Here is a 111606-nt window from a genome sequence, read left to right as displayed (position 1 = left end):
CGTCACGCCCTCGAGCGGCCCCGACGACCGGGCGATCCGTCCGGTCAGGTTGAGGTCGAACAGGAAGTTCTGGCCGAGCGAGCGGCGCGGCATCAGGTCGTGTGCCTGCACCACCTCCCGCAGGGGCGGCAGGCCGTCCGGGGCGCTCATGCGGCGACTTCCTCGTGGGGCCGCGTCAGCCGGCCGGCGAGCTTCAGGGCGGCGATCAGGCTGTCGGGCTTGGCGAGCCCCTTGCCGGCAATGTCGAAGGCGGTGCCGTGATCCGGCGAGGTGCGCAGGAACGGCAGCCCGAGGGTGACGTTCACGCCCTCGTCGAAGGCGAGCGTCTTGATCGGGATCAGGGCCTGGTCGTGGGTCGGAGCCAGCGCCACGTCGTAGGTCGCGCGCGCCCGGGCGTGGAAGAGCGTGTCGGCCGGGTGCGGGCCGGTGATACGGATGCCCTCCGCCCGCAACCGCTCGATCGCGGGAGCGAGCACGTCGCGGTCCTCCGTGCCCATCGTGCCGGCCTCGCCCGCATGCGGGTTGAGCCCGGCGAGCACGAGGCGCGGGGCGGAGAGGCCGAATCGGGCCCGCATGTCGCGATCGACGATGCGGGCGGTTTCGACCACGAGGTCGGCGGTGAGCAGCTCCGGCACCCGGCGGAGCGCCACGTGGATCGTCACCGGCACCACCGCCAGGTCCTCCGACCACAACAGCATCACGGGCGTCGGCGGGCTCGCGCCGGGGGCGGCGGCAAGCGCCGCGAGATATTCGGTGTGGCCCGGATGCCGGAAGCCCGCCTCGTAGAGGACGTGCTTGGCGATCGGGTTGGTGACGAGGGCGGGCGCCCGGCCGGCCTGGACCAGCCGCACCGCTTCGTCGATCGACGCGATCGTGCCGGCGGCGCTCGCCGGATCGGGGTGGCCCGGCTCCGCCGCGACGGTGAGCCCGTCCGGTAGCCGCACCACCGGCAGGGCCCGGGCGAAAGCGGCGGCCGCCGCCTCGGGCTCGACGGCGGCGAGCGGCACCGAGAGGCCGAGGCGGGCCGCGATCGACCCCAGGAAATCCGGATCGCCGATGACGAAGAACGGCGTCAGCCCGTGCTCCTCCCGGGCGAGCCAGGCCCGCAGGGTGATCTCGGGCCCGATCCCGGCCGGATCGCCCTGTGTCAGCGCGAGGGCTGTGGTCATCGCGGGAATTCCCGTCCGTGGCGGCGCGCCGTGGCGCGGGCGGCTCTTTGCGTGGGCATCCCGCGCGCCATCGCATTCCCGCTCCCGCCGGGCAAGCGCCGCACGTTGCCCGATGCGAACCTTCCGTTGCGTGAGCCGTTGGTTTCGGGCACCCTCCGGCAGCCGTCCCCCCCTGAATGATCGCGCCCCATGGCAAGCGTCGCCTTCGACACGCTGAAATTCGCCCGGACGCTCCGCGACAAGGCGCAGCTGTCGCCCGAGCAGGCCGAAGGCTTCGCGGTTGCCGTGTCCGAGGCCGTTCAGGGCGATCTGGCGACGAAAGCCGATCTGCAGATTCTGGATACCGGGCTGCGCAACGAGATGCAGTCGCTTCGGAGCGAGCTGAAGAACGACATGCAGTCGCTCCGCACCGAACTCAAATCCGAGCTGCGAGAGTCCGAGGCCCGCCTGGAGACCAAGCTGGAGCGACAGCGGTCCGAGATCGTCAAGTGGATGTTCGGAACGATCGGCTTCCAGACGCTGATCATCCTGGGCGCGGTGATCGCGCTCGTCCGCGTCGTCAAACCCTGATCCGGCGCGCTCCCCCATCGGGAGCGCGCCCCGGTTCCGTCACCGCGCCGTGGCGATGCCGTCCGCCGTCGTGGTGGTGCTGAGGTTCTGGCGGAAATTCGCCTCGCCGAGGGTGCGCAGCTCGATCCGGAGCAGGAAGGTCTGGTTGCGCTCGCGCAGGCCCGAGGCCGTCTCGATCGGCGAGGACAGGTAGTTGAGCGAGACCGTCGTGCACTCGTCGCGGTAGCCGAAACCGAAGCCCGACGAGGAGACGTAGAACTTGTCGGCCTTGTCGTAGATCGGCGCCGTGCCGACCGGGTTGAGGAAATAGGCCTGGGCCGCCGTCGCGTAGAACTCGCGCACCTGGAGGTAGTGCGAGAGATCGAACAGCACCGAGCCGGTGACGAACCAGTTCGGCGTGATGTTGTAGAGCGCCGAGGCCTGCAGGCCCTCGCGGCGCCGGTCGAAGCCGAGCTCGGGCTGGGCCTCGTAACGGGCGTAGATCAGCGAGGTCTCGAGCGGCAGGAACGGCGCGAACTTGGCGGTGATGCCGGATTCGAGGCGCTTCAACGCGAAGGTGTCGTTGTCGAACCGCGCCCGGGTGATGAAGCTGATGTTCTGGTTCGGCGAGACCTGGAAGCGCGTGACGAAGTCCGAGCGGGTCTGCTCCAGGCCCGAATCGCGGCCGACATTGGCGATGTCGCCGCGGCGGAACGAGTTCACGCCGGCGATCGCGATCGACTCGCCCGCCATCGCGTTCAGGTAGAAGCCGTTGCGGCCGGTGATCGAGTACTCGGCGCCCAGGTTGGCGCGCACGCCGCCTTCGACCCGGTCGTAGCCCGAGAACTTGTCCCAGGCGAACAGCGAGGTGTCGTCGAAGACGAGGCTCTGGGCGTCCTCGTTGGGGAGCCGCCCGATATGGGTCTCGCTCGGCCGCGCGATGACCTGGGCCACCGGCGAGATGGTGTGGACGCCGAGCGGCCCGAAATCGGCGACGAAGGGGTAGCGGTACTCGAGCCCGACCGCCGGCATCACCCGGCCGGAGAAATTCGAGTCGGGCGAGAACAGGTTGCTGACCTCCGGGTTCTGGAAGCCGGTCGTGTTCGGGTTCACGAAGAAGGCGTCGCCGCGCAGGTAGGCGAAGGGCTGCCAGCGCTGGCCGAACTCGTCCGTGAAGGTGCGCCGCCACGACACCTGGGCGGTCGCCCGGGTGGTGTCGCCGGCCAGCCCGCTCACCAGGCACTGCCCGCGCTCGAACACCGAGCAGGTGCTGTAGAGCGGGAAGGTGATCCCGTTGACGCTCGGGCTGAGCAGGTAGGTCCCGGTGCGCGGGATCTGGGTGTACTGGGTCGCGTCCCGCGACAGGTGGGTGAAGTTCGCCTGGAACCGCACCTCGCCGCCGATCGGGTCGGGCCCGTCGCGGCGCTTATCGTAGTCGATCACCGGGGCGACGATCGGCTGCTGCTTCTGCCAGTCGAAGGTCGACAGGCCCTTGAAGTAGTAGCCCCGCGCCTCGAACCACGAGCGGTCGCCCTGGCCGATCAGGTAGGCGGTGGAGACCGCTTCACGGAAATAGTCCGTGCTGATCGTCTGGTTGCGGATGCGGTAGTTGTCGAGGAACCACTTGTCGGTGACGCCGACGACGTCCCAGCCGGCGCGCCAGTTCTGGCCGAGATAGAACTGGCCGGCGGATTCGATCGAGCCGCGGAAGTCGCGGTCGCCCGAGCCGAGGGGGCCGGGCAGGAACGCGCTCGGGGTCGACTGGAAGATGCCGCTGACGCGGACGTTGTAGAAGCCGTTGGCCAGCCGCTGGCGCCACTCGGCCTGGCCGAGCACGCCCTGCTTCGACAGGAAGGTCGGCTCAACCGTGAGGTCGTAATCGGGCGCGATGTTCCAGAAGAACGGCGTGCCGATGCCGTAGCCGAGCACGTTCGAGGAGACGAAGTGCGGTGCCAGGAAGCCGGTGTCGCGCCGCACCGTCGGGTCGGGCGAGTAGAAGTAGGGCAGGTAGGCGATCGGGATCCCGGCCACTTCGAGGTACGAATCCTCGTAGTAGATCCGGCGCTCCTCGTTGTTGTGGATGATCCGCGCCGCCTTGACCTGCCACAGGGGCGGGCGCTCGGGGTGGTCCTTGCACGGCTCGCAGGCGGTGTAGGTGCCGTATTCGAAGGTCGTGGTCTCGCCCGCGATCCGCTCGGCCCGCGGGGCCGAGAACCGCACCCGGGCCGGGCGGCCGCGCTGCTCGATGGTCTGCTGGACGCGCAGCGAGTCGATGAAGCCGGACTTGAAGTCGTCCGTCAGCTCCATCCGGTCGCCGGTCACGACCGATCCGGTCTCGTCGGTGAGGCGGACATTGCCCTCGGCGAAGACCCGGCCGGTGTTGCGGTCGTAGCGGACGCGGTCGGCCAGCAGGGTGCGCGGGCCGTAATGCAGCTCGGCGTTGCCGACCGCCGAGACCGTGTTGCGGTCGTTGTCGTAGACGAGTTCCTTGGCCTCGACGAGCAGGCGCTCGCCGCCGGCCCCGGCCTTGTCCTGGTTCTTGGCGGTGCGCGCCGCCAGGCGGTCGTTCAGCGTGCCCTGCGCACGCGCTTCGGCGCTCGCGCCCACCGTCACGGCGGCCGCCAGCAGAACCGTCAGGGATCCCGTGACCGCGGCACCCGCGGCCTTACGCACGACTCGACCCATCCCTGCACCCGCTATGCCCGCGCCGCTCGTCCGGAGGATGGGCATCAGCCGTCCTCCAGGTGCAGAAGCGCGAGCGTTCCGAGAAGACTCCCTACCACGGCCGGGAACCACGCCGCCACCGGCGCGGCGACCAATCCAGAGGCTCCTAGGCCCTCCATCACCTGCCGTGCCACGTAGAGCACGAAGCCCGCCGCGACGCCGCCGAGCACCATCTTGCCGACGCCACCAAAGCGGAAGAACCTTAAAGAAACCGATGCCGCCACCAGCACCATCGCCAGGAACAGCACCGGCCGCGCCAGGAGCACGTCGTACTGCAGGCGGTAACGCGTGGCGTCGAGTCCCGCCCGCTCGGTCCGGGCGATCGTCTCTCCGAGTTGCCAGAAAGGCACGGATTCCGGCGGGGTGAAGCGCTGGCGCACCTGCGAGGGGTCCAGCGTCGAGGCGATCAGGTAGGTGTCGTAGCTCTGGGGCTCCTGGTCTGGCCCCTGCACGCGCACGTCCTGCAATTCCCAGTAGCCGTCGTGCAGGGTGGCGCGGGCCGCCTGCATCTGCTGGGTGAAGGCGCCCGCATCGTCGAAGGTGAACACCATGACGCCCGCGAGCGTCGCCGTGCCCTCGATCGCGGTCTCGGCCCGGATGATCGCCTGGCCGTCGATGCCGCGCTGGCGGATCCACAGCTCCTTGCCGGAGGCGGCCTTGCCCGAGCGGGCGAAGATCTTGGCCTCGATCTCGGTCGAGCGCTGCTTCAGCTCGGCCGAGACCGGGTTGTAGACCCCGACCGTGAAGGCGCCGATGCCGAGCGCCACCAGCGCGCCGGGCTGCAGGAACTGCCAGGCCGAGATGCCGGCGGCCCGCGCCACCACCAGTTCGAGCTTGCGGCTGAGCTGGAGCAAGGCCGCCATGGCGCCGAACAGGATCGCGAAGGGCAGGACCTGCTCGGCCACCGCGGGCGTGCGGAAGAGCGCGAGCCGCGCCATGACGGCGGCCGAGGCGCCCTCGGCGTCGCCGGCCCGGCGCATCAGCTCGACGAAGTCGAGGGTGTAGACGAGGGCGAAGACCGTGAGGAAGACCCCCAGGATCATGCGCAGGAAGCGGGCGGCCAGGTAGCGGCCGAGGGTGAAGCCGATCAGCATGGAGGCTCAGCCCGCCCGCATCCGCAGCCGCCGCGCCGGCAGCGCCGCCGAGAGCCGGCGCAGCCGCACCGCCAGAGCGGCGTTGAAGGCCCGCACCCGGTTGCCCTGGGTGGCGACGACGAGCGAGAGCCCGATCGCGACGAGCGGCACGAGGTAGACCGCCGCGACGGCGCCCTGGCTGCGCACCGCCGCGCTCGAGGCGGCGAAGCCCGCGATGCGCAAGGCCACCACGGCGGCGATGGCGCCCGCCACGGCGAGCCCGCGGCCCTGGCGGGTGGTGCGGGGATCGCCGAGCGCCGCGAAGGCGATCAGCCCGAGTGCCAGGGGGTAGAGCCAGGACGACAGCCTGTCGTGCAGCTCGGCCCGGAAGCGGCCCTTGGTCAGCTTGTAGTAGGTCTCGTTCGGGTTCGGAAAAAGCAGCTGCACGGTCGAGCGCTCGCGCGGCTTGTAGATCGTGTCGGCGTCCGGCGGCGTGAAGGCCGCGAGGTCGACGGCGTAGCGCTGGAAGGTGATGATCGAGGAATCGCGGCTGTTCGGCTGCTGGCGGTGGATGCTGCCCTTCTCCAGAACCAAGTAGGTCTGCCCGTCGAGGTCGACCGCCTGGCCGCGCTCGGCGAGGTAGACCACCGTCTTCCCGGCCTCGCGCCGGTCCTGCATGAAGATGCCGAGCAGGGCCCCGTTCGGCGCCCGCTCGCGGAAGTGGAAGGTGATGCCGCTGTCGAGGCTGGTGAACTGCCCCTCCTTGACCACGTTGGCGATGAAGTCGCCGCGCACGCGGGTGAGCACGTCGCGCAGCTCCTGGAAGCTCGACGGCATCACCTGGATGGTCAGGAAGCCGATCGCCGCGCTGACGATCAGCGCCAGCGTCAGGAACGGCCGCATGATGTGGCGCGGCGACATGCCGGCGGCGCTCATCACGATCAGCTCGGAATCGCCGTTGAGCTTGTTGAGCGCGTAGACCACCGCGATGAACAGCGCGACCGGCGCGATCACGGTGATCAGGGTCGGCAGCGACAGGCCGGTGATCAGGAAGAAGATGAGGAGGGTCTGGCCCTTGGCGGTGATCAGGTCGAGCTCGCGCAGGGCCTGCGTCACCCAGATCACGCCGGTGAGGCCGATCAGGCACGACAGGAACGCCCCGAGGGCGATGCGGAAGATGTATCGCTCGATCTGCTTCATCGGCCGGCTGCGGTCGGGCCCCCTCCCGCGTCGATGCTGGTTAGGCGCCGCCCGCCGGCCGCACAAGCACCGGCTGCCCTGAAGCGCCCGAAGTGCGGCCTTTTGCGGGCGGGCGCGGTCGGCCCGCCACACCCGGCCGCGTTGCGCTGGCGGGCGTCCCCCCGCTACACAGGGGGCCGGCACGGCGCCCTTCGAGAGGCGCGCGATCCAGAAGACGGGACGAAAGCAACGCCATGGCGGACGGCATCAGCATCGAGATCGAATCCCTCGCGACGGCCAAGCCCGGCGGGGCCGGCGGCGACCTCGTGCTGTTCGTGGGCGAGGACCTCGCCCTGTCGCCGCGGGCGGCCGAGATCGCCGGTCCCGGCGCCGCCGACCTGGTGGCCCGGGCCGCCGCGGTCGAGCGCTTCAAGGGCAAGGCGTCGAGCGCCCTCGTGATCACCGCCCCGGCCGGCCTGTCGGCCGAGCGCCTGGTGGTCGTCGGCACCGGCGCCGACGAGGCCCCGGCCCGCGACTGGGCGACGCTCGGCGGCTTCACCGCCGGCAAGATCGGCAGCCGCCCGGCCTCGGTGGTGCTCGAATGGCCCGGCACCGCGCCGGGCTCGGACGAGGTCGCGGCGTTCTCGCTCGGCGCGCGCCTGCGCGCCTACAAGTTCGACCGCTACAAGAGCAAGAAGACGCCCGAGGGCGAGGAGGCGAGCGGGGCAGGGCGCCTGACCCTGCTGGTGCCGGAGAATGCGGGTCTCAAGAAGGCGTTGCGCGGGGCCGAAGGGGTGGCCGAGGGCGTGATCCTCGCCCGCGAGCTCGTGAACGAGCCGCCGAACGTCCTCGATCCGGAAGAGTTCGCCCGCCGCACCGAGGCGCTGGAGAAGCTCGGCGTCGAGATCGAGATCCTCGACGAGAAGGACATGAAGAAGCTCGGCATGCGGGCCCTGCTCGCGGTCGCGCAGGGCTCGACCAAGGAGGCCCGGGTCGTCATCATGCGCTGGAACGGGGCCGAGGATTCCTCCGAGGCGCCGGTGGCCTTCATCGGCAAGGGCGTCACCTTCGATTCCGGCGGCATCTCCATCAAGGGGAGCGGCGGCATGGAGGACATGAAGGGCGACATGGCGGGCGCCGCCTGCGTGGTCGGCCTGATGCACGCGCTCGCCAGCCGCAAGGCCAAGGTGAACGCGCTCGGCGCCATCGGCATCGTCGAGAACATGCCCGACGGCAAGGCCCAGCGCCCCGGCGACATCGTGACCTCGATGTCGGGCCAGACGATCGAGATCATCAACACCGACGCGGAAGGCCGCCTGGTGCTGGCCGACGTGCTCTGGCACGTCCAGCAGACCTACAAGCCCCGCTTCATGATCGATCTCGCGACCCTGACCGGCGCGATCCTGGTGGCGCTCGGCCAGGAATTCGCCGGCATGTTCTCGAACAACGACGAACTGGCCCAGCGCCTCTCGGCGGCCGGCGAGGCCACCGGCGAGAAGGTCTGGCGGATGCCGCTGGCCCCGGGCTTCGACAAGCTGATCGAGTCGAAGTTCGCCGACATGAAGAACACCGGCGGCCGCCACGGCGGCTCGGCCACGGCGGCGCAGTTCCTCAAGCGCTACGTCAACGACGTGCCGTGGATCCACCTCGACATCGCCGGCGTCGGGATGGGGTCGCCGGCCTCCGAGATCAACCGCTCCTGGGGCTCGGGCTGGGGCGTGCGCCTGCTCGACCGGCTCGTGCGCGACCACTACGAGGCGTGAGCGCCGCCTCCGGCCTCGCCCTTTCGGGCACCGCTCCCGCAGCCTCCGGTGCCGGGCGCCTCGTCGCGCTGGTGCCGCTGGCGGCCGCCCTGGCGGCGGTGGCGATCGCCGCCGCCGCGGGGGTGACGCAAGGGCGCCTCGATGCGGCGGGGTTCGGCCAATGGGCCTACGGGTTCTTCGCCGACCGCTACCCGCTGTTCTTTTCCGCCATCGCGTACGGCGTGGCGCGGGCGGCCCTCCTGCCGCTCGCCGCGCCGGGCTGGCGTGGCGGGCTCGGTGCGGTGCTGGGGATCGCCCTCGTCCTCGCCCTGTCGCTGCACCCGACCTATGGCGGGCTGGTGCTGCGGGCCGGCTTCTCGGTCGGCGGCGTCGCCTTCCTGTCGGGCCAGACGATGATCGTGGCCCATCTCCTCGGAGCGCTGATCGCCGCCATCGTGCTCGGCAGCGCCCTGGCGGTCGCGGCCCTCGTCGCCCGCGGCCTGCCGCGCCGCGGCGACCGGCTGCGCGCCCTCGGCCGGGGGGCCTCGCGCGTCCTCGCCCTCGCCTGGGCCATGTGGCTGCTGGCAGCGGCCCGGGATCTCGGCCTCTCGGGCTTCCCGCGCCTGCCGCTCGGCAGTCAGGCGCCGCTGGCGCTCGGGCTCGCCCTGGCGGCGTTCCTGCCCCACGCCGCCTTGGGCGTGGTCGCCCCGGGCCCGGCCGCCATCCGGCGCTCGGTTGAAACCGCCCCGGGGAGACGGTAACCGGAAGGGAAGCGGGAGCCATCCGATACGGCATCCGGCACCGGGGAGGGGTTGAGTTCATGGGCAAGGGGCCGAGCGCGATGGAACCGAACACCCCGCCGCGGCCCTGGCTCGCCGCCTACCCGGCCGGCGTTCCGGCGGAGATCGAGGCGGACAGGCTCGGCACCCTGGTCGAGCTGATCGAGACCAGCACCCGGCGCTTCGCCGACCGTCCGGCGGTCACGTGCTTCGGCGCCTCCCTGACCTACGCCGCCTTGCGGCGCGAGGGCGGGGCGGTGGCGGCCTGGCTGCAGGGCCAGGGCATCGGCAAGGGCGACCGGGTCGCCATCATGATGCCGAACGTGCCGGCCTTTCCGGTCGCCCTCGTCGGCGCGCTGCTCGCCGGCGCCACGGTCGTCAACGTCAACCCGCTCTACACCCCGCGCGAGCTGACCCATCAGCTGCGCGATGCCGGCGCGCGGGTGCTCTTCGTGCTGGAGAATTTCTGCCACACCGTCGCCGAGGCGCTGACGGAGCTGCCGGGCCTGGAGCGGGTGGTGGTGGCGGGCGCCGGCGACGGGCTCGGCCTGAAGGGCTCGCTCGTCACGCTGGTGGCGCGGCACGTCAAGAAGGCGGTGCCGCCCTTCGCCCTCCCGGCCGCACGCCGCACGGATTTCAAGGCGGTGCTCGCCACGGGCCGCAAGGCGACCTTCCGGCCGGTCGCGGTCGGGCCCGACGACCTCGCCTTCCTGCAATATACCGGCGGCACGACCGGCGTGTCGAAGGGAGCGATGCTCACGCATCGCAACGTCGCCGCCAATGTCGAGCAGAGCCGGGTGTGGTTCGGCATGCGCGACGACGAGGGCCCGGGCCGGGTCATGGTCACGGCCCTGCCGCTCTACCACATCTTCGCGCTGACCTGCTGCTGCTTCTTCATGATGCGGCTCGGCGCCTGCTGCCTGCTGGTGCCGAACCCGCGCGACATTCCGGGTTTCGTGGCGCTCCTGCGCAAGAGCCGCTTCACCAACCTGTCGGGCGTCAACACGCTGTTCAACGCCCTGCTGAACCACCCCGACATCGACAAGGTCGACTGGTCGCGGCTCGAATATTCGATCGCGGGCGGCATGGCGATGCAGGCCCCGGTGGCCCGGCGCTGGAAGACGACGACCGGCAAGCCGGTGATCGAGGGCTACGGCCTCTCCGAGACCTCGCCGGTGGTGTCGATCAACCCGCCGGCCCTGCACGACTGGTCGGGCACGATCGGTTACCCGGTGCCCTCGACGGAGGTCTGCATCCGCGACGCCGCCGGCACCACCCTGCCGGTCGGACAGCCCGGCGAGCTCTGCGTGCGCGGGCCGCAGGTGATGGCGGGCTACTGGGGCCGGCCCGACGAGACCGCCCGGGCGATGACCTCGGACGGGTTCTTCCGCACCGGCGACGTCGCCCTGATCGAGCCCGACGGGCAGGTCCGCATCGTCGACCGGATGAAGGACATGATCCTGGTCTCCGGGTTCAACGTCTATCCGAACGAGGTCGAGGACGTGCTCGCCGCCCATCCGGGGGTGGTCGAGGTGGCGGTGGTGGGCGAGCCCTCGGCCGAGACCGGCGAGAGCGTCGTCGCCCACGTGGTGCGCCGCGATCCCGCCCTGACGGCGGAGGCCCTGCGCCTCTACGCCCGGGAGAGCCTGACCGCCTACAAGGTGCCCCGCCGCTACGTCTTCCGCGACAGCCTGCCGAAGACCAATGTCGGCAAGGTGCTGCGGCGCGCCCTGCGGGACGGCGAGGCGGTGGGGTAGCGGGCACCCCGAGCCCTTCCCCTCTGCGCAGAGCTGGCCGGGGAACAGAATGGCGCGTCTCCCCTCTCCCGTGTGGGAGAGGGGCCGGGGTGAGGGTGCTACAGTCTTGAGTCAGGCTCAGACCGTCACGCTGGCAGCGGAACGGTCAGCGCTTCACTCGGCAGCGTGTCACCCTCACCCCTACCCCTCTCCCACACGGGAGAGGGGATCCCGCGCTTGATTTCAAAAAGGAAATTACCCTGGACAGCCCTGCGCAGAGGGGAGAGGGTTCTGCGTTGCGCCCTCTACGTCACCGTGATCGGCATCTCTTCCGTCTGCGAGAACCCATTGTCGCCCGTCCAGGTGAAGCGCAGCGTGCCGGTCTTCGTCGCCACGGTAGTGAAGGTCAGGTACGGGTTGGCGGCGCTCGCCGACGAGAGATCGGCCCGAAACACCTCGTCGCCGTCATAGGCGCAGACGAACTCCGTGATGATGTTGCGCGGGATCAGGCGGCCGTCCGGGCCGGGGCGGTAGCCGGTCTCCATCGGGTGCGAGATCAGGGTCTTGATCTCGATCACCGCGCCGGCCTTGGCGGTCTTTGGCAGGTTGATGAGGGCGCGGGCCATCGTCACGATCCTTCCACGCAAGCCGCCAGCGTCACGATCGCGTCGGCGGTGGCCGACCAGTAGGTGCCGTCCCGCATCTCGGCGATGGCCGTGATGGTCTGGGAATCGGCGAGCCGTATCCGGGTGTTGATTGCGGCCCGGCCGGTGCGCGGCCCGAGATGCAGCGTGATCACGTGCGGCTGCGGGTTCTTGTCGTTGAACACCGCGATGCGGCGGACGAAATCCGTCTCGCTCATCGGGCTCTCGACGGTGATGGCGAGCGGCACGGTGTTGCCGTTCTCGACGAGCGGCGGCATGTCGAGGTGGATGCGCCCGGCCTGGATCGCGGCGCCGCCGGTGAAGCGGCGGATCGCCTCGACGGTCGCCTCGCGGGTCGGCCGGATGATCGCGGCGGCGCCCGGGCGTACCAGCGCCACGGTGAGCAGGCCGACGCCCCCGGCGAGGATCGTGCGGCGGTGGAGCACGGCCGTCATGGCGTCGCGGACCCTCCCTTCAGGGTGACGAGGTAGGCGATCACGTCCTCGATCTCGCCCGCCTCCAGCACCGGCCGGTCGCGCCACGCGGCCGCGACCCGGATGCCGTCGGTCCGGTAATAGGAGGGCATCAGGGTCGCGGGGTTCAAGACGCGCCCGTCGACGAGCCGCAGCCGCAGCCGGCCTCCGGAGAGGCGCGCCCCGACCTCCGCGAGGTCGGGTCCGAGGTCGCCGGCCGGCCCGGCGCCGCCGAGGCCGGTATGGCAGAGCGGGCACAGGCCCTTGCGGGTGTCGGTGGCGATGGCCCGGCCGCGCGCCGCGTCGCCGGTCTTGCCCTCGAGCGGATCGGGGATCGCGTCGCCGACGATCGTCGCGGGGGCGAGCGCGGTCTGGGTCAGGGCGAGGAGCACGGCCAGCCCCCGCCTCACCCGAACACCGACGCGGTGATGGTGCGGTACCAGTCCTCGGCGTAGACCGCCTCCTGCCGGCGCACGGTCTCGGGCGCGTCGACCGGGCTGGTGCCCCCGGCGCCTTCGACGTCCGCCAGCACGCCGTTCGCCGGGTGGTAGACCCCGGCGACCGAGATGCCGTAGCCCGGCGCGACCAGGCTGTAGCAGGTGTTGATCAGCTTCGGCGCCTCCGGCGCCCGCCCGGCCAGGAGATCGATCACGGCCTCGGCGCAGACCTTCCCCTGCGCATTGGCCGCGAAGGCGGATTTCGGCATCGCGCCGGCGATGGCCGCGTCCCCGACGACGTGAATGCCCGGCACCAGCCGCGATTCGAAGGTGACGGGGTCGATCGGGCACCAGCCCGAGCGGTCGGCGACGCCGGCCGCGCCCGCGATGGGGGCCGCCCGCTGGGGCGGGATGATGCAGGCGAGGTCGGCCTTGTAGGTCTCGAAGTCGGTCGCGACCGTCATCGCCGTGGCATCGACGGACGTGACCTGTCCTCCGGCGGCGAGCGGCACGTAGTCCAGGATGCCGGGATAGAGCGTGGCCCAGGCCTGCTGAAACAGCTTCTGCTTGGAGAAGGTGTCCTTGGCGTCGAGCACGATCAGCTTGGCGCGGGGTTTCCGGGTCTTGAGGTAATGCGCGATCAGGCTCGCCCGCTCGTAGGGGCCGGGCGGGCAGCGATAGGGGTTGCCCGGCACCGACAGGACCACCGTGCCGCCCTCCGGCAGCGCGGCGAGCTTTTGGGCCAGCAGCTCGGTCTGCGCGCCGGCCTTCCAGGCATGCGGCATCACCTCGGCGGCGGCGGCATCGTAGCCCGGGAGGGCGTCGAAGCGGAGCGCGATGCCGGGCGAGAGGATCAGCCGGTCGTAATCGAGGACCGTGCCGTCGGCGAGCCGCACCCGGCGCGCCGCCCCGTCGATCGCCTCGGCGCTGGTGCGGGCGAGCGTTATGCCGCTCGCCCGCAAGGCGTCGTAGCCGAAGGCCTGCGCGGATATCGGCCGCAGGCCCGCGATCACCTCGTTGCTGAACGGGCAGGCCCAGTAGGTCTCCGCCGGCTCGACCAGCGTGACGGCGAGGCCGGCCCGGTGCAGGACCCGCGCGGCGGTGGCGCCGCCGAACCCGCCGCCGACCACGACGACGCGCCCGCGCGCACCCTGCGCCAGGGCGGGAAGGGGGAGGGCCGGACCGGGAAGGGCGGCGGCGGCGAGACCCGCCAGCACCGCGCGACGGCCGAGTGTGGTCACTGGCCGCCTCCCGCGATCCAGGCGGCGATCGCCCGGCTCTCGTCGTCGGAAAAACCCTTGGCGATGCGGGTCATCACCGTGGCCGGGCGGGCGCCCGACCGGAACGCGGCGAGCGAGGCCGCGATGTCCTCGGCCGAGTGGCCGGCGAGGCTCGGCACCGCCCCGCCCGGGGCGCCGTGGCACCCCGAGCAGGACGAGGCGCCCGGCGGCGAGGCCGCCGCCGGGGTGGTGGCGAGGAGGACGAGGAGGAGCGAGGCCCTCACGCGCGCTTCAGGTCCGTGTGGCGCGCCGGGATCTGGCGCACCCGCTTAGCCGTGGCGGCGAAGACCGCGTTGAGCACGGCGGGCGCCGCTACCGCGATGGTCGGCTCGCCGACGCCGCCGATGAAGCCCCCGGACGGCATCAGGATCGCCTCGACCTTCGGCATCTCGTCGAGGCGCAGGACGGGATATGAATCGAAGTTGGTCTGCTCGATCCGCCCGTCCTTCACCGTGCACTCGCCGTAGAGCGCCGCCGACAGGCCGTACACGAAGGAGCCGGCGACCTGCGCCTCGATCTGCTGCGGGTTGATCGCGACACCCGGATCGGTGGCGGCGACGATGCGGTGGACCTTGATCTTGCCGTCCTCGGCCACCGAGACCTCGGCGGCGGCCGCCACGTAGCTGCCGAAGCCCATGATCTGGGCGAGGCCCCGGTGCACGCCCGCCGCCGGCTTGGTGTCCCAGCCGATCCGCTCGGCCACCGCGTTCAGGACGGCCAGATGCTTGGGGTGCTTCTCCATCAGCTTGCGCCGGAAGGCGAGCGGATCCTGACCGGCTGCATGCGCCACCTCGTCGAGGAAGCATTCGAGGTAGATCGCGTTCGGGTTGGTGTTCACGCCGCGCCAGAAGCCCGGGATGATCGGCGGGTTGCGCATCGCGTGGTCGATGAGGAGGTTCGGGATCGTGTAGCCGATCGCGGCCTCCGCCCCGCCCGGGTTGAGCCCCTGGAACACCACCGGGTCCTTGCCGTCCGGCGCCAGCCGCCCCGGGATGATGCCGGCGAGGATCGACTGGCCGGAGATCCGCATGTGGAGGCCGGTGAGGTTGCCCGCTTCGTCGAGGGCCGCCTTCATCCGGCACTGGGTGACCGGGTGGTATCGGCCGTGCGTCATGTCCTCCTCGCGGGTCCAGATCAGCTTGACCGGCGTCCCGGGGAGTTCCTTCGCGATCAGGACCGCCTGGCGGACCCAGTCGTGGGTGGCGCCGCGCCGGCCGAAGCCGCCGCCGAGATGGATCTTGGTGACGTCGCATTGCCGCGCCGAGAGGCCGGCGGCCTCCGCCGTCGCGGCGAGCGCCGCCTCGCCGTTCTGGGTCGGGGTCCAGACCTCGCAGCGTTCCGGCGTCCAGCGCGCCGTGGCGTTCATCGGCTCCATCGTGGCGTGGTTCTGGAACGGATAGGCGTAGGTCGCCTCGACCACCTTGGCGGCGCCCTTGAGCGCGGCGCCCGCGTCGCCGGCCTTGTTGCCGACGAAGGCCTCCGGCGCGTCGAGCCCCTCCTTCAGCATCGCGGCGATCGTCTCGCTCGAGACCCCCGCGTTCGGACCCTCGTCCCAGACGATCTGGAGCGCCTCGACGGCGGTCTTGGCGCGCCAGAACGTGTCGGCCACCACCGCCACCGCGCTGTCGCCGACCCGCACCACCTTGCGCACGCCGGGCATTTTTTCCGCAGCCGCGGCGTCGACGCTCTTCACCGTACCGCCGACCACCGGGCAATCGCGGATCGCGGCGTTGAGCATGCCGGGGAGCTTGAGATCGATGCCGTAGACCTGCGAGCCGTCGGTCTTCTCCAGCGTGTCGAGGCGCTTCACCGGGTGGCCGGCGATGGTCCAGTCCTTCGGGTCCTTGAGCGGCACCTCCTTCGGCACCTCCAACCGGCCCGCGGCGGCCGCGACCTTGCCGAAGGTGGTGGAGCGCCCGGACGCCGGATGGCTGATGACGCCGCGCTCGACCCGGCACTCGCCGGGCGGCACGTTCCAGTCTTGTGCGGCCGCGGCGACCAGCATGGTGCGGGCGGCCGCGCCACCCTGGCGCACCGCGACGTAGGATTCGCGGATGCCGCGGCTGCCGCCGGTCGAGAAATCGCCCCAGGCACGGTTGCGGGCGAGGTTCTGGCCCGGCGTCGGATACTCGGTGGTGACGCGGGCCCAGTCGCAGCCGAGCTCTTCCGCGACGAGCTGGGCGAGGCCGGTGAGCGTGCCCTGGCCCATCTCCGAGCGGGCGATGCGAATCACCACGGTCTCGTCCGGGCGCACCACCACCCAGGCGTTGACCTCGGGCGGCATCGTGGTGGCGGCGGCTTCGGCGCCGGGAAGGTCGAAGCCGAGCGCGAGGCCCCCGGCCGCGGCGGCGGAGCCGGCGAGGAAGAAGCGGCGGGACAGGGCGGGGGAGGCGGTGTCGGTCATCGGAGCCTCCTTCAGCCGCGGCCGGTCTCGCCGCCCTCGGCGGCGAGGGTGATGCCGGCGAGCACCCGGTTGTAGGTGCCGCAGCGGCAGATGTTGGTGATCTCCTGGCGGATCTCGGCCTCGCTGGGTTTCGGGGTCTGCGCCAGCAGGGCGGCGGCCGCCATGATCATGCCGGACTGGCAGAAGCCGCATTGCGGCACGTCGAGCGCGGCCCAGGCCTTCTGCACCGGATGCGAGCGATCGGGGCTCAGGCCCTCGATGGTGACGATCTTCTGGCCGGGCTCGACGCCCGAGACCGGAAGCGAGCAGGAGCGCACCGCCTGCCCGTCGATATGGACCGTGCAGGCACCGCATTGCGCGATGCCGCAGCCGTACTTGGTGCCGGTGAGGCCGACCTGCTCGCGGATCACCCAGAGCAGCGGCGTGTCGGGCTCGGCCTCGACCTCGCGCACGGCGCCGTTCACGGTCAGGCGTATCATGGGCGCTTCCGTTCGGTTGTCCGGCGCCGGGCGCCGTGGGGATGGGGCGGCCGCGTCGAGCGCCGCGTGGGGCGTTGTCTCGCACCTTTTAGCGATAACAACTTCGCGGCGGCCGGCTGTGTCTGTCAATTGACGGATGCGCGAGCGGGGCGCGGTCAACCGTGGATCGCGTGCCTTCGCGGGGCGGGCCTGATAGTGCGGCGGGATCGTTTCACGCCGCGAGCAGCGTTTGACCATCCCCGTCGCGCCCGACAGCCCGCTCCCCCGTCGCTTCACGGCCGGCGACCTGCGTCTGATGCTGAAATCCGGGATCCTGCGCGAGGACGAGCGGATCGAACTCCTGGACGGCGAACTGGTCGAGAGGGCGGCGAAGGGCTTCGCGCATGACGTCGTGAAGAACGCGCTGATGCGCCGTCTCGTCCCGGCGCTCCCGGACACGATCTATCTCGGCATCGAGAGCACACTCCAGCTTCGGCCGAACCTGTTGCTGGAGCCGGATCTTCTGCTCGCGCCGGTGAGCGCCCGCAGCGCCTCGCCCGAAGGGTTCTGCACCATCCCGGGTTCCGAGATCCTGCTGGTGATCGAGGTGGCGGCCTCCAGCCCCGCCTACGATCGGGGCCGCAAGGCGGCGCTCTACGCGCGGCACGGGGTGCGGGAATACCGGGTGATCGACGCGCAGGAGCGGACGGCGAGCGTCCATCGCGAACCGGCGTCAGGGGGCTACCGGGACGTGGCGGAACTGCCCCGGGATGCGATCCTGCGGCCGCGGGCGGACGGGCTCGCGGCGCTCAGCGTCGCGCTCGCGGCACTCGGCTGACGCGCCTCACGTCCGCTCCGCCACCGTCTTGCCGCCGTGCTTCTGGCGCAGGGCGTCGATCTGCTCCTCGGCCTGGCGGAAGGCGGCGAGGCTCGGGCCGGTCAGCTCCCGGGCGCTCGGCAGGCGGATCTTCATCGGGTCGACGAAGCGGCCGTTGATCGCGACCTCGTAGTGGACGTGCGGGCCGGTCGAGAGGCCGGTGGTGCCGACCGCGCCGATGACCTGGCCGAGGCGCACCCGGGCGCCCGGCGCGATGCCGCGGGCGATCCGGGCCATGTGGTTGTAGGCGGTGGTGTAGCCGTTGGCGTGCTGGATCTCGACCCGGTTGCCGTAGCCGGAGCGGGCGCCGGCCGACACGATGGTGCCGTCGCCGGTCGCCATGATCGGGGTGCCGCGGGTCGCCGCCCAGTCGACGCCGTTATGCGGCCGGGCATAGCCGAGGATCGGGTGCAGGCGCATGCCGAAGGGCGACGAGATCCGCCCCTCGGCCACCGGACGGCGCATCAGGAATTTCTGGCTCGAGCGCCCGTTCGGGTCGAGGTAGTCGACCTCGGACGTGCCGGGCACCCGGTAGCGGTAGAGGCCGTAGATCTCGTCGTGGACGCGAAGGCCGACATAGAGCAGTTCGGGCCGGGCATCCTCGTCCTCGGTGAAGAACAGCTCGGCCCGGTCGCCCGCACTGGTGCGCTGCTGGAGGTCGGTGGAGGTGGCGAGCGCCATGACCATCTCCTCGATGATCGGGCGCGGCACGCCGTTCTTGAGCGCGGTACCGTAGAGGCTCTCGTAGAGGGTGACGCCGGATTCGTCGTCGTCCTGCGCGGTGTTGCCCGGGCGGGGCGGGGCCACCGAGACGAAGGCGCCGCGGTCGTTGGCCGCCACGATCTCCTGGATGCCGTCCTCGCCGTAGAGCGTGACCCGGGCGATGCCGCGATGCGCCGGCCCGTCGCCAGGTCCGTCCTCACCCTTGTTCTCGGGGGCGATGAGGAGGCGGACGTGCTGGCCTTCGGACAGGTCGGTCCGGGCGCGCTCGCTCAGGGTCGCCATCAGGGCGGCGAGCTGCGCCGGCCCGGCGCCGTTGCGCTTGAGCAGGTCGGCGAGGCTCTGGTCCTTGGCGAGCACGAGGTCGCGCTCCTCGAACAGGCGCGGCCCGGCCTCTTCCCCGGCGGTCGCCGTCTCGGCGATCTCGGTCAGGTTCTCGGGCAGGATCCGCACCTCGATGTTGCGGAACCGCGCCTCCGGCCCGGCCTCGTCGGGGACGGCCGCCGGGCGCAGCGCCCGGGAGAGCAGGCCCTCCGCCGGGAAGGCCGGCAATGCGCCTCCGGCGAGGGTCTGGGTCTCGGCCACCATCGCGTCGACCTCCGCCTCCGAGAGGGCCGGCGCGTCGCCCTCGATCGGCGCTTCGGCGAGCGGGCTGCGCATCAGGGTCACGGCGGTCTCGGCCGGGTCGGAATCCCCCTCCTGGGCCGGCGGCGCCTCGATGCGGGCGCTGCGCAGGGGATCGAAGGGCGGCACCGCGACGTCGGGGGCGCGCAGCGGCAGCTCGGTGGCGATCTGGACGTAGGAATGGACCCGGATCACCTCGCGCTCGCCGGCACGCTCGCTCATCGGTGCCTTGAAGGCGGTCTTGGCCGCCACGATCATCTCGTCGCGCACCAGCCGGTCGCCCTTGTGGGCGACGTCGCCCGTCCCGCCGTCGCCATGGGGCGGCAGCGCCCGCTCCGGCGGCACCGGAACGATGCCGTCGACGGTGGCGAGCGAGAGCGCGAGGCCGATCAGGCCGGCGCCGGCGACGCCGGTGAGCAGGCTGCCGGCGAGCCAGCGCAGGTTCAGCGCCTGCCGGGGCGCGGAGGCGGGACCGGGAAGGGAGGGGGCGTCGGCGAACACGGAGGACGAATCGGGCCTTGGCGGGTGGGACCCGCCCTTGGCGCCGAAACCGTGACCGTTTTGAGACCCGGCCGTCCGCCGGGACATCGCTCGTTTAAGACCCGGCTGTCAGCCGGGACGTGGCTCGTTTAAGTGCACCTCACGAAACTCCCGGTCGCCGTCGGCGCTCAATGAGGCGGCGTCGGCCCGACGGGAGTTTCGTGAGAGACACTAAGACCCGGCCGCTCGCCGGGTCACGGCTTGCGCGCGGCTACTCGGCGGCCGCGCGCGGGGCGTAGCCGAGGCGGCCGTTCAGCTCGGCGATGAGCTCCGCCGCCGCTTCCGCGATGACGGTGCCGGGCGGGAAGATCGCCGAGGCACCCGCCTGGCGGAGCGCCGCGAAGTCGCCCGGCGGGATCACGCCGCCGACGACGATCATCACGTCGGGCCGGCCGGCCTCGTCGAGCGCCCGCTTGAGTTCCGGCACGAGCGTCAGGTGGCCTGCGGCGAGCGACGAGACGCCGACGATGTGAACGTCGTTCTCCACCGCCTGGCGCGCGGCCTCCTCGGGAGTGGCGAAGAGCGGCCCGATATCGACGTCGAAGCCGAGATCCGCGAAAGCGGACGCGATGACCTTCTGGCCGCGGTCGTGCCCGTCCTGGCCCATCTTGGCGACGAGGATGCGGGGACGGCGCCCGTCCGATTCCTCGAAGGCCTCGACCAGCCCGCGCACCCGCTCGACCGCCGCCGACATGCCGCCCATCTCCCGCTTGTAGACGCCCGAGATCGCCCGGATCTCGGCCCGGTGCCGGCCCCAGGCCCGCTCCAGGGCCTCCGAGATCTCGCCGACCGTGGCCTTCGCCCGCGCCGCCTCGACGGCGAGCGCCAGAAGGTTGCCGCTGCCCTTGGCGGCTTCCGTCAGCGCCGCGAGCCGCGCCTCCACCGCCTGCGCGTCGCGCTCCCCGCGCAGGCGCTTGAGCTTGTCGATCTGGAGCGTGCGGACGTTGCCGTTGTCGACCCGCAGGAGGTCAATCGCCCGGTCGCCGTCGGGCTTGTAGCGGTTGACGCCGACGATGACCTGCTGGCCCGAATCGATCCGGGCCTGGGTGCGGGCCGCCGCTTCCTCGATGCGCAGCTTCGGGATGCCGGCCTCGATCGCCTTCGCCATGCCCCCGAGCGCCTCGACCTCGCGGATATGGGCGGAGGCCCGGGCGACGAGGTCCTGGGTCAGCCGCTCGACGTAGTAGGAGCCGCCCCACGGATCGATGATCCGGGTGGTGCCGCTCTCCTGCTGCAGGAAGAGCTGGGTGTTGCGGGCGATGCGGGCCGAGAAGTCGGTGGGGAGCGCCAGCGCCTCGTCGAGCGCGTTGGTGTGCAGCGACTGGGTGCCCCCTTGCGTCGCCGCCATCGCCTCGACGCAGGTGCGGGTGACGTTGTTGAACACGTCCTGCGCCGTCAGCGACCATCCGCTCGTCTGCGAGTGGGTGCGGAGCGCCAGCGACTTGTCGGATTTCGGAGAAAAATCCTTGACCATGGAGGCCCAGAGCAGGCGCGCCGCCCGCATCTTGGCCACCTCCATGAAGAAGTTCATCCCGATCGCCCAGAAGAACGACAGGCGCGGGGCGAACTTGTCGATGTCGAGCCCCGCCGCCAGGCCGGCGCGGATGTACTCGACGCCGTCGGCCAGCGTGTAGGCGAGCTCGAGGTCCTGCGTCGCCCCGGCCTCCTGCATGTGGTAGCCGGAGATCGAGATCGAGTTGAACTTCGGCATGTTGGCCGAGGTGTAGGCGAAGATGTCCGAGATGATCCGCATCGACCCGGCCGGCGGGTAGATGTAGGTGTTGCGGACCATAAACTCCTTGAGGATGTCGTTCTGGATCGTGCCGGCGAGCTTTGCCGGCGGCACGCCCTGCTCCTCGGCCGCGACGATGTAGAGGGCCAGCACCGGCAGCACCGCGCCGTTCATCGTCATCGACACGGTCATCTCATCGAGGGGAATCCCCGAGAAGAGCGTCCGCATGTCGTAGATCGAATCGATCGCGACGCCCGCCATGCCGACATCTCCCGAGACCCGCGGGTGGTCGGAATCGTAGCCGCGATGGGTCGCGAGGTCGAAGGCGACCGACAGGCCCTTCTGCCCGGCCGCGAGGTTGCGGCGGTAGAAGGCGTTCGAATCCTCGGCCGTGGAGAAGCCGGCATATTGCCGGATCGTCCAGGGCTGGCTCGCATACATGGTCGGGTAGGGGCCGCGCAGGAACGGCGCGACGCCCGGATAGGAGCCGGCGAGGTTCAGGCCCTCCCGGTCCTGCGGACCGTAAGCTCCCTTCACCGGGATGCCCTCGGGGGTCATCCACGGCTCGGCGGCCGACGCGGCGGCGCTGGCCGCCGCGGACGGCGCGAAGGCGATTTCCGAGAAATCCGGGATGCGGGTCATCGGCCTGCGGCTCTCGTTGCTGGCGTTCCTTGTCGCCAACTTATAGGGGCCGGCGCTGCGGCGGCCAATGGGTGGAAGGTCGGAGGCGCGGCGCGGTCGGCGCGTCTCGAGGGCGGTCTTGGCGGCCCGTCGCGCCGGTCACCGCGAAAGCCGTCGTCAGTTCGGCGACGGGCGTGAGGAACGGGAGCCGGGTGGTTTCGGTGGGCTCATGACGGTTCCGTCGGGGGACCGGATCGACTCACGCAGTGCGTGGCTGGTGCGGTCCCCGGACGACATCACACTCGCAACGTCACCGTGGGGCGCGTCTTGGGTGTTTCCGGGATCCATCATCGCCAGCGGTTCGGAACGAAGCGACCTGCGTTCCGCCCAGTCCAGCATTGTCAGCGGTTATGGATCCCGGGTTCCGCTTCGCGGCCCCGGGATGACGTAGAGAGACGTCACTGTCAGTGTCGATCATGCACGATCCTGCCGAATCCCGGATCGTCGCGCAGAGAGGCCGATGGGATGGCGTCTTTCGTGTACATGATGGCCAGCCGGCCTCACGGGACCCTGTATATCGGTGTCACGAACAACCTTGCCCGACGGGTCTTCGAGCACCAGACGAAGGTTTTAGGCGGTTTCACGGCACGATACGATGTTGCGCGGTTGGTCTGGTACGAGACCTACGAGAGCATCAACGAGGCGATCGCACGCGAGAAGGACTTGAAGCGGTGGCGTCGGGACTGGAAGCTCAAGCTGGTTGAGGATTTCATCCAGGCTGGAGCGATCTGTATTCGACGCTGGCCGGCTTTTGAGATCGATCGGGTGCCATGGCAGACGAGCCACGACCTGTCTCACGCCCTCCACGTCATCCTGGGGCTCGCGAAGCGAGAAGCCGGGATCCATAATCGCCAACATATCCAAAACGAGGCGAACAGGGTTCCGCTGCGCCCAGCATCGGTAGCGGTTCTGGATCCCGGATTCCGCTTCGCGGCCCCAGGATGACGCGCAGGATGTCAGACCGTTGGTCCGTCACCGGGAAATCGACGCGGAAAGCGCCGCATTGCGTGTCTCAGGGGCCTTCACTCACTCCCTGCCATCGTCCCGCGGGCCCTCGCCCGCGCCCAGTCCCGGCGGCGCTGGTCGGCCTTCGCGTCGGCGGATTCCCGCTCCGCCGGGACGGTGGCGTAGAAGTCCGCCACCGCCGCGCCGCCATGGATGCGCTGGCCGCGGCCGGCCTCGTGCCGCAGCCGCCAGCAGCCGAGTCCCTCGCGCTCGCCGTCGCTGCGGGCGCGGCTGCAGGCCTCCGCCCGGTTCTGGCGGGGCGAGGCCTCGGCGGCGTTCGCGAGGGTGGCGAGCGCGAGGGTGATGGCGACGACGGAGGCGAGACGGCGAGGCGACAGCGACGGCTTGCGGAGCATTCCGGACCTTTCGTATGGGGGAGGCCTCAAGCCTAGAGACCCCGCCCCATGCCTGCAACCTTGCCGGGTCCTTCGGCCGCAGCGCCACCTGCTCGTGCCGCGGCGCCATCCGGCGGTGACGCGATGCCGCCCGACCCCGACAGTGCCGCGCGGCTCTGGGCACCGCTCGCGCGCCTGTCCGCCCGGGAAGCGGGCCTGGGGGAATGGGCGCAGGCGCGCGGCAAGGCGGCGGCCGGCCTCTACGAGTTCGTGCGCTTCGGCGTGAAGCAGGGCTGGGCCTGCCTGTTCGGCGGGGCGTTGTGCGGGCTCCTGATCCTCACCCACCTCATCTATCCGGCGGGCGCGCCGCTCGCCCGCTACGACCTCCTGACGCTCGCGGCGGTCGGGATCCAGGTCGCGATGCTGGCCTTCCGCCTGGAGACCTGGGAGGAGGCCAAGGTGATCCTGGTCTTCCACGTCGTCGGCACCGCCATGGAGCTGTTCAAGACGAAGGTCGGTTCCTGGGTCTACCCCGAGCCGAGCCTGCTGCGCCTCGCGGGCGTGCCGCTCTTCACCGGCTTCCTGTACGCCAGCGTCGGCTCCTACCTCGCCCGGGTCTGGCGCCTGTTCGATTTCCGCTTCACCCGCCACCCGCCGCTCTGGGCCCTCGCGGTCCTGTCGCTGGCGATCTACGCGAACTTCTTCACCCAGCACGTCGTGGCGGATATGCGCCTCGGCCTGTTCGCGGCCGCCGCCCTCCTGTTCGGACCCGCGGTGATCCACTTCAAGGTCTGGCGGGTCCACCGGCGGATGCCGCTGCTGCTGGGCCTCCTCCTCGTCACCCTGTTCATCTGGTTTGCCGAGAACATCGGCACGGCGACGCGGGGCTGGATCTACCCGCATCAGGCCGCCGGCTGGGCCGCGGTGTCGCCGCAGAAATTCGGCTCGTGGTTCCTCCTGATGATCATCTCCTACACCCTGGTCGCCCTGGTGAGCCGGCCCAGGATCTTTGCCGAGGCGAAAACCGTCGCCGGCCCGGAGATTGACGTGGCGCCGGGCCGGCCCAGTTCCCGAAGGGCAGGCCGGGAGGCGGGCCGCGCTCCCGCGGGTCCGTCCCCGGCCGCGTGTTCCATCGCCGTCCCCTCCACCGCAGCCTGTCCCACGGAGTGACGAAACCGGTGCCCGATCGTTTCCTGCGGATCGCCGTCACGGCGGCCCTGCTGCTGCTCGCCCTGTTCGTGGCGCAGCCCTACGTCACGAGCCTGCTCTTCTCCGCCGACGCGCCGCGGGCGGTGACGGCGCGGGGCGACCTCTCGCAGGCCGAGGCCTCGACGGTGGCCCTGTTCGAGCGCGCCGCGCCCTCGGTGGTCTACGTCTTCGCCCGGGCGCAGCAGGGGGCGGTCTCGTTCGATCCCGAGACCGGCGAGCGCCGGCAGGGCGGGGGCGAGCAGACCGGCTCCGGCTTCGTCTGGGACGCGGCCGGCCACATCGTGACCAACAACCACGTCATCCAGGGCGGCGGCGACATCCAGGTCCGGCTCTCCACCGGCGAGGTCGTCCCCGCGACGCTCGCCGGCACCGATCCGAACTACGACCTCGCGGTGCTGAAGCTCGGGCGCGTCACCGCCAGCCCGCCGCCGATCGCCATCGGCACCTCCGGCGACCTGAAGGTCGGGCAGTTCACCTACGCGATCGGCAACCCGTTCGGCCTCGACCACACCCTGACGACCGGCGTGGTCAGCGCCCTCCAGCGCCGGCTGCCGACCGCGGAGGGCCGCGAGCTGTCGGGCGTGATCCAGACCGACGCGGCGATCAACCCGGGCAATTCCGGCGGCCCGCTGCTCGATTCCGCCGGGCGCCTGATCGGCGTCAACACCGCGATCTTCTCGCCCTCGGGCGCCAGCGCCGGCATCGGCTTCGCCATTCCGGTCGACGTGGTCAACCGGGTGGTACCGAACCTGATCCGCACCGGCCGCACCCCGAGCCCGGGCATCGGCATCGTGGCGGCGAGCGAGGACGCGGCGGCGCGGCTCGGCATCGACGGCATCGTGGTGGTGCGGGTCCTGCCGGGATCGCCCGCCGCCCAGGCCGGCCTCCAGGGCGTCGATTCGGCGAGCGGGGAACTCGGCGACATCATCATGGGGGTGAACGGCCGCCCGGTGCGGCGGCTGGCCGACCTGACCGCGGCGCTGGAAGCGAGCGGCGTCGGCCGCAGCGTCGCGCTCCAGGTCGAGCGCGACGGGCGGGCCGTCACCGTCACGGTCACCCCGGCCGATATGGGCCGGGGACGACGGTGATCGTGCGGCCGCCGCCGCACGGCTCGCCGCGCGCGGGGCGAAAGGCTATCCTGGGGCCGACCCCTCGCCGAGCCGCCCCGCCGTGACCGCACGTTCCTCCGCCATCCTCGCCCTGGCCGTTCTCGTTCCGGCCGCCGTCGCGCTGCCCGCCGTCGCGGGCGAGCGCGGCGTCCGCCCGGCCCGCCTGTGCCCGCAGGACGCACCGCCCGGCGTGCGCCTGCCCGACCGGCCGGACTGCCGCGAGGCGCCTCAGGCCGTGCGGAGCGGGGCCGCCCCCGGCTTCATCGATCTCGGCAACGGCACCTCGCTGCGCGTCAGCGGCCGGGCAGCCTACGAGGTCGGTGCACGCACGCGATAGCCATCCCTTGTGCCCTCCGCGACCCGGGCGCACCGGAACCCTCCGGGCCGCCCCCGCATTCGCTCCTCGACCGACATGGAGGGCGCAGGTGATGGGCGCGACGATCCTTGCGGCCTGCGAAGGCCGCCACTGGCGCTACGAAATCGCCGAGCACGCCGACGGCTACGTCGTGCGCATGCGCGACCTCGACACCGGCGACGTCGAGGCGGACGGCATCACGGTGTTCCGCACCATGCCGGTGGCCTTCGCCTTCGCGGAGATGTCGGCGGCCTTCGACCGCTTCACCGCCTCGACCGACGACGAGCCGGACGATTTCGAGACCGCGACCGACTTCGCGGTGAGCGAACGCGCCTTCTGCGACCTCAGCACCTTGCTGTGCGATGGGGGCGTCGCCGGCAGCCTGGTCCAGGCCTGGGAGCGCCGGCCGGCCGACGGGCCGCGGCAGACGCTGCACTGAGCGTCACGAGCCGAGCCGCGCCAGCACGGCGCGTGCCGCCCGCTCGCCATCGAGCGTCGCGCCGCCGACCGTCATCGCGCCCCCGCCCGCCGCGGCCTCGCCCGCGAAGAACACCCGCTCGGCGAGGGGGACCCGCAGCGCCTCGCGGGCGGCAAGCCGCCCGGGCCGCGCGATGGAGTAGCTGCCCCGGCTGAACGGGTCGGTCCACCACGCAGCGAGCCGCCCGCCCGACACGGCGCCGCGGATTCCGGCCCCGAACACGCTCGCCAGATAATCTGTCGCCGCTGCGACGGCCGCCGCCTCGCCGGCCTCGCACAGGGCGCGGGCGCCGTCGCCGCCGCAATGCAGCACCGCCAGCGGCCTGTCGAAGGGCCGCATCTCCAGATAGGCGGTGAAGCCCGGCGTGCCGCTCGTCAGGATCACGGCGTCGCGAAGATCCTTCGCCTCGGCCGGGTCGAGGGCGAGGCCGATCTTGGTGTAGGCGCCCATCCCCAGCCCCGCCACGGCCGCGGCGGTCGAAGCCGGCAGGTCGGGGGTGAAGCGCACGCTGCCCGCCGCCAGCACGCCGACCGGCACGGTCACGATCGCGCAGGCCGCCCGCAGGGTACCGCCCGGCGTCTCGACCGCCACGCCCGGGCCGCGCCAGTCGATCCCCGTCGCCGGCATGCCGACACGCACCGGCAACCCGGCATAGTGGCGGGCGACGAGGGCGCCGTAGCCGTCGACCCAGATGTCGTCGCCGGACCAGAGCTGGTCGTAATCGGCGGACGACACCCGGTCCGGCTCCTCGCCGAGGGTGAGGCGGGTGAGCCCCGTCGCCGCCCCCCGCACCGCTTCGTCCTCCCCCGCCACGGCCTGCGCCACCGAGCGGTCCGGCCCGGCCGGATGGTCGAGGAGGCCGCTCACCCGGCCGAACCCCGCCCGGCGCTGGCGGCGCTCGTCCTCGCTCGCGCGTATCCCGTCCTTGATCAGGACCGGCCAGGATCCCGTGGCGTCGTCGCTCGTCCGCACGCCCGATGCCTGCACGATCTCCCGCCAGGGGTTGCGCTCGGCCCAGTGGACGTATTGCGCTCCGGCATCGAAGCTTCGTCCCGCCCCCAGGGCGGTCTCGGTGAAAGCCCGCCCACCGATACGCGTCCGCGCTTCCAGCACCACGACGCCGTGGCCGCCCCGGCGGATCGCCGCCGCCGCGGCGAGGCCGGCGGCCCCGGCACCGATCACCACGACCTCGACCTCCGCGGCGGCGCGGGCCCTGGCGGAGGCCGCCAGCACGGCCGCTCCGGCCAGGAGGGAGCGACGCGACAGCGTCATCCCGGTTCTCCGTATCGGTTCTTCAAGCAGTCTCAATTCGGCGGTGGTGGTCCGCCGGCAAGGCGGACGTGGCGAAATATCACCGGCCCGAGCCGCCGCGCTTCCGTGCCGGTCGCCGCGCCGCTATGAGCCTCGCCATGCCGATCCGCCCCGCCCGTCCCGACGACGCCCCCGCCATCTGGTCGATCCTCGCGCCGGTGATCCGCGCCGGCGAGACCTACACCCTCGACCCGGACATGACCGAGGCCGAGGCCCTGGCCTACTGGATGGGGCCGGACAAGGAGACCTTCGTCGCCGAGGAGGCGGGCGAGGTCGTCGGCACCTACTACATGCGGCCGAATCAGGCCGGCGGCGGCAGCCACGTCTGCAATTGCGGGTACATGACGCGCACCGGCGCGACGGGACGGGGAATCGCCCGGGGGATGGCGGAGCATTCCCTCGCTCACGCCCGCGCCCGCGGCTATCGGGGCATGCAGTTCAACTTCGTCGTCAGCACGAACGAGCGGGCGGTGCGGCTATGGCATTCCCTCGGCTTCGAGACGGTCGGGCGCCTGCCGCTGGCGTTTCGGCATCCGACCCACGGGTATGTGGATGCGCTGGTGATGTTCCAGGCGTTGTGAGCGCGGCCGGGAAGCCGATCGCTCACACCCGCGCCACGAACGCCATCCGCCCCTGGTTGTGCCCGAGGTTTCGCGGCATCCGCTGCGCCGTGAAGCCGGCATCGCGCAGCCGGGCGAGCATGTCCGCCTCGTCGTAGCGGGACAGGCCGAGCCGGCGGCGCAAGCTGCGGTAATCCGACAGGAGCGTGCGGGCGAGGCCCAGCAGGGCTGCGAGGAGAAAGCCGTCGCGCCGTGCGAAGGCCAGGAGGGCGGCCGCGTCCGCGACGGCGCCGAGCTGCGGCGGGATCACGTCGGCGAGGATCAGGCGGCCGCCCGGCGCGAGGGCGCGGTGCCAGTCCCTCAGACAGGCCTCGAGTTCGGCGGCCGTCAGGTACTGCGCCAGGGAATTCGCCACCACGAGGTCGAGGCTCGCCGCGGGCAGGGCGGCGACCTCCTCGGGCGCGAGCACGGCGATGGTCGGCATGCCGGCGAATCGCTGCCTGAGGGCGTCGCGCCGGCGCGGGGAGGCGTCGCAGAGGAGGAGCCGGCCGCAGACCTCGGCAATCCGGTCGGCGAAGAGCGCCTCGCCGCTGCCATGGTCGAGGACGATCGCCCCCGGATGCGGCACCAGCGCGGCGATCTCGTCCGCCAGCCCGGCATAGTGCCGGGCCTTGTGACGGGCGTTGACGTAGATCGGGGTGTCCCGGTCCCAGAATTCGCGCCAGGAGGAGACCACGCCGTTCCTCCCGCTCCCGGCGCCGTGCGGCCTCAGCCGCCGATGAACAGCACCGAGATCGCGCGGTCGATCGAGAGGTAGAACACCGCGAAGGCGACGACGGCGGCCAGCGCGAACTCGGCGGCGTCGTTCGGCAGGGCGCGCAGCTCGCGCAGGGTCTCGCGGCCGTAGAGGGCGCCGAGCCAGGCCAGCGTCAGCACCACCGGCATCGCGAACAGGAACGACCAGGTGCTCTCGACGCGGCTCGCCATCGGGTCGATCAGCGCCCGGATGTTGCGCACCCACGGCGCCTGAACGGCGGCCGCCAGGGTGGTGACCCAGGCCAGCCCCACGGCGATGCCGAGATGGGTCGTGAAGGTGCGGTGCAGGCGCGAGAAGGTGTCGGTCGCGGCGTGGTCGGTCACTGGGCAAGCCCCCGAAATCGCGGCCCCGCGACGATCGTTGGATCGTCGTCGCTCGAAGGCCCCGTGGACGGCCGGGAGAATCGGCCGCGAGTTCGGGTTTTTTGTGGCTGCGGCCGGAATCGGCCGCAACCTTTTTCGGAGTTACGCGTTGCTGCCTTTCGTCTCGCGCATGAGGCTGACGAACCGGTCGAACAGGTAGTGGCTGTCCTGCGGCCCCGGCGAGGCCTCCGGGTGGTGCTGCACCGAGAAGGCCGGACGGTCGGTGAGGGACAGGCCGCAATTCGAGCCGTCGAACAGCGAGACGTGGGTCTCGACGGCGTTCGCCGGCAGGCTGGCGGGATCGACCGCGAAGCCGTGGTTCATCGAGACGATCTCGACCTTGCCGGTGGTGTGGTCCTTCACCGGGTGGTTGGCGCCGTGATGGCCCTGGCTCATCTTCACGGTCCGGCCGCCGAGCGCGAGGCCCATCAGCTGGTGCCCGAGGCAGATGCCGAAGGTCGGGACCTTCTGGTCGAGGAGGGCACGGATCACCGGCACGGCGTATTCGCCGGTCGCCGCCGGGTCGCCCGGGCCGTTCGACAGGAAGACGCCGTCGGGCTTCAGCGCCAGCACCTCGTCGGCGGTGGCAGTAGCGGGCACCACGGTGACGTCGCAGCCGGCCTTGGCGAGGAGGCGCAGGATGTTGCGCTTCACGCCGTAATCGATCGCCACGACCTTGAGGCCTTCGCCCGCCGCCCGGCTGCCGTAGCCGGCCGGGTGCTGCCAGGAGGTCTCGCCCCAGGTGGTGGAGGCCTTGCTCGTCACCGGCGGCACGAGGTCGAGGCCTTCCATCGGCGGCAGCGCGGCGGCCTTGGCGGTCAGGGCCTCGCGGTCGAAGCGGCCCGCCGGGTCGTTGGCCAGGATGGCGTTCGGCATGCCGCGGTCGCGGATCAGCGCGGTGAGCGCCCTGGTGTCGATGCCGGTGATGCCGACGATGCCGCGGGCCTTGAGCCAGCCGTCGAGGTGACGCGACGAGCGCCAGTTCGAGGGGTTCGTCACCGCCGAGGCGATGACCGCGCCGCGCACGCCGGAGGCCGGCGCCGCGTCGAGGCTCTCGAGGTCCTCGTCGTTGGTGCCGACATTGCCGATATGCGGGAAGGTGAAGGTGACGATCTGCCCGGCATAGGACGGATCGGTCAGGATCTCCTGGTAGCCGGTCATCGCGGTGTTGAAGCAGACCTCGCCGGCGGCCTCGCCGGTGGCGCCGATGCCGAAACCCTCCAGGATCGTGCCGTCGGCGAGCACCAGGAGGGCGGTCGCGACGGGCTCGGCCCAGCCTTCGGGTTGCGCGGGGGCGGCCGCGTCGTCTTGCAGCATGATATTGATCTCGCTTATGTCGCGGCCGGGTCCGGCCGACGGGCGCGGCCGGCTGTTTACGAGGCCGGCGGCGGCCCGGTCAATCTGGGGATGCTCCGGTATCCCCTCAAGCGCCTCGACTTTCAAGAGCCTTGCGGGAGCACGTGCAAGTGCCTCGCCCCCCACGAGAACATCAGGAGACCGGCATGCTGCGCCAGCGCCTCACCGCCGAGATGAAGGAAGCCATGAAGGCCGGCGACAAGGCGAAGCTCGCCACCGTCCGGCTGATCCAGGCCGCCCTGAAGGACAAGGACATCGAGGCCCGCGGCTTGGCCAAGGAGCCGCTCTCCGACGAGGAGATCTTTTCCCTGCTCCAGAAGATGATCAAGCAGCGCAACGAATCCGCCACGGTCTACGACCAGGGCGGCCGCCCGGAACTCGCCGAGGCCGAGCGCGCCGAGGCCGCGATCATCGCCCAGTTCCTGCCCCAGCAGATGGACGAGGACGAGACCCGTGCGGCCATCCAGGCCGCCATCGCCGAGACCGGTGCCGCCTCGCCGAAGGACATGGGCAAGGTCATCGCCGCCCTCAAAGGGGCCTATGCCGGCCGGATGGACTTCGCCAAGGCGAGCGGCCTGGTGAAGGGAATGCTGGCCCAGGGCTGACCGCCCTCCGGTTCTACCCCGGTTCGCCCCGACCCCGTCGGGGGAGGGGGGCGGATCCGCGTCCTCGTCCCGCGGGCCGGGGCCGGTTCGCGGTCCACCGGTCCCATGGTCGATCGGTCCGATTCGAAACGGCGTGGATCCCCGGCTCCCCCACGAGGGCCGGGCGATCCGCGCCGTTTCGTCGTTCGGGCGTCGCGTCGCGCAGAGCGGTCAAGCTCCGGGCGAACCCCTGCGGCACCGGCCGATGAATCGGATGTCGGAAGTGCGGGCCGGTCTGTGTCGCCCGGTACTGCGGCATCATGACGAGCGCATGTAATCCAACGACCGCTCGTCCTGCAGCAAATCTGCGTATTCGCTTGGCGCCGCAGCGTTTTGGCGTTCACGGCCTGATATTGTTAGTTTTTGATTAAGAGTAATTCCGTCAGAATGCGCGTGCGGTCCCATGGAAACTTGGTGGGATTGCGTGCGTGGAGGTCCGTGGTGAGATCGCTGTTGTCTGTCCGGGCGCTGGTGCTCGGGATCACGCTGGCGCTGGGCGCGATCGTCGGCGCGGTGACCCTCGACGGGGTGCTCCGGGCCTGGACCGGGCATCGCGATGCCGGGACCGTGGCGGCCGCCGCCCGGCTCGACCAGCGCGTCCTCGACGCGATGCAGGCTTTCCGCTCGGAGCGCGGCGACACTGCCGCCACCTTGAGCCTGTCGGGCGATCAGGTCGCGACGATGCGCAAGGTCATCGACGGTCATCGCGGCCGGGTCGACGGCGCGGTCGGCGCGCTCCTCGCCGCGCCTGCCGACCTCGCGGTGCCGGGCCTCGCCGAGGCGCTGAAGGCGCTCGACGCCGCCTATCGCGACCAGCTTGCCCTGCGGCGCCTCGCCGACGAGGCCTACGGCGTCGACGTGGGTGCCCGCGACAAGGCCCTCGCCCCGCGGGTGCTGAAGACCGGCGACGCCGTCCTGTCCCGGCTCGAGGGCGTCTCGGCCTCGCTCGAGCGCCAGATGGCCCGCCTCGACCCCGAAACCCGGCTCCTGACCGGCATCAAGACCAATGCCTGGACGACGCGGGCCACCGCCGGCTCGCTGGCGGTCGTGGTCAACACCGTCCTGTCGACCCGGACGCCCCTGACGCCCGAGCAGGCCGATGCGGTGCAGGCCCTGCGCGGCCGCTACGAGGCGGCCTGGGCCATGGTCGAGGGGGCCTCCGCCGATCTGCCGCCGCGCATCGCGGCCTCGGTCGCGGCCGCGCAGGGCGCCTATTTCACGCCCGAGGTCAGCACCGCCATCCAGCGCAACCTGCGCGCCTTCGCGCCCGGCGCCGAGGCGGCGATGACACTGCCCGAGTGGCAGAAATTCGTTACCCCGAAGCTCAACACCCTGGTGGCGGTGGCGAGCGAGGCCCTCAGCGTCGGCGCCGAGCGGGCGGCCGACGCGGCCGAGGCCGCCCAGCGGCGGCTGATCGCCAACGCGGCCCTGTTCGCGGCGGCCCTGCTGCTGGTGGGCGCGAGCTGTGCGGTCGCGCAGCTGCGCATCGCCCGGCCGATCCGCCGCATGACGCAGGCGATGCAGGCGCTGGCGGAGGGCGATGCCAGCGTGACGGTGCCGGCGGTCGGCCGGCGCGACGAGATCGGCGCCATGGCGGCGACCGTGCAGGTGTTTCGCGACAACCTGATCCGCGCCCGCGCCCTGGAGACGGAGACGGCGCAGGCCCGCGCCTCGGCCGAAGAGCAGCGCCGGATCGGGATGCGCCAGATGGCGGATTCCTTCGAGCGGACCGTGGGCGGCATCGTCGGGCAGGTCACGGCCTCGGCCGCGGAACTTCAGACCACCGCCGCCGCGATGAGCGACGGAGCCACGCGGACCGCCGGACGCACCACCGCCGTCGCGGCCGCCGCCGGGCAGACCGCCGAGAATGTCGGCACCGTCGCGGCGGCCGCCGAGGAGCTCGGCGCCTCGGTGGGCGAGATCGGCCGACAGGTCACGGGATCGGCCGCGCTCGCCCGCACGGCGGTCGACGAGGCCGCCGGCACCGCCGGTCACATGCGCGAACTGAGCGAAGCGGTCGCCCGCATCGGCGATGTCGTCGGCCTGATCTCGTCGATCGCGGCCCAGACCAACCTGCTCGCGCTCAACGCCACGATCGAGGCGGCCCGCGCTGGGGTTGCCGGCCGGGGCTTTGCCGTGGTGGCGGCGGAGGTGAAGGAGCTCGCCGGCCAGACGGCGCGGGCGACCGAGGAGATCACCGGCCAGATCGGTCGCATCCAGGGCAAGACCGGCGACGCGGTCACGGCGATCGAGGCGATCACCGGGCGGATCGCCGAGATCGACCGGGTCTCGGTCGGGATCGCGGCGGCGGTCGACCAGCAGGGGATCGCGACCCGCGAGATCGTCCGCAACGTGGCCGAGGCCGCCACCGGCACCCATGCGATGACGGAGACGATCACCGCGGTGGCGGGCGCGGCCGGGGAGACCGGCGCTGCGGCCACCCAGGTGCTCGCCGCCTCCTCCGAGCTGTCGCGGCAATCCGAGCGGCTCTCGGCCGAGCTGACCGGCTTCCTCGCCACGGTCCGGGCGGCCTGACAGCCGCGTCCGGGCGGCTTGACGGCAACCCGTCGCCGCCGGGGGCGGCCATGCCGCCTCCGTTAGGACTCCGCTGACCAAGACGCGCTACAAGGCAGATCCCCCGGACCGGATGTCATCGTGCGCTATCCGCCTCATCTGCTCGAAGAGATCCGCTCCCGCCTGCCGGCCTCCGAGGTCGTCGGCCGGCGCGTGCGCCTCAAGAAGGCGGGGCGGGAATGGCGCGGCCTGTCGCCGTTCAACGCCGAAAAGTCGCCCTCCTTCTACGTCAACGACCAGAAGCAGTTCTATCACTGCTTCTCCTCGGGCAAGCACGGCGACATCTTCACCTTCCTGATGGAGACGGAAGGGGTCTCGTTCCCCGAGGCCGTCGAGCGCCTGGCCTCCGAGGCCGGGGTCGCCCTGCCGGCACCGAGCGAGGCCTCCCGCGAGAGCGAGACCCGACGGCGCGGCGCCCTCGAGGTGATGGAGCTCGCCTGCGCCTTCTTCGAGGAGCAGCTCGCCGGGCGGGCGGGGGGCCGCGCCCGCGACTACCTCGCCGGCCGCGGGCTCGACGGCGAGATCCGCCGCACCTTCCGCCTCGGCTACGCGCCGCCCGAGCGCTACGCGTTGCGCGACCACCTCGCCGCCCGGGACGTGCCGGCCGAGCTGATGGTGGAGCTGAACCTTCTCACCACCGGCGACGACATCAAGGTCCCGTTCGACCGCTTTCGCGATCGGGTGATCTTCCCGATCCGCGACGTGCGCGGCCGGGTCGTCGCCTTCGGCGGCCGCGGCATGAGCCCGGACGCCAAGCCCAAATACCTGAACTCCTCCGAGACGCCGCTCTTCCACAAGGGGCGGATGCTCTACAACCACCACGCCGCCCGCAAGAGCGCGCACGATACCGGGCGGGTGATCGCGGTCGAGGGCTACGTCGACGCCATCGCGATGACGCTGGCCGGGCACCCGGAGGTGGTGGCCTCGCTGGGCACGGCACTGACCGAGGACCAGCTCGCCCTGCTCTGGCGCATGGCCGACGAGCCGATCCTGTGCTTCGACGGCGACGGGGCGGGCCGGCGCGCCGCCTACCGCGCCCTCGACGTGGCGTTGCCGGCGCTGCAGCCGGGAAAATCCCTGCGCTTCGCCCTGATGCCCGAGGGCCAGGATCCGGACGACCTGTTGCGCACAAGCGGCCCGAGCGCGATCGACCGGGTGCTCGACGGCGCCAAGCCCCTGGTCGACGTCCTGTGGTCGCGCGAGACCGAGATGAGCCCGGTCGACACGCCGGAGCGGCGGGCCGGCCTCGCCCATCGCCTGCGCGAGATCGTCGGCGGCATCCGCGACGAGACCCTGAAGCGCTACTACCGCGACGAGATCGAGGCCCGCCTGCGCTCCCTGAGCCCCAACAACGCCAACCGCCAGCCGGGCGGCGGCGGGGACCGCGCCTACGGCCGCGAGCGCACGCCCTTCGTGCCGCGGGGCCGCGGGGCGCCGCCTGCCCCGGTCTCGCCGCGGCTCACCGCCCGGGCGAGCCCGCTGCTCGCCCGCTCCTCGCTGTTCTCCGGCGGCTCGTCCTCCCGCGAGGCCCTGATCGTCGCCGCCCTCCTGGTCCATCCCGAATTGCTCGCCCGCGAGGCTGAGGAACTGGCCGAGGTCGCGTTCGAGGGGGCGGATGCGCGGGCGTTGCGCGGAGCGCTCCTCGACCTCGCGGCGGAAGGAGGTGCGAGCGACGCGGCCCTTCTCGATGCGCGGCTCGAACGCGCCGGGCTCACGGCGGCCGCGGGCCGGGTCGCGAGCCTCGTGCGGCCCGGCGACCGGTGGATCCTCGATCCCCACGCCGATCCGGTGCGGCTGGAGGACGCGCTTCGGCAGGCCGTGATCTTGCACCGCAAGGCCGGAACGCTACATAGCGAACTCCGGGCCGCCGAACGCGCCCTGGCGGAAGAGGAAACGGAGGCCAATTTCGCCTGGCTGCGCGACGTGAAGGGCCGCCTCTCCGTGGTGGCCGGCGCCGAGGGCGAGACGGAGGCGGCCGATGACGGAGAATCGTCCTGACGGGCCGCTCGCGGCCCCTCGCGACGTGGGACTCGGGCGACGCACGACTTGCGGCTTGCGCCCCGACTGGTTTACGGCAAGCCGATAGAATGGCTTGCAATTCTGCGTGAGATCCTGGGACGGCACCCGCGCCGCCCGACGCGACATCACGGTGCCGGCACGGCGGGAGCCTCCCCCGCCCGGGCACTGCCGACACCGGGAAGCATAGGCTGAGCATGGCGACGAAGGCAACGGAACGAGACGAGACCGAGGCGGCCCCCGAGCAGCAGACCGACGGCCCGCTCCTCGACCTGACGGATGCCTCCGTCAAGCGGATGATCAAGCTCGCCAAGAAGCGCGGCTACGTCACCTACGACGAGCTGAACGAGGTGCTGCCCCAGGAGGAGTTCACCTCCGAGCAGATCGAGGACGTGCTCGGTCAGCTGTCCGAGCTGGGCGTGAACGTGGTCGAGGCCGAGGAGGCCGACGAGCAGCAGGGCGAGGCCCCGGCCCAGGAGGGCGCCGAGGAGGAAGAGGCGAGCGAGGGCGGCGAAGTCGCCGAGGTCGCCGCCGCCCGCCCCGTCGCCCTGCGCGCCGAGACCACCAAGGAGCCGACGGATCGCACCGACGATCCGGTGCGGATGTACCTGCGCGAGATGGGCTCGGTCGAGCTTCTCTCCCGCGAGGGCGAGATCGCGATCGCCAAGCGGATCGAGGCCGGGCGCGAGGCGATGATCGCCGGCCTGTGCGAGAGCCCGCTGACCTTCCAGGCCATCATCATCTGGCGCGACGAGCTCGTCGACGGCCGGGTGCTCCTGCGCGACATCATCGATCTCGAAGCCACCTATGCCGGCCCCGACGGCCGCGCCGGCCCCGCCGAGGGCGAGGGCGAGGCCGAGGAGGAGGGCGACGCCGAGGGCGAGACCCCGCCGGAAGGCGAGGGCGACGAGGACGACCTCGAGAACAACGTGTCGCTGTCGGCCATGGAGGCCGAGCTGAAGCCGCGCGTGCTCGAGACCTTCGACGCGATCGCCGAGAACTACCGCAAGCTGCGCAAGGTCCAGGCCGAGCAGGCCGAGACCCGGCTCAAGGGCGCCGAGGCCTCCGAGTCGCAAGGGCAGCGCTACTCCGAGCTGAAGAATACCGTCGTCGCCGACGTGAAGTCGCTGTCGCTCAACGCCAACCGCATCGAGGCGCTGGTCGAGCAGCTCTACGACATCAACAAGCGCCTGATCTCGCACGAGGGCCGCCTGATGCGGCTCGCCGAGAATCACGGCGTCGCCCGCGACGAGTTCCTGCGCCACTACCAGGGCTACGAGCTCGATCCGCACTGGGTCGAGCGGGTGGCCAAGCTCGGTGGCAAGGGCTGGAAGAATTTTACCGAGCGCGGCGCCGTCAACATCCTGACTTTGCGCGAGCAGATCATCTCGCTCGCCTCCGAGACCGGCCTGGAGATCCAGGAGTACCGGAAGATCGTTCACATGGTCCAGAAGGGCGAGCGCGAAGCCCGCCAGGCCAAGAAGGAGATGATCGAGGCGAACCTCCGGCTCGTGATCTCGATCGCCAAGAAGTACACCAACCGCGGCCTGCAGTTCCTGGACCTGATCCAGGAGGGCAATATCGGCCTGATGAAGGCCGTGGATAAGTTCGAGTATCGCCGCGGCTACAAGTTCTCGACTTACGCGACCTGGTGGATCCGGCAGGCGATCACCCGCTCGATCGCCGATCAGGCCCGCACGATCCGCATCCCGGTGCACATGATCGAGACGATCAACAAGATCGTCCGGACCTCGCGCCAGATGCTGCACGAGATCGGCCGCGAGCCGACCCCGGAGGAGCTGGCCGAGAAGCTGGCGATGCCGCTGGAGAAGGTCCGCAAGGTCCTCAAGATCGCCAAGGAGCCGATCTCCCTCGAGACTCCGATCGGCGACGAGGAGGATTCCCACCTCGGCGACTTCATCGAGGACAAGAACGTCGTCCTGCCGATCGACGCGGCGATCCAGTCGAACCTGCGCGAGACCACGACGCGGGTGCTCGCCTCGCTCACCCCCCGCGAGGAGCGGGTGCTGCGCATGCGCTTCGGCATCGGCATGAACACCGACCACACCCTCGAGGAGGTCGGCCAGCAATTCTCGGTGACCCGCGAGCGTATCCGCCAGATCGAGGCCAAGGCCCTGCGCAAGCTCAAGCACCCGAGCCGGTCGCGCAAGCTGCGCAGCTTCCTCGACAACTGAGCGTCACCACGATCAATCGCGAAAGGCCCGGGAGGCAGCCGCCTCCCGGGCCTTGTGCATTACAGCGGCGCGACGATCCGTGCCACGGCGCGCCGCACCAGCGGCAGGACGAGCAGCAGCGTCGGAAAGGCGACGATCCAGGAAAATCCCCAGGCGCGGGGCCAGTGCCACAGCGCATCGGACGTGGCGCCGAGGCTGAGCAGGGTCGCGATGCCTGAGACGATGCAGGTCATCAGGATCGAGAGCAGGAAGGCGGTCACCAGCGGCGCGGTCCGGGCCGGCAGGCGGCGCGGGGTGAGGAAGGTGGGCATGACGCGTCTTTCGAAGCGGATGGACCCGCCCGGACCAAGGCGACGCGCGCTTGCCCGGTGGAACCACCCAGGGAGCGCGTTGCTTGACGTGAGACGCTTACGGCCGGGCGGGACGGTGTCCCGGGGGCGACCGGAATGGTAGCCGATTCGTGGCGACCCGCCAAGGTTCGCCGGATCCTCCCGGTCGAGTGGGCGTACCGGTTGCCGATCGTCCCTGCCCCAAGCCTTGCCGTCCCGCACGGTGAAGCCCATGTCAGAGCCATGTCCGACCAGCCTCGCCCCAACTCCGCTCCGACGCCCACGGCCGCGGCGGACGGGTCGGAGGCGAGCGACATTCCGATCGGCCTGTTTCGCGAATGCGTGGCGCTGCGCGACTGGCTGCTCAGCGAAGGCGCGCGGCTGCCGGAATCCGGCGATCTCCTGGCCGGCATGGCCGAGCGGCTGAACGACCTCGGCGTGCCGGTCGACCGGGCGACCACCGCCATCGACGCCCTGCACTCGGACTATTCCGGCGTCGGCCGGTTCTGGACCCGGGAGGACGGCGTCAGCTTCCGCCTCTTTCCGCACGGCGAGGCGTCCGAGAAGGCGCTCTCCCGTTCTCCCTTCGCGCATGTCTACGCCACCGGCCAGTGGCTGATCCTCGATCTGCGCCAGACGCCCGACGACCAGTTCAGCATCGTCCCGGAGCTCAAAAGCGCGGGCTACACCCATTACATCACCGTACCGCTGTTCTTCACCAACGGCACTAAGAACGGCGTGACCTTCGCGACCCGCGATCCCCGCGGCTTTGCCGACGACGACCTCGCGATCCTGCGCTTCATCATCCCGACCCTGTCGGCGGTGATGGAGATGCGCGGGCTCAACGCGCGGCTCGACCACGTGCTGCGGGTCTATGTCGGCGACGGGCCGCACCAGGCGATTCTCGCCGGCTTCATCCGCCGCGGCCAGGTCGAGCGGATCCGCTCGGCGATCCTGTTCGCCGACATGCGCGGCTACACCCACCTCACCGACGCCCTCACCCCCGAGGCCTCGGTGGAGCTGCTGAACACCTATTTCGACTGCCTGGTGCCGCCGATCGAGAGCGAGGGCGGCGAGGTCTTGAAATACATGGGCGACGGCCTTCTCGCGATCTTTCGCGAGAGCGGCGACGATCTCGGCGGCGCGGCGCAGGGTGCGCTCTCGGCCGCGCAGGCGGCGTTGCGGCGCGTCGACGAAGCCAACCGGGCCGGGCGCTTTCCCACCCGCATCGAGATCGGCATCGCGCTTCACCACGGCGAGGCGGCCTACGGCAATGTCGGCTCCGGCGCGCGGCTCGATTTCACGGTGATCGGCCGCGACGTGAATCTGGCGAGCCGGCTCGCCAAGCTCAACAAGATCCTGTCCGAGCCCCTCCTGATGTCGAAGCCCTTCGTCGACTTCCTGTGGGGCGATCCCGAACTCCTCGGCACCCACCCCCTCGACGGCATTGCCGAGGAGATGGCGATCTACCGGCCCGGCAAGGGCGGTTGATCGAGGGCGGTTGACGAAAGTGGGCCGGCTCGCCACATTCCGGCTGTTCCAGGGAGATCCCCGGCAAGGGGCTGAGACACCGCTGGACTGCAGGCTCTTACGCCTCGGTCGGCGCGGAAATCCTTCGAACCTGATCCGGCTCATACCGGCGTAGGGATTGGACAGGCCCGTTCAGGGCTTCGCGCATCATCCGGTTGCCGGGCGCTGTCCACTCTCTTCGGGCGACCGTGGAGAACGAGGGTGCACGCGCAAGCGATCGGACGGCGGAGCGGGCCGGCGACATCCCCAGAGACCGACCGGCTGCCGGAGCGCGCCGATGTCGCGGTGATCGGCGCCGGGCTGATCGGCCTCTCGGTCGCCTGGCGGCTGGCGCGCGCCGGCCTCGCCGTCGCGGTGGTCGAGCGGGGCCGGGCCGGAGACGGGGCGAGCCTTGCCGCCACCGGCATGCTGGCGGCCGCCGCCGAGCACGAGCCCGGCGGCGAGGGCCTGTCGCCGCTCTGCGTCGAGAGCCAGCGCCTCTGGCACCCGTTCCGCGACGAGCTGGAGGCCGGATCCGGCCTGACCATCGACTACCGCCGCGAGGGCACGCTGGTCATCGCGCTCGGCCGCGACGAGGTCGAGCGCCTGCGCTTCCGCCACGAGCTGCAGCGGCGCGATGGCCTCGCCGCCGAGTGGCTGTCGGGCCCGGCGGTGCGCGCCCGCGAGCCGGGCCTGCGCCCCACCGTCACTGCCGGCCTCTTCTGCCCCGACGACCACCAGGTCGATCCCGCCCGGGTGATGGCGGCCCTCCGCCAAGCGCTGCGGGCGGCCGGCGGGCGGCTCGTCGAGGAGACGACCGTCACCGCACTCACCCGCGAGGGCGGGCGGGTCACCGGCATCGAGACCTCGGCCGGCGCGCTACGGGCCGGCACCACGGTGCTGGCCTCCGGCGCCTGGGCCGGGGAGGGGGGGCTGATCCCCGATCTCGCCCTGCCGGTGCGTCCGCTCAAGGGCCAGTCGATGGCGCTGCAGATGACGCCGCGCAGCGGCCGGCTCACCCACGTCGTCTGGACCGAGCAGGTCCACATGGCGCCGAAGGCCGACGGCACGCTGATCGTCGGCGCCACCGTGGAGGAGACCGGCTTCGACCCCCACCTCACCGCCGGCGGCCTCTACGCCCTGCTGGAGGGCGCCCGCCGGGCGCTTCCGGGCGTCGAGGAGATGCGGGTGGCCGGCGTCTGGAGCGGCTTTCGCCCGACCTCCGACGACGACGCCCCGATCCTCGGCGAGGCGCTGCCGGGCCTCGTGCTCGCCGCCGGCCACCACCGCAACGGCTACCTGCTCGCCCCCGTCACCGCCGAGGCGGTCGCCGCCCTGATCCTGCGCGGCGAGACGCTGCCGGTCGCCGCGCCCTTCGGCCTTGCCCGCTTCACCCCGTCGTCCCGCGAGACCCCATGAAGATCCTCGTCAACGGCGAGCCCCGCGACAGCGCGGCCGCCACCCTCGACGCCCTGTGGCGCGAGGAGACCGCCGACCTCGACCTCTCCGGCCCCCAGGGCTTCGCCATCGCCCTCAACGGCGCCGTGGTGCGCCAGCGCGCCTGGGCCGAAACGCCGCTCGGCGAGGGCGACCGCGTCGAGATCGTGCGCGCCATGCAGGGCGGGTAGCGGTTGGGAGATCGTTCGATAGGATCGTGCAGCATCACGGACGCTTTCACCATCCCCGCCCTCGACCTCATCCTGAGGTGTCAGTCCATCAGCGATGGACTGACCTCGAAGGAGGGCTCCAGAGATCGCAGCGGCTTCTGGAGCCCTCCTTCGAGGCTCAGCGATCTTTGATCGCCCGCACCTCAGGATGAAATTTGGGGTTGGAGATCGGGTGTCCGTTACTATGAATCAGCAGGCGGAGACATGTTTTCATGAACGCCTTCGTTTACATCCTTCGATGCGCCGATGGCAGCTATTATGTCGGCTCGGCACGTGGTGAGACCCTCGACAAGCGCCTCGGCGAGCACCAGACCGGCACCTATCCTGGCTACACCCGCGAGCGCCGACCCGTGACACTCGTCTATGCCGAAATGTTCGAGCGCATCACGGATGCGATCGCTATGGAGCGGCGCATCAAAGGTTGGGGTCGGGCAAAGAAGGAAGCGCTGATCCGAAGTGATTGGGATCGCCTCAAGCATTTGGCCAGACGAAACTGCGTCCAGAACAAGCTCGATGCAGGAACGATCGATCAGAAGAACTTTCCGGCAACGCTCGATGTTGTTGGTGATTCCCATCCTCCAACCTCATCCTGAGGTGCGGGCGATCGAAGATCGCTGAGCCTCGAAGGAGGGCTCCAGAAGCCGCTGCGATCTCTGGAGCCCTCCTTCGAGGCTCGCATGCGCTCGCACCTCAGGATGAGGTCGTGGGTGGGATATCGGCAAGACGCTCGGACGAACTACCTATGAAATCTGGAGAAACCCCATGACAGATTCCCACGACGATCCGTTCGTCATCGCCGGTACGACGCTCGCCTCGCGCCTCCTCATCGGCACCGCCGGCTATCCGACGCAGGCCATCATGAGCGAGGCGGTGCGGGCGAGCGGGGCCGAGGTGGTGACGGTCTCGATCCGCCGCATCTCGCTCCACGGCCACGGCTCGGACACGGTGGCGCGGCTGAAGGGCGCTCGCTTCCTGCCCAACACCGCCGGCTGCGAGACCGCCCGCGACGCGGTGATGACCGCGGAGCTCGCCCGCGAGGCGCTCGGCACCAACTGGATCAAGGTCGAGGTGATCGGCGACCGCGAGACGCTCTACCCGGACGTCGCCGAGACGATCGAGGCCACCCGCCAGCTGGTCGAGTCCGGCTTCGTCGTGCTGCCCTATTGCAACGACGATCCGGTGGTGTGCAGCCGGCTCGCCGATCTCGGGGCCGCCGCCGTGATGCCGATGGGCTCGCTCATCGGCTCCGGCATGGGCGTCGCCAACCCGGCGAACCTCGAACTGATCTGCCGCCGCTCCCCGGTGCCGGTGATCGTGGATGCCGGCATCGGCACCGCCTCGGACGCGGTGGTGGCGATGGAGCTGGGGGCCGCCGCCGTCCTCCTCAACACCGCCGTCGCCAAGGCCGACGATCCGGTGCGGATGGCCGCCGCGATGCGCCACGCCGTCGAGGCCGGCCGCCTGGCGCATCGCGCCGGCCGCATCCCGCGCCGCGCCCGGGCCGAGCCGTCGAGCCCGCAACTCGGCCTCGTCGGCTCGTGAGCCTGCCCGCCCGCCTCCTGGTCGTCACCGACCGGCACGGCTGCCCCGAGCCGCTGGAGACCCGCGTCGCCGCCTGCCTGGCGGCCGGCGCCCGCTGGATCTGGCTGCGCGATCGCGACCTGCCCGCCCCGGAGCGGGCGGCGCTCGCCGAACATCTCGTCGCCCAGCTCGCCCGGGTCGGTGGGGCACTGACCATCGGGCGCGACGTGGAACTGGCGGCGCAGGTGGGGGCGGCCGGCGTCCAGCTCGGCGACGCGGCGGCGGTCGCCCCGGCCCGGGCGCGGCTGGGGCAGGGGGCGCTGCTCGGCGTCTCGGCGCATTCGCTGGCCGAGGTGCGGGCGGCGCGGGAAGCGGGGGCGGATTACGTGACCCTGAGCCCGATTTTTTTGACGGCCAGCAAGCCGGGGTATGGGCCGGCCCTGGGGCTTACCGCGCTCGGCGAGGCGGCCGCCTTGATGCCGGTCGTGGCGCTGGGCGGCCTTGATCCGACGACGGCGCCGTCCTGCCGCGCGGTGGGGGCTGCAGCCGTGGCCATGATGGGGGCGGTGATGCGGGCACCGACGGTTGGGGTGCTGATCCAGGCGTCGATCTGAATCCGCGACCCGGCCCGCTTCAATCACCGCCCCGCAAGAGGCGTGGGTTATTTTTCTCCCGGGGGGTGAGGTCTGGGCTTCCGTTCAGTAATGAAAGCCGGCGCGCACGGTGGGAGTCCGCGAGTTGTTGCAAGAGCCTCGTTCGGATAACCCCGCAAAGTGGGCTTCCCAGCAATCCAGGCGAATGTTACGATTTGTACCATAGCGTCTATCGGGATGTTTTTGTGTGAAACAAAGTATTTAGTATCGTTTTTGTGATGTATTAATCAACTAATAGCGTCGAAATATGATCAACCGGCAGCGATATGACATGATCTCGACATTTCATTGAGACAAAGTAGGGGCAGTTTTTCCTCAGCAATTTCGAGGAAGCTTTCTGCAATGGTAGCAATCGGCTCACTATTTTCTACAGATTTGATCCAAAGATCGGGAAAATAACGTGCAAAATTTCCTAAAATATGCAGTGCGACATAAATGTAGCCAAATTCATTCATTATTGCATCCTTTTTCCAAAACATAACATTTTCCGTGGTTGTATTTATAGCTTCAGGGGTTAGACATTCATCAAAATACTCGCCAGTAGTTGATAGATTAAATATCCCACCTCCCATCTTTTCATTGCTGTAAAACTCAAATCCATCGACTCGCGGGTTTTTAAACTCGAAAAGGGAAAAAAATTGTCGCTTTCGTTTTGAGGCATTGGATGTATTATATGAGATATAACATTGGAATTATTTGCGTAATTTATGACTCTTTCGACCTTGCCTCTAACAAATTCAGAATCGACACCGTATGTGTGAAGGATAGTTGACATCGACGGTATGTTGCCGAGTGCGCTTATCAAGCTCATTCCAGATCTTTCGATGCGGCTGTATTCTACATCCCCAGGATACAAAATAGTTGCATGATGACTTACCGACGGCCCGTCAGCATAAAGTTCGGTATAGCGCCCTATGATCGGCATGCCTCTGGCAGATTTATGCCAGAGCTCGAATGTGCCGGCGCGCGTGGTTTTATTCCTAAACATCGGGATCGCCTTTAGCGCTGACGCAACAGACAAAAAATCAGAATGTTTCCGAATTTTTCTTCATCGGCCTGTAAGCTTAGGCCGTGATGGTTATGCTCAGACCGAGCCTTGTCCAGGCTGCTGTCTCCAGCTTGTTTCATAAGTATCTCAGCCAATGCTAAACTCATGCAGCTATAATATAATAAAACTGGCCTCGTTGCGAGTGTGGCGGTTTCGGCTGCTACCGCGTATTCTCTGGCCTGTATCAAAGAATATCTGATATGCGATGCTTGTTTATCTGCAAATTTTTTAAATTTATGTGGGACGGATAAAAGATTAATGTGACAATCTGATGTATATCTGACGTTATGAAATTTTCGCAGCTCTGACCAAGCATATCTTTTAATGTCTTTATTGCGTACAGTCGTATGTTTGGTAATTATCATGACTTCACCGTTTTTGTGGTCGATATTTTTCCAATCACGATTCCACTGCTTAAATCTAATATATGCTTCAAGTTATAAATAAATATAAGTATTAATTTGATATCCGCATATTGATTGTAGTTAACAGGTCATTTTTTTATAAAGCCACTGATATTTGCCGATTTTATATAATAAATTAATCAGTAGGAGTAATAACTTGATCGTATACTGGTGCGGACGGCGGGACTCGAACCCGCACGACCAGAGGTCGCAAGATTTTAAGTCTCGTGCGTCTACCGATTCCGCCACGTCCGCGCGGGACTTGCCCGATCCATCCGGGTTAGCCGGGGGCGGGGCCCAGATCAAGGCCCCGTTGCGGTCTCACAACCCTCAGGCCGGGCGCCAGCCGTAGAGCCAGGCGTAGCGCTCGGTCATCTGCTCGGGCCGCAGGCGTCCCATCACGAGGTCGCGGGCCGCGGCGACGAGGGGGCCGGCGTGGTAGACGCGGCCGTTGCGGCGGGCGTGGCTCTGGATCAGGCGCACCCGCTCGACCCGGGCCGCCGCGTAGGCGGACAACGCCGCCGGCACCGGCCGGTCGGCCTCGAGGCTGTGGGCCAGCACCGCGGCATCCTCGATCGCCATCGCGGCGCCCTGGGCCAGGAAGGGCAGCACCGGATGGGCGGCATCTCCCAAAAGCGCGATCCGGCCGCGGGCCATCGGGCGGGCGGCGGCGCGGTCGGTCAGCGGCCAGACCAGCCAGGATTCGGGTCGGGCGAGGAGGTCGGCGAGCGGCGGGGCGGCATCCGCGAAGGCGGCGCGCAGGCGCGCGGGGTCGCCCGTCCCGGCCCAGTCCTCGCCGCCGGGCTGGTCGGGCATCACCGCCACGAGGTTGAGCCGGCGCCCGGCATTGATCGGGTAATGCACGACGTGGCGGCGCGGGCCGAGCCACAGGCCGGTCTCGTCGGCGAGAAAAACCTCGGGCACCGCCTCGCGCGGCAGGGTGGCGCGCCAGGCCGATTCGCCGCGGGGGCGCAAGGGGCGCCGGTCGAGGGCGGCGCGCAGGCCCGAGCGCACGCCGTCGGCCGCCACCACGAGCTCGGCTTCGAGCGTCTCGCTGCGGCCGCCGTCGCTGGTGAGCGTCAGGGTGGCGTGGTCGGGGGTGTCGCGCACGCCCGCGACGGTGCGGCCGACGAGCAGGCGGATGCCGGGGCGGCCGCGGGCGGCGTCGAGCAAAATGGTCTGGAGGTCGGCGCGGTGGACGACCCAGTAGGGCGCGCCGAAGCGCTCGCGCATCGCGGCGCCGAGCGCGATCGCGCCGATCTCCCGCCCATGCGCGATGCCGCGGATGCGCACCCGCTCCGGCTCGCCGGCGACGCGGCGCAGCGGCAGGCCGAGGCCGAGATCGGTGAGCACCCGGCTGGCATTGGGGGAGAGCTGCAGGCCCGCCCCGACCTCGCTGAAGGCGGTGCGGCGCTCGACGAGGGTCACCGCGTGGCCGCGGGCGGCGAGCGCCAGGGCGGCGGTCAGCCCGCCGATGCCGGCCCCGACGATCGCGACGCGCAGGCCCGGCCGGTCGGCGACCGGCCGTCCCGGCGCGGGAGGGAGCGCCAAGGCCTACTCGGCCGCGAGGCGGGCGCGGTCGTCCCAGACGCTGGAGGCCGGCGCCGCGGTCCCGGCCTTCAAGCTCGGGTTGTAGCGGTACAGCGTCGAGCAGTACTGGCAGATGATCTCGGAATCGGCGCCCATGTCGAGGAAGACGTGGGGATGGTCGAACGGCGGCAGCGCGCCGATGCACATGAACTCCTTCGAGCCCACCTGGATGACCTGGACGCCGTCCTGGTTGTGGAAGTGCGGGACCGCCTTGTCTGCCATCGCGTCCGGGTTCCTGACTGCGCGGGGCGTGAGCCCCCGATTCTCGCGGGGCGCGCGCGGGCCCCGATCCTCGCGCTCTCCTAGCCCCTCGGCGGCGCCGCGCCTAGAGCATTTTCCGACGAAGTGGATGCCGGTTCGTCGACGAAAATGCGGCAAAATCAAGATCCTAGACAGCTTTGCGATCGCAACGCGATCGTGAAGCGCTCGAGGGGTGCGGGCGCAGGCGTGCCCCACCCGCGGCCCGCCGCCGCCGTTTGGTCACGGTCCTGCGGCATCGGGGGGCCCGACAAGGCTTCGTCACACGAGAGGATCGCCCGTGACCCGTTTCCCGCCGAGGCTCGCCCTCCTCGCCGCCGCCCTCGGCGCCTCCCTCCTGGCGGCGCCGGCGGCGCAGGCCCAGAGCCGCACCGTCGTCGGTGCCGGGGCCGGCGCGGTGGCGGGCGCCCTCGTGGCCGGACCGATCGGCGCGGTGGTGGGCGGGGTCGTCGGCGCCGCCTGGGGCGAATCGGGCCGGCGCCCGCGCCGGGTCGCCCGGCGGGCGCGTCGCCACCCCATCGCCGCGCGGTACGCCGCGCCGCGTCCGGTCGCCCGGATCGCCCAGCGCGAGGGCAGCCGGCCGCGGGCCTGGGTCGATCCGCGCTGAGCGCGCGCATCGCTTCGGGTCCTTGGCTTCGGGTCCTTGGCTTCGGCGCCGGAACCCCCTACATCGAACGGCATCCCACGCCGCGCCAGCAGCATCTTTTTCGGGCCCCCGATGAGTCGTGACGAGCAGAGTGCGGTCAAGGACGGCCGCCGGCAGGAGCCGCCGATCCACGGCCCCGAGGCCTTCGCGGCCATGCGCAAGGCCGGCCGGCTCACCGCCGAGGCCCTGGACCTTCTGATGGAGGCGGTGACGCCGGGCGTCACCACCGAGGCGCTCGACCGCCTCGCCTATACCTTCGCGATGGACCACGGCGCCTTTCCGGCCTCGCTGCATTACCGCGGCTACCCGAAATCGATCTGCACCTCGATCAACCACGTCGTCTGCCACGGCATCCCGAACGACAAGCCGCTGCGCGAGGGCGACATCGTCAACCTCGACATCTGCCTGATCGTCGACGGCTGGCATGGTGATTCGAGCCGCATGGCCTATGTCGGCGAGGTGCCCCGCAAGGCCGCGCGCCTGTGCGAGATCACCCACGAGGCGATGATGCGCGGCATCGCGGCGATCAAGCCCGGCGGCACCACCAACGACATCGGCGCGGCGATCCAGGCTTTTGCGGAAGGCGAGCGCTGCTCGGTGGTGCGCGACTTCTGCGGCCACGGCCTCGGCCGGACCTACCACGACGCGCCGACCATCCTGCATTACGTCGAGCCGAGCTACAGCGTCGCCCTGAAGCCGGGCCAGTTCTTCACCGTCGAGCCGATGATCAATCTCGGCCGCCCGCACGTGAAGGTGCTGGCCGACGGCTGGACGGCGGTGACCCGCGACCGCTCGCTCTCGGCCCAGTTCGAGCACACCGTGGCGGTGACCGAGACCGGCGTCGAGATCTTCACGCTCTCGCCCAAGGGGCTGGACAAGCCGATCGACACCGCCGCCACCGCCTGAGCGCCCGGCCATGGCCCGCCCGCCCCGCAGCGATCCGGGTTTCGCGGAGATGGGCGCGCCCGCCGTGGCCCCGCCGAAGGCCGAGGAGCCGCACTACCACGGCCATCGCGACCGCCTGCGCGCCCGCTTCGCGCAGGGCGACACGCTGCCCGACTACGAGTTCCTCGAACTGGTGCTCTTCCGCGCCATCCCGCGCCGGGACGTGAAGCCGATCGCCAAGGCGCTGATCGCCCGCTTCGGCAGCTTCGCCGAGGTGATCAGCGCCCCGCCCGAGCGGCTGATGGAGGTCGACGGGATCGGCCCCGCCGTCGTCACCGACCTCAAGATCATGGAGGCCGCCGGCCGGCGCCTCGCCCGCGGCGCGGTCGTCGAGCGCACGCTCCTGTCCTCCTGGGCCGCCGTGATCGATTATTGCCGGGCCGCCATGGCGTTCGCGCCGCGCGAGGAATTCCGGCTCCTCTTCCTCGACAAGCGCAACCGCCTGATCGCCGACGAGGTGCAGGGCCGCGGCACCGTCGACCACACCCCGGTCTATCCCCGCGAGGTGGTGCGCCGGGCGCTCGAACTCTCCGCCACCGCCCTGATCCTCGTCCACAACCACCCCTCGGGCGACCCGACGCCGTCCCAGGCGGACATCAAGATGACCCGGGACATCGTGGCGGTGGCCGGCCCCCTCGGCATCGTCGTCCACGACCACATCATCGTCGGGCGCGAGGGCCATGCGAGCTTCCGCGGGCTCAAGCTGATCTGAGCGACGGGTCGCCGGCCGGTCGATTTCCCGTGCCGAAACGCCTAAAAATTGAGCAGATTTTCGCGTCGCCCGGTCGATCGCGTCCCGCTTCGCCTGACCCAGCGCAAAGACGTGTGAGGCACAGGCGCGAAGGACGCATTTCCTTTGCCTTGGCCCCCGTCTTGCGTCTAGCTTCGGCGGAAACAGAGGGACGCCCATGCCGCTCAGCGCGTTCAACGAGATGACGGGAGCCCAGGAGAGCGGACTGGACCCGGCCGTCGTGCGCGAGGCGTACGCGGCACTCAAAACCTGGCTCGACACGACTCCGCCCGAGCAGTTCGACACCCGGCGGAGCCAGGCCGAGCTGTTCTTCCGCCGGATCGGGATCACCTTCGCGGTCTACGGCGACAACGAATCGACCGAGCGGCTGATCCCGTTCGACATCATCCCGCGGGTGCTGACCAAGCCCGAATGGGGTTTTCTCGAGCGCGGCCTCAAGCAGCGCGTCACCGCGCTCAACATGTTCCTGGCCGACATCTACGGCCCGCAGGAATGCATCAAGGCCGGGATCATCCCGGGCGACCTCGTCTACCGCAACCCGCATTACCGGCTGGAGATGCGGGACTTCGAGGTGCCGCACGGCAAGTACGTCCACATCGCCGGCATCGACATCGTGCGCACCGGCGAAGACCAGTTCTTCGTGCTGGAGGACAATGCCCGCACGCCGTCCGGGGTCTCCTACATGCTGGAGAACCGCGAGGTGATGCTGCGGCTCTTCCCCGAGCTGTTCTCCAAGCACCGGGTCTCCCCGGTCGAGGCCTATCCGGACGCGCTGCTCGCCACCCTGCGCAGCCTGGCGCCGATGCGCGCCGCCCGCGATCCGAGCGTGGTGCTGCTCACCCCGGGCCGCTTCAACTCCGCCTTCTATGAGCACTCGTTCCTGGCCGACAAGCTCGGCGTCGACCTCGTCGAGGCTTCCGACCTCTTCACCAAGGACGACGTGGTCTACATGCGGACCACCGAGGGCCCGCGCCGGGTCGACGTGATCTACCGCCGGATCGACGACGACTTCCTCGACCCCCTGGTCTTCCGGCCCGATTCGGTCCTCGGCGTGCCGGGGCTGATGAGCGCCTACCAGAGCGGCAACGTCACGCTCGCCAACGCGGTCGGCACCGGCATCGCCGACGACAAGGCGGTCTACAGCTACATGCCGGAGATCGTGCGCTTCTTCACCGGCGAGGAGCCGATCCTGCACAACGTGCCGACTTGGCGCTGCCGCGAGAAGGAGGCGCTGTCCCACGTGCTGGCCAATCTCGGCGATCTCGTGGTCAAGGAGGTCAACGGCTCGGGCGGCTACGGCATGCTGGTCGGTCCTCACGCCACCAAGCGCGAGATCGAGGAGTTCGGCCGCAAGCTGCGGCACGCGCCGGACGGCTTCATCGCCCAGCCGACGCTGGCGCTGTCGACCTGCCCGACCTTCGTCGCCTCCGGCGTCGCGCCCCGCCACGTCGATCTCCGGCCCTTCGTGCTAGCGGGCGCCGACGACATCCGCATCGTGCCGGGCGGGCTCACCCGCGTCGCGCTGAAGGAGGGGTCGCTCGTCGTCAATTCGAGCCAGGGCGGTGGCACCAAGGACACCTGGGTGCTCGACGGCTGACAGAGCGCGCCCGCGCCGCCCGCCCCGCATTCAGGACCCGGCCGTGCGCCCCCGCGCCCGGCCCGGTCCGCCCGCACTGCCACAGCGTGAGCCTCCCTCAGCCGCCATGCTCTCCCGCACCGCCGACAACCTCTACTGGCTCTCGCGCTACGCCGAGCGTGCCGACTTCGTCGCCCGCATTCTCGATGCGGCGCTCCGCCTCTCCGCCCTGCCGGCCAATTACGGCGGCAGCGACGCGAACGAGTGGGAATCCGCGCTCGCCTCGGCCGGCAACATCGAGCTGTTTCGCCCGCTCTACGACAGCGTCAACGAGCATACCGTCCGCGACTTCCTGGCCTTCAGCCCCAACAACCCGTCCTCGATCCGCTCCTGCCTGCAGACCGCCCGGGAGAACGCCCGCAGCGTGCGCACGGCGCTGACGAGCGAGATGTGGGAGGCGATCAACGAGGCCTTCCTGCACCTGCGCAGCTTCGAGGGCCGGGACATGACCCGGGAGGAGTTCGCCCGCTTCCTCGACTGGGTGAAGGGCGTCTCCCTCGCCTTCGACGGCTCGGCCTACCGGACGATGCTGCGCAACGACGCGTTCTGGTTCACCCGGCTCGGCATCGCCATCGAGCGGGCCGACAACACCGCCCGCATCCTCGACGTGAAGTACCACGTGCTCCTGCCCGAGACCGAGCGGGTCGGCGGCAGCCTCGACTACTTCCAGTGGACCACGATCCTGCGCGAGGTCTCGGCGCTCACCGCCTATCACTGGGTCTACCGCGAGAGCATCAAGCCCTGGCTGGTGGCCGACCTCCTGATCCTCAACCGGGAGATGCCGCGCTCGCTCGCCAATTGCTACGGGATGCTGGTGCGCAACCTCGACCTCATCGCCGACGCCTACGGCCGGCACGGGCCGAGCCAGCGGCTGGCCCGCGGGATGCTCGCCCGCCTCGACGACCTGACGGTGGAGGAGATCTTCGCCTCCGGCCTGCACGAGTTCATCGAAGAGTTCATCGCCGAGAACAACCGGCTCGGGGCGGCGATCGTCGAGCAGTACCTTGGGTGAACGCCGCCGGCTCGGGCGACGCCGCCGGTTTCGCCCGGCCGCGGAGCGGTGTATAGCACCGCCCCGCACGGCCCCGCTTTAATCGTGACAGCGAGCTTCGCGACCCCATGCGCATCCGCGTCGTCCACGAGACGGTCTACCAGTACGACAATCCCGCCCGGAACCTGATCCAGATGCTGCGGCTGACGCCGCGGGACCACGACGGGCAGCACGTCCGGTCCTGGCGCATCGAGCCGACGGTGGACGGCCGCCTGAGCCGGCGCGAGGACGGCTTCGGCAACATCGTCCACGTCTTCAGCGCCGACGGGCCGGAGGAGGCCCTGGCGATCCGCGTCGTCGGCGAGGTCGAGACCACCGAGACCCACGGGGTGATGCGCGGCACCGCCGAGTGGCTGCCCGACCCGTTCTACCTGCGCGAATCGCGTTTCGCCGTCGCCGACGAGGCGATCCGGGCCTTTGCCGAGGACGCGGCGGGTGGAGCGAAGGACCGTCTCGACCAGCTGCACCGGCTCCTCGCCGGCGTCCACCAGACCGTCGACTACGCCCCCGGCCCGACCGGGACCGCCACCACGGCGGCGGAGGCCTTCGCCCTGCGCAAGGGCGTCGGCCAGGACCTCGCCCACGTCTTCATCGCGGCGGCGCGCCACCTCGAGATCCCGGTGCGCTACGTCTCGGGCTATTGCTGGCGGCCCGACGCCCCCGAGCAGGAGGCGGGCCACGCCTGGGTCGAGGCCCGGGTGCCGGATCTCGGCTGGGTCGGGTTCGATCCCGCCCACGGCATCGCGGTGACCGACGCCCATCTGCGGGTGACGATCGGGCTCGACTACCTCGACGCCGCGCCGGTCCGCGGCAGCCGCACCGGCGGCGGGACCGAGACCATGACGGTGCGGGTCCGCGTCGACGATGCCCGCGCGCAGGCGCAGGCCCAGCAGAGCCAGGACGCGACGGCGAGCGACGTCCCGGGCGAGAGCCCGCCCGTCGAGGCCCCCGTCATCCGGCACCAGGCGCAGGTCGGCTGACCCCCCCTGTGGCGCCGCCGCGATAGCGGCGCGCCACCTCACCCCGGGGAAGCGGATTCGGCTGGATTCGGTACACCGCCTGCGCCAGGGTGGCGCCGCGCGCGGTGCCGGACCGCCCGCCTGACGAATCGCCGGGGGCGGTGAGCGATGACCTATTGCGTCGGGATCCTGGTGGAGGAGGGTCTCGTCATGATCGCCGACACCCGCACGAATGCGGGGCTCGACGACATTTCGACCTACCGCAAGCTCCACATGTTCACGAAGCCCGGTGAACGCGTGCTGGCGCTGGCCTCGGCCGGCAACCTCTCGGTGACCCAGTCGGTGCTGGCGCTCCTGACCGAGGGGGTCGAGGACCCCGATACCGGCAAGCTCGAGACGATCTACGACGCGCCGACGATGTTCCGCGCCGCCCAGCTCATCGGCCGCGCGACACGCAAGGTGCGGGCGATCGAGCGCGCCGGGTTCGAGGCCGCGCAGCTGCGCTTCGAGGTGTCGTTCCTGTTCGGCGGCCAGATCGGCGACGGGCCGATGCGGCTCTACATGATCTACTCCGCCGGCAACTTCATCGCCTGCAGCCAGGACGCGCCGTTCCTGCAGATCGGCGAGCACAAGTACGGCAAGCCAATCCTCGACCGCGCCGTAACCTACAAGACCGACATCTACGACGCGCTGAAGGTCGGGCTCGTGTCGATGGACTCGACCATGCGGTCGAACCTCGGCGTCGGCCTGCCGATCGACCTCACGGTGATCCGCCGCAACACCTGCGACACCGAGGTGCTGCACCGGATCGAGGCGGGCGAGCCCTACTTCCACGATCTGCGCGAGCGCTGGTCGGCGGCCCTGCGGGCCGCCCACCGGGCGATCCCGCGGCCGCCCTACGGGCCGGGGGCGAAGTAGCCCGCCCCGGCCCGCGCGGGCTCAGAACGTGCCGCGCAACCCCGCGAACACGCTGCGCCCGTCGCCCGGGTAGAAGATCCGGGCGGCGCTGCCGGTGAGCGCCGCGGCGTTGGTCACCGCCGAGACGTCGGAGACGTAGCGGGCGTCGGTGAGGTTGCGGGCGTCGAGGAAGAGGGTCAGGCCGGGATCGACACTGACCGAGGCCTGCAGGCCGACGAGGGCGTAGCCCGGCGCCCGCAGGGTGTTGGCGTGGTCGGCGAAGGCGCCGGTCGGCACCCAGTCGAGGGACGGCGCCAGGGTGAGGCCGCCGCGGGCGTAGCTCAGCACCGTGCGCAGGACGTCCCGCGGCAGGCCGGCGATCCGGTTGTCGCCGTAGACCGGATCACGCACGAACCGGAAGTCGTTGCGGGTCCAGATCTGGGTCAGCGTCAGGCTGTCGCCGACGCCGGTGAGGTCGCGGGCGAGATCGAGCGACACCGCCGCCTCGACGCCCTGGTGGCGGGTGCGCGGCGCGTTGAAGGTCGCGGCCGGGATGCCGAGGCCGGCATTGACCGAGAAGTTGATCAACTCGTCGCGGATCTCGGCCCGGTAGACCGTCACGTCGAAGCCGAGACGGTCGATCCGCCCGCGGGCGCCGGCCTCCACCGTCCAGGCGCGCTGGGCCTGGAGCGGCACGAAGGTGGTGTTGGCGGGATTCTGCTGCACGAGGTCGGAGAAATCCGGCACGTCGCGGGAACGGGTGAGGTCGCCGAAGACCTGGAGATCGGGCAGCGGCTGCCAGAGCAGGCCGATCTTCGGGTTCACACCCTCGTAGGTCCGGTTGGCGAATTTGGCCGACAGGTTGCCGGGCAGCCCGCCCTTGTCGCTGTAGGTGCGGTTGGCGGAAAACAGCTTGGCGCCGGTCATCAGCGCCACGTCGGGCAGGAACCAGAACCGGTTCTCGCCATAGGCCTCCAGGCTCGAGGCGCTCTGGAGGCTGTTGCGGGTCTGGGCGCCGCGTTGGCCCGCCACGTTCACGAATTGCAGCGCGGTGTTCTGGCCCGCATAGGCGCGCAGGCCCAGGATCGTGTCGTTGCGGAATCCCGCGACGTCGAAGCTGCCGGCCCAGTGCGGCGAGACGCCGTAGGTCCAGCCATCCTGGTCGATGACCTGGAAGATCGGGTGATACAGCGACTTGTGGATCGCCCAGGAATCGATGTCGAGCTTGCCGATGTCCAGGAGGAACGAGGTCCGGTTGGCGATCCGCTCGGTCGCGACCTGGCGCGACTGGTTGCCGGTGATCGCCGCCGGGTTGGCGATCCGGGGCGTGCGCAGCGATTCGTCGAGGGTGAGCGCGCCGGGAAGCTTCTGGTCGGTGAAGTAGAGGCCGGCATAGAACCGGGTCTCGATGCCGGGGGCGATCTGGTAGCCGAGGTTGGCGTTGACGTTCTGGGTCCGCTGCACCTCGTGCTGGCGGAAGCCGTCGGCGTTGGTGACCGTGCCGTTGACGAGAAAGTCCGCCGGGCCCACGACCCGCGAGACCTGGAAATTCTCCCGCACCGCGTTGAAGCTGCCGCCGTCGATCCGCACGATGGTCGGCGCCAGCGCCGTGCGGGCGGTCGGCGTGACGAGGTTGACCGCGCCGCCGAGCGTCGTCGCCCCGAAGGTCAGGGCGTTGCCGCCCTTGTAGACCTCGACCGACCGCAGGGCGAGGGGATCGACTTGGTAGAAGTCGCCCGACCCGTCGGCGAGGTTGAGCGGAATGCCGTCCTGCAACAGTTCGATGCCGCGCAGGTGGAAGCCGCGGGCGACGCCCGAGCCGCGGATCGAGAGGCGCACCTCCTGGCCGTAGCGCTCCTGCACGGTGACGCCCGGCACGTCCTTCAGCACGTCGCGGAGGGTGTTGGCGTAGCGGTTCTGGATGCCGGCCGCGTCGACGAACCCGACCGAGCCGACGGTCCGGTTGAGGCTGCGGCGCTGCTCGGCCACCGACGGCACCGTGAGCGAGCCGCCTCCCGCCGCAGCGACGGCGGAGCCCGCCACCTCGATCTGCTCGAGGGGCAGGGCGCCGGCCGTCTGCTGCGCAGAGGCCGGGGGAGCGAGGCAGAGGAGAGCGGGCAGCACGGAGCCGCCCCGAAACAGCAGGGACATGACGGCGCGACCTTTCGCGGGCCGGAGCCGGGCAGGGCTCGACGGCGCGGGAGACGAAAAGGATATCGGTGGATGGGAGGCAGCGCGCGCCGGGCGAGGGAGAGAGATCCCCAAGTCGAGAGGCGCGCCGTCAGTGTTCGGTTTGGGCTGCAGGACTTGCGCGCAGGACCGGCGCAGCCCGTCTGTCCCGCTGTCGCGGGTCCGTCAGGACGGCAATCCTCTGGAGATCGGGCGCGGGTTCTCCTCTCCCGTGTGGGCTAGCGTGTTCACACATCTCGGTTTGAACGCTTCTCCTTTTGAAAGTAGAGCGCCTCTCCTCCCCCTTGTGGGGAGGAGTTGGAGGTGGGGGTGGTGCCGGAGGAGACTCAGCGGTGCCTCCTGCACCACCCCCACCCCTAGCCCCTCCCCACAAGGGGGAGGGGAAAGCGCGCTTACCTTCAATGGGTTAGCATTCAGAGGAGAAGTGTGAATCCGCTAGCCCGTGTGGGAAAGGGGATCCCGCGCCGTCTCAGTTCCCTGGACGGCCTTGACGCTCACGCATGCAGGCGAGAGCCGGACGATCCGGCGAGGCGATTCTCGCCCCCATCAATGATGGTGGTGGCCGCCCCCGGCCTCCGGCGCCGACGCCCCGATGGCGCCGACGGCGAAGCGCACCGGCACGGTGCCCGCGCGCTCGAAGGTGAGGGTGCCGTCGAGGGTGTCGCCGGCCTTCGCCGGGCCCTTCAGGTCGAGGAACATCAGGTGGTAGCCGCCGGGCTTCAGGGCCACGGTCTCGCCCGGCTTGATGACGAGGCCGCCCTCGACCGGGGCCATCTTGGCCACGCCCTTGTCCATCGACATCTGGTGGACCTCGCCGCGGGCCGCCAGCGGAATCGAGGCCGCCAGCAGCCGGTCCGGCTCCTTGCCGGTATTGGTGATCTCGAGGTAGCCGCCCGCCACCTTGGCGCCGCCCGGCGTGGCGCGGATCCACGGCGCCGTGATGGCGAGGTCGCCGGCCCTGACCGTCGCGGAGGCCGCGGGGGCGGTAACCGCCGCGGCAGCGACCGGCGCCGCGGCGGCGGCCGCCACGATGCGCACGCCCGGCGCGGGCGATGTGAGGTCGCGGGAGGACTGGCCGGCCGCCGGCACCTCCCGCCAATCGGCGACGGCGCCGTCGCATTCCTGGCGCACCGGGAAGTAGACCGTCCCGCCCGGTGCCACCGCGTCGGTGAGGCGGGCCTGAAAGACGAACTCGTCGTACTGGTCGTCGGGCAGCGCGCCCGTCCAGGTGATCGTCTTCACGCCCTCGGTCACGGTGCCGTGGTAGGACGGGTAGGGGCGGGCGTAAGCCCCCTTCGCGGTGGCGAGCGCCCAGCCGGCCTTCGGCATCGGCTTGGCGGCGATCACGCCCTCGGGGATCGTGACGGTGACGGACTTGGTCGCCCGGCCGTCGCAGCCATGGCCGATCTGGACCACGCCGCGATAGGTCTGGTTCGGGTTCGCCTGCGTGACCGCCAGGACGGCATGGGCGAGAGCGGGGGCGGCGACGAGGGAGAGCGCGGCGGCGAGGCCGGCGCGGAGCGGAAACGTCATGGGAGGTCGGGTCCGGGAACGAGCGTGACGGGGCAGGGGCGGCGGTGCCGCCCGATGAAGCGTCACGCGGCCGGTGGACCGCGGGCGGAAGCGGGACGGGCGGGCGGGCCGCGGATCGGGGCCTCGGCCTCGCCGGGCCAGGACAGGTCGGTCGCCGTCCGGGCGGGCCATGCCTCGGCGGCCGCCGGCTCCGCTGGGGCGGCGAGCCCCGGGCAGGCGACGGTGCAGCAGGCATGGGCGTGGGCGACCGCCTCGCTCCCGCCCGCATCCTGATGGGACTGGCAGATGATGCCGGCGCCCGCGGCGGCCGGAAGCGGGGACAGGCCGGTGAGGAAGGCCTGCAGCACCAGCGCGTAGAGCGACAGCACGGCGGCGACCGCGCGCCAGCGCGCCGTCCTTCCGCTCCGCCCGTGCCCGAGATCGTTCATGCGTCCGGCATAGCCCAGGTGTCGCGGTTGCGCCATGGCGCCGAATGTCCAGGGGCAGGGTTTCCCAGCCGCGACCCATCCGTCATGTTGCGCAATTACCGCAGTCCACAGCCCAGCTCACGGCTCCACAGCGGCGCCCGCCCGGCGCCACATTCTGGCCCGCTCCTCATGGAGTCTTAACCGCACACCGGCACCGTCACGGGCCATAGAATGGGGCGCAAGCGGTACTATGCCGGATCGGTCGCCCCGCGTCACAGGTTCGAGAGCAGATTTCCCATGCTGACACGCGTTTCCCTCACCGGTTCGCTCGGCCTGGCTCTCCTGGCCGCCACCGCCTTCCCGGCCCTGGCCCAGGACCGGGGCGGCGCGCCGGCCCAGGCGGAGTGGGCGCAGAACTACGATTCCGCCGCCACGATGCGCGTGCAGCGCTCCAACACGCCGATCCTCTCGCCCCAGACCCTGGCGGCGACCGAGCAGATGGTCGAGCGCTACCGCGACATCGTCGCCCGCGGCGGCTGGCAGGCGGTCTCGGGCGCCGAGCGCCTGCGCGTCGGCTCGAAGAGCCCGGCGGTGACGGCGCTCCGCCAGCGCCTGATCGTCTCCGGCGACCTCGACCCGGCGGCCGGCTCCTCCCCGGTCTACGATTCCTACGTCGAGGCCGGCGTGCGCCGCTTCCAGGCCCGCCACGGCCTGAACCAGACCGGCGCGATGAACGTCACCACCGTGCAGGCGATGAACGTCCCGGCCGACGTGCGCCTGCGCCAGCTCGAGCTGAACGCGGTCCGCCTGCGCTCCTACTCGGGCAACCTCGGCGAGCGCTACGTCATCGTCAACATCCCGGCGGCGCTGGTCGAGACGGTCGACGGCGACCACGTCGCGACCCGCCATGCCGCCGGCGTCGGCAAGATCGACCGCCAGTCGCCGATCATGAACGCCAAGATCCAGGAGGTGAACTTCAACCCCTACTGGACGGTGCCGGCCTCGATCATCAAGAAGGACCTGATCCCGAAGATGCAGAAGGATCCGTCCTACCTGACGGACAACAAGATCCGCATCTTCAACGGCGACCGCGAGATCCCGCCGTCCCAGGTCAACTGGCATTCCGACGAGGCGACCCGCTACCGCTTCCGCCAGGATCCGGGCGTCGACCTGAACTCGATGGGCTTCGTGCGGATCAACATCCCGAACCCGCACGGCGTGTACATGCACGACACGCCGGCCAAGGGCATCTTCGGCGACGATTTCCGCTTCGTCTCCTCGGGCTGCGTGCGCGTGCAGAACGTGCGCGAATACGTCTCCTGGATCCTCCAGGGCACCCCGAACGCCAACCCGGACACGATCGAGGCGATCATCCAGGGCGGCCAGCGGGTCGATGCCCGCCCGGTGGCGCCGATCCCGGTCTACTGGACCTACATCACCGCCTGGTCGACCCCGGACGGTCTCGTGCAGTTCCGCGACGACATCTACAAGCGCGACGGCGCCGGCGCCCCGACCGCCTCGATGGCCGCCGCCGCCGCCGGCCCGCGCAACTTCAATCCCGACGCCCCCGACGACGACCAGACCAACTGATCGTCGCCCGACGACCTGACCTGACGACGGCCCGGGCGCGAAGCCCGGGCCGTTTTCGCGTGAATGGACGCCATCATGACCGCCGATCCCGACACCCGCCTCGACGCGCTCGAGACCCGCATCGCCCACCAGGACGCGACGATCGAGGATCTGAACCGCATCGTCACGGAGCAGTGGGGCGCGATCGACCTCCTGACGCGGCACGTCGCCGCCCTGCGCGAGCGGGTGCGCGAGATGGCCGAGCGTCCGGCCGCCACCGGCGACGAGCCGCCGCCGCCCCATTACTGAAGGACAACCGCCCCGGACCCGAAGCCCGGGGCGGAGCGGGCGCTAAGCAGATTTCGCCGAAGTGGACACCGGTTCGGCGGCAAAAATCTGCGACACAACAAGAACCTAAGCGGGCGAAGCGTTGGCCTGCCGACGCAAGTCTGCTTAGAACGTGCCGAACTTGAAGTTCAGGCCGGCGCGCACCAGGCTGCCCTCGGTGCGGAAGCGGGAGACGTAGCCGACGCCCGGGCCGCCGGTCGAGGCGACCAGCAGGTTGCGGCTGCCGAGGTCGTAGCGGATGTATTCCGCCTTCACCGTCACAGCATTCGACTTGAAGACGTTCAGGAACGAGTCGGTGGGCATGGCGTACTCGACGCCGCCGCCATAGGCGTAGCCGGTCTCGATCCGCGAGCGGTTGCCGAAATAGGTCTGCGGCGCGCCGGTCTGGAAGGCGACCGTCTGGGTCACGTCGCCATAGGCGAAGCCGCCGGTTCCGTAGACCAGGAACCGGTCGAAGGCGTAGCCGATCCGGCCGCGCACCGTGCCGAGGAAGCTGAGATCCGCCCGGTAGGTGTTGGTGAGCCGGTTCGCGTTGAACGCCGGCAGGAAGATCGACTCGGTGCGCCGGCGGTTCAGGTCGGTATAGGCGGCGTCGGCCTCGAGGCCGACGACGATGCCGGAGCCGGGCGTGAACTGGTAGTTGTAGCCGACCTGGCCGCCGGCGGTGAAGCCATCCTGCGCCAGGGGGACGCTGGCGCGGCGCAGGCCGTTGGTGACGTTGGCCTGGAGGGCCCCGATGCCGACGGTGCTCACCCGGTCGGCCTCGGTATAGGCGTAGCCGGCATTGATGCCGAAATAGGCCCCGGTCCAGGTGAAGACCGGCACCGGCGTGAAGACCGGCGGCGGCGCGGCGCGGCGTGGAAGGTCGGCGGCGGACGCAGCGCCGACCGACAGGGCGACGGCCGTGCCGGCGGTGAGCAACGACTTGAACATGGAGCGCGGTTTCCTTCTCGTGCAATCGAAAGGCGAACGATCTGTGAGGCCGCGTCGCTGCGCTGCCTAGGGCTGCCGAGCCACGACGCCGTGCTCCCGTCGCAGATGAAGCTCGTTTCGCTTCGGTTTCTCGCCCTGAGTGCCCTCGCCGACACAGGTTTTCGTGCCGGCAAGACTGTCGATAAATTTTCTGTGATCTTGGATTAAGGCAGCGTCCTTGATGAAAGCACGGGTTTCCATTCGACGGCGCCAGCGCCGAGCGGCGCGACGAGTTTTGTGAGGTCGTTCGGCCAGGCCGGTCCGGGATCGGCAGGGCCGTGCCGGGTCAAGCCGGACATCCGGCGGACCACGAATTTTCATCAATGGCGCGTTCAAATTTTTTGAGTTTCTTTTCCGGCATTTCAAATCCACCCTGCCTGCGGATCGGCCCCGTCCGACCGGTCGCCGGCCCGGATCGCCCCGATGCGAGGTCCGGGGCATCGACATGCAGGCGGGAGCAGACATGCAGGCGGGAGCAAATGTCGCTCACGGACAAATGTCCGCCGCTGCGGCCTTGGACTCCCCCTTCGCCCGCGTGTAGAAGCTGGCCGATCCCCATCCTTTACTTCCGCCCCGGCGCTCCGTCCGGGCGGCTCCCGACCAACCTCGAGGCCATCATGAGCGTGGGCACCGCCGCCAACACCCGGTCCAACTCGTTCTTCTCCGCGTCGCTGGCGGATGCCGATCCCGAGCTCGCCCGCGCCGTCGCGCAGGAGCTGGGCCGTCAGCAGCACGAGATCGAGCTGATCGCTTCGGAGAACATCGTCTCGCGCGCCGTGCTCGAGGCTCAAGGGTCGGTGCTGACCAACAAGTACGCCGAGGGCTATCCGGGCCGGCGCTACTACGGCGGCTGCGAGTTCGTCGACATCGCCGAGAACCTCGCCATCGAGCGCGCCAAGCGCCTGTTCGGCTGCGACTTCGCCAACGTGCAGCCAAATTCGGGCTCCCAGGCGAACCAGGCCGTGTTCATGGCCACGATGCAGCCGGGCGACACCTTCCTGGGCCTCGATCTCGCGGCCGGCGGCCACCTCACCCACGGCGCGCCCCCGAACGTCTCGGGCAAGTGGTTCAAGCCGGTCTCCTACACGGTGCGCCGCGACGACCAGCGCATCGACATGGAGCAGGTCGAGCGCCTCGCCCAGGAGCACAAGCCGAAGGTGATCATCGCCGGCGGCTCGGGCTACCCGCGCCACTGGGACTTCGCCAAGTTCCGCGAGATCGCCGACAGCGTCGGCGCCGTGTTCTTCGTCGACATGGCCCACTTCGCCGGCCTGGTCGCGGGCGGCGTGCACCCGTCGCCGTTCCCCCACGCCCACGTCGTCACCACCACGACGCACAAGACCCTGCGCGGCCCGCGCGGCGGCATGATCCTGACCAACGACGAGGCGCTGGCCAAGAAGCTGAACTCGGCGGTCTTCCCGGGCCTCCAGGGCGGTCCGCTGATGCACGTCATCGCCGGCAAGGCGGTCGCCTTCGGCGAGGCGTTGACCCCCGAGTTCAAGCTCTACGCCAAGCAGGTGGTGGAGAACGCGAAGGCGCTCGCCGATACCATCATCTCGGGCGGCTACGACATCACCTCGGGCGGCACCGACAACCACCTGATGCTGGTGGACCTGCGCGCCAAGGAGCTGACCGGCAAGGCGGCCGAGGCCGCGCTGACCCGCGCCGGCATCACCTGCAACAAGAACGGCGTGCCGTTCGACCCGCAGAAGCCGACCGTCACCTCCGGCATCCGCCTGGGCACCCCGGCGGCGACCTCCCGCGGCTTCGGCGTCGCCGAGTTCAAGAAGGTCGGCGAGCTGATCGTCCAGGTCCTCGACGGCCTCCACCGCCACGGCGAGGCGGGCGATGCCGGTGCCGAGGAGCAGGCCAAGGGCGAGGTCCACGCCCTGACCGACCGCTTCCCGATCTACGCCTGATCGGGGCTCCGATCTCCCGGCTTCCCCTTCCGCCGGGAGCACTCTAGAACACGCCCCTTCCGGGGCCGGTCCCACGCGGGACCGGCCCTTTTTCGTACACAGAGGAACGGGCGACCGATGCGGTGCCCCTATTGCGGCGGCCTCGACACGCAGGTGAAGGATTCCCGGCCGAGCGACGACAGCTCGGCGATCCGGCGCCGAAGGATCTGCCCGGATTGCGGCGGCCGCTTCACCACCTTCGAGCGGGTGCAACTGCGCGAGCTGATCGTCGTCAAGCGCTCGGGCCGCAAGGTCCCGTTCGACCGCGACAAGCTCCAGCGCTCCGTCGAGACGGCTTTGCGCAAGCGCCCGGTCGAGGCGGAGCGGATCGAGCGCCTGGTGAGCGGCATCACCCGCCGGCTCGAGAGCACCGGCGAGGCCGAGGTGACCAGCGAGGCGATCGGCGAGGCGGTGATGGAGGGGCTCAAGGGCCTCGACGACGTCGCCTACGTGCGCTTCGCCTCGGTCTACAAGAATTTCCGCGAGGCCCGCGACTTCGAGGAGCTGCTCGGCCATCTCGCTGCGGGCGCGGCGCAGGCCGCGACGCCGGAGGACGGGCCGGCGCCCGACGAGGCGCTGCCGGCTCGCCGCCCGCGGACGCGCGCGTCGTGAGTGCGCCGGACCCGACGCGCGACGAGGCCGACCGGCGCCACATGCGCCTCGCCCTCGCTCTCGGCCGGCGCCATCTCGGGCGCGCCTGGCCGAACCCGTCGGTCGGCGCCGTGCTGGTCGGCGGCCCCCCGGGCGCCGAGCGGATCCTGGCCCAGGGCGTGACGCAGGCGGGCGGGCGCCCGCATGCCGAGCGCGTCGCGCTCGCGGCGGCCGGCGAGGCGGCCCGCGGCGCGACCCTGTACGTCACCCTCGAACCCTGCTCGCATCACGGCCGTACGTCTCCTTGCGCCGACGCCACCATCGCGGCGGGCGTCGCCCGGGTGGTGAGCGCGATGGACGATCCCGATTCACGGGTCGCCGGCCGCGGCCATGCCCGGCTGGCCGCGGCCGGCATTGCGGTCTCGGTCGGGCTCCTGGGAGCCGAGGCGGCCCGCGACCAGCGTGGTCACGTCAGCCGGGTCGTCCGGGGCCGGCCGGCTCTCTTCCTCAAGCTCGCCCGCACGGCGGATGGCTACGCGGCGGGCGGGGAGGGGCGCCTGCTGATCAGCGGGCCCCGCGCCACCGCCGAGATCCACCTGCAGCGGGCGCATTGCGACGCGATCATGGTGGGTGTCGGGACGGTGCTGGCGGACGACCCGCAGCTCACCGTGCGCCTGCCCGGGATGGCGGACCGCTCGCCCCTGCGCATCGTCCTCGACCCCGCGTTGCGCACGCCGCCGGGCGCCGGGCTCGTGCGCACCAGCGCTGTCGTCCCGACCCTGATCCTCTGCGGTCCCGACGCGCCGGCAACGGCGGAGGCGGCGCTGACCGCCGCCGGGGTGGAGGTGGAGCGGGTGCCGCTCACGCGGGAGGGCCGCATCGACCTGCCGGAGGCCCTGGCGGTCCTCGGCGCCCTCGGCCTGACCCGGATCTGCTCCGAGGGCGGTCCGACGCTCGCCGACGCGCTCGCCCGCGACGACCTCGTCGACGAGTGCCTCCTCGTCACCGGCGACCGTGCGCTCGGGCTGCCCGGCCTGCCGGCGGTCGGCCCGCATCTCGCGGCGCGCCTCGCCTCGCCGGATTTCTCGGTCGCCGAGGAATACCGGATCGGCACCGATCTCTTCACCTGCCACGTACGGAGCCCGTAGATGTTCACCGGCCTCGTCTCGGATGTCGGCCGCGTCGCCGCGGTGTCCGGCGATTCGAAGCTCAAGCGCATCGCCATCGACTGCGCCTACGACCCCGCTGGCATCCTGATTGGCGCCTCGATCGCCTGTTCGGGGCCCTGCCTCACGGCGGTCACCGTCACCCCGCGGGAGGGCGGCTGCACCTTCGAGATCGATGCCGCCGCCGAGACCCTGGCCCGCACCACCGTCGGGGCCTGGGTCCCGGGCATGCGGGTGAACCTGGAGCGCTCGCTGAAGATCGGCGACGAGCTCGGCGGCCACCTCGTCACCGGCCATGTCGACGGCCTTGCCGAGATCGTCGCCCGCGAGCCGGTGACCGGCCAGGCCGGCGATGTTTGGGCGCCGAGCGAACGCTTCGTGCTGCGGGCGCCGGCCGCGCTCGCCCGCTTCATCGCCGAGAAGGGCTCGGTCTGCCTCGACGGCACCTCGCTCACCGTCAACGGCGTCGAGGGCGACACCTTCACGGTGCTGCTGATCCCCCACACGCTCGCGGTCACCACCTGGGGCGAGCGCCGGGTCGGCGACCGGCTCAACCTCGAGGTCGACCTGATCGCCCGCTATGCGGCGCGGCTGACGGAGGCGCGGGCGGCGGTCGAGCAGGGCTGACCGGGGTGATCTCGCGGCGGACTCGTGACAGGATGCAGTCCGCCGATGCGATCAGCTTCCGGCTTCTCGACGATCGCCCGGCGCCGTTCTCCTGCGGCCCTACCCGGACCTGACGACCGTCAACACGGTCTCCGCGGCGTTGTCGCTGTGCCGCCGTGGCGTCTCGATGCTGGAGGCCAAGCGCGCGCTGGAAGCGATGCTGCAGGACGGTCGAGCTGCGATCCAACTTCCGATGCTCGACGACCCGACGATTCTCGGTGATGAACTGGCTGCCAGTGGCGTCATCGCGACCTCGGACCTTCGTCCGCCGGTGGATGTTTGCGGCCTTCGCAGCCCATTCGGCCTGTCCCTCGACGATTTCGCCCTCTGCTACGGCCTCGAACGCGAGGCCGTCGCCGATTGGGAAGAAGGCCGCGCGATACCCGACATGACGGCACGCAGTTACCTGCGGGTGATTGAGCGGCTGCCGGGAGAGGCGCGCCGGGCGCTGGCCCAAGCGGGCTGATCGTCGGACCGTATCACGCCCCCGGGCGGGCGCCGGCGGGAGAGTCGCGCGGCGACGAGTTCTGCCGCCGCCTCGACCTTCACCGGGCGCGCCTGAACGCTCGGCGAGACGAAGGAGAGTGCTCCGCCCGGCCGGTACCAGTCCGGCAGCAGGATTTTCGCGATATTCTCGCCTCCCGGATCCCGTTCGGCCGGGTCGGCGAGGCGGAGGAGATCGCCAAGGCGGCTCTGCTTCTCGCCGCGGACGATGCGCGCGTCGTCGACGGCATCGAGCGGTTCGTGGATGGCGGGCAGGCGCCAATCCGACCCGGTGCCATTCAGGCGAAAAAAGTTCGTTACCGGCCGGAACCGGAACGCGGCGCCCGCGTTCCACGCGCGCGAGGCCCGACGAGGCTCTCGAATTGGACGCCGGATCGGGTGTCCGGCGGCCCGAGGATATCGCTGATCCAGGTATCGCTGATCCAAGTCATCACGTTGCTCCAAGGAGGATGTGGTCATGAGGACTTTCGATTTCGCGCCGCTCTACCGTTCCACCGTCGGGTTCGACCGACTGTTTTCCATGCTGGACCAGGCCGCCCGGCTCGAGCCGTCGACCCAGCAATGGCCGCCCTACGACATCGAGAAGGTGGGCGAGGATGCCTACCGCATCACCATGGCGGTGGCCGGCTTCTCGCAGGACGAGATCGAGCTGACCCAGCACGACACCACGTTGCTGGTCACCGGCCAGAAGAAGGACCGGGAGAGCGAGCGTGATTACCTGCACCGCGGCATCGCGGCGCGCGCCTTCCGGCAGACCTTCAGCCTCGCCGATCACGTGAAGGTCACGGGGGCCCGCCTGGAGAACGGCCTGCTCGCGGTCGATCTGGTGCGCGAGGTGCCGGAGGCGCTGAAGCCGCGCCGCATCGCGATCGGCAGCCAAGCGGCAATCGGGCAGGATAACGAGCCTGCCCGGATCGACGGCCGTGCCGAGGACTGCTCCAAGGCGGCCTGATCCGACGGCCGTCCGACCCTCCTACACCATGGACGAACCAAACCCCGGAGGCCGCGCGCCCCCGGGGCCCGACCCCCTTTCCGTGCCCTGTCATGCACCATCAGGGAGGACGAACCGTGTCGACGATGGAGATGTATTCCACCCATGCCGGCCCCATCCCCGCCGGCCCGATGAACCCGCCTGCCGGCCAGCCCGCCTCCGTCGAGGCGTGGCAGGCCCTCGTGGCACCCGGCGACGTGTTCCGGCATCCGCGGGAGGTGCTGGCGCATCCGTTCCTGTCGCGTCCCGAGAAACGCGCGATCCTGGCCTCCTGGGCCTCGGATGCCTGCGCCCTGGAGAACGCGCCGGCCCTGCGCTGCCTGACTGGCTGCCGGGCCGAGCCGGTCCCGGTCGATGCCGTGATCGAGGCGCTGGCCGAACTCGATCGCGAGGTCCCGCGCGGCCCCGGCCCGCGTCCAACGCAAAGGCCGTCCCCGCGGCGTCGCCCGCGCAGCTCCTGGACATTCGGCTGGCATCCCCGCCCGGGCCGCCGCTCCGACGACGATGACGACCCGCCGCCATGCCCTGCGACGGTCATGCCGCCGCCGCGTCCCCGGATATCTCCCGACGCGACGGCGCGGGCGTTCCTCGTGCCGGCATAGAGGAAACCGGCGTCGCGGAGACCCGGACGGGCACGCACGAAGTCGAAGCCCATCGCGCGCCGCCATGCCCCGCGATGATCATGCCGTCGCCGCATCGCGTATGCGTGCCACCCAGATCGACAGGCTCAGCCCGGCGCGCTGCGCCGTCGAAGCCGCAGCCTGTCAGGCACGGCCGCGAGGCACCGGACTATGGCTCCTCCGGTGCCCCGCCCGGGGCGCGGCAAGAAGCCCTGGGCGCGGCAAGAACCCGGGCGCGACAAGAATGCGAGGTCGTCGTCGCTACTCTCCGCGAGAATCCGGTTCAGCTCTTCGATCTGTGCCATCGGCGTCGGATGTCCGCACCGAGGAGAGCTTGCCGGGCCAGACGGACAGCCGGACACCCGTTCCACGGACGGCCTCACGCTTCCTCGGTCCGGCGACGACGTGGCCGGGTCTGCGGAGCGGCGAGGCGGTGGGCCGCCGTCAGGGCGTACACCAGGGTCGCCTCGTCGACGACCGTCAGGTCGCACCGCGTGGCGCCTCTCCGGCCCCAGCCGCCCGGAACGGGCCTGAAGGCAGCCGGCGCCCGTTCGCAGAAGGCATCGCGAAGGTCCAGGTCGAACATCAGGTTGATGTCGAGACCCGCTTCGTCGAGCGTCGCGAAGATCTTGCGCGGCGTGCGGAAGGCCGTGCGATGGAAATGCGGCGCCGAGGTCACGGCCGGCAGGCTCATGACGAGCGCCTTCACACGGGCGATGTCGACAGCCATCGCGACGAGCCTCTCCTCACACGGTGACGGATCGGCGCCCGGATTTCGCGCTCCGGTACTGACAGAATCGCAGCCGGTTGCCGAACGGGTCCGCGACCTCCAGCGTCTCCCCCCAGGGAGCCTGCTCGATGCCGGGCCGCGCGTAGCCGTAGCGCTTGTCCATCAATTCCTGATGATAGATGCGGAGGCCTCGCATCGGCACGAACACGGTGGAGCCCGGGCTGGAATCGCCGTGATGCTCGGAGAGGTGAAGCCGGAGACCCGCGCGGGCGACCTCCATGTAGAGCGGCAGGCCCGGTTCGAACCGGTGCTCGAAGCCCGGCGCGAAGCCGAGAAAGCCGCAATAGAATTCGCGGGCCTTGGCCTCGTCGAAGATGCGCAGCACCGGCACCGCCTCCAGAAAGGCGGGCCCCTCGTCGACAGCGCGATCGAGTGCGGCACAGGCCGTGTTCCAGTCGCTGTGGCCGAGTTCGGCGGCGACGAGTTCGAGGGCGGTGGCATGCGGGACGGCGATATCGCGCGCCGCCAGCGCGGCGCGCAAGCGGTTGGCCATGGCCTTCGCCTGATCGACGGTCGTCATCGTGGATCTCCTCAAGCCGGTGGCGGATCGTCGGCGCTCGCATTGCCGACCCGTCACCGGTCGAGGGACAGGCTTGGGGGGATCGTCCACGATGCTTTCACCATCCCGTTCCCGGGGCGAGCGGCAGGCAGCATCGGCCTGGAGGACAGGCTATCCCACCATGCCGTCGGATGCCAGGGACGCCGCGGGTCGCCCGGCGCTGGTCACGCTGTCGCGCCGTCGATGCGCCTGCTCTTCGGGCCGCGACGATGTCGACCGGTGCGGGGCGCCATCGTGCGATGACGCCCCGGCCTGTTCCGCCGTCCATACGACAGGATGTGGGGATCGCAGGCGGATCGCCGGATCCGCCGTCGATCAGTGATGCGCCAGGATCGCCAGCAGCAGCAGGGCGATGATGTTCGTGATCTTGATCGCCGGGTTCACCGCGGGACCGGCGGTGTCCTTGTAGGGATCGCCGACGGTGTCGCCGGTCACCGCGGCCTTGTGGGCGTCCGAGCCCTTGCCGCCGTGGTGGCCGTCCTCGATGAACTTCTTGGCGTTGTCCCACGCGCCGCCGCCCGACGTCATCGAGACTGCGACGTAGAGGCCGGTGAGGATCACGCCGAGCAGCATCGCGCCCACCGCCGCGAAGGCCTGGCCCTTGCCGGCGATGGCCTGGATCACGAAGAACAGCACCACCGGCGACAGGACCGGCAGCAGCGAGGGGACCACCATCTCCTTGATCGCCGCCTTGGTCAGCATGTCGACGGCGCGGCCGTAATCGGGCCGCTCCGTCCCCTGCATGATGCCGGGCTTCTCGCGGAACTGGCGGCGGACCTCCTCCACCACCGCCGAGGCGGCGCGCCCCACCGCCGTCATGGCGATGCCGCCGAACAGGTAGGGAATCAGCCCGCCGAGCAGCAGGCCGACGACGACGTAGGGGTTGGAGAGCGAGAAATCGACCGTGACGCCCTGGAAGAAGCGGTACTGGGTCGGGGAGGCGTTCTTGATGAAGTAGTTGAGGTCCGAGGTGTAGGCGGCGAACAGCACCAAGGCGCCGAGGCCCGCCGAGCCGATGGCGTAGCCCTTGGTGACCGCCTTGGTGGTGTTGCCGACGGCATCGAGCGCGTCGGTGGACTTGCGCACCTCCTTGGGCAGTCCCGCCATCTCGGCGATGCCGCCGGCATTGTCGGTGACCGGCCCGAAGGCGTCGAGGGCGACGACGACCCCGGCCAGCGCCAGCATGGCGGTGACCGCGATGGCGATGCCGAACAGGCCGGCGAGCCCGTAGGTGACGATGATGCCGGCGACGATGACGATCGCCGGGAGCGCGGTCGATTCGAGCGAGATCGCCAGGCCCTGGATCACGTTGGTGCCGTGGCCGGTGACCGAGGCATGGGCGATCGACTTGACCGGCCGGTAGCCGGTGCCGGTGTAGTACTCGGTGATGACGACGATCAGCGCCGTGATGACGAGGCCCGCCACCGCGCAGAGGAACAGGCTGAGCGAGGTGAAGCTCTCGCCGCCCGCCGTGGTGAAGCGGGTCGAGAAGCCGCCGAACATAACCAGGTTGAGACCGGCGATCGCCACGATCGAGAGTGCGCCCGCGCCGATCAGGCCCTTGTAGAGCGCCCCCATGATCGACTGGTTCGAGCCGAGCCGCACGAAGAACGTGCCGATGATCGAGGTGACGATGCAGGCCGCCCCGATCGCCATCGGGTAGAGCAGCATGGTCTCGAGCACGTTGCGGCCGCCGACATCGGTCTGGCCCGAGAAGAAGATCGCCGCCAGCACCATGGTGGCGACGAGGGTGACCGCGTAGGTCTCGAACAGGTCGGCCGCCATGCCGGCGCAGTCGCCGACATTGTCGCCGACATTGTCTGCGATGGTGGCGGGGTTGCGCGGATCGTCCTCAGGGATGCCGGCCTCGACCTTGCCGACGAGATCGCCGCCGACATCGGCGCCTTTGGTGAAGATGCCGCCGCCCAGCCGCGCGAAGATCGAGATCAGGGAGGCGCCGAAGCCGAGCGCCACGAGGGCGTCGATGACCTCGCGGCTCGCCGGGCTCAGGCCGGCGATGCGGGTGAGGTAGGTGTAGTAGAGCGCGACGCCGAGGAGCGCGAGGCCGGCGACCAGCATGCCGGTGACGGCACCCGACTTGAACGCCACCGAGAGGCCGGCCCCCAGCGACTGCGCCGCGGCCTGCGCCGTGCGGACGTTGGCCCGCACCGACACGTTCATGCCGATGAAGCCGGCCATGCCCGACAGGACGGCGCCGATCAGGAAGCCGATGCCGACCTTGAGACCGAGGAACCAGGCGAGGAGCCCGAACAGGACCACCCCGACGATCCCGATGGTGGCGTATTGGCGGCGCAGATAGGCCTGGGCGCCCTCGGCGATCGCACCGGCGATCTCCTGCATGCGCTGCGTGCCGGCGTCGCGCCGCATGACGTCGTTGATGGTGACGATGCCGTAGGCGACGGCGCAGAGGCCGCCCAGGATGATGAGCAGGAGTGCGGTCATTCTACCGTCCTTGATTGTCGGGCGTTTCCCGCGACGTCGGACGGCCGAGATGGCGAGCGGCCGTTTTTCGCGACGCGGGCCTCCCTCCCTTGTGAGCGGGCCCGCGCGACAGCGCGGATCCGCGATCACAGTCGTGCCAAACTTCCCACCCGAGCGCAAATGCTCCCAAGCTTCGTCCGCTTGAGACTTTCGGCACCGGGCGCGAACCTGAGACTCGGCTCAGAAGTGGCTGAAGGAACCCGACCGGAAGTTGCGGATCTCGCCCTTCGCGTCGCGCAGGACCGGCGGGGCGCCGCCCTCGGTGACGGTGCCGATCTCGGTCAGCGGCACCCCGGCCCGCTCGGCGGCCGCCTGCAGGGCCGGTACCGCGGCCGGATCGACGGCGCACAGGATCTCGTAATCGTCGCCGCCGGTGAGCGCGACGTCGAGGAGGCCCGGCTCCACCGCGAGGGCGGCCCGGGCCGCGTCCGACAGCGGGATGGGGTCGATCTCGATCTCGGCGCTGAGGTCGGCCGCCCGCATCATCTTGGCGAGGTCGCCGACGAGGCCGTCCGACACGTCCATGGCGGCGCGCGCATGCGCCCGCAGGTGCGGTGCCAGGGGCAGGCGGGCGCGGGGATGCAGGTAGCGATCGACCAGGGCGGCCCGCACCGGATAGGACAGCGCGTCGCCCCAGGCCGCCGCGGGCTTCTGCCGGAGCTTGAGGCCGAGGGCCGCGTCGCCGATGCTGCCCGAGACGAGAAGCCGGTCGCCGACCCGCGCCCCGCCGCGCCGCACCATCGTGCCGGACGGAACCTCGCCGAGCGCCGTGATGCCGAGCAGCATCGGGCCGGACGCCCGCACGGTGTCGCCGCCCAGAAGCGGACAGCTCGCCAGCGCCGCCGCCTCGCTCAGGCCGGTGCAGAAATCGGCGAGCCAGACCTCGTCCCACTCGTCCGGGAGCGCCAGGGTCAGGAGGAAGCCGCGGGGCTCGGCGCCCTTGGCGGCGAGGTCCGACAGGTTCACGCCGAGCGCCTTGCAGGCGATCGAGGAGGCGGGATCGTCCGGGAAGTAGTGGACGCCCGCGACGACCGCATCGGTGGTCAGTACCAGGTCGTGGCCCGGGCTCGGCACCAGCAGGGCCGCATCGTCCCGCAACGACAACCCGCCCTCGCCGGCGAGCGGCGCGAAGTAGCGGGCGATCAGTTCGTCTTCCGTCGGGCGGGGCAGGACAGGGCGGGCCATCGCGGGGGAGGGGTCTCGCGGCGAGGGGTGGAGTGCGAGGAGAGCACGATCCGCCTGAACCTCACCCGACAGCTAGAGCCCCGCCCGGCAAAACCGCAATAGCCTCCTGTAGAAACGTGGCAAATTTTATCGATCGCTCGATCTCGTCACGTCGCGGCATGGAAAAGCTCCATGCAGTTTCAACCGGTGCGTGAGCCCTTGGCAAAGTCCTCGGGCCGCACCGCGCGGCCGACCTTGTCGAGTACCGCATTGACGAGGCCCGGCTCCTCGCCCTCGTAGAAGCTGTGGGCGACGTCGACGTATTCGGAGATGGCGACCTTCACCGGTACGTCGCGGCGGAACATCACCTCGTAGGCGCCGGCGCGCAGGATCGCCCGCACCACCGCCTCGAGGCGGCGCAGGGGCCAGCCCGCGGCGAGCGCCGCGTCGAGGCGCTGGTCGATCGCGCGCTGCTCGTCGACGGTGCCGCGCAGGAGGTCGCGGAAGAAGGCGGTCTCCGCCGGCGGATGCTCGACCTCGTCGATCACCTGCCCGATCCAGAACGCCTCGAACTCGGCGAGGGCGTCGATCACGCCCTTGCCGGAGATCTCCATCTCGTAGAGGGCCTGGACCACCGCGAGGCGGGCGCCGCTGCGTTCGGCGGGCTTCATCTCACTCGGTCTCCGAATTGCGGCGGGGCGTGAACCCGATGGTGCGGTCCTGGCGGCTCGCGTCCTGGGCCCGGCGCAGGGCCAGCACCGCCAAAGCCGCCTCCGCGGCGCCGCCGCCCTTGTTCATCTCGGCGACGCGGGCGCGGGCCTGGGCCTGGGCCTCCGTCTCGACGGTCAGGATGCCGTTGCCGAGCGGCAGGCGCAGGACGACCGAGAGGTCCATCAGCGCCCGGGCGCTCTCGCCCGCGACGATGTCGTAATGGCCCGTCTCGCCGCGGATGACGCAGCCGAGCGCCACCACGGCATCGTAGGGCTTGTGGGCGCGGGCGGCGGCCTCGAGCAGGATCGCGACGGTCTGGGGGATCTCCAGCGCCCCCGGCACCGTGACGACCACGGCCTCGGCGCCGGCAGCCGCGATGGCGGCCGTCGCGCCGGCGAGCAGCTCGTCGGCGATGTCCTCGTAGTAGCGGGCCTCGACGACGAGCACCCGGGCTCCGGTGAGCTGGGGCCTGACGGCGCCGCTGTCTCGGCGTGGCGTGACCATGGCGAACTTCTTCAAAGATCTCGAACGGCGCCGGGGCGAGCGCGCGGCCTTCCGGCCTCGCTGCGATGCATCACCGGCGGGGGAGGGGAGCACTAGACCAGAAGCGGCCCCTCCCACAAGAGCGCGGGCCTCCGCAGATCGTCGCTGCTTGCCAATCGATAACAATCCGGTCATCCCGGGCGCCGGTGCCGGGCCGCGAACCCGGCCGCAACAAGAAACGCGCCGCAACAAGTCCGCCCGGGAGGGGACCGCCGTGACGTCCGACATCGAAGCCCGCACGATCAAGCGCATCAGCTGGCGCCTGATCCCGTTCCTCATCGTCTGCTACTTCGTGGCCTATCTCGACCGGGTGAACGTCGGGTTCGCCTCGTTGAGCATGAACAAGGATCTCGGCATCTCGGCGACGGCCTACGGTCTCGGCGCCGGCCTGTTCTTCATCACCTACTTCATCTTCGAGGTGCCGTCGAACCTCGCGCTCGAGAAGTTCGGGGCGCGGCGCTGGATCGCCCGCATCATGCTGAGCTGGGGCCTGATCTCCGGCGGCATGGCGTTCATCGGCGGCGAGGCCAGCTTCTTCATCATGCGCCTGCTGCTCGGCGCGGCCGAAGCCGGCTTCTTCCCGGGCATCATCTTCTATCTCACGCTGTGGTTCCCGGCGGCCTACCGCGCCCGCATCGTCTCGCTGTTCATGGTGGCGATCCCGCTCTCGAGCGTCATCGGCTCGCCGATCTCCGGCCTGCTGCTCGAGCTCGACGGCGTGCTCGGCTTCAAGGGCTGGCAGTGGCTCTACGTGATCGAGGCGCTGCCGGCAGTGGTGCTGTCGGTGATGACCTACTTCTACCTCACCGACCGCCCGGCCGACGCCCAGTGGCTCGCCCCGGACGAGCGCGCCTGGCTGGAGCAGACGCTCGCCGCCGAGGCCGCCCGCAACCCGCGCCAGGGTCACGTTCCGCTGACCCAGGAGATCCTCAACCCGCGGGTGCTCGCCATCGCGGTCGTGTATTTCGGCGCCGTGGCGCTGCTCTACGCCTTCGGCTTCTTCCTGCCGCAGATCTTCAAGGGCTTCGGGCTCACCAACGCCCAGACCGGCTTCGTGATGATCATCCCGTACGCCGTCGGCACCGTCGGCATGCTGTGGTGGGGCAAGCGCTCGGACGCCAAGCGCGAGCGGCGCCATCACCTCGCGGCGGCGCTCGCCTGCGCCTCGCTCTGCACCGTCGGGGCGGCGCTGGTCGGCGACCCGATCGTCAAGGTCGTGCTGTTCTCCGGCGCCGCGCTCGGCATCTTCGGGGCGCTCCCGATCACCTGGACCCTGCCGACCGAGACCCTGTCGGGGGCCGCCGCCGCCGGTGCCATCGCGGTGGTGAACTCGATCGGCAACCTGTCGGGCTTCGTCGCCCCCTACGCCGTCGGCGCGATCAAGGACTGGACCGGCAGCTTCACCGGCGGCCTGCTCCTGATCGCCTGCGCGGGCATCGTCGGCATGATCACCGTGCTGCGCCTGAGCCATACCGGCGCACCCGCTGTCCCGGGCCGCGTCGGCGCCGCTGCCGAATAGGCCGTCCGCAACCGACCGGGGCGGCTCTCGCGGGCCGCCCCGGGGCACGGCAACACACTCTGCGAAAATCTGGAATTCCTCTGGTTCGACACGCCTTTTCGCCCTGGATTCCGGGGCTTGGCCGTGCCAGAGAGCTACCCGCGCGGCGACGCCCGGTCGCATTGCCGCCATGAGCGGGGAGGTGCTTCGGTCCGGCAGGATCGGGGTCACGAGAACCCCGCCGACCCTTCCAGCGGGCCTCCCAGCCGCGCGCCCCGCGGGCGGCGGCCCGCGCCGTCAACGATTTCTCGCAACGATTTCTCGGGAGAGCCGGAACTTGGCCACCACCGCCGCCCCGTCCGACGCTGCGCATCCCCACGGGTCGACCCGCCGGGACTTCCTGTTCCTCGCCACCGGCGCGGGCGCCGTGGTCGGGGCCGCCGCTCTCGCCTGGCCCTTCGTCGCCTCGATGGCCCCGGACGCCGAGACGATCGCCGCCGGCGCGCCGATCGACGTCGACCTCTCGCCGATCGCCGACGGCCAGATCGTGAACGTGTTCTGGCGCGGCAAGCTGATCTTCGTGCGCCACCTCACGGAGAAGGAAGTCGCCGACATGAAGGCGGTCGCCCCCGCCAGCATGATCGACCCGGCGCCGTTCCTGGGCCGCGTCAAGTCGGGCCACGAGCGCTGGCTCGTGACCTACGGCAACTGCACCCATCTCGGTTGCGTGCCGATCGCCAACGCCAACGGTCACGAAGGCTGGGGCTGCCCCTGCCACGGCTCGCAGTTCGACGCGGTGGGCCGCGTGACCCGTGGCCCGGCGCCGATCAACCTGCCGATCCCGCCTTACGCCTTCCAGGGCGACACCAAGGTCCGCATCGGCGAAGGCGCCACCGCCTGATCATCCGCCGATCGTGAAGCAACGCCAGACGCGGGCTGCCCCATGAGCGCACACGCTACAACCTACGTCCCCAAGAGCCGCATCGCGAAATGGTTCGAGGCCCGGCTGCCGATCGTCGGCCTGGTCCATTCCTCGTTCATCGCGTTCCCGGTTCCCCGTAACCTGAACTACTTCTGGACCTTCGGCGCGATCCTGGTCGCGATGCTGGCCTCCCAGATCATCACCGGCGTCTGGCTGGCGATGCACTACCAGCCCTCGGCCACCGAGGCGTTCAACTCCGTCGAGCACATCATGCGCGACGTGAACTACGGCTGGCTGCTGCGCTACATGCACGCCAACGGCGCCTCGATGTTCTTCATCGCGGTGTACGTCCACATGTTCCGCAACCTCTACTACGGGTCGTACAAGGCCCCGCGCGAGGTGCTCTACATCCTGGGCGTGATCATCTACCTGCTGATGATGGCGACCGCGTTCCTCGGCTATACCCTGCCGTGGGGCCAGATGTCGTTCTGGGGCGCCACCGTCATCACCAACATCCTGGCGGCGATCCCGATCGTCGGCGATACGATCCAGAGCCTGCTCTGGGGCGGCTACTCCGTCGGCAACCCGACGATTAACCGCTTCTTCTCGCTGCACTACCTGCTGCCGTTCATGATCGCGGGCGTCGTCGTCCTGCACGTCTGGGCGCTGCACGTCACCGGCCAGAACAACCCGACCGGCATCCCGATCAAGACCGGCAAGGACGCCGTGCCGTTCACCCCCTACGCGACCATCAAGGACGTGTTCGCGGTGGTGGTGTTCTTCGCCTTCTTCGCCTACTGGATCTTCCTGCAGCCGAACTACCTCGGCCACGCCGACAACTACATCCCGGCGAACCCCGCCGTGACGCCGGCGCACATCGTGCCCGAGTGGTACTTCCTGCCCTTCTACGCCATCCTGCGGGCGGTGCCCGACAAGCTCGGCGGCGTGGTGCTGATGTTCGGCGCGGTGATCATCTTGGCGCTCGCGCCGTGGCTCGACACCTCGCGGGTCCGCTCGGCCAACTACCGGCCGATCTACCGCCAGTTCTTCTGGGTGTTCATCTTCTGCTGCTTCCTGCTCGGCTGGCTCGGCTCGAAGCCCCCGGAAGGCGGCTACGTGCTCGCCTCGCGTATCGCCACGGTCTACTACTTCGCCCACTTCCTGATCGTGATGCCGCTCGTCGGCCTGTTCGAGACGCCGAAGCCCCTGCCGGGCTCGATCCTCGAGAGCGTCACCGGCCCGGGCAAGCAGGTCGGCTCCTCCGGCATGCCCGCCGGCGCCACCGCCGCCCCCTCGACCAAGGGATAAGCGACGCCGCGGGGCGGGGGCCGCCGGCCCCCGCCTCACGACCGCCCAACAGAATCACGACGCCGCAAGGGGCATCGAGGGGAATGATCAGAACACGCGCGCGCGGGACACGCGCTCTCTTTGCGGCCGCTCTCGCCGCAATCCTGTCGGCCGGTGCCGCCTCGGCGGAGGATCACGGGCCGCTGCCGCACCGCGAGAAGTGGACCTTCTCGGGGATGTTCGGCACCTTCGACCAGGCGCAGCTGCAGCGGGGCTTCCAGGTCTACCGCGAGGTCTGCTCGAACTGCCACAGCCTGAACTACATCCGCTTCCGCAACCTCGAGCAGGAAGGCGGACCGGATTTCTCCGCCGCCCAGATCAAGGCGCTGGCGGCCGAGTACAAGGTCAAGGACGGGCCGAACGATTCCGGCGACATGTTCGAGCGGCCCGGCCGCCCGGCGGACAAGATCCCGGCGCCGTTCCCGAACGAGCAGGCGGCGGCTGCCGCCAATGGCGGCAAGGCGCCGCCGGACCTGTCGCTGATGGCCAAGGCCCGCACCTTCGCGCGCGGCGGCCTGTGGTTCATCATCGATTGGCTGCCCTTCATCGGCTACACCGAGCAGGGCCCGGACTACATCCACGCCCTTCTCAACGGCTACAAGGAAGAGCCGCCGAAGGACGTGACGGTGCCCCCGGGCGGCCACTACAACGAGTACTACCCGGGCCACGTCATCGCGATGCCCAAGCCCCTCAGCGACGGCCAGGTGACCTACGCCAAGGGCGCGAACGGCCAGCCGGTCGTGCCGGAGACGGTCGACCAGTATTCGCGCGACGTGACCGCCTTCCTGATGTGGACGGCCGAACCCCACCTCCTGGCGCGCAAGTCGCTGGGCCTGCGGGCGATCCTGTTCCTGCTGGTGCTGGCCGGGCTGCTCTACTACGTGAAGAAGAAGATCTGGTCGGACGTCGGCGGCGAGACGCACGGGCTGCAGCCCGAGCTTCACAAGACCAGCTGACGCCGGACATCATCCCTGCCAGAGGCCCCGCGAGGGGCCTCTTTTCGTTACAGGAGAACCCTGATGGTCAAGGCCGTGCTCGGAGTGATCGGCGGGTCGGGCGTCTACGACCTGCCCGGCCTGGAGGACGTGCGCGAGGAGGCGATCACCTCGCCCTGGGGCGAGCCGTCGGACGCCCTGCGGATCGGCCGTATCGGCGACACGACGGTGGTCTTCCTGGCCCGCCACGGCCGCGGCCACCGGCTCTCGCCCTCCGGCATCGACTACCGGGCCAACATCGACGCGATGAAGCGCGCCGGCGTCACCGACATCGTGGCGCTCTCGGCCTGCGGCTCGTTCCGGCAGGAGCTCTATCCAGGCCTGTTCGTGCTCGTCGACCAGTTCGTCGACCGCACGGTCGGCCGCACCTCGTCGTTCTTCGGCAACGGCTGCGTCGCCCACGTCTCGATGGCGCATCCGGTCGGGCCGGCGCTCCAGGCCCGCATCCTGGAGGCGGCGGAGGCCGAGGAGATCGCGGTCAGGAAGGGTGGCACCTACGTCTGCATGGAGGGGCCGCAATTCTCGTCCTACGCCGAGTCGCTGACCTACAAGGCGCAGGGCTACGACGTGATCGGCATGACCAACATGCCGGAGGCCAAGCTCGCCCGCGAGGCCGAGATCACCTACGCGACGATCGCCATGGTGACCGACTTCGATTGCTGGCACCCGGAGCACGGCGCGGTCGACGTCGCCGCCGTCGTGGCGGTCGCCCGCGCCAACGCCGCCAAGGCCGCCCGCCTGGTGAGCCGTCTCGCCCGCGATTTCCCGGCCGAGCGGATCCCATGCCCGGCGGGCTCCGACCGGGCGCTGGACGGCGCGATCATGACCGCCCCGACCCACCGCGACCCGGCCCTGATGGCGAAGCTCGACGCGGTCTGCGGACGGGTGCTGGCGGCGGGCTGAGCCCCGGACGCGTTCGCGCGTCGATGCGCGCGACGGTATAAAGCCCGGATCACCCCTGGCATTTCCGCGGGCTGCCTTTTAACAAGGCAGCCCGTTTTCCGTTGGCGACAGCACCTCTTCGATGACCGACACCTCCCTCCGCGCCGGCCGCGTCGATCGACGCACCGCCGAGACCGACGTCTCCGTCGCCCTCACCCTCGACGGCACCGGCAAGGCCAGCATCGCCACGGGGGTCGGCTTCCTCGACCACATGCTCGAGCTGCTCGCCCGCCACGCCCTGTTCGACCTCGACGTCAAGGTGACGGGCGATCTCCACGTCGACCAGCACCACACCACCGAGGATTGCGGGATTGCGCTCGGCCAGGCCTTCGCCCAGGCGCTCGGCGACAAGCGCGGCATCCGCCGCTACGCCGACCTGCACCTGCCCATGGATGAGGCACTGACCCGGGTCGCCGTGGACATCTCCGGCCGGCCGTTCCTGGTCTTCCGCACCACCTTCGCCCGCGAGAAGATCGGCGCCTTCGACACCGAGCTGGTGCGCGAGTGGTTCCAGGCCTTCGCGATGAATGCCGGGATCACGCTCCACGTCGAGACGCTGTACGGCGACAACCAGCACCATATCGCCGAGAGTTGCTACAAGGGCCTGGCACGTGCCTTGCGGCACGCCGTCGAGGTCGATCCCCGCGAGGGCGGCCGCGTGCCGTCGACGAAGGGCTCGCTCTAAGGCCGCAACGACGGATCCCGGGGGGAACGGATGACCACCTACACCCTGCACGTGCCCGACGAGGTCGATCCCGCCGAGCCGGAGGCCCTGGACAGCGCCAAGCTCGTGCCCGATGCCTTCGTCTGGCCGGCCTTCTGGTTCTCCGCCCTGTGGTTCTTCTGGCACAGGCTCTGGCTCGCCGGGCTGTTGGTGCTGGCGGCCGAAATCCTGGTCTGGCTCGCCGGGCTCGCGCTGGGGTTGAGCCCGGCGGCGGGCTTCGCCATCGCGCTGCTGCTCTCCTGGCTCGTCGGCCTCGAGGCCTCGTCCCTGCGGCGCTGGACCTATGCCCGCACCGGCCGCCCGATCCGCGACGCGGTGACGGCCTCGGACGTCAAGGAAGCCGAGGTGAAGTTCGTCGCCCGCTGGTTGCGGGAGGAGGGCGCCCGGATGGGTGCCGCCCCGGCGCGTCCCGTCACCCCGGCCCAGTCCCGGTCCGAGAGCCCGGCGCTCGGCCTGTTTCCGGAGGCGCAGGGCCAACGGTGAGCCCCGCCACCACGCCATCACGCGCCACCCGGACCGGCGGCGCGATTCGGGAGAAGCTCCGTTGAGCGCCGACACCGTCGCCATCATCGATTACGGCTCGGGCAACCTGCACTCGGCCGCCAAGGCCTTCGAGCGCGCCGCCCGCGAGGCCGGCACCGAGGCCCGCATCGTCGTCACCTCCGACCCCGCGACCGTCGCGGCGGCCGATCGCGTCGTCCTGCCGGGGGTGGGCGCCTACGCGGATTGCCGGCGCGGGCTCGACGCCGTGTCGGGCATGGTCGAGGCGATGACCGAGGCCGCCCATGGGCGCGGCCGGCCGTTCCTCGGCATCTGCGTCGGCATGCAGCTGCTGGCGAGCCGCGGCCTCGAATACGCGGTGACGCCGGGCCTGGGCTGGATCCCGGGCGACGTCGCCCCGATCACGCCGTCCGATCCCGGCCTCAAGGTGCCGCATATGGGCTGGAACACGCTGCAGGCGCACCGGCCGCATCCACTCCTCGACGGCATCCCGACCGGCCCGGACGGGCTGCACGCCTATTTCGTGCATAGCTACGCGCTCAGCCCGGCCGAGCCCGGCGACGCGGTGGCAAGCGCCGATTACGGCGGCGCGGTCACCGCCATGGTGGCCCGCGGCACCATCGCCGGCACCCAGTTTCACCCCGAGAAGAGCCAGACCCTCGGCCTTCGCCTGATCGGCAACTTCCTGCGCTGGCGCCCCTGACCGGGCGCCCCTTTCGACGAACTCCAGCCTTGCGGTGACGACGCGTGATCCTGTTTCCGGCCATCGATCTCAAGGAAGGGCGCTGCGTCCGCCTCGTGCAGGGCGACATGGCCCAGGCCATCGTCTTCAGCGACGACCCGGCGGCGCAAGCCACGACCTTCCAGGAGCAGGGCTTTTCCTGGCTCCACGTCGTCGACCTCGACGGCGCCTTCGCGGGCGCGCCGATGAACGCCGCGGCGGTCGACGCGATCCTCGCCGCCGTCACGATCCCGGTGCAGCTCGGCGGCGGCATCCGCGAGATGCGCACCGTCGAGGGCTGGCTCGCCAAGGGCGTCAGCCGCGTCATCATCGGCACCGCGGCGGTCAAGGACCCGACCTTCGTGCGCGAGGCCGCCCGCCGCTTCCCCGGCAAGATCGCCGTCGGCATCGACGCCAAGGACGGGCGTGTCGCGGTCGAGGGCTGGGCCAAGACCTCGACGGTGACGGCCGAGGAACTCGGCCGCCGCTTCGAGGATGCCGGCGTCGCCGCGATCATCTACACCGACATCGCCCGCGACGGCATCCTCAAGGGCCTCAACATCCCGATGACCCTCGGCCTCGCCCAGGCGGTGAAGATCCCGGTCATCGCCTCCGGGGGCCTGGCCTCGATCGAGGACGTCCACCGCATCCTCGAGCCCGACTGCGCCAGCCTCGCCGGCGCCATCACGGGCCGCGCGCTCTATGACGGCCGCATCGACCCGAAGGAGGCGCTCTCCGCCATCGCGCGGGCGAAGGCCCAGCAGCAGAAGGCACGGCCCGCCGGCTGAGGCGGAGGGGCCCGCCCCGTGATAGGATCGCGGCAGGCTTCCGGAGGCATGTGACGGCGTGACGACCGCGACTCGCAGATCCAAGCCGGCGGGGCCTGGCCCGGCCCGGCCGGCAACCGCCTACGACGACGATCTCTACGGCTGGGCGATGGAGCAGGCCGCGGCTTTGCGCGCCGGCGCATTCTCGGCGATCGACCGTGAGAATCTGGCCGAGGAGATCGAGACGCTGGGACGCTCGCAACTGAGCAGCCTCGTCGGTGCCTGGCGGGTCGTGCTGCTGCATATGCTGAAGTTCGATCACCAGCCCGACCGTCGCTCGCGAAGCTGGGCGCTTTCGATCCGCGATCGGCGCGATCGGGCGGCCGACGTTCTCGCCGACAGTCCGGGCCTGAAACGGCGGCTCGACGAGGCGATGGTGCGGGCCTATCGCGGGGCGCGCCTGGACGCTGCGCGGGAGACCGGCCTTCCGCTGTGCGTATTTCCCGAGGAATGTCCCTACTCGCGCGACGAGATGCTCACGCGCGACTTCCCGATCGATCCCCGAACCTGAAACGGCGCCCGTGCTCAAGACCCGCATCATCCCCTGCCTCGACGTCAAGGACGGCCGCGTCGTCAAGGGTGTCCAGTTCCTGGAGCTGCGCGACGCCGGCGACCCGGTCGAGGCCGCCAAGGCCTACGACCGGGCCGGGGCCGACGAGCTCTGCTTCCTCGACATCACGGCGAGCCACGAGGCCCGTGGCATTCTGCTCGATGCGGTGAGCCGCACGGCGGAGGCCTGCTTCATGCCGCTCACTGTCGGCGGCGGCGTGCGCAAGGTCGAGGATATCCGCACGCTTCTGCTCGCCGGGGCTGACAAGGTCTCGATCAACACCGCGGCGGTGAACGATCCGGACCTGGTCGCGCGGGCCGCGGAAAAGTTCGGGGCCCAGTGCATCGTCGTGGCGATCGACGCCAAGCGGGTCTCGGGCGAGGGGGAGGCTCCGCGCTGGGAGATCTTCACCCATGGCGGCCGCAAGCCCACCGGCATCGACGCGATCGACTTCGCCCGCGCGGTGGCGGCCAAGGGGGCGGGCGAGTTGCTGGTGACCTCGATGGACCGCGACGGGATGCGGTCGGGCTACGACATCGGGCTCACCCGGGCGATCAGCGACGCGGTCAACGTGCCGGTCATCGCCTCGGGGGGCGTCGGCGGGCTCGACGACCTCGTCGCCGGCGTGCGCGACGGGGGCGCGAGCGCGGTGCTTGCCGCCTCGATCTTCCATTTCGGCCAGCACACCGTCGGGGAGGCCAAGGCCCATATGGCGGCGGCCGGCCTCGCCATGCGGCTCGACCCGACGCCCTGACCCGACCATCGCGGCCGGGACGGGCGTGCGAAGCCGCTTGACCACGCGGCTCCGCCGGCCCCAGGGTTCGCCCGCAACACCACGTGGCAGCCTGATGACCGCCTTCTCCCTCGCCGACCTCGACCGCATCGTCCGCGAGCGCGCGGCGGCCTCGCCGGACGAGTCCTACACCGCCAAGCTCGTTGCCGGCGGGCCGGCGCGACCGGCGAAGAAGCTCGGCGAGGAGGCGGTGGAGGCCGCCATCGCGGCGGTGCAGGGCGACCGCGACGGGCTGACCGCGGAGGCCGCGGACGTGCTCTACCACCTGCTGGTGGTGCTGCGCGCCGCCGAGGTGCCGCTGGAGGCCGTGATGGCCGAGCTGGAGCGGCGCACCGCCCAGAGCGGCATCGCCGAGAAGGCGGCGAGGAGGCCGGCATGAACGAGGCGGGCATCAACGATCGGCTCGGGCCGGGCCCGGCGCCGACCCTCGGCGCGGCGCAGCTCGCCGCGAGCCTCGACGAGGCGACGGACCACCTCTCGCCCTACCGGGTCTTCTCCCGCGAGGAATGGGCGCATCTGCGCGCCGACACGCCGCTCACCCTCACGGCAGAGGACGTGATGCGGCTGCAATCGCTCAACGACCCGATCTCGCTGGAAGAGGTCATCGCCATCTACCTGCCGCTGTCGCGGCTGCTCTCGCTCTACGTTGCGGCGACGCAGGGGCTGTTCAAGGCGACCCAGCGCTTCCTCCTCGCCGAGCGCGAGGTCAAGGTGCCCTACATCATCGGGGTCGCCGGCTCGGTCGCGGTCGGCAAGTCGACCACCGCCCGGGTGCTCAAGGCGCTGCTCGCCCGCTGGCCCAACACCCCGAAGGTCGATCTCGTCACCACCGACGGATTCCTGTTCCCGAATGCCGAGCTGAACCGCCTCGGCCTGATGGAGCGAAAAGGCTTTCCGGAGAGCTACGACACCCCGACGCTGCTGCGCTTCCTCGCCGACATCAAGGCCGGCAAGCGCCACGTCGCCGCGCCGCTCTACTCCCACCTCGTCTACGACGTAGTGCCGGGGGAGACCACGGTGGTCGACCGGCCCGACATCCTGATCGTCGAGGGGCTGAACGTGCTCCAGCCGGCGCGCCTGCCGCGCGACGGCACCGCGATTCCCTTCGTGTCGGATTTCTTCGACTTCTCGGTCTATCTCGACGCGCACGAGGACGACCTGCACCGCTGGTACGTCAACCGCTTCCTGCGCCTGCGCCACACCGCCTTCCGCGATCCGCTCTCGTACTTCCGGAAATACGCGGAAATCAGCGAGGAGGAAGCCCTGAACACCGCCGACGGGCTGTGGAATCGCATCAACCTCCTGAACCTGCGCGACAACATCGTGCCGACGCGCCAGCGCGCCAGCCTGATCCTCGCCAAGGGCGCGAGCCATCGGATCGAGAGCGTGGCGTTGCGCCGGCTGTAGGAACGCCGCATCGGTCATCCGGTCAAGGAAGCGCCCACGCCGAGTTCGAGACTTGGAGGTCGATGGCGTGGGCGCATGCCGATGAGCGAGGCAGTCCGACCACTTTATGGGATCGGGGTGGCGCCGCCATCACCCGTTTGGGGGAGGCCTCGGCGGACGCGCGTCGGCAGGCCACACGGTACACGACCCTGGCCGGGAACCGTGCAGCAGGCTCCATGACCCATTGCAAACCAACCCCTTTTCCGGACGACTGAAGCGAAGCGGAAGGAGATCCGGAATCCAGCACGAAAAGCCGCGAAGCGTCTCATTGTCTGCGACGGCGCAACAGGTTGAGCCGCTTCGCGGCATGTCCTCTGCTGGATCCCGGATCTCCTTCCGCTGACGCTCCAGTCGTCCGGGAAAGGGGGTGGAACGCCCGCGTGGTGGCCTCCACTTTCTTCACTGTCGTGTACCGTGGGCAGGCCAACGCAAGTCCGCAGAGGTTCTTGCTTTATCGCAGATTTTTGCCGCCGAACCGATGCTCACGTCGGCGAGATCCGCTCAGTCCGGGCCTAGGCGGTCCGGATCTTCGTCCAGCGGATAGGCCGCCTCGACCACGTAGGGACCGCCGCCGACCGAATCCCGCGCCGAGTAGAGCGCCACCCGCCGGGCCGTGAAGGTCAGCCGTGGAAAGACCGGCTGCAGGGCGAGGTACTGCGCCACCCCGTCGGGGCCGGCGCCGCGCCTGAGCCGCGCGAGCGTGACGTGCGGGGTGAAGCGCCGGGTGTCCGGCTCCGCCCCGAGCTGGCGCAGGATCCGCTCGTGCTCCGCCTGCAACTCCGACAGATCGGGATCGGGCACCACCCGGGCGAAGAGCGCGTGCGGCCGCTCGCCGCCGAAGCTCGCGAGCCCGTCGAGGGTCAGCGTCAGGGGAGGGCGGGGCCTGGCTTCGGCGAGAGCCGCGGCGATCTCCTCGGCCATCCCGCCGTCGACATCGCCGATGAACCGCAGCGTGACGTGGTAATCCGACGGCTCGACCCAGCGGGCCCCGGGCAGCCCGCCCCGGAAGGCTCCGAGCATGAGGCCGGTCTCGGGAGGGACCTCGATCCCGGTGAACAGGCGCGGCATGGCGGCTACGCTCCCTTGCGCAGGCGCGTCACGAAATCTTCCACGCTCGGTAGGATCCCGGTGACGATCCGGGCCACCCCCGCCTTGGTCGGGTGCAGGCCGTCGGCCAGGTTGAGGCTGCGGTCCCCCGCGATCCCGTCGAGGAAGAACGGATAGAGGATCAGGCCGTAGCGCGCGGCGAGACGCGGGTAGATCGCGTCGAACCGCCGGCCGTAATCGGGCCCGAGATTCGGTGCCGCCCGCATCCCGGCGAGCAGCACCGGGATGCCCCGGGCCTTCAACCCCGAGATGATCGCGTCGAGGGCCTTCTCGGTCACCGCCGGGTCGGTGCCGCGCAGCATGTCGTTGGCGCCGAGCTCCAGGATCACCCCGTCGGTCCCGTCCGGTACCGACCACGCCACCCGGTCGAGCCCGCCGGTCGCGGTGTCGCCGGAGACGCCCGCATTGGCGATCGTCATCGCGTGGCCGCGCGCCTTCAGGGCGGCTTCGAGCTGGACCGGGAAGGCAGCGTCCGCCGGCAGACCGAAGCCGGCCGTGAGGCTGTCGCCCAAGGCCACGAGGTTCAGGGGGCGCTCCGCGGCGCGAAGCGGCGTGGTCAGGGTCATCAGCAGCGACACGATCAGAAATGCGAGTGCCGCGCGGCGGCCATCATGGCGGACCAGGGTTGCACGGCCCATATCGGGCCGGCGGGCCGCTTGTCTTGCGTTGGTCCGTCCCACTCGTCACCTCCGGCCGCGACCGATCCGGTCGCCGCGTACAGATCGGCTCTTCGCGCATGACCGACAAGGCCACCGGACCGGCGATCGCGCTCCACGGCGTCGATCTCAGCCTCGGCCGCGGCGCCGCCCGGGTCCACATCCTCAAGGGGATCTCGCTCGACGTCGCCCCGGGCGAGGCGGTCGGCCTCGTCGGGCCGTCGGGCTCGGGCAAGTCGACCCTGCTGATGACCATGGCCGGGCTGGAGCGGCCGGATTCGGGGCGGGTGGTGGTAGAGGGAACCGACCTCGCCGGGCTCGACGAGGACGCGCTGGCGCGCTTCCGCGGCCGGCGCATCGGCATCGTCTTCCAGTCCTTCCACCTCGTGCCGACCATGACGGCGCTCGAGAACGTCGCGCTGCCCCTCGAACTCGCCGACGCGCCCGACGCCCATGAGCGGGCGGCCCGGGAACTGGAGGCGGTCGGCCTCGGCCACCGGCTGCACCATTACCCGGCTCAGCTCTCCGGCGGCGAGCAGCAGCGCGTCGCCATCGCCCGCGCCATCGCGCCGGAACCCGCGATCCTGGTCGCCGACGAGCCGACCGGCAACCTCGACGAGGCGACCGGCGCACAGATCGTCGACCTGCTCTTTTCCCTCAAGCGCGACCGCGGCGCGACCCTGGTGCTGGTCACCCACGATCCCGGCCTCGCCCGGCTGTGCGACCGTACCGTGCGGCTGCGCTCGGGCCTGATCGATACCGCGGTGAGCGCGTAAGGACCCCCATGCACGGCAGCCTCCCCACGCTCCCCGGCGGTCGGTCTCCCGATCGTCCTGCCGGGGCCGGTCGTCCGTCGCGCCTGCCCCTGACGCTGCGCCTCGCCCTGCGCGAGCTGCGGGGGGGCCTGCGCGGCTTCACGGTGCTGCTCGCCTGCATCGCCATCGGGGTCGCCACCATCGCGGGCGTCGCCTCGCTGTCGCGCTCGCTCTCCGACGGGCTCGCCCGCGAGGGCCAGAAGATCCTCGGCGGCGACGTGACCTTCGGGCTGATCCACCGGGAGGCGAGCCCGCAGGAAAAGGCCTTTCTCGACGCGCGCGGCCGCGTGTCGGTGGTGGGCTTCACCCGCGCCATGGCCTCGGCCGGGGAGAAGGGCGCGGCCCTCGTCGAGCTGAAGGCGGTCGGTCCCGACTACCCGGTGGTGGGCGACCTCGTCACCGACCCGCCGCTGCCGCCCTCCGAGATCTTTTCCCTGCGCGACGGCACCTATGGCGCCGCCGCGGATGCGGCGCTCCTCGCCCGCCTCGACCTCAAGCTCGGCGATCGCCTCACCGTCGGCGGGGCCGAGATCGTGCTGCGCACGGTGCTGACGAGCGAGCCCGACAAGATCGCGGGCGGCATCGGCTTCGGGCCGCGCCTGATGGTCTCCCTCGACGCGCTCAAGGCCTCGGGCCTCGTCCAGCCCGGCAGCCTCAACCGCTTCGTCTACCGGGTGATGCTGCCGCAGGGCGACGACGCGGCGGTCGAGCGGGTGATGAGCGAGGCGCGCCAGGCCCTGCCGGAGGCCGGCTGGGAGGTCCGCTCGCGCCTCAACGCCGATCCGCGCTTCGCCCGCAGCATCGAGCGCTTCACCCAGTTCCTGACGCTCGTCGGCCTCACCGCGCTTCTCGTCGGCGGGGTCGGCGTCGCCAACGCGGTGCGGGCCTTCGTCGAGCGCAAGCGCGCCTCGATCGCGACCCTGAAGAGTCTCGGCGCGCCGGGGAGCCAGGTGGTCGGCATCTATCTGGTGCAGGTGATGCTGATCGCCGGGATCGGTATCCTGGCCGGCCTCGTGGTCGGCGCCGTGCTGCCCTTCGCCCTCGATGCCGCCTTCGGGGCGCTGCTGCCGCTGCCGCTCGACCCGACGCTGGCGCCGGGCGAGCTCGCGGTCGCGGCCCTCTACGGGGTGCTGACGGCGCTCGCCTTCGCGATCGGACCGCTCGGGCGCGCCCACGACATCGCGGTGTCCGGGCTGTTTCGCGACACCGTCGATCCCGACCGGCGCCGGCCGCGGCCGCGTTACCTCGCGGTCCTGGCCCTGGCGCTCGCCGGCCTCGTCGCGCTGGCGCTCGCCACCGCGTACGACCGCGCGGTGGCGCTGATCTTCATCGCGGCGGCCGGGCTCGCCTTCGGGCTCCTTCGCCTCGTCGCCCTCGGGCTGATGGCGCTCGCCCGCCGCCTGCCGCGCCCGCGCCGGGCCGCGCCGCGGCTGGCGCTGGCCAACCTCCACCGTCCCGGGGCGCTCACCCCCTCGATCGTGCTCTCCCTCGGCCTCGGCATCACGCTGCTGGTGGCGTTGAGCCTGATCGACACCAACATCACCCGGACACTGACCCGCTCGCTGCCCGCCAAGGCGCCGAGCCTGTTCTTCCTCGACATCCCGGGCCGCGAGGCGGAGGCCTTCGACCAGTTCCTCGGCCGCGCCGCGCCGCGGGCCAAGATCGAGCGCGTGCCGATGATGCGCGGGCGGATCACGGCGCTGAACGGCGTGCCGGCCGGCCGGATCAAGGCCGGCGAGGACGCCGCCTGGGTGCTCGACGGCGACCGCGGCATCACCTACGCGGAGGATCTGCCCGACGGCTCGACGATCACCGCGGGCCGCTGGTGGAAGGGCGAGGAGGCGGGCAAGCCGCTCGTCTCCTTCGACGAGCAGCTCGCCCGCAGCCTGAACCTCAAGGTCGGCGACACCGTCACCGTCAACGTGCTGGGCCGCAGCCTGACCGTCCCCATCGCCAACCTGCGCCACGTCGAGTGGCGCAACCTCGGCATCAACTTCGTGATGGTGTTCTCGCCCGGCACCTTCCGGGGGGCGCCGCACAGCGACCTCGCGACGCTGACCCTGCCGGAGGGGCCTGACACCGCCCTCGAGGCCCGGATCCTGCGCGACGCGGCCAAGGAATTTCCCTCGGTGAGCAGCGTGCGGGTGAAGGACGCCCTCGACGCGGTCAACGACCTCGTCGGCAAGCTCGTCTTCGCGATCCGCGGCGCCAGCGCGGTGGCGGTGGCCACCAGCCTGTTCGTCCTCGCGGGCGCGCTCGCCGCCGGCCACCGGGCCCGGCTCTACGACGCGGTGGTGCTGAAGACCCTCGGCGCCACGCGGGGGCGGCTGCTCTCCGCCTACGCCATGGAATACGGCGCGCTCGGTCTCGCCACGGCGCTCTTCGGGCTCGCCGCCGGCACGCTCGCGGGCTACGTCATCCTGACCAGGGTGATGCGGCTCGATTTCGCCCTCGACCTGTCGGGGGCGGTGCTGGCCGCCGCGCTCGCGGTCGCGGCCGCCATCCTGCTCGGGCTCGCCGGCACCTGGCGCATCCTCGGGCAGAAGCCGGCGCAGTACCTACGAAATCTTTAGTATTTTTAATCCATCCGCCGCCCTGCGGCGGATGGACGTTGCGTTTTGCCGCTCCGCGGCCGGTCAAGGCCGTCTCACGCCCTTGTGCGCCCTCCCTGCCCGCCACATATTCCGGTCAAGGCGTTCGGCACCGCGAGGGACCGGATACCGGCATGACGCCCCCCGGGCGTCCGAGGGTCGCGTGAGAGCCTCGCATCACGATCATCCACGCTAGAGAGCTTCCGAAGGAATCTCCCATGGCATTCGAGAACAGCCCCTTCCGGCAGGGCAACGCGACAGGCTACGGCGGCCCCACCGGCTACGCCCAGGGCCAGGTGCAGGTCGACCAGGGCCTGCGCGCGTTCATGCTCGGCGTCTACAACAACATGATCATCGGCCTGGGCATCTCCGGGCTGGTGGCGATCGGCATCAACAAGCTCGCGGTGGCGACCTCGTCGGCGGACGCGGTGGCGCGGATCGGCTCGGTCCCGCTCACCAGCTTCGGCCGCACGCTCTACGCCACCCCGCTGATGTGGGTGATCGCGCTCGCGCCGCTCGCCTTCATCTTCCTGTTCTCGTTCCGCATGGACCGGATGTCGGCGGCGACGGCCCGCACCACCTTCTTCGCCTTCGCGGCGGTGATGGGTGCGTCGCTCTCCACGCTGCTGATTCGCTACACCGGGGCGAGCGTCGTCCAGGTCTTCTTCATCACCGCGGCGGCCTTCGGCGGCCTGAGCCTCTACGGCTACACGACGACCCGCAGCCTCTCGGGCATCGGTTCGTTCCTGGTGATGGGCCTGATCGGCCTGGTGATCGCCAGCCTGGTCAACATCTTCCTGGCCTCGAGCGCACTGCAATTCGCGATCTCGGTCATCGGCGTCCTGATCTTCGCCGGCCTGACCGCGTACGACACGCAGAAGCTCAAGGAGATGTACCTCTACGGCAACTTCGACGGCGAGACCGCCGCCAAGGTGTCGGTGTTCGGTGCCCTGACCCTGTACCTGGACTTCATCAACATGTTCCAGTTCCTGCTCTCGCTGATGGGCAACCGGAACAACTGAGCATCGGTCCCCGGAGGCGAGCACGACCCCCGGACGGACCCGACGAGAAGCCCCGGCCCTCAGCGGCCGGGGCTTTTTTCGTTGGCGCTTATCGACTCCGTTGACGGCGAAAAATCGCTGACTTAAGTCAGGTGAATGTCGATCGACGCCATCAGCCGCATCCGCCGCTTTAACCGGGCCGTGACCGCCGAGGTCGGGGCGCTCGATACCTCGTTCCTCGGCCGCGGCCGGCCGCTCGGTAGCGCCCGGGTGCTGAACGCCATCGGGCATGGGCGCGGCGAGGTCGGTGCCATCCGGGATTATCTCGGGCTCGATTCCGGCCTGCTGAGCCGGCTCCTGCGCGGGCTGGAGGAGGAGGGGCTGGTCGTCACGCTGCCCCACCCGGGCGATGCCCGCCGCCGCGTCGCGGCCCTGACCGAGGCGGGACGGCGCGAGTTTTCCGCCTACGAGGCGCTGTCGAACGACCGGGCGGGGGACCTGCTCGCCCGCTTCCCGAAGGGCGAGGAGCTGCTCCGCGCCATGGACCTCGTCGCCACGGCGCTCGGCCGCGACCGGATCGCGATCGAGGAGGCGGATCCGCGCTCCGATGCAGCGCTGCATTGCCTGACCCGATACTACGCCGAACTCGACCGGCGGTTCTCGGCGGGGTTCGACGTCACGCTCTCCCGCGACCCGCAAGCCGCCGACATGAGGCGACCGCGCGGCGTCTTCCTGATCGCGGTCTCGGATGGGATGCCGGTCGGCTGCGCAGGGTTGAAAGGCAGCGGCGGGGAGGTGGCGGAGATCAAGCGCCTTTGGGTCTGCCCCTCGGCCCGCGGCCTCGGCGTGGCCCGGCGACTGATGGCAGCGGCGGAAGCGGCGGCGCGCGATCTCGCCATCACCACCCTGCGGCTCGATGCGAATAGCGCGCTGACCGAGGCGCTGGCGCTCTACCGCCGCACCGGCTGGATCGAGATCGAGCGCTTCAACGACGATCCGTATCCGGATTTCTTCTTCGAGAAGCGGCTGTGACGGGCGCGGGCCCCGCTTGGTCTCACCCCTTGTCTCACCCCTTGGCCCCACGCAGGATCAGCCGGCTGCCCCGGACCTCGTAGGAGGCCAGGCGCTCCAGAAAACTCATCCCGAGGAGGTTCACGCTCAGCGCCCCCGGGCGGGTGACCAGCGCGGAGACGCGGGTCTCGGTGATCGGGCCGACCGCCACCGTGTCGAGCACCACCGGGGCGGCGGCGGTGCGGCCGTTGGCGGTCTGGACCTGGACCCGGTAGGCGGACGGCGCCGGATGCAGGCCCAACGCCGCGGCGGTCTCGGCGGTGAGCACCACCGCGCTGGCGCCGGTATCGAACACGAAGGCGTGGCGCCGCCCGTTCACCGCCGCCTGGACGGTGAAGCCGCCATCGACCCGGCGGGCGATCGTCACCTCGCGGCCGGCACCGGGAACCGGCTGTCCCGGATCCATCTCGCCGAGGGTACGGAAGGCGAGGTCGCGGGCCTGGTCGCGATAGACGTAGAGGGAACCGAGCCCGGCGCCGACGATGCCCCAGATCAGGAGGGCGAGGATGCCCTCGCCGAAGCCCGTCCGGAACCGGTTCCCGACGCCGTTGAGGAGCAGCAGCGCGGCGGCGAGACCGCCCGCGAGCCCCGCCGCCTCGTCGGGGCGCAAACCCGCGATCTCGCGCCCGCCGACGGCGTTGAGCGCGTAGGCGCCGGCCAGCAGCAGGAGCCCGATGCCGACCGCGCCCGGCACCGGTCAGGCGACCGCGGGAGTCGGGACCGGCTCGGGCTCGGGATAGGCCGCGGCGAGGCGGGCCGGCAGCCCCGCCATGATGCGCAGCCGCTCCGGCTCGGCGAGGGCGCCCCAGGCGGCGATCTCGTCGCCGGTGCGGCCGCAGCCCTCGCACAGGCCGGTCACGGGATCGAGGACGCAGAGGCGGATGCAGGGAGAGGAGGCGGGCATCAGGCGGGAATCGCGATCACGAGGGCGAGGAGGGCGGCGATCTCGGCGGTCTGCTGGCTCGCCCCGATGACGTCGCCGGTCTGGCCGCCGACGAGGCGCGCGGCCATCCGGGCGAGCGTCCAGGCGGCGACGAAGGCCAGGATCCCGGCGAGGGCGAGGCCGAGCCAGGGCAGGCCGAGGAGGCCGGCCGCGATCAGCACCGCGAGGCAGAGCGCCCAGGCGGTCGCATGGGTGGCGCCGCTCGGCCGGCCGACCGCGTGGGCGGCCCCGTCCGGGCGGGCAGGCGGCAGGCGGCAGAGCGGCCACAGGGCGGCGGTGCGCGAGAGCGCCGCGACCGTCAGCAGGGCGAGGGCGACGCGCCAGCCGATCCGGTCGGCGAGGGTCGCCAGCGCGCCGATGCGCAAGGCGTAGGACAGGACCAGGGCGGCGGCACCATACGCGCCGATGCGGCTGTCGCGCATGATCTCGAGACGCCGCGCCACCGTCAGGCCGCCCCCGAACCCGTCGGCGACGTCGGCGAGCCCATCCTCGTGCAGGGCCCCGGTGACCAGGGTGGAGAAGGTCAGCGCCAGGGACGCGGCGAGGAACGGCCCGAGGCCGAGGGACAGCCCGGCCGCGAGCGCGACCGCGCCCGGCAGGCCGATCACCAGGCCGGCGAGCGGCAGCATCCGCGGCACGGTCCGGAAATCAGGGGCGGCGTGCCGGTCGGTCTCGCCCGGCAGGGCCGGGACCGGCAGGCGGCTGTAGAAGCGCAGGCAGGCGGCGAGGTCGCGCAGCGGCGGCCACGGCCCCTCGGTCGGCGGTGGCGGCTCGAACGCGTCGTCGGCCTCGTCCGGCCCTGCCCTCACATCCGTCGCCATCGCCTCGACGCATCCCGATGCCCGAACGCGATCCGCACGCCGGATTCGCCCCCGCCCGGCATTTTGCTGTATCTGCTCGGCCCACGATAGCCCACCGGGCGGGGGAGACCCGCCCCGGCGGGGGAAACCCCCGCGGAGCGAGAGATTCCATGACCGCCGACACGACCGACGCCGCCCCGTTCGACGACATCCGCCGCCTGATCGCCACCATGCCGGGGCCGGACGAATCCGCGGCCGCCGAGGTCTCGGCCCGCGATTCGGTGCTGACCAAGCCCCCGGGCAGCCTCGGCCGGCTCGAGTTCCTGGCGGCCTGGATGGCGGCTTGGCAGGGCAAGGCGCCGCCGACCCTCGACCGGCCCCTGGTCTGCGTCTTCGCCGGCAGCCACGGCGTGGCGGAGCGCGGCGTCTCGGCCTACCCGTCGGCGGTCAACCGCCAGATGCTCGACAACTTCGCGGCCGGCGGCGCGGCGATCAACCAGATCTGCGGCGCCTACGGCCTCGGCTTCAAGGTGTTCGACCTCGCCATCGACATGCCGACCGGCGACATCACCACCGAGCCGGCGATGACCGAGAAGGCCTGCGTCGCCACGATGGCGTTCGGCATGGAGGCGGTGGCGGCGGGCACCGACGGCCTCGGCGTCGGCGAGATGGGCATCGGCAACACCACGATCGCGGCCGCCATCTACGCCGCGCTCTTCGGCGGCGAGCCGGCCTCCTGGGTCGGCCGCGGCACCGGCGTGGACCAGGCGGGGCACGCCCGCAAGGTCGCGGCGGTGGAGGCGGCGCTCGCCTGCCACCAGGGGCATCTCGACGATCCGCTCGCCGTGATGGCCCGCCTCGGCGGGCGCGAGATCGCCGCCATGGCGGGCGCGATCCTGGCCGCGCGGCTCCAGCGGGTGCCGGTGGTGATCGACGGCTACGTCTCGACCGCGGCGGCGGCGCTCCTCCACGCCGTCGATCCCCGCGCCCTCGACCACTGCCTCGCCGGCCACGTCTCGGCGGAGGGCAACCACGCCGCGGTGCTGGAGCGCCTCGGCCTGCGCCCGCTCCTCGACCTCGGCCTTCGCCTCGGCGAGGGCAGCGGCGCCGCCCTGGCGCTCGGCGTCGTCAAGGCGGCGGTGGCCTGCCACCGCGAGATGGCGACCTTCGAGCAGGCCGGCGTGTCGGGTCCGGTCGCCTGAGGCGGTCGGTCACGGGTCCGGGAGGGACGGGGGCACCTGTTCCCCGGTCCGGTTCGCCACCCGGATCTGCCACAGGCACAGGAGCGGCGTGACGACGAGTTCCATGCCGAGCGCCGCCAGCATGGTGAGCGACGGCACCCCGGTGAGCCACAGCCCGAGCAGCCGGGCGAGGCCGCCGAGCGCCACCACCATGGTCAGGAAGCGGAACAGCGAGGTCCGGCTCTCGATCGCGGGCAGCGTCGACCAGAACAGCAGGCCGATGCCGAGGAGCAGGCCCGACAGGTAGCGCAGATGGCTGTCGGTCGAGATGTCGACAGTGCCGCCGCCGAGGCCGGCCTGGCCGAACAGCACGCCGTAGAGCCCGCCCAGCACCGGCACGAGCCCCGCCACCGCCACCACGCGCTGGAGCGCGCGCCTCTCCGCCTCGAAGGTCATCCGTACAGCCCCGCTCTCTGCCCGGTGGACAATCCGCCAGCCGAGGCGCGGTTCACCAATGGTGCAGAACCACCGCGTCGGCGAGGCAGGCCGGTTTCTCGGCGCCCTCGATCTCCACGGTCACGCCGTAGGTGGTGCGCAGGCCCCGGGGCGGCACGTCGAGGGCGGCCGCCACCCGCACCCGTCCGCGCAGGCGCGAGCCCACCACGACGGGGGCGGGGAAACGCACCCGGTCGAGGCCGTAATTCAGGCTGAGCCGCAACCCGTCGAGGCGGCGCACCCCGGCGATGAAGCGCGGCACCAGCGACAGGGTCAGGTAGCCGTGCGCCACCGTGGCGCCGTAGGGCGATTCCCGCGCCGCCCGCTCGGGGTCGACGTGGATCCACTGGTGGTCGCCCGTCGCCTCGGCGAAGAGGTCGATCATCGCCTGGTCGACGGTGATCCACTCGCCGACCCCGATCTCCTGCCCGATCGCCGCCTTCAGGGCCTCCGGCCCGTCGAAGATGTTCATGCGTTCCTCCCGTTTCGGCCACCATAGGCCGCGGCGGCGGTCGCGGCCACGCTTGCCGGGATCCGTCGAACTCCCCCGGCATCGTCATCGACGCGGTGCGCCGGTGCGGGATCGGCGGCGCACCCGCCGGCCCCCTCGGCCTCGCCGACGAGCTCGCCGCCGGAGCTTTTCACAGAGGTGGAGGCGCAGTCGGCGGGTGCCGGCCTTCGTGGCCGGCGGATGAGGGTTTTGGCACCGAGGTCCGGCCCACCGGCGCTCACCCCAGCCGCCAGTCGATCGGCTCCAGCCCCTTCTCCTCCAGCCACGCATTCGCCTGCCCGAACGGCCGGCTGCCGCGGAAATCCGCCTTGCGGTTGAGGGGGGAGGGGTGGCCGGCCTCCAGCACCAGGTGCTTCGTCCCATCGATCAGGGCGGCGCGCTGGCGGGCCGGGGCGCCCCAGAGCAGGAACGCGACCGCCGGGCGCGTCGTCGAGACCGCCTCGACCGCCTGATCGGTGAGCGCCGCCCAGCCGAGCTTCATGTGGGCGCCGGATCGTCCCGCCTCGACGGTCAGCGCGGCGTTCAGGAGCAGCACGCCCTGGCGCGCCCAGCCCGAGAGGTCGCCGGAGGTCGGGGCCGGGGAGCCGGTCTCCTCGGCCATTTCGGCCAGGATCACCTTCAGCGAGGCCGGCAGCCGGCGCCCTCCGACATACGAGAAGGCGAGGCCGTGGGCATCGCCCGGGGTCGGGTAGGGGTCCTGGCCGAGGATCACCGCCCGCACCCGGTCGAGCGGCGTCAGGGTGAGCGCGTTGAAGATGGCCTCCGGCGCCGGCAGCACCCGGGCGCCGGCCTCGCGCCGGGCATCGACCGCCTCCGCCACCCGCTCGGCGCTGCCGTCCTGGAAGAACGGCAGGGCGAGCCAGGGGGATCGGGTGGCACGGAAGCGGGCGAGCGCGCCCGCGACGGAATCGTCTGTCGGCATCGGACCTCGAGGTTCGCGGAAGAGATCAGCGGATCGTCAGGCGCCCGGTCTCGACCGTCAGCGGCGCGTTGGCCTGGATGTAGGACATCACCACGTTGGCGACGAGCGTGCCGTCGGTGGCGCCGACCAGGGTCTCGCCCCGCGCCAGCATCCCGTAATCGTTGCCGCCGCCGAGCATGAAGTTGTTGGCCGCGACCGTGTAGGTCCGGGCGGGATCGAGGGGCGCGGCGCCGACCGTGACCGCGACGACGCGCTGGCCCACGGGTTTCAGCGGATCGACCGTGACGGCGATCCCTGAGATCTGGGGAAAGCGCCCGGAGGGGCGGCCGATCTCGGAGACGCCGTTCTCCAGGGCGGCGAGCAGGGTCGCGCCGCTGATCCGCACCAGGACCGAGGTATTGCCGAAGGGCAGCTCGGTCTGCACGTCCCGGCGCGTCAGCTCGGTGCCCGCCGGGTAGAGCCGGTTGCCGCGGATGCCGCCGCCATTCATCAGGCCGATCTCGGCGCCCGCGGCGTGGCGCAGGGCGTCGGCCACGAGGTCGCCGAAGGCGCTCTCGCCCTGGCGCACCGCGCCGGTGCGGGTGTCGAGGGCATCGGTCACCCGGCCGAGCGGCTGGTCGAGCTCGCGCGACAACTCGCCTTCGAGACGCACCACCACCGCCTGGACCTCCGGGTCGGGCTCGATCTCGGCGGTGTCGTGGATGCGGAAGGCGGCGCTCCAGGTGAGTGCCGGGCCGCTCCCCTCCGCCTTGATGTCGAGGGCGGTGACGTACTCGGCATCGTGCCCGGATTCGGCGAAGGCGGTGCGGCCGTCGTAGCGGAGCGCCAGGTCGTGGTCGTGGCCCGAGAGCACGATGTCGGCGTGGCGGCTCGCCACCAGGGCCTCGTCGGTCGCCCGGTCGGTGTGGCAGACCGCCAGCACCATCTCGGCGCCGGCCGCCCGCAGCGCCGCGGCCTCGCGGGCGAGCGTCGCGACGGCGGGGCCGAAGTTCCAGTCGCCGGATTGCGACTTCGCCTCGGTCTCCGGAAGCGCGATGCCGACCACCCCGAGCCTGATCCCGCCGAGCGTCAGGATCGTCGACTCGCGCGTGCCCGGCACCGGCGTGCCGTCGGCCCGGCGCATGTTGGCGGCAAAGACCGGGAACGCCGCCTCGCGCATCCGCTCCAGGTAGACGGCCTGCCCGAAATCGAATTCGTGGTTGCCCGGCACGAACACGTCCGGCCGGATCAGGTTGGTGAGCGTGATGATGTGGCGCCCCTGATCGATGCCCGACAGGAGCGAGGGCGAGAGCGTGTCGCCGGCATGGCAGACGAGGACCGGCCGGCCCTTGGCCCGCTCGGCCTTGATCACCGCCGCGAGCTTCGGGAAGCCGCCGCGCCCGTCCACCGCCCCCATGCGGTAGATGTCGTTGACGAGGACCAGGGTGAAATCGATGTCGGGCGCCCGAGCTCCGGCCGAGGAAACGCCGGCCAGCCCGGCGAGGCCGGCCCCGAGGCCGAGGGCGAGGGTCTGGCGGCGGCTGGGCGAGGTCATGCGGGTCTCCGGCGGGGGCGGGCGCCCCTTGTCTCACGCCCGGCCTGACCGTTCGATGTCGGATTCGCGTCGCGGTGCAGCGTCGCGACGCGTTGGTTCGGGCGGCCTTTGCGCTATGTAGACCGCCACCCATCGCGCAGACAGACGGGCCCGGACGCGCCATCCTGCCGGGCCGCAGCACAGACCGGACGACCATGAACGAGGTGACCCCGAACGCCACGCTCGCCCGCGGCGCCACTCCCGTCGGCCCGGCCGGCGCCGGCGCGGCCGGCCAGGCGGGCGCCCTGCCCACCGGCCACCCGGCCGTGCGCTGGGGCCGGATCGGCGTGCTGCTGATGAATCTCGGCACGCCCGAGGGCACGAGCTACTGGCCGATGCGCCGCTACCTCAAGGAGTTCCTGTCCGACCGGCGGGTGATCGAGGTGCCGCGCGCCATCTGGTGGCCGCTCCTCAACCTCGTCATCCTCACGAAGCGCCCCGGGCCGAAGGGGCGCGACTACGCCTCGGTCTGGAACAACGAGCGCGACGAGGGCCCGCTCAAGACCATCACCCGCGGCCAGGCCGAGAAGCTCCAGGCGGCGATGGGCGATAAGGTCGTGGTCGACTGGGCGATGCGCTACGGCAAGCCGGAGGTGGACCAGCGCATCCAGGCGCTGCTCGACCAGGGCTGCGACCGCATCCTCCTGGTGCCGCTCTACCCGCAATACGCCGCCGCGACCTCGGCCACCGCCTGCGACCAGGCGTTCCGCGCGCTGATGAAGATGCGCTGGCAGCCGACCGTGCGGGTCTCGCCGCCCTATCACGACGACCCGGTCTATATCGAGGCGGTGGCGAGCGCGATCCGCCGCGACCTCGCCGCCCTCGACTTCGAGCCCGAGGTCATCCTCACCTCGTTCCACGGCGTGCCGAAATCGTACCTGATGAAGGGCGATCCCTATCACTGCCAGTGCGTGAAGACCGGCCGGCTGATCCGCGAGGCACTGGGCTACTCGCCGGAGCGGATGCGGACGACCTTCCAGTCGCGCTTCGGCAACGAGGAATGGCTGAAGCCCTATACCGACGAGACCGTGAAGGAACTGGCGGCTCAAGGGGTGAAGCGCCTCGCCATCGTGGCGCCGGGCTTCACCGCCGATTGCCTCGAGACCCTGGAAGAACTCGACGGCGAGAACCGGCACTATTTCGAGGAGGGCGGCGGCACCCACTTCGCCTACCTGCCCTGCCTCAACGACGGCGCCGAGGGGATGCGGGTGATCGAGCACGTCGTCGCCCGCGAGCTGAAGGGCTGGCTCGACTGAGCGGTGGATGGGCCGCCGCGTCCGTCGCGGCGGCGCCGCACCCGGGTTACTCTCGGGCATGTCCGCCGCCCCCTTCCTCCTCGGCACCCTGCCGACCCCGATCGGCACGATGCTGCTGGTCTTCGACGAGGACGCGAGCCTTCGCGCCCTCGACTGGTCGGACCACGAGGCGCGGATGCGGCGCCTGCTGCGGCTGCATTACGGCACTGCCTTCTCCTTACGGGACGCCGCCCTGCCGCCGGCGATCCGTGATCCGATCGCGGCCTATTTCGCCGGCGATCTCGGCGCCATCGACGGGCTGGCGGTGTGCACCAACGGCACCGCCTTCCAGCGCGAGGTCTGGGCCGCGCTCCGACACATTCCGGCAGGCACCACGCTCAGCTACGGCGCCCTCGCGCAGCGTCTCGGCCGCGACAAGGCGGTGCGGGCGGTGGGGCTCGCCAACGGCGCCAACCCGGTCGGCCTCGTGGTGCCGTGCCACCGGGTGATCGGCGCGAACGCGACGCTGACCGGGTATGGCGGCGGGCTCCACCGCAAGCAGTGGCTGCTCGCCCATGAGGGGGTGAGCCTCGAGGGGCGGCAGGGGAGGCTGGATCTGGGGTGAGGCGGGTTGGCCGCCGGGCGAGGGCAGTGGCGGCGATGCTCGCCTCGGACGAGGCCGCCTACATGACGGGGGCGGAGATCACCCTCGATGGCGGGTTGCTGGCGGGATCGGCGGCGAGCCCGAGCTAGAAAGCTTCACGATAGCGCTGCGCTCGCGAAGCTCTCTAGGCTTTCGAGTTTGCCGCATTTTCTTCGACGAACCGGCATCCACTTCGTCGGAAAATGCTCTAGCATCGGTCGCGTAGCGAGCGACAAAGGTTTGGCGCCTGTCATTTCGCCAATGACGATGATCTCGACCGCGGGTAAACGAGTTATCGGATTTCGCTGGCGACAACGGCTGTCAGGGTGCGGCCTCTCTTGCCAGCACCATCGGCAGAATCAGCCTGAGCGACTCGGGAAGGCGTACGAAACCGTAGGCTTCATAGAAGCTTGCGACTGCGTCGTTCAGCGCGTCCACGACGATCATCGACGAGCCCACGGTGCCGGCGCTCGCATGGGAACGGTGGAGAGCATCCGCTACCAGGATGGAGCCGAGCCCGCGGCCCTGCGCATCACGGTCGACAGCCAGTCGCCCGATCAGCGTCGCGCTGACGAGCGGATATCGCGGAACATGTTTGCGGGCTGCCGGCGGAATGTCTCCTTGCGCCACAGCAAGGGCGCAGAGCGTATAGTAGCCAAGAATGCGGCTCGGCGTGTCTCCAGCGCTGAGAACGAAAACCGCGTTCGCCTTACGGCGGAGATCCTGCTTCGCCTGAGTGTGGAGATAGCGATCGAGGCTTACGACACCCGACGAGAAGGCGGCTCGGTCGTGCCCGTCGTCGAGCGGCCCGATGCGCAAGTCCGGCAGCGGCATGTTCCGCTGTCACCGCGCAACGCGACGCGCATGCTCTGAAAAGGCTGCTCGGAGCTTCTCGTTCACACGGGGCGGATTGATCAGCGTGTCGAAAAAGACAGCGCGGTCACGGTCCGAAAGAACGAGTGTCTCATGTTCGGCGATGGTGCGGCGCGCCGCTTCCGCGAGGGCGGTCAGGCAGAAATCCGTCACCTTCCGCCGCTCGAGGTGAGCTGCGCGCTCAATCAGTGCCTTGGTTTCCTCATCAATGCGGAAACCCAGCCGCTCATCCCGGGCCGCTTGGCTCTCTCTGCGCGCAACCACCGTCATGACGGCCTCCATTCATCACCTGTGTACGTCAATTGGACGTACGCCGCAACAACGGGAAGCCCTCCAACAGGAAAAGGGGCCGCCTTTCGGCGACCCCCTTCCGTCTCGCGAAGACTGGTTGGCTTGGACTTAGAAGTCCATGCCGCCCATGCCGCCGCCCGGCATCGCCGGAGCAGCGCTCTCCTTCTTCGGGGCGTCGGCGACCATCGCCTCGGTCGTCACCAGCAGGCCGGCCACCGAAGCGGCGTCCTGCAGGGCGGTACGCACGACCTTGGCCGGGTCGACGATGCCGGCCTGGATCATGTCGACGTACTCTTCGGTCTGGGCGTTGAAGCCGTAGGTCTCCGAGTCGCCCTTGTCGCCGATCTTGCCGACCACGATCGAGCCCTCGACGCCGGCATTGCTGGCGATCTGGCGGATCGGGGCCTCAAGGGCCTTCAGGACGATCTTGATGCCGGCCTGAACGTCGGCGTTGTCGCTCGAGAGAGCGGCCACGGCCTTCTTGGCGCGCAGGAGCGCGGTGCCGCCGCCGGGAACGATGCCTTCCTCGACCGCCGCGCGGGTGGCGTGGAGGGCGTCGTCGACGCGGTCCTTCTTCTCCTTGACCTCGACCTCGGTCGCGCCGCCGACGCGGATCACCGCGACGCCGCCCGCGAGCTTGGCCAGACGCTCCTGGAGCTTCTCGCGGTCGTAGTCCGAGGTGGTCTCCTCGATCTGCGCCTTGATCTGCTGGACGCGGGCCTCGATGTCGGCCTTCTCGCCCGAGCCGTCGATGATCGTGGTGTTCTCCTTCTCGATGCGGACGCGCTTGGCGCGGCCGAGCATCGGGAGGGTCACGTTCTCGAGCTTGATGCCCAGGTCCTCGGCGATCATCTGACCGGAGGTCAGGATCGCGATGTCCTCGAGCATGGCCTTGCGGCGGTCACCGAAGCCCGGCGCCTTCACGGCCGCGACCTTCAGGCCGCCGCGCAGCTTGTTGACGACGAGGGTGGCGAGCGCCTCGCCCTCGATGTCCTCGGCGACGATCAGCAGCGGCTTGCCGGTCTGAACGACGGCCTCGAGCACCGGCAGCATCGCCTGGAGCGACGACAGCTTCTTCTCGTGGATGAGGATGTAGGGATCCTCGAGCTCGGCGATCATCTTCTCCGCATTCGTGATGAAGTACGGGGAGAGGTAGCCGCGGTCGAACTGCATGCCCTCGACGACGTCGAGCTCGGTCTCGGCGGTCTTCGCCTCCTCGACCGTGATCACGCCCTCGTTGCCGACCTTCTGCATGGCATGGGCGATCATCTCGCCGATGTCCTTGTCGCCGTTGGCCGAGATCGTGCCGACCTGGGCGATCTCCTCCGAGGCCGACACCTTCTTGGCGCGGCTCTGGATGTCCTTCACGGCGGCCTGGGTGGCGAGGTCGATGCCGCGCTTCAGGTCCATCGGGTTCATGCCGGCGGCGACGTACTTGGCGCCCTCGCGGACGATCGCCTGGGCCAGCACGGTGGCGGTGGTGGTGCCGTCACCCGCGATGTCGTTGGTCTTCGAGGCCACTTCGCGCACCATCTGGGCGCCCATGTTCTCGAACTTGTCGGCGAGCTCGATCTCCTTGGCGACGGTCACGCCGTCCTTGGTGATCCGGGGCGCGCCGAAGCTCTTCTCGATCACGACGTTGCGGCCCTTGGGGCCGAGCGTGACCTTCACGGCATCCGCCAGGATGTCGACGCCGCGCAGCATCTTCTCGCGGGCGTCGGAGGCGAAACGAACGTCTTTCGCTGCCATGGTGATTCCTCACTGTCGATCGGTGTTTCGGAAAAAACCCTCCGGCGTCGGCTTCCCGTGCGGGGCGCCGCCGTCAGGCTTCAGGGCGTCTCAGGGGAGTGGGCTTACGCCAGCACGCCCATGATGTCGGACTCCTTCATGATGAGGAGGTCCTTGCCGTCGATCTTGACCTCGGTGCCCGACCACTTGCCGAACAGGACGCGGTCGCCGGCCTTGACGTCGAGGGGGGTCAGCTTGCCGGACTCGTCGCGGCCGCCGGGGCCGACGGCGACGATCTCGCCCTCTTGCGGCTTCTCCTTGGCGGAGTCCGGGATGATGATGCCGCCCTTGGTCTTCTCCTCGCTCTCGATGCGACGGACGACGACACGGTCGTGCAGCGGACGGAATTGCATGTGCTGCCCTCTTGCTTCGCGGAACGCGTTGCGGTTGGTGCTCTCGCCGAGGACGCGACCGCCCAAGGCGCCTGCCAACCCAGGCATTAGCACTCTCGTTGGGTGAGTGCTAAGGCTGGCGTGGAGATAAGCGGGGCGCGCGGACGAGTCAAGCACCTGCGCATCGGCGCTGGTGTGTTGCCCATACGGCACGGTTCGTCGTCCCCGCCCCATCAGGAGCACCGCCGGTTCCATGATCACGCTGCACGGCCCTGAGGGCGTCGTCGCCGAGGGCCAGGCCTGCGCGGCCCGGCCCCTGCCGCCCCACGGCACCTGGCTCGACCTCGAGGATCCGAGCGAGGCCGAAACCTCGCTCGCCGAAGCCGTCACCGGGCTCGCGGTCCCGTCGCGGCAGGCCTTGAGCGAGGTGCAGAATTCCCGCCGCCTCAACCGGCGCCGGGACGCCTTCTATCTCAGTACGCCGATGGTCTCGTTCCGGGACGACGACCTGACGCTCCGTCCCCTCGGCTTCGTGCTGACGCCGGAGCGGCTGCTGACCGTGCGCTTCCAGCCGCTCGCGGCCTTCGACACCGTGAAGGCGCGCCAAGCCGAGCGCGACGGGCCGGCCTCCAGCGTCGAGACGTTCCTGGCGCTCGTCGAGGAGCTGATCGACCGGATGGCCGACAGCCTCGAGACGATGAGCGACGAGCTCGATTCGCTCTCGACCCGGATCTTCACCTTCGACACCAGCGCCAACGGCCACGGTCGCCGCGACGCATCCGCCCCGAAGCGCCGCGACCTCGCCCTGCGGCGGCTCCTGCGCGCCATCGGCCGGCGCGGCAAGGCGCTGGCGAAGCTGCGCGCCTCGCTGCTCGGGCTCGGCCGCACCCTGCCCTACGTCGCCGGCGAGGCGGAGGGATGGCTGAAAGCCGAGGAGAAGGCCCGCTTCGAGAGCCTGCGCCTCGACGTCGCCTCCCTGGACGAGTTCGAGACGCGGCTCTCCGAGACGGTGCAGTTCCTGCTCGACGCCACCCTCGGCCTCATCAACATGGAGCAGAACAACACCTTCCGGGTGCTCACCGTCGTCTCGGTGATCGGCATCCCGCCGACGCTGATGGCCTCGGTGTACGGCATGAACTTCAAGCACATGCCGGAGCTGGACTGGACCTTCGGCTATCCGTTCGGGCTCGCAGTGATTGCCGCGAGCGCCCTGATCCCGGCGGTCTACTTCAAGCTGAAGGGGTGGTTCTGACGCCCGCTCACCGCTTGGCCGCGAGCGCCGAGCCGGCGAGGATCAGCCCGGCGCCGGCCAGCGTCGCCACGCCCGGCACCTCCCCGAAGGCGAAATAGCCGAGGCCGATCGCCCACAGGAGCGCGGTGTATTCCATGGCGGCGAGCCGCGACGCCTCGGCCTGGGCGTAGGCGCGGCTGAGGACGAGGTGGCCGGCGACGCCGAGCATACCGACGAGGACGAGGAGCGCCCAATCGGGTGCGGCGACCGGCGTCCAGGTCCAGGCGGCCGGGGCGGCCAGCATCGCGGCAGGACCGGCATTCTGGATCGCCACGATGGTGACGACCGGGTCGTGCCGGGCGCGGGCGCGCAGCAGCACCATCGAGAGCGCGTAGGTCAGCGCCGAGGCGAGGATCGCGGCGATGCCCCAGGCCGAGCCGGCGCCGCGCGCCACCCCCTCCGCCCCGACCTGGCCCGCCACCACGATCCCGACCCCGAGGAAGCCGACGACGAGTCCGGCCCAGACCGGAGGGCGCACCCGCTCGCGCAGGAGGAGCGCGGCGAAGAGCGCGATGAAGATCGGGCTCAGGAACGAGAGCGCCAGCGCCTCGGCGAGCGGCAGCACCGAGAGGCCGTGGAAGAAGCAGAGCGCGGTTGCCACCACCAGCACGGCCCTGACCCCGTTGGTGCGCCAGGTCTCGGCCGAGGGCCAGCCGGGGCGGAGCACCGCCAGGACGCCGGCCATCACCAGGGTGCCGACGAGATAGCGGGAAAAGGCGATCTCCGTGACGCCGTAGCGGTCGGACAGGCCCTTGATGGTGGCGTCCATCAGGGAGAGGAGCCCGATGCCGAGGGCGGCGAGCAGGATCGCGGAGGCGGGGGAGGAGGAGGGACGCATGGTCTAAGCCGGATGGCCCGGCCGGGCCCGCGGCGCAAGGGTCTGGCGTCGTCGTGCCTTGAGGCGTTTCCTTAAGGGGTCCGACCCATCCTCGACTCCGGTTTTTTTCGTCGCCTCAAGGAAGCCCGACGATGCTGCATCAGGGTCCCGGCCAGCCCGCGCGGGGGCGGCGGTGAGAATCGTCCTCGTCGCCGACCACGCCTACATCAATGGCGGCCAGGCCAAGGTCTCGCTCGAGAGCGCGATCGGGCTCGCCCGCCGCGGCCACGAGGTGGTGCTGTTCGCCGCCGTCGGCCCGGCCGATCCGCGCCTCGCGGAAGCCGGCGTGCGCACGGTGCTGCTCGGCCAGACCGACGTGACCAAGGCGCGCTCGCTCGCCGCCTTCGGGGTGCAGTGGCTGTGGAACGCCCCGGCCGCGGCGCAATTGCGCGACCTCGTCGCCGAATCCGACCCGCGCGACACGGTGGTGCACGTCCATGCCTGGGCCAAGGCCCTGTCGCCCTCGATCGGCCCGGTGCTGCGGGGCACGGCCGCGCCGGTGGTCTACACCGCGCACGAATACTACCTCGCCTGCCCCAATGGCGGTTTCTACGACTACCCGGTCGCCGCGACCTGCCACCGGGTTCCGAACGGCCCGGCCTGCCTGACCCACAACTGTGACTCGCGCACCTATCCGCGCAAGCTCATGCGCGTCGCCCGCCACGCCCTGATGCGCCGCACCGGCCTTGTCGAGGGCATCGACGCGATGATCACCATCAGCCGGCTGCAGCGCGAGGTGCTGGCGCCCTACCTGCCCGCGACGACGCGCTACTTCGACGTGCCGAACCCGGTCGACGTCGCGCCCCTCGGCCACCGCGCCGGCCCGCCCGGCGACTTCGTGTTCGTCGGCCGCCTCTCGCCCGAGAAGGGGCCGCAGATCTTCGCCGAGGCGGCGCGGCTCGCCGGGGCGCGGGCGGTCTTCGCGGGCGACGGGCCGGCCCGGGCCGAGCTGGAGGCGCGCTACCCCGAGGCGTCGTTCCTCGGCTGGCAGAACCCGGACCAGGTGAAGGCGGTGCTGCGCGGAGCCCGCGCGCTCGTCTTCCCGTCGGTCTGGTACGAGGGCCAGCCCCTCACGGTGCTCGAAGCCCTCGGCCTCGGCACGCCGGTGATCGTCAGCGACGTCTGCGCCGGCCGCGAGGCGGTGCGCCACGGCGAGAGCGGGCTGTGGTTCCGCTCCAACGATCCGCGCTCGCTCGCCGACGCCATGGGCCATCTTACCAACGACGCCACGGCGCTCCGGATGGGACGCGCCGCCTACGACCTGTTCTGGGCCGATCCGCTGACGCTGGAACGCCACCTCGACGGGCTGGAGCGGGTCTATCGCGACGTGGCCGGGGAGGGTGGGCAGGAGCGGCCGATGGCGCGGGCGGTGGGGTAGGCTCCCGCTTCCTTCCAATCGACAGACGGCGCGGGATTTCTCGTCGACCTCAGCGGACCCACGCCGCATCGCGGCCCCTCGAACGAGCACCCACTGCAATGGCGGTCATCGCGGCCTTCGTGGTCAATGCGGTCCTGAACCTCGCCCTCGGCCTACTCATCGCGCAGATCCTGGGGCCGGCGGATTTCGGCCGCTTCGCCCTCGGCACGGCCGGCGCGGTGGCGCTCAACACCCTGCTGTTCGAGTGGCTGCGCCTCTCGGCGACCCGCTTCTACTCCGAGCGGGTCCGGCAGGCCGAGCCGTGGATCCGCGCCATGCTCGACCGGGCCTACGCGGCCACCGCGATCGGCCTCACGGGCGCGGCGCTCCTGGCCCTGGCCGGCCGGCCCGTCTTCGGCGATCCGGCTTTGCTCGCGGCGGCCTCGGCCGGGGCGGCGGTCGGCATCGGGCTATTCGACTACCAGGCGGCGCTGGCCCGTGCCCGCTTCGCCGGCGGGCTCTACCTGCGGCTCGTCCTGGTCAAGAACGGCCTCGCCCTCGTGATGATGGTCGGTACCGCCTGGGCGACGCGGGACGCCGCCGCGGTGATGCTCGCCGGGGGCCTGAGCCAGTTCCTCGCCGCCCTCGTCGTCCATCGGGCACTCAGCGATCCGCCGACCCCGCACGAGACGGCCCGCCGCCGCGAGGCCGTCCGCCTGTTCATGGCCTACGGCCTGCCGGTGGTCGCCGCCAACGTCGTCTACCAGCTGATGCCCTTCGCCAACCGTTCGGCGGTCGCCGCCGCGGCGGGCTTCGCCGAGGCCGGCTACTTCTCGCTCGCCGCCGATATCGGCGGGCGGATCTTCAGCACGCTGGGGGCCGCCCTCGACCTCCTGCTGTTCCAGATCGCGGTCCTCGCCGCCGAGACCCACGGCCACGAGGCCGGCGAGGAGCAGGTCGCCCGCAACGGCGCCGTCGTGCTGGCCCTGATCCTGCCGAGCGCGGCGGGATTCTGGGCCGTCGCCCCGGCGCTCGAGGCGATCGCGGTGCCGGAAGCCTATCGCGGCCACTTCGTGGGCTACACGCTCCTCCTGCTGCCGGGCCTCGTCGCCCTGGCGCTGATGAACTTCGTCCTCAACCCGATCTTCCAGATCCGCCGCCGCACCCTGCCGCTCGTCGCGGCCGGCGCCATCGGGGCGCTGGTCAACCTCGTCGCCGCTCTGGCGCTCACCGCGTCCTTCGGCCCGGCCGGCATCGCCGCGGCGCAGTCCCTCGGCTTCGTCGCCGCCCTGCTGTTCCTCGGCCTGCGCGCGCTGACCGGACCCGGCCGCCTCCGGATGCCCTGGCGCGATCCCGCAGCCATCGTGCTCGCCACGGCGGCAATGACCGCGGCGCTCCTGCCCCTGCGCGGCCTCGCGCCCTGGCTCGCCCTGCCGGCCTGCATCGGCGTCGGCGGGCTCGTCTACGGGGCCCTGGTCTGGCGCTTCGACATCGCGGGCCTGCGGAGCGCGGTGCTCGCACGCTTCGGCCGAGGGGTCCCGGCGGAGTAGAGGCCTTTGCTTCGAACTCGATGCGTTGCAGCGCGCCCCGCTTGCAACCCGCTCCCGTTGCCCGCAATGATCCGCGCCCGATCCGCCCACCGAGCGAACCCGCGATGAGCACCTACCAGCCCCGCAGCGAGGCCGAGGCCGCGATCCTGATCGGCGAGGCGGCGGCGCGGCGCGAGCGGCTGCGGCTCGTCGGCGGCGGCACACGGGCGGGGATCGGACGGCCTGCGCAGGACGAGGCCACGCTCTCGGCGGCGGGGCTCACCGGCATCACCCTGTACGAGCCGGCCGAGCTGGTCATCGCGGCCAGGGCCGGCACCCCGCTCGCCGAGGTCGAGGCGCGGCTCGCCGAGGGCGGCCAGATGCTGCCCTTCGAGCCGATGGACCATCGCCCGCTGCTCGGCTCGGCCGGCGAGCCGACGATCGGCGCGGTCGCCGCCGGCAACGTCTCGGGTCCGCGGCGCATCGCCGGGGGCGCCGCCCGCGACAGCCTGATCGGCGTGCGCTTCGTCAACGGGCGCGGCGAGGCGGTGAAGTCCGGCGGCCGGGTGATGAAGAACGTCACCGGCCTCGATCTCGTGAAGCTGATGGCCGGCTCCTGGGGCACGCTCGGCTTCCTCACCGAGGTCACCTTCAAGGTGCTGCCCGTGCCCGAACGCACCGCGACCCTGGCCCTCGCCGGCCTCGACGACGCCCGCGCCGTCGAGGCGATGAGCCTCGCCCTCGGCTCGCCGTTCGAGATCACGGGTGCGGCCCACCTGCCGGAGGGCATCGACGGACCGGCCCGCACGCTCCTGCGGATCGAGGGTTTTTCGGCCTCGGTCGATTACCGCCTCGGCCAGCTCACCCGCCTGCTGCGCGGCTTTGCAGCCCCCGAGACGGTGGAGGGGGAGGCGGCCGCCGCCCGGTGGCGCGCCGTGCGCGACGTCCTGCCCTTCGTCGGCGGCGGCGAGGCGGTGTGGCGCCTCTCGACCGCGCCGGGGCGCGGCCCCGCCGTCACCGCGGCGATCGCCGCGTCGCGCCCGGCGCGCTGGTTCTACGATTGGGGCGGCGGCCTCATCTGGCTCGCCACACCGGCCACCGGCGATGCGGGCGCGGCGGTCGTCCGGGCGGCCCTCGCCCCCGGCGGCCACGCGACGTTGGTTCGGGCGCCCGAGTCCGTGCGCGCCGCGGTGCCGGTCTTCGAGCCCCTGTCCGAGCCGCTGATGCGGATCACCGCCGGCCTCAAGGCGGCGCACGATCCCGCCGGCCTGTTCAACCCGGGGCGGATGTACGCCGGGATCTGAAGTCGTATTTCCATCGCCGAGGGAGCGGCCCGCCGGCCATGAGCGTCATCTCGCATGTCTGCCTCGGCACCGCCGACCTCGCCCGCGCCATCCCTTCTACGCGGCCCTGTTCGAGGAGCTGGGCCTCCGGCTCCGCTTTCACGAACCGGATAACGGGTGGGCCGGCTGGATGCCGTGCGACGCCGACCGACCCCTCGTGATCGTCGGCCGGCCGTGGGACGGCGCTGCCCCGAATCCGGGCAACGGGCTCATGACGGCGCTGACCGCCCGCTCGCGGGCCAGCGTCGATCGTTGCCACGCCCTGGCATTGGCGGCAGGCGGCACCTGCGATGGAGCCCCCGGACTGCGGCCGCATTATCATCCGGCCTATTACGGCGCCTATTTTCGCGATCTCGACGGCAACAAGCTCTGCGTGGCGTGTCACGAGCCCGAAGGGGGTGTGTGACGGCCCGGTCCGCTGCTACGGGAGGGCCGCCGCGACATCCGTGAAGCGGACCTGATCCTCGCTCATGCGTTGCTGCCCTCGATGACCTTTCGCCTCGCCCACCTCACCGATCCGCATGTCGGCCCGCTGCCGCGCCCGCGGCTGCGCCAGCTGATGAGCAAGCGCGCCACCGGCTGGGTCAACTGGAGCCGCGGCCGCAAGCTCACCCACGACATGGAGATCCTGGCTGCCCTGGTGGCCGACCTGCGCGACGCCGCGCCGGACCACATCGCCTGCACGGGCGACCTCTGCAACATCGGCCTGCCGAGCGAGTGGGAGACCGCCCGCACCTTCATGGAGGCGCTCGGCGAGCCGGGCTTCGTCAGCTTCGTGCCCGGCAACCACGACGCCTACGTGCGCGGCTCGCTGAAGGGCCTCCTCGACGCGGTCGGCCCCTGGACCCGGGACGATGCCGGCCGCGACAAGGTTTTTCCCTACCTGCGCCGCCGAGGACCGCTGGCCCTCGTCGGGCTCTCGTCGGCGATCCCGACCGCGCCCTTCGTGGCGAGCGGGCGCCTCGGCTCCGACCAGATCCGGGCTGCCGAAACAATGCTCCAGGACCTCGCCGCCGAACCCGAGCGGCCGTGCCGGGTGGTGATGATCCACCATCCGCCGCATGTCGGCGGCGCCAAGGCGGGGCGCAACCTCACCGACGCCCACGCCTTCGAGGCGATGATCGGGCGGGTCGGCGCCGACCTCGTGCTGCACGGCCACAACCATGTCGGTTCCGTCGCCTTCGTGATGTCGCCGGGCGGGCGGCGCGTGCCGGTGATCGGCGCCCCCTCGGCCTCCGCCCGGGGCGGGGCGCTCAAGCACTGCGCCGGCTACCACCTCTACGAGATCGAGCGCACGGCGACCGGCTTCTCCCTCACCGC

At 70.8% G+C, this 111606-nt stretch carries 112 protein-coding genes, 1 tRNA gene, 1 pseudogene and 1 riboswitch (2 of these 115 running past the window's edge); of the genes and pseudogenes, 65 read left to right on the top strand and 49 right to left on the bottom strand.

Annotated features, from left to right (window positions below; translation table 11 throughout):
- Both rsmA and pdxA read right to left on the bottom strand, forming a co-directional pair.
- Window positions 1-150 carry the 5' end (the start) of a 16S rRNA (adenine(1518)-N(6)/adenine(1519)-N(6))-dimethyltransferase RsmA gene (rsmA, locus tag miv_RS29920; protein WP_048428736.1) on the bottom strand. Its footprint begins 687 nt before the window's first position, so only the first 150 of its 837 coding nucleotides appear in the window; its start codon is at window positions 148-150; its stop codon lies beyond the left edge, outside the window.
- The gene (gene pdxA, locus miv_RS29915; RefSeq protein WP_207180631.1) at window positions 147-1169 is read right to left on the bottom strand and encodes a 4-hydroxythreonine-4-phosphate dehydrogenase PdxA; all 1023 of its coding nucleotides are present in this window, start codon (window positions 1167-1169) and stop codon (window positions 147-149) included. Before pdxA ends, rsmA begins: the two co-directional genes overlap by 4 nt.
- 189 nt (window positions 1170-1358) lie before the next feature.
- On the opposite strand from pdxA, the gene miv_RS29910 reads away from it, so the two are divergent.
- A complete protein-coding gene (locus miv_RS29910) occupies window positions 1359-1739 on the top strand; it encodes a CCDC90 family protein (RefSeq protein WP_207180629.1) in 381 nt (126 codons plus the stop codon).
- A 39-nt stretch (window positions 1740-1778) separates the two neighbouring features.
- Here the strand turns inward: miv_RS29910 and miv_RS29905 are convergent, their stop codons facing one another.
- Genes miv_RS29905 through lptF form a run of 3 tightly spaced genes read right to left on the bottom strand, consistent with a single transcriptional unit; the run spans window position 1779 to window position 6715 of the window.
- On the bottom strand, window positions 1779-4448 hold the full coding sequence (locus miv_RS29905) for an LPS-assembly protein LptD (RefSeq protein ID WP_058617185.1): 2670 nt from the start codon (window positions 4446-4448) through the stop codon (window positions 1779-1781).
- On the bottom strand, window positions 4448-5536 hold the full coding sequence (gene lptG / locus miv_RS29900; RefSeq protein ID WP_207180627.1) for an LPS export ABC transporter permease LptG: 1089 nt from the start codon (window positions 5534-5536) through the stop codon (window positions 4448-4450). Before lptG ends, miv_RS29905 begins: the two co-directional genes overlap by 1 nt.
- Before the next feature lie 6 nt (window positions 5537-5542).
- Window positions 5543-6715 carry an LPS export ABC transporter permease LptF gene (gene lptF, locus miv_RS29895; protein WP_048428731.1) on the bottom strand — a complete coding sequence of 391 codons (1173 nt, stop codon included), beginning with the start codon at window positions 6713-6715 and terminating at the stop codon, window positions 5543-5545.
- Between the two features lie 233 nt (window positions 6716-6948).
- On the opposite strand from lptF, the gene miv_RS29890 reads away from it, so the two are divergent.
- The 3 genes from miv_RS29890 to miv_RS29880 all read left to right on the top strand — a co-directional run bounded on the left by miv_RS29890 (window position 6949) and on the right by miv_RS29880 (window position 10972).
- Window positions 6949-8457, top strand: coding sequence for a leucyl aminopeptidase (locus tag miv_RS29890; protein ID WP_207180626.1), 1509 nt, complete (start codon window positions 6949-6951; stop codon window positions 8455-8457).
- On the top strand, window positions 8454-9197 hold the full coding sequence (locus miv_RS29885; protein WP_244748797.1) for a hypothetical protein: 744 nt from the start codon (window positions 8454-8456) through the stop codon (window positions 9195-9197). The genes miv_RS29890 and miv_RS29885 overlap by 4 nt, the downstream gene beginning before the upstream one ends.
- 80 nt (window positions 9198-9277) lie before the next feature.
- Window positions 9278-10972 (top strand): AMP-binding protein, encoded by a 1695-nt coding sequence (locus miv_RS29880; RefSeq protein WP_207180624.1) that lies wholly within the window; start codon window positions 9278-9280, stop codon window positions 10970-10972.
- Between the two features lie 284 nt (window positions 10973-11256).
- On the opposite strand, the gene soxZ is transcribed toward miv_RS29880, so the two are convergent.
- From soxZ to miv_RS29845, 7 genes are read right to left on the bottom strand one after another with little or no spacing between them, the layout of a single operon-like run.
- The gene (soxZ, locus tag miv_RS29875; protein ID WP_048428728.1) at window positions 11257-11577 is read right to left on the bottom strand and encodes a thiosulfate oxidation carrier complex protein SoxZ; all 321 of its coding nucleotides are present in this window, start codon (window positions 11575-11577) and stop codon (window positions 11257-11259) included.
- A 2-nt stretch (window positions 11578-11579) separates the two neighbouring features.
- Window positions 11580-12050 (bottom strand): SoxY-related AACIE arm protein, encoded by a 471-nt coding sequence (locus tag miv_RS29870; RefSeq protein ID WP_207180622.1) that lies wholly within the window; start codon window positions 12048-12050, stop codon window positions 11580-11582.
- Window positions 12047-12460 carry a cytochrome c family protein gene (locus tag miv_RS29865; protein WP_244748796.1) on the bottom strand — a complete coding sequence of 138 codons (414 nt, stop codon included), beginning with the start codon at window positions 12458-12460 and terminating at the stop codon, window positions 12047-12049. The genes miv_RS29870 and miv_RS29865 overlap by 4 nt, the downstream gene beginning before the upstream one ends.
- 14 nt (window positions 12461-12474) lie before the next feature.
- Window positions 12475-13746 carry an NAD(P)/FAD-dependent oxidoreductase gene (locus tag miv_RS29860; RefSeq protein ID WP_207180620.1) on the bottom strand — a complete coding sequence of 424 codons (1272 nt, stop codon included), beginning with the start codon at window positions 13744-13746 and terminating at the stop codon, window positions 12475-12477.
- Complete coding sequence (locus tag miv_RS29855; RefSeq protein ID WP_058617192.1) at window positions 13743-14009, bottom strand: c-type cytochrome; 267 nt, start codon at window positions 14007-14009, stop codon at window positions 13743-13745. The genes miv_RS29860 and miv_RS29855 overlap by 4 nt, the downstream gene beginning before the upstream one ends.
- Window positions 14006-16189, bottom strand: a complete 2184-nt coding sequence (locus miv_RS29850) for a xanthine dehydrogenase family protein molybdopterin-binding subunit (RefSeq protein ID WP_207180618.1) — start codon at window positions 16187-16189, stop codon at window positions 14006-14008. The genes miv_RS29855 and miv_RS29850 overlap by 4 nt, the downstream gene beginning before the upstream one ends.
- An 11-nt stretch (window positions 16190-16200) precedes the next feature.
- Entirely contained in the window at window positions 16201-16668 is a 468-nt protein-coding gene (locus miv_RS29845; RefSeq protein ID WP_048428723.1) for a (2Fe-2S)-binding protein, read from the bottom strand.
- A gap of 229 nt (window positions 16669-16897) precedes the next feature.
- Between miv_RS29845 and miv_RS29840 the strand changes: the two genes are divergently transcribed.
- The gene (locus tag miv_RS29840; RefSeq protein WP_244748794.1) at window positions 16898-17485 is read left to right on the top strand and encodes a Uma2 family endonuclease; all 588 of its coding nucleotides are present in this window, start codon (window positions 16898-16900) and stop codon (window positions 17483-17485) included.
- Between the two features lie 6 nt (window positions 17486-17491).
- Here the strand turns inward: miv_RS29840 and miv_RS29835 are convergent, their stop codons facing one another.
- Both miv_RS29835 and scpA read right to left on the bottom strand, forming a co-directional pair.
- Complete coding sequence (locus miv_RS29835) at window positions 17492-19369, bottom strand: M23 family metallopeptidase (RefSeq protein WP_244748792.1); 1878 nt, start codon at window positions 19367-19369, stop codon at window positions 17492-17494.
- Window positions 19370-19619: 250 nt separating this feature from the next.
- Complete coding sequence (gene scpA, locus miv_RS29830) at window positions 19620-21782, bottom strand: methylmalonyl-CoA mutase (protein ID WP_048428720.1); 2163 nt, start codon at window positions 21780-21782, stop codon at window positions 19620-19622.
- A 504-nt stretch (window positions 21783-22286) separates the two neighbouring features.
- Between scpA and miv_RS33865 the strand changes: the two genes are divergently transcribed.
- Window positions 22287-22766, top strand: a complete 480-nt coding sequence (locus miv_RS33865; RefSeq protein ID WP_342345229.1) for a GIY-YIG nuclease family protein — start codon at window positions 22287-22289, stop codon at window positions 22764-22766.
- A gap of 77 nt (window positions 22767-22843) precedes the next feature.
- On the opposite strand, the gene miv_RS29820 is transcribed toward miv_RS33865, so the two are convergent.
- Window positions 22844-23182, bottom strand: a complete 339-nt coding sequence (locus miv_RS29820) for a hypothetical protein (protein WP_058617197.1) — start codon at window positions 23180-23182, stop codon at window positions 22844-22846.
- A 123-nt stretch (window positions 23183-23305) separates the two neighbouring features.
- Here miv_RS29820 and miv_RS29815 point away from each other — a divergent pair, with 123 nt between their 5' ends.
- The 4 genes from miv_RS29815 (at window position 23306) to miv_RS29800 (ending at window position 26273) form a co-directional block, all read left to right on the top strand.
- Window positions 23306-24331, top strand: coding sequence for a DUF817 domain-containing protein (locus miv_RS29815; protein ID WP_207180614.1), 1026 nt, complete (start codon window positions 23306-23308; stop codon window positions 24329-24331).
- A gap of 8 nt (window positions 24332-24339) precedes the next feature.
- Window positions 24340-25458: a S1C family serine protease gene (locus miv_RS29810; RefSeq protein WP_048428716.1), complete on the top strand. Its 1119-nt coding sequence runs from the start codon at window positions 24340-24342 to the stop codon at window positions 25456-25458.
- A gap of 82 nt (window positions 25459-25540) precedes the next feature.
- Window positions 25541-25816, top strand: a complete 276-nt coding sequence (locus miv_RS29805; RefSeq protein ID WP_058617199.1) for a hypothetical protein — start codon at window positions 25541-25543, stop codon at window positions 25814-25816.
- A gap of 91 nt (window positions 25817-25907) precedes the next feature.
- Complete coding sequence (locus miv_RS29800) at window positions 25908-26273, top strand: hypothetical protein (RefSeq protein ID WP_048428714.1); 366 nt, start codon at window positions 25908-25910, stop codon at window positions 26271-26273.
- Window positions 26274-26276: 3 nt separating this feature from the next.
- Here the strand turns inward: miv_RS29800 and miv_RS29795 are convergent, their stop codons facing one another.
- Window positions 26277-27584, bottom strand: a complete 1308-nt coding sequence (locus miv_RS29795) for a flavin monoamine oxidase family protein (RefSeq protein ID WP_207180612.1) — start codon at window positions 27582-27584, stop codon at window positions 26277-26279.
- A gap of 137 nt (window positions 27585-27721) precedes the next feature.
- Here miv_RS29795 and miv_RS29790 point away from each other — a divergent pair, with 137 nt between their 5' ends.
- A complete protein-coding gene (locus tag miv_RS29790) occupies window positions 27722-28204 on the top strand; it encodes a GNAT family N-acetyltransferase (protein WP_207180610.1) in 483 nt (160 codons plus the stop codon).
- Between the two features lie 22 nt (window positions 28205-28226).
- Here miv_RS29790 and miv_RS29785 read toward each other — a convergent pair whose 3' ends face one another.
- The 3 genes from miv_RS29785 to carA form a co-directional block, all read right to left on the bottom strand.
- Window positions 28227-28919: a class I SAM-dependent methyltransferase gene (locus tag miv_RS29785; RefSeq protein ID WP_207180608.1), complete on the bottom strand. Its 693-nt coding sequence runs from the start codon at window positions 28917-28919 to the stop codon at window positions 28227-28229.
- A 32-nt stretch (window positions 28920-28951) separates the two neighbouring features.
- Window positions 28952-29323, bottom strand: coding sequence for a hypothetical protein (locus miv_RS29780; RefSeq protein WP_058617203.1), 372 nt, complete (start codon window positions 29321-29323; stop codon window positions 28952-28954).
- Between the two features lie 141 nt (window positions 29324-29464).
- Window positions 29465-30679: a glutamine-hydrolyzing carbamoyl-phosphate synthase small subunit gene (gene carA / locus miv_RS29775; protein ID WP_207180606.1), complete on the bottom strand. Its 1215-nt coding sequence runs from the start codon at window positions 30677-30679 to the stop codon at window positions 29465-29467.
- 185 nt (window positions 30680-30864) lie between these two features.
- Here carA and miv_RS29770 point away from each other — a divergent pair, with 185 nt between their 5' ends.
- From miv_RS29770 to rpoD, 4 genes are all read left to right on the top strand, one after another.
- Window positions 30865-31323, top strand: a complete 459-nt coding sequence (locus tag miv_RS29770) for a GatB/YqeY domain-containing protein (RefSeq protein ID WP_048428707.1) — start codon at window positions 30865-30867, stop codon at window positions 31321-31323.
- Between the two features lie 480 nt (window positions 31324-31803).
- Window positions 31804-33897, top strand: a complete 2094-nt coding sequence (locus tag miv_RS29765) for a methyl-accepting chemotaxis protein (protein ID WP_125900951.1) — start codon at window positions 31804-31806, stop codon at window positions 33895-33897.
- 120 nt (window positions 33898-34017) lie between these two features.
- Window positions 34018-35934, top strand: coding sequence for a DNA primase (gene dnaG, locus miv_RS29760; RefSeq protein ID WP_207180602.1), 1917 nt, complete (start codon window positions 34018-34020; stop codon window positions 35932-35934).
- A 215-nt stretch (window positions 35935-36149) separates the two neighbouring features.
- Complete coding sequence (gene rpoD / locus miv_RS29755; protein ID WP_048428705.1) at window positions 36150-38147, top strand: RNA polymerase sigma factor RpoD; 1998 nt, start codon at window positions 36150-36152, stop codon at window positions 38145-38147.
- A gap of 59 nt (window positions 38148-38206) precedes the next feature.
- Here the strand turns inward: rpoD and miv_RS29750 are convergent, their stop codons facing one another.
- Window positions 38207-38458, bottom strand: a complete 252-nt coding sequence (locus miv_RS29750; RefSeq protein WP_207180600.1) for a DUF2798 domain-containing protein — start codon at window positions 38456-38458, stop codon at window positions 38207-38209.
- A 261-nt stretch (window positions 38459-38719) separates the two neighbouring features.
- Between miv_RS29750 and miv_RS29745 the strand changes: the two genes are divergently transcribed.
- From miv_RS29745 to miv_RS29720, 6 genes are all read left to right on the top strand, one after another.
- Window positions 38720-39967 carry an adenylate/guanylate cyclase domain-containing protein gene (locus miv_RS29745; RefSeq protein WP_207180597.1) on the top strand — a complete coding sequence of 416 codons (1248 nt, stop codon included), beginning with the start codon at window positions 38720-38722 and terminating at the stop codon, window positions 39965-39967.
- Between the two features lie 41 nt (window positions 39968-40008).
- Window positions 40009-40142, top strand: a riboswitch (TPP riboswitch).
- Between the two features lie 65 nt (window positions 40143-40207).
- The gene (gene thiO, locus miv_RS29740; protein ID WP_207180595.1) at window positions 40208-41404 is read left to right on the top strand and encodes a glycine oxidase ThiO; all 1197 of its coding nucleotides are present in this window, start codon (window positions 40208-40210) and stop codon (window positions 41402-41404) included.
- Window positions 41401-41613: a sulfur carrier protein ThiS gene (thiS, locus tag miv_RS29735; protein ID WP_060848735.1), complete on the top strand. Its 213-nt coding sequence runs from the start codon at window positions 41401-41403 to the stop codon at window positions 41611-41613. Before thiO ends, thiS begins: the two co-directional genes overlap by 4 nt.
- Before the next feature lie 251 nt (window positions 41614-41864).
- Window positions 41865-42245, top strand: a complete 381-nt coding sequence (locus tag miv_RS29730) for a GIY-YIG nuclease family protein (RefSeq protein WP_207180593.1) — start codon at window positions 41865-41867, stop codon at window positions 42243-42245.
- 169 nt (window positions 42246-42414) lie between these two features.
- Window positions 42415-43194: a thiazole synthase gene (thiG, locus tag miv_RS29725; protein WP_091745674.1), complete on the top strand. Its 780-nt coding sequence runs from the start codon at window positions 42415-42417 to the stop codon at window positions 43192-43194.
- On the top strand, window positions 43191-43787 hold the full coding sequence (locus miv_RS29720; RefSeq protein ID WP_207180591.1) for a thiamine phosphate synthase: 597 nt from the start codon (window positions 43191-43193) through the stop codon (window positions 43785-43787). The genes thiG and miv_RS29720 overlap by 4 nt, the downstream gene beginning before the upstream one ends.
- A gap of 290 nt (window positions 43788-44077) precedes the next feature.
- Here the strand turns inward: miv_RS29720 and miv_RS29715 are convergent, their stop codons facing one another.
- The 5 genes from miv_RS29715 to miv_RS29695 all read right to left on the bottom strand — a co-directional run bounded on the left by miv_RS29715 (window position 44078) and on the right by miv_RS29695 (window position 47090).
- Window positions 44078-44398: a YaaC family protein gene (locus miv_RS29715; protein ID WP_207180589.1), complete on the bottom strand. Its 321-nt coding sequence runs from the start codon at window positions 44396-44398 to the stop codon at window positions 44078-44080.
- Between the two features lie 427 nt (window positions 44399-44825).
- A complete protein-coding gene (locus miv_RS33970; RefSeq protein WP_207180587.1) occupies window positions 44826-45239 on the bottom strand; it encodes a YaaC family protein in 414 nt (137 codons plus the stop codon).
- 208 nt (window positions 45240-45447) lie between these two features.
- Window positions 45448-45533 (bottom strand) — tRNA-Leu (locus miv_RS29705).
- A gap of 75 nt (window positions 45534-45608) precedes the next feature.
- Window positions 45609-46829, bottom strand: a complete 1221-nt coding sequence (locus miv_RS29700; RefSeq protein WP_244748790.1) for an FAD-dependent oxidoreductase — start codon at window positions 46827-46829, stop codon at window positions 45609-45611.
- Between the two features lie 3 nt (window positions 46830-46832).
- A complete protein-coding gene (locus miv_RS29695; RefSeq protein ID WP_048428697.1) occupies window positions 46833-47090 on the bottom strand; it encodes a zinc-finger domain-containing protein in 258 nt (85 codons plus the stop codon).
- A 316-nt stretch (window positions 47091-47406) separates the two neighbouring features.
- Here miv_RS29695 and miv_RS29690 point away from each other — a divergent pair, with 316 nt between their 5' ends.
- The 7 genes from miv_RS29690 (at window position 47407) to miv_RS29660 (ending at window position 54032) form a co-directional block, all read left to right on the top strand.
- The gene (locus miv_RS29690; protein WP_048428696.1) at window positions 47407-47733 is read left to right on the top strand and encodes a DUF456 family protein; all 327 of its coding nucleotides are present in this window, start codon (window positions 47407-47409) and stop codon (window positions 47731-47733) included.
- A gap of 111 nt (window positions 47734-47844) precedes the next feature.
- The gene (map, locus tag miv_RS29685) at window positions 47845-48678 is read left to right on the top strand and encodes a type I methionyl aminopeptidase (RefSeq protein WP_048461350.1); all 834 of its coding nucleotides are present in this window, start codon (window positions 47845-47847) and stop codon (window positions 48676-48678) included.
- A gap of 10 nt (window positions 48679-48688) precedes the next feature.
- On the top strand, window positions 48689-49429 hold the full coding sequence (gene radC, locus miv_RS29680) for a RadC family protein (protein WP_048461349.1): 741 nt from the start codon (window positions 48689-48691) through the stop codon (window positions 49427-49429).
- A 196-nt stretch (window positions 49430-49625) separates the two neighbouring features.
- Complete coding sequence (locus miv_RS29675; protein WP_048431258.1) at window positions 49626-51065, top strand: circularly permuted type 2 ATP-grasp protein; 1440 nt, start codon at window positions 49626-49628, stop codon at window positions 51063-51065.
- A 106-nt stretch (window positions 51066-51171) separates the two neighbouring features.
- Entirely contained in the window at window positions 51172-52116 is a 945-nt protein-coding gene (locus tag miv_RS29670; protein WP_048431257.1) for an alpha-E domain-containing protein, read from the top strand.
- Window positions 52117-52223: 107 nt separating this feature from the next.
- A complete protein-coding gene (locus tag miv_RS29665) occupies window positions 52224-53135 on the top strand; it encodes a transglutaminase family protein (RefSeq protein WP_207180586.1) in 912 nt (303 codons plus the stop codon).
- A gap of 147 nt (window positions 53136-53282) precedes the next feature.
- Window positions 53283-54032: a proteasome-type protease gene (locus miv_RS29660; RefSeq protein ID WP_048431256.1), complete on the top strand. Its 750-nt coding sequence runs from the start codon at window positions 53283-53285 to the stop codon at window positions 54030-54032.
- A gap of 21 nt (window positions 54033-54053) precedes the next feature.
- Here the strand turns inward: miv_RS29660 and miv_RS29655 are convergent, their stop codons facing one another.
- The 3 genes from miv_RS29655 to miv_RS29645 all read right to left on the bottom strand — a co-directional run bounded on the left by miv_RS29655 (window position 54054) and on the right by miv_RS29645 (window position 58198).
- Entirely contained in the window at window positions 54054-56162 is a 2109-nt protein-coding gene (locus miv_RS29655; protein WP_207180584.1) for a TonB-dependent receptor family protein, read from the bottom strand.
- Between the two features lie 585 nt (window positions 56163-56747).
- Complete coding sequence (locus tag miv_RS29650) at window positions 56748-57734, bottom strand: DUF1775 domain-containing protein (RefSeq protein ID WP_207180582.1); 987 nt, start codon at window positions 57732-57734, stop codon at window positions 56748-56750.
- Window positions 57735-57796: 62 nt separating this feature from the next.
- A complete protein-coding gene (locus miv_RS29645) occupies window positions 57797-58198 on the bottom strand; it encodes a hypothetical protein (RefSeq protein WP_244748789.1) in 402 nt (133 codons plus the stop codon).
- Between the two features lie 240 nt (window positions 58199-58438).
- On the opposite strand from miv_RS29645, the gene miv_RS29640 reads away from it, so the two are divergent.
- The gene (locus miv_RS29640; RefSeq protein WP_048430221.1) at window positions 58439-59731 is read left to right on the top strand and encodes a L,D-transpeptidase family protein; all 1293 of its coding nucleotides are present in this window, start codon (window positions 58439-58441) and stop codon (window positions 59729-59731) included.
- Between the two features lie 75 nt (window positions 59732-59806).
- The gene (locus tag miv_RS29635; protein ID WP_048430234.1) at window positions 59807-60019 is read left to right on the top strand and encodes a SlyX family protein; all 213 of its coding nucleotides are present in this window, start codon (window positions 59807-59809) and stop codon (window positions 60017-60019) included.
- Between the two features lie 144 nt (window positions 60020-60163).
- Here miv_RS29635 and miv_RS29630 read toward each other — a convergent pair whose 3' ends face one another.
- Window positions 60164-60991 (bottom strand): outer membrane protein, encoded by an 828-nt coding sequence (locus tag miv_RS29630; RefSeq protein ID WP_207180580.1) that lies wholly within the window; start codon window positions 60989-60991, stop codon window positions 60164-60166.
- 656 nt (window positions 60992-61647) lie between these two features.
- Here miv_RS29630 and glyA point away from each other — a divergent pair.
- The 8 genes and pseudogenes from glyA to miv_RS29590 all read left to right on the top strand — a co-directional run bounded on the left by glyA (window position 61648) and on the right by miv_RS29590 (window position 67508).
- Window positions 61648-62949: a serine hydroxymethyltransferase gene (glyA, locus tag miv_RS29625; RefSeq protein ID WP_048430223.1), complete on the top strand. Its 1302-nt coding sequence runs from the start codon at window positions 61648-61650 to the stop codon at window positions 62947-62949.
- Between the two features lie 117 nt (window positions 62950-63066).
- Entirely contained in the window at window positions 63067-63600 is a 534-nt protein-coding gene (gene nrdR / locus miv_RS29620; RefSeq protein WP_048430224.1) for a transcriptional regulator NrdR, read from the top strand.
- Window positions 63601-63641: 41 nt separating this feature from the next.
- Window positions 63642-64727, top strand: coding sequence for a bifunctional diaminohydroxyphosphoribosylaminopyrimidine deaminase/5-amino-6-(5-phosphoribosylamino)uracil reductase RibD (gene ribD / locus miv_RS29615; protein ID WP_207183680.1), 1086 nt, complete (start codon window positions 63642-63644; stop codon window positions 64725-64727).
- On the top strand, window positions 64728-65372 hold the full coding sequence (locus miv_RS29610; protein ID WP_207180578.1) for a riboflavin synthase: 645 nt from the start codon (window positions 64728-64730) through the stop codon (window positions 65370-65372).
- Between the two features lie 166 nt (window positions 65373-65538).
- Window positions 65539-65877, top strand: coding sequence for a helix-turn-helix domain-containing protein (locus tag miv_RS29605; RefSeq protein ID WP_207180576.1), 339 nt, complete (start codon window positions 65539-65541; stop codon window positions 65875-65877).
- Window positions 65874-66107 (top strand): annotated as a pseudogene (locus miv_RS33965) (hypothetical protein); the annotation flags it as partial. The gene miv_RS29605 and the pseudogene miv_RS33965, both read left to right, overlap by 4 nt.
- A 265-nt stretch (window positions 66108-66372) precedes the next feature.
- Entirely contained in the window at window positions 66373-66867 is a 495-nt protein-coding gene (locus miv_RS29595; RefSeq protein ID WP_207180573.1) for an Hsp20 family protein, read from the top strand.
- A 125-nt stretch (window positions 66868-66992) separates the two neighbouring features.
- The gene (locus tag miv_RS29590) at window positions 66993-67508 is read left to right on the top strand and encodes a hypothetical protein (RefSeq protein ID WP_207183679.1); all 516 of its coding nucleotides are present in this window, start codon (window positions 66993-66995) and stop codon (window positions 67506-67508) included.
- Window positions 67509-67905: 397 nt separating this feature from the next.
- Here the strand turns inward: miv_RS29590 and miv_RS29585 are convergent, their stop codons facing one another.
- The 6 genes from miv_RS29585 to ribH form a co-directional block, all read right to left on the bottom strand.
- Window positions 67906-68256, bottom strand: a complete 351-nt coding sequence (locus miv_RS29585) for an MmcQ/YjbR family DNA-binding protein (protein ID WP_207180571.1) — start codon at window positions 68254-68256, stop codon at window positions 67906-67908.
- Window positions 68257-68272: 16 nt separating this feature from the next.
- Complete coding sequence (locus miv_RS29580) at window positions 68273-68836, bottom strand: glyoxalase superfamily protein (RefSeq protein ID WP_207180569.1); 564 nt, start codon at window positions 68834-68836, stop codon at window positions 68273-68275.
- 354 nt (window positions 68837-69190) lie between these two features.
- Entirely contained in the window at window positions 69191-71338 is a 2148-nt protein-coding gene (locus tag miv_RS29575; protein ID WP_048430231.1) for a sodium-translocating pyrophosphatase, read from the bottom strand.
- A gap of 219 nt (window positions 71339-71557) precedes the next feature.
- Window positions 71558-72562 carry a thiamine-phosphate kinase gene (thiL, locus tag miv_RS29570; protein ID WP_244748787.1) on the bottom strand — a complete coding sequence of 335 codons (1005 nt, stop codon included), beginning with the start codon at window positions 72560-72562 and terminating at the stop codon, window positions 71558-71560.
- A 179-nt stretch (window positions 72563-72741) separates the two neighbouring features.
- Window positions 72742-73212, bottom strand: a complete 471-nt coding sequence (gene nusB / locus miv_RS29565) for a transcription antitermination factor NusB (protein ID WP_207180567.1) — start codon at window positions 73210-73212, stop codon at window positions 72742-72744.
- Between the two features lies 1 nt (window position 73213).
- A complete protein-coding gene (ribH, locus tag miv_RS29560) occupies window positions 73214-73756 on the bottom strand; it encodes a 6,7-dimethyl-8-ribityllumazine synthase (protein WP_207180565.1) in 543 nt (180 codons plus the stop codon).
- A gap of 253 nt (window positions 73757-74009) precedes the next feature.
- On the opposite strand from ribH, the gene miv_RS29555 reads away from it, so the two are divergent.
- From miv_RS29555 to coaA, 13 genes are all read left to right on the top strand, one after another.
- Window positions 74010-75314 (top strand): MFS transporter, encoded by a 1305-nt coding sequence (locus tag miv_RS29555; RefSeq protein WP_058617116.1) that lies wholly within the window; start codon window positions 74010-74012, stop codon window positions 75312-75314.
- Between the two features lie 316 nt (window positions 75315-75630).
- Window positions 75631-76194 carry a ubiquinol-cytochrome c reductase iron-sulfur subunit gene (gene petA, locus miv_RS29550; protein WP_048429970.1) on the top strand — a complete coding sequence of 188 codons (564 nt, stop codon included), beginning with the start codon at window positions 75631-75633 and terminating at the stop codon, window positions 76192-76194.
- A 42-nt stretch (window positions 76195-76236) separates the two neighbouring features.
- The gene (locus miv_RS29545) at window positions 76237-77523 is read left to right on the top strand and encodes a cytochrome b (protein WP_048429971.1); all 1287 of its coding nucleotides are present in this window, start codon (window positions 76237-76239) and stop codon (window positions 77521-77523) included.
- Window positions 77524-77606: 83 nt separating this feature from the next.
- Window positions 77607-78518 carry a cytochrome c1 gene (locus tag miv_RS29540; RefSeq protein ID WP_207180563.1) on the top strand — a complete coding sequence of 304 codons (912 nt, stop codon included), beginning with the start codon at window positions 77607-77609 and terminating at the stop codon, window positions 78516-78518.
- Between the two features lie 63 nt (window positions 78519-78581).
- On the top strand, window positions 78582-79460 hold the full coding sequence (locus miv_RS29535) for an S-methyl-5'-thioadenosine phosphorylase (RefSeq protein ID WP_048429973.1): 879 nt from the start codon (window positions 78582-78584) through the stop codon (window positions 79458-79460).
- Window positions 79461-79581: 121 nt separating this feature from the next.
- Window positions 79582-80184 carry an imidazoleglycerol-phosphate dehydratase HisB gene (gene hisB / locus miv_RS29530; RefSeq protein ID WP_058617114.1) on the top strand — a complete coding sequence of 201 codons (603 nt, stop codon included), beginning with the start codon at window positions 79582-79584 and terminating at the stop codon, window positions 80182-80184.
- A gap of 30 nt (window positions 80185-80214) precedes the next feature.
- Complete coding sequence (locus miv_RS29525) at window positions 80215-80706, top strand: DUF2628 domain-containing protein (protein ID WP_207180561.1); 492 nt, start codon at window positions 80215-80217, stop codon at window positions 80704-80706.
- A 61-nt stretch (window positions 80707-80767) separates the two neighbouring features.
- Window positions 80768-81427, top strand: a complete 660-nt coding sequence (hisH, locus tag miv_RS29520; RefSeq protein ID WP_207180559.1) for an imidazole glycerol phosphate synthase subunit HisH — start codon at window positions 80768-80770, stop codon at window positions 81425-81427.
- Between the two features lie 44 nt (window positions 81428-81471).
- Window positions 81472-82233 (top strand): 1-(5-phosphoribosyl)-5-[(5-phosphoribosylamino)methylideneamino]imidazole-4-carboxamide isomerase, encoded by a 762-nt coding sequence (hisA, locus tag miv_RS29515; RefSeq protein WP_207180557.1) that lies wholly within the window; start codon window positions 81472-81474, stop codon window positions 82231-82233.
- 58 nt (window positions 82234-82291) lie between these two features.
- Window positions 82292-82783 carry a DUF29 domain-containing protein gene (locus miv_RS29510; protein ID WP_244748786.1) on the top strand — a complete coding sequence of 164 codons (492 nt, stop codon included), beginning with the start codon at window positions 82292-82294 and terminating at the stop codon, window positions 82781-82783.
- Window positions 82784-82793: 10 nt separating this feature from the next.
- On the top strand, window positions 82794-83576 hold the full coding sequence (gene hisF / locus miv_RS29505; protein WP_207180555.1) for an imidazole glycerol phosphate synthase subunit HisF: 783 nt from the start codon (window positions 82794-82796) through the stop codon (window positions 83574-83576).
- Window positions 83577-83670: 94 nt separating this feature from the next.
- Window positions 83671-83994, top strand: coding sequence for a phosphoribosyl-ATP diphosphatase (locus miv_RS29500; RefSeq protein ID WP_048429980.1), 324 nt, complete (start codon window positions 83671-83673; stop codon window positions 83992-83994).
- Window positions 83991-85022: a type I pantothenate kinase gene (coaA, locus tag miv_RS29495; RefSeq protein ID WP_048429981.1), complete on the top strand. Its 1032-nt coding sequence runs from the start codon at window positions 83991-83993 to the stop codon at window positions 85020-85022. Before miv_RS29500 ends, coaA begins: the two co-directional genes overlap by 4 nt.
- A gap of 540 nt (window positions 85023-85562) precedes the next feature.
- Here the strand turns inward: coaA and thpR are convergent.
- Both thpR and miv_RS29485 read right to left on the bottom strand, forming a co-directional pair.
- Complete coding sequence (gene thpR / locus miv_RS29490; RefSeq protein ID WP_207180553.1) at window positions 85563-86129, bottom strand: RNA 2',3'-cyclic phosphodiesterase; 567 nt, start codon at window positions 86127-86129, stop codon at window positions 85563-85565.
- Window positions 86130-86134: 5 nt separating this feature from the next.
- Window positions 86135-86806 carry an arylesterase gene (locus miv_RS29485; RefSeq protein WP_207183676.1) on the bottom strand — a complete coding sequence of 224 codons (672 nt, stop codon included), beginning with the start codon at window positions 86804-86806 and terminating at the stop codon, window positions 86135-86137.
- A gap of 98 nt (window positions 86807-86904) precedes the next feature.
- Between miv_RS29485 and miv_RS29480 the strand changes: the two genes are divergently transcribed.
- From miv_RS29480 to miv_RS29465, 4 genes are all read left to right on the top strand, one after another.
- Entirely contained in the window at window positions 86905-87600 is a 696-nt protein-coding gene (locus miv_RS29480) for an ABC transporter ATP-binding protein (protein WP_048429983.1), read from the top strand.
- An 8-nt stretch (window positions 87601-87608) separates the two neighbouring features.
- Window positions 87609-90212 (top strand): ABC transporter permease, encoded by a 2604-nt coding sequence (locus tag miv_RS29475; RefSeq protein WP_207180551.1) that lies wholly within the window; start codon window positions 87609-87611, stop codon window positions 90210-90212.
- A gap of 236 nt (window positions 90213-90448) precedes the next feature.
- Window positions 90449-91252 carry a Bax inhibitor-1/YccA family protein gene (locus miv_RS29470; RefSeq protein ID WP_048429985.1) on the top strand — a complete coding sequence of 268 codons (804 nt, stop codon included), beginning with the start codon at window positions 90449-90451 and terminating at the stop codon, window positions 91250-91252.
- A 135-nt stretch (window positions 91253-91387) separates the two neighbouring features.
- On the top strand, window positions 91388-92263 hold the full coding sequence (locus miv_RS29465; protein WP_207180549.1) for a bifunctional helix-turn-helix transcriptional regulator/GNAT family N-acetyltransferase: 876 nt from the start codon (window positions 91388-91390) through the stop codon (window positions 92261-92263).
- A 34-nt stretch (window positions 92264-92297) separates the two neighbouring features.
- Here miv_RS29465 and miv_RS29460 read toward each other — a convergent pair whose 3' ends face one another.
- From miv_RS29460 to cobS, 3 genes are read right to left on the bottom strand one after another with little or no spacing between them, the layout of a single operon-like run.
- A complete protein-coding gene (locus miv_RS29460) occupies window positions 92298-92996 on the bottom strand; it encodes a retropepsin-like aspartic protease family protein (protein WP_207180547.1) in 699 nt (232 codons plus the stop codon).
- Between the two features lie 3 nt (window positions 92997-92999).
- Window positions 93000-93206 carry a DUF1289 domain-containing protein gene (locus miv_RS29455; RefSeq protein WP_048429988.1) on the bottom strand — a complete coding sequence of 69 codons (207 nt, stop codon included), beginning with the start codon at window positions 93204-93206 and terminating at the stop codon, window positions 93000-93002.
- A complete protein-coding gene (gene cobS / locus miv_RS29450; protein ID WP_207180545.1) occupies window positions 93206-94066 on the bottom strand; it encodes an adenosylcobinamide-GDP ribazoletransferase in 861 nt (286 codons plus the stop codon). The genes miv_RS29455 and cobS overlap by 1 nt, the downstream gene beginning before the upstream one ends.
- Before the next feature lie 149 nt (window positions 94067-94215).
- Between cobS and cobT the strand changes: the two genes are divergently transcribed.
- Window positions 94216-95247 (top strand): nicotinate-nucleotide--dimethylbenzimidazole phosphoribosyltransferase, encoded by a 1032-nt coding sequence (gene cobT / locus miv_RS29445; protein WP_048429989.1) that lies wholly within the window; start codon window positions 94216-94218, stop codon window positions 95245-95247.
- A gap of 9 nt (window positions 95248-95256) precedes the next feature.
- Here cobT and miv_RS29440 read toward each other — a convergent pair whose 3' ends face one another.
- The 4 genes from miv_RS29440 to miv_RS29425 form a co-directional block, all read right to left on the bottom strand.
- Window positions 95257-95682 carry a DUF4345 domain-containing protein gene (locus miv_RS29440; protein WP_207180543.1) on the bottom strand — a complete coding sequence of 142 codons (426 nt, stop codon included), beginning with the start codon at window positions 95680-95682 and terminating at the stop codon, window positions 95257-95259.
- A gap of 52 nt (window positions 95683-95734) precedes the next feature.
- Window positions 95735-96193 carry a MaoC family dehydratase gene (locus miv_RS29435; RefSeq protein ID WP_048429991.1) on the bottom strand — a complete coding sequence of 153 codons (459 nt, stop codon included), beginning with the start codon at window positions 96191-96193 and terminating at the stop codon, window positions 95735-95737.
- Window positions 96194-96449: 256 nt separating this feature from the next.
- On the bottom strand, window positions 96450-97154 hold the full coding sequence (ung, locus tag miv_RS29430) for a uracil-DNA glycosylase (protein WP_207180541.1): 705 nt from the start codon (window positions 97152-97154) through the stop codon (window positions 96450-96452).
- 25 nt (window positions 97155-97179) lie between these two features.
- Window positions 97180-98688: a bifunctional metallophosphatase/5'-nucleotidase gene (locus miv_RS29425; protein WP_207180539.1), complete on the bottom strand. Its 1509-nt coding sequence runs from the start codon at window positions 98686-98688 to the stop codon at window positions 97180-97182.
- Window positions 98689-98882: 194 nt separating this feature from the next.
- On the opposite strand from miv_RS29425, the gene hemH reads away from it, so the two are divergent.
- From hemH to miv_RS29410, 3 genes are read left to right on the top strand one after another with little or no spacing between them, the layout of a single operon-like run.
- Window positions 98883-99983: a ferrochelatase gene (gene hemH / locus miv_RS29420; RefSeq protein WP_048429994.1), complete on the top strand. Its 1101-nt coding sequence runs from the start codon at window positions 98883-98885 to the stop codon at window positions 99981-99983.
- A gap of 58 nt (window positions 99984-100041) precedes the next feature.
- Complete coding sequence (gene ogt / locus miv_RS29415) at window positions 100042-100587, top strand: methylated-DNA--[protein]-cysteine S-methyltransferase (protein WP_207180537.1); 546 nt, start codon at window positions 100042-100044, stop codon at window positions 100585-100587.
- Window positions 100584-100715: a hypothetical protein gene (locus miv_RS29410; protein WP_425312949.1), complete on the top strand. Its 132-nt coding sequence runs from the start codon at window positions 100584-100586 to the stop codon at window positions 100713-100715. The genes ogt and miv_RS29410 overlap by 4 nt, the downstream gene beginning before the upstream one ends.
- A gap of 211 nt (window positions 100716-100926) precedes the next feature.
- On the opposite strand, the gene miv_RS29405 is transcribed toward miv_RS29410, so the two are convergent.
- The 4 genes from miv_RS29405 to groES form a co-directional block, all read right to left on the bottom strand.
- Window positions 100927-101439, bottom strand: a complete 513-nt coding sequence (locus tag miv_RS29405) for a GNAT family N-acetyltransferase (protein ID WP_207180535.1) — start codon at window positions 101437-101439, stop codon at window positions 100927-100929.
- Window positions 101440-101448: 9 nt separating this feature from the next.
- Window positions 101449-101748 carry a type II toxin-antitoxin system TacA family antitoxin gene (locus tag miv_RS29400; protein WP_207180533.1) on the bottom strand — a complete coding sequence of 100 codons (300 nt, stop codon included), beginning with the start codon at window positions 101746-101748 and terminating at the stop codon, window positions 101449-101451.
- A gap of 129 nt (window positions 101749-101877) precedes the next feature.
- On the bottom strand, window positions 101878-103518 hold the full coding sequence (groL, locus tag miv_RS29395; RefSeq protein ID WP_048428984.1) for a chaperonin GroEL: 1641 nt from the start codon (window positions 103516-103518) through the stop codon (window positions 101878-101880).
- A gap of 104 nt (window positions 103519-103622) precedes the next feature.
- Window positions 103623-103910 carry a co-chaperone GroES gene (gene groES, locus miv_RS29390; RefSeq protein ID WP_048428985.1) on the bottom strand — a complete coding sequence of 96 codons (288 nt, stop codon included), beginning with the start codon at window positions 103908-103910 and terminating at the stop codon, window positions 103623-103625.
- A gap of 232 nt (window positions 103911-104142) precedes the next feature.
- Here groES and miv_RS29385 point away from each other — a divergent pair, with 232 nt between their 5' ends.
- Complete coding sequence (locus miv_RS29385) at window positions 104143-105141, top strand: magnesium transporter CorA family protein (RefSeq protein ID WP_207180531.1); 999 nt, start codon at window positions 104143-104145, stop codon at window positions 105139-105141.
- 7 nt (window positions 105142-105148) lie between these two features.
- Here miv_RS29385 and miv_RS29380 read toward each other — a convergent pair whose 3' ends face one another.
- The gene (locus miv_RS29380) at window positions 105149-106018 is read right to left on the bottom strand and encodes a DMT family transporter (RefSeq protein WP_048428987.1); all 870 of its coding nucleotides are present in this window, start codon (window positions 106016-106018) and stop codon (window positions 105149-105151) included.
- Window positions 106019-106190: 172 nt separating this feature from the next.
- On the opposite strand from miv_RS29380, the gene miv_RS29375 reads away from it, so the two are divergent.
- The 5 genes from miv_RS29375 to miv_RS29355 all read left to right on the top strand — a co-directional run.
- Window positions 106191-107435 (top strand): glycosyltransferase family 4 protein, encoded by a 1245-nt coding sequence (locus miv_RS29375; RefSeq protein ID WP_207180529.1) that lies wholly within the window; start codon window positions 106191-106193, stop codon window positions 107433-107435.
- A 98-nt stretch (window positions 107436-107533) separates the two neighbouring features.
- Entirely contained in the window at window positions 107534-108964 is a 1431-nt protein-coding gene (locus miv_RS29370) for a polysaccharide biosynthesis C-terminal domain-containing protein (protein WP_048428989.1), read from the top strand.
- Between the two features lie 104 nt (window positions 108965-109068).
- Window positions 109069-110247, top strand: a complete 1179-nt coding sequence (gene glcE, locus miv_RS29365; protein ID WP_207180527.1) for a glycolate oxidase subunit GlcE — start codon at window positions 109069-109071, stop codon at window positions 110245-110247.
- 250 nt (window positions 110248-110497) lie between these two features.
- Window positions 110498-110692 (top strand): VOC family protein, encoded by a 195-nt coding sequence (locus miv_RS33575; RefSeq protein ID WP_244748785.1) that lies wholly within the window; start codon window positions 110498-110500, stop codon window positions 110690-110692.
- Window positions 110693-110773: 81 nt separating this feature from the next.
- Window positions 110774-111606, top strand: partial view of a metallophosphoesterase family protein gene (locus tag miv_RS29355; protein WP_048428994.1) — the 5' portion only. It continues 67 nt past the right edge of the window; the window shows 833 of its 900 coding nt (coding positions 1-833); the start codon lies at window positions 110774-110776; the stop codon falls past the right edge of the window.

This window comes from Methylobacterium indicum (assembly GCF_017347565.1).
GTDB lineage: Bacteria > Pseudomonadota > Alphaproteobacteria > Rhizobiales > Beijerinckiaceae > Methylobacterium > Methylobacterium indicum.
The sequence above is the reverse complement of the archived record's forward strand: the minus strand, read 5'-3'. Positions and strand labels throughout refer to the sequence as shown.

What these genes read in the sequence shown, in the direction of transcription:
- miv_RS29425 (WP_207180539.1), bottom strand. Translation starts at nt 98,688, where the DNA reads ATGACCTCGCCCAGCCGCCGCCAGACCCTCGCCCTCGGCCTCGGGGCC.
- miv_RS29500 (WP_048429980.1), top strand. Translation starts at nt 83,671, where the DNA reads ATGACCGCCTTCTCCCTCGCCGACCTCGACCGCATCGTCCGCGAGCGC.
- rpoD (WP_048428705.1), top strand. Translation starts at nt 36,150, where the DNA reads ATGGCGACGAAGGCAACGGAACGAGACGAGACCGAGGCGGCCCCCGAG.
- thiG (WP_091745674.1), top strand. Translation starts at nt 42,415, where the DNA reads ATGACAGATTCCCACGACGATCCGTTCGTCATCGCCGGTACGACGCTC.
- miv_RS29745 (WP_207180597.1), top strand. Translation starts at nt 38,720, where the DNA reads ATGTCCGACCAGCCTCGCCCCAACTCCGCTCCGACGCCCACGGCCGCG.
- miv_RS29470 (WP_048429985.1), top strand. Translation starts at nt 90,449, where the DNA reads ATGGCATTCGAGAACAGCCCCTTCCGGCAGGGCAACGCGACAGGCTAC.
- pdxA (WP_207180631.1), bottom strand. Translation starts at nt 1,169, where the DNA reads ATGACCACAGCCCTCGCGCTGACACAGGGCGATCCGGCCGGGATCGGG.
- miv_RS29435 (WP_048429991.1), bottom strand. Translation starts at nt 96,193, where the DNA reads ATGAACATCTTCGACGGGCCGGAGGCCCTGAAGGCGGCGATCGGGCAG.
- miv_RS29370 (WP_048428989.1), top strand. Translation starts at nt 107,534, where the DNA reads ATGGCGGTCATCGCGGCCTTCGTGGTCAATGCGGTCCTGAACCTCGCC.
- cobS (WP_207180545.1), bottom strand. Translation starts at nt 94,066, where the DNA reads ATGGCGACGGATGTGAGGGCAGGGCCGGACGAGGCCGACGACGCGTTC.
- miv_RS29580 (WP_207180569.1), bottom strand. Translation starts at nt 68,836, where the DNA reads ATGACGACCGTCGATCAGGCGAAGGCCATGGCCAACCGCTTGCGCGCC.
- miv_RS29880 (WP_207180624.1), top strand. Translation starts at nt 9,278, where the DNA reads ATGGAACCGAACACCCCGCCGCGGCCCTGGCTCGCCGCCTACCCGGCC.
- miv_RS29440 (WP_207180543.1), bottom strand. Translation starts at nt 95,682, where the DNA reads ATGACCTTCGAGGCGGAGAGGCGCGCGCTCCAGCGCGTGGTGGCGGTG.
- nrdR (WP_048430224.1), top strand. Translation starts at nt 63,067, where the DNA reads ATGCGGTGCCCCTATTGCGGCGGCCTCGACACGCAGGTGAAGGATTCC.
- miv_RS29800 (WP_048428714.1), top strand. Translation starts at nt 25,908, where the DNA reads ATGGGCGCGACGATCCTTGCGGCCTGCGAAGGCCGCCACTGGCGCTAC.
- lptF (WP_048428731.1), bottom strand. Translation starts at nt 6,715, where the DNA reads ATGAAGCAGATCGAGCGATACATCTTCCGCATCGCCCTCGGGGCGTTC.
- miv_RS29650 (WP_207180582.1), bottom strand. Translation starts at nt 57,734, where the DNA reads ATGACGTTTCCGCTCCGCGCCGGCCTCGCCGCCGCGCTCTCCCTCGTC.
- miv_RS29590 (WP_207183679.1), top strand. Translation starts at nt 66,993, where the DNA reads ATGGAGATGTATTCCACCCATGCCGGCCCCATCCCCGCCGGCCCGATG.
- miv_RS29545 (WP_048429971.1), top strand. Translation starts at nt 76,237, where the DNA reads ATGAGCGCACACGCTACAACCTACGTCCCCAAGAGCCGCATCGCGAAA.
- ribH (WP_207180565.1), bottom strand. Translation starts at nt 73,756, where the DNA reads ATGGTCACGCCACGCCGAGACAGCGGCGCCGTCAGGCCCCAGCTCACC.
- miv_RS29795 (WP_207180612.1), bottom strand. Translation starts at nt 27,584, where the DNA reads ATGACGCTGTCGCGTCGCTCCCTCCTGGCCGGAGCGGCCGTGCTGGCG.
- thiS (WP_060848735.1), top strand. Translation starts at nt 41,401, where the DNA reads ATGAAGATCCTCGTCAACGGCGAGCCCCGCGACAGCGCGGCCGCCACC.
- hisB (WP_058617114.1), top strand. Translation starts at nt 79,582, where the DNA reads ATGACCGACACCTCCCTCCGCGCCGGCCGCGTCGATCGACGCACCGCC.
- miv_RS29670 (WP_048431257.1), top strand. Translation starts at nt 51,172, where the DNA reads ATGCTCTCCCGCACCGCCGACAACCTCTACTGGCTCTCGCGCTACGCC.
- miv_RS33970 (WP_207180587.1), bottom strand. Translation starts at nt 45,239, where the DNA reads ATGATAATTACCAAACATACGACTGTACGCAATAAAGACATTAAAAGA.
- map (WP_048461350.1), top strand. Translation starts at nt 47,845, where the DNA reads ATGAGTCGTGACGAGCAGAGTGCGGTCAAGGACGGCCGCCGGCAGGAG.
- miv_RS29790 (WP_207180610.1), top strand. Translation starts at nt 27,722, where the DNA reads ATGCCGATCCGCCCCGCCCGTCCCGACGACGCCCCCGCCATCTGGTCG.
- groES (WP_048428985.1), bottom strand. Translation starts at nt 103,910, where the DNA reads ATGCAATTCCGTCCGCTGCACGACCGTGTCGTCGTCCGTCGCATCGAG.
- miv_RS29525 (WP_207180561.1), top strand. Translation starts at nt 80,215, where the DNA reads ATGACCACCTACACCCTGCACGTGCCCGACGAGGTCGATCCCGCCGAG.
- ribD (WP_207183680.1), top strand. Translation starts at nt 63,642, where the DNA reads ATGCGCCTCGCCCTCGCTCTCGGCCGGCGCCATCTCGGGCGCGCCTGG.
- coaA (WP_048429981.1), top strand. Translation starts at nt 83,991, where the DNA reads ATGAACGAGGCGGGCATCAACGATCGGCTCGGGCCGGGCCCGGCGCCG.
- groL (WP_048428984.1), bottom strand. Translation starts at nt 103,518, where the DNA reads ATGGCAGCGAAAGACGTTCGTTTCGCCTCCGACGCCCGCGAGAAGATG.
- soxZ (WP_048428728.1), bottom strand. Translation starts at nt 11,577, where the DNA reads ATGGCCCGCGCCCTCATCAACCTGCCAAAGACCGCCAAGGCCGGCGCG.
- thiL (WP_244748787.1), bottom strand. Translation starts at nt 72,562, where the DNA reads ATGGCCCGCCCTGTCCTGCCCCGCCCGACGGAAGACGAACTGATCGCC.
- miv_RS29540 (WP_207180563.1), top strand. Translation starts at nt 77,607, where the DNA reads ATGATCAGAACACGCGCGCGCGGGACACGCGCTCTCTTTGCGGCCGCT.
- miv_RS29385 (WP_207180531.1), top strand. Translation starts at nt 104,143, where the DNA reads ATGATCACGCTGCACGGCCCTGAGGGCGTCGTCGCCGAGGGCCAGGCC.
- radC (WP_048461349.1), top strand. Translation starts at nt 48,689, where the DNA reads ATGGCCCGCCCGCCCCGCAGCGATCCGGGTTTCGCGGAGATGGGCGCG.
- miv_RS29850 (WP_207180618.1), bottom strand. Translation starts at nt 16,189, where the DNA reads ATGACCGACACCGCCTCCCCCGCCCTGTCCCGCCGCTTCTTCCTCGCC.
- miv_RS29465 (WP_207180549.1), top strand. Translation starts at nt 91,388, where the DNA reads ATGTCGATCGACGCCATCAGCCGCATCCGCCGCTTTAACCGGGCCGTG.
- miv_RS29820 (WP_058617197.1), bottom strand. Translation starts at nt 23,182, where the DNA reads ATGCTCCGCAAGCCGTCGCTGTCGCCTCGCCGTCTCGCCTCCGTCGTC.
- nusB (WP_207180567.1), bottom strand. Translation starts at nt 73,212, where the DNA reads ATGAAGCCCGCCGAACGCAGCGGCGCCCGCCTCGCGGTGGTCCAGGCC.
- miv_RS29645 (WP_244748789.1), bottom strand. Translation starts at nt 58,198, where the DNA reads ATGGCGCAACCGCGACACCTGGGCTATGCCGGACGCATGAACGATCTC.
- miv_RS29535 (WP_048429973.1), top strand. Translation starts at nt 78,582, where the DNA reads ATGGTCAAGGCCGTGCTCGGAGTGATCGGCGGGTCGGGCGTCTACGAC.
- miv_RS29660 (WP_048431256.1), top strand. Translation starts at nt 53,283, where the DNA reads ATGACCTATTGCGTCGGGATCCTGGTGGAGGAGGGTCTCGTCATGATC.
- miv_RS29640 (WP_048430221.1), top strand. Translation starts at nt 58,439, where the DNA reads ATGCTGACACGCGTTTCCCTCACCGGTTCGCTCGGCCTGGCTCTCCTG.
- miv_RS33575 (WP_244748785.1), top strand. Translation starts at nt 110,498, where the DNA reads ATGACGGCGCTGACCGCCCGCTCGCGGGCCAGCGTCGATCGTTGCCAC.
- miv_RS29770 (WP_048428707.1), top strand. Translation starts at nt 30,865, where the DNA reads ATGCTGCGCCAGCGCCTCACCGCCGAGATGAAGGAAGCCATGAAGGCC.
- miv_RS29890 (WP_207180626.1), top strand. Translation starts at nt 6,949, where the DNA reads ATGGCGGACGGCATCAGCATCGAGATCGAATCCCTCGCGACGGCCAAG.
- miv_RS29405 (WP_207180535.1), bottom strand. Translation starts at nt 101,439, where the DNA reads ATGCCGCTGCCGGACTTGCGCATCGGGCCGCTCGACGACGGGCACGAC.
- lptG (WP_207180627.1), bottom strand. Translation starts at nt 5,536, where the DNA reads ATGCTGATCGGCTTCACCCTCGGCCGCTACCTGGCCGCCCGCTTCCTG.
- miv_RS29485 (WP_207183676.1), bottom strand. Translation starts at nt 86,806, where the DNA reads ATGGGCCGTGCAACCCTGGTCCGCCATGATGGCCGCCGCGCGGCACTC.
- miv_RS29610 (WP_207180578.1), top strand. Translation starts at nt 64,728, where the DNA reads ATGTTCACCGGCCTCGTCTCGGATGTCGGCCGCGTCGCCGCGGTGTCC.
- miv_RS29870 (WP_207180622.1), bottom strand. Translation starts at nt 12,050, where the DNA reads ATGACGGCCGTGCTCCACCGCCGCACGATCCTCGCCGGGGGCGTCGGC.
- cobT (WP_048429989.1), top strand. Translation starts at nt 94,216, where the DNA reads ATGACCGCCGACACGACCGACGCCGCCCCGTTCGACGACATCCGCCGC.
- miv_RS29635 (WP_048430234.1), top strand. Translation starts at nt 59,807, where the DNA reads ATGACCGCCGATCCCGACACCCGCCTCGACGCGCTCGAGACCCGCATC.
- miv_RS29630 (WP_207180580.1), bottom strand. Translation starts at nt 60,991, where the DNA reads ATGTTCAAGTCGTTGCTCACCGCCGGCACGGCCGTCGCCCTGTCGGTC.
- miv_RS29575 (WP_048430231.1), bottom strand. Translation starts at nt 71,338, where the DNA reads ATGACCGCACTCCTGCTCATCATCCTGGGCGGCCTCTGCGCCGTCGCC.
- miv_RS29695 (WP_048428697.1), bottom strand. Translation starts at nt 47,090, where the DNA reads ATGGCAGACAAGGCGGTCCCGCACTTCCACAACCAGGACGGCGTCCAG.
- miv_RS33865 (WP_342345229.1), top strand. Translation starts at nt 22,287, where the DNA reads ATGGCGTCTTTCGTGTACATGATGGCCAGCCGGCCTCACGGGACCCTG.
- glcE (WP_207180527.1), top strand. Translation starts at nt 109,069, where the DNA reads ATGAGCACCTACCAGCCCCGCAGCGAGGCCGAGGCCGCGATCCTGATC.
- miv_RS29845 (WP_048428723.1), bottom strand. Translation starts at nt 16,668, where the DNA reads ATGATACGCCTGACCGTGAACGGCGCCGTGCGCGAGGTCGAGGCCGAG.
- miv_RS29380 (WP_048428987.1), bottom strand. Translation starts at nt 106,018, where the DNA reads ATGCGTCCCTCCTCCTCCCCCGCCTCCGCGATCCTGCTCGCCGCCCTC.
- miv_RS29605 (WP_207180576.1), top strand. Translation starts at nt 65,539, where the DNA reads ATGCTGGAGGCCAAGCGCGCGCTGGAAGCGATGCTGCAGGACGGTCGA.
- miv_RS29675 (WP_048431258.1), top strand. Translation starts at nt 49,626, where the DNA reads ATGCCGCTCAGCGCGTTCAACGAGATGACGGGAGCCCAGGAGAGCGGA.
- miv_RS29910 (WP_207180629.1), top strand. Translation starts at nt 1,359, where the DNA reads ATGGCAAGCGTCGCCTTCGACACGCTGAAATTCGCCCGGACGCTCCGC.
- ogt (WP_207180537.1), top strand. Translation starts at nt 100,042, where the DNA reads ATGTCCGCCGCCCCCTTCCTCCTCGGCACCCTGCCGACCCCGATCGGC.
- miv_RS29480 (WP_048429983.1), top strand. Translation starts at nt 86,905, where the DNA reads ATGACCGACAAGGCCACCGGACCGGCGATCGCGCTCCACGGCGTCGAT.
- glyA (WP_048430223.1), top strand. Translation starts at nt 61,648, where the DNA reads ATGAGCGTGGGCACCGCCGCCAACACCCGGTCCAACTCGTTCTTCTCC.
- scpA (WP_048428720.1), bottom strand. Translation starts at nt 21,782, where the DNA reads ATGACCCGCATCCCGGATTTCTCGGAAATCGCCTTCGCGCCGTCCGCG.
- carA (WP_207180606.1), bottom strand. Translation starts at nt 30,679, where the DNA reads ATGCTGCAAGACGACGCGGCCGCCCCCGCGCAACCCGAAGGCTGGGCC.
- miv_RS29400 (WP_207180533.1), bottom strand. Translation starts at nt 101,748, where the DNA reads ATGACGGTGGTTGCGCGCAGAGAGAGCCAAGCGGCCCGGGATGAGCGG.
- miv_RS29715 (WP_207180589.1), bottom strand. Translation starts at nt 44,398, where the DNA reads ATGGGAGGTGGGATATTTAATCTATCAACTACTGGCGAGTATTTTGAT.
- miv_RS29655 (WP_207180584.1), bottom strand. Translation starts at nt 56,162, where the DNA reads ATGTCCCTGCTGTTTCGGGGCGGCTCCGTGCTGCCCGCTCTCCTCTGC.
- miv_RS29730 (WP_207180593.1), top strand. Translation starts at nt 41,865, where the DNA reads ATGAACGCCTTCGTTTACATCCTTCGATGCGCCGATGGCAGCTATTAT.
- miv_RS29905 (WP_058617185.1), bottom strand. Translation starts at nt 4,448, where the DNA reads ATGCCCATCCTCCGGACGAGCGGCGCGGGCATAGCGGGTGCAGGGATG.
- miv_RS29815 (WP_207180614.1), top strand. Translation starts at nt 23,306, where the DNA reads ATGCCGCCCGACCCCGACAGTGCCGCGCGGCTCTGGGCACCGCTCGCG.
- miv_RS29455 (WP_048429988.1), bottom strand. Translation starts at nt 93,206, where the DNA reads ATGCCCGCCTCCTCTCCCTGCATCCGCCTCTGCGTCCTCGATCCCGTG.
- miv_RS29595 (WP_207180573.1), top strand. Translation starts at nt 66,373, where the DNA reads ATGAGGACTTTCGATTTCGCGCCGCTCTACCGTTCCACCGTCGGGTTC.
- miv_RS29475 (WP_207180551.1), top strand. Translation starts at nt 87,609, where the DNA reads ATGCACGGCAGCCTCCCCACGCTCCCCGGCGGTCGGTCTCCCGATCGT.
- miv_RS29585 (WP_207180571.1), bottom strand. Translation starts at nt 68,256, where the DNA reads ATGGCTGTCGACATCGCCCGTGTGAAGGCGCTCGTCATGAGCCTGCCG.
- miv_RS29665 (WP_207180586.1), top strand. Translation starts at nt 52,224, where the DNA reads ATGCGCATCCGCGTCGTCCACGAGACGGTCTACCAGTACGACAATCCC.
- hemH (WP_048429994.1), top strand. Translation starts at nt 98,883, where the DNA reads ATGAACGAGGTGACCCCGAACGCCACGCTCGCCCGCGGCGCCACTCCC.
- miv_RS29750 (WP_207180600.1), bottom strand. Translation starts at nt 38,458, where the DNA reads ATGCCCACCTTCCTCACCCCGCGCCGCCTGCCGGCCCGGACCGCGCCG.
- ung (WP_207180541.1), bottom strand. Translation starts at nt 97,154, where the DNA reads ATGCCGACAGACGATTCCGTCGCGGGCGCGCTCGCCCGCTTCCGTGCC.
- thpR (WP_207180553.1), bottom strand. Translation starts at nt 86,129, where the DNA reads ATGCCGCGCCTGTTCACCGGGATCGAGGTCCCTCCCGAGACCGGCCTC.